Consider the following 115343-nt stretch of genomic DNA (forward strand, 5'->3'; position numbering starts at 1 on the left):
GGCGGTTCCGGTGGATTGTGCGGTCATGATGCCTTCCCTGACGGGGCCGCGCCGGCCGATGCCTGCGTGGCCGCGAAGTTCTCTTCGGTGATGGTCTTGGATTCCGGCAGCGCTTCCTCGGACAGGCCCCAGCGCTCCAGCACCTTGCCGTAGGAGCCGTCCTTGATGACGGCATTGAGGGCCTCGGAAATGACCGGTGCCAGCCCGTTGCCGCGCAGGGTGGTGGCGGCCACCAGGGTCTCGGAGGGCCAGCCGGCGTTGACCTTGCCCACCACCTTCAGGTCGTCCCGGGTGTTCTCGCGGTACACGGTGGACGGGTAGGGGGCGATGTTCAAGTCCGTCCGGCCGGAGGACAGCGCCAGGATGGTGTCCGCGTCGGAGGAGTAGTACTGCAGCGTGGCCGGCGCTTTGCCCTTGCCCTCGAGCTCCTTGTTCCACGCCAGCAGGATCTTTTCCTGGTTGGTGCCGGACCCCACGGAGATCTTCAGGCCGGAGATGTCGTCCGCGCCCTTGATGTCATAGGTGGCGGACTTTTTGGCCTCGAAACCCATGTACGCGGCCCGGTAGCTGGCGAAGTCGAACAGCTTCACCCGGTCCTTGTTCACGCCCACGTTGGAGAACACAGCCTCAAAGTCGCCGGACTGGGTCTTCAGCGGCCAGTTCTCCCAGGACGTCACCTGCACGTCCAGCTCCAGGCCCAGCTTGTCCGCCACCAGCTGGGCGATGTCCAGTTCGGAGCCGATCGGCGTCTTGTCGTCGGTGGCGTGGAAGGACAGCGGGATGGACCCGGCGGTGGTGGCCACCGTCAGCTTGCCGTCCCTGCCGATCAGCCCGGGGACCTTGGCGGCGAGCGCCGCGTCCTTCTCGCCCCGGATCCGCTGCTGGTCCGGTGAGGTGTTGTAGACCACGCCGTTGCGTGCCGCCGTCGTCTGCGCTCCTCCGCTGGCGTTGCCGGCGGCGGAGGCGCCGGGGTCGGCGCAGCCGGCGAGCGCGGCAGTGCCAAGGAGTGCGGTGCCGAGGAGTACGACGGCGGGACGCGCCGCGAGGGCGCGGCTGCGGCGGAGGCCGCGGGTGGGGAAAGCCATGGGGGTGGTCCTTAGATGTTGAAGGCCGGTTCGAGCACCTTGGAGAAGAAGCTCCGGGTGCGCGGTTCCTGGGGGTTGCTGAAAATCTGCTGCGGGGTGCCCTGTTCCACGATCTGGCCCTGGTCCATGAACACCACGGTGTCCGCCACGTCGCGGGCGAAGCCCATTTCGTGGGTGACGATGATCAGCGTGGTGCCGGAGGTGGCCAGTTCGCGGATGACGTCCAGCACTTCGTTGACCAGCTCGGGATCCAGGGCGGAGGTGGGCTCGTCGAACAGCAGGATCTTGGGGTCCAGGGCCAGGGCCCGGGCGATGGCCACGCGCTGCTGCTGGCCACCGGAGAGCTGGCGGGGATAGGCGTCGGCCCGGTCCTTGAGCCCCACCCGGTCCAGGAGTTCCAGGCCGCGGCGGCGGGCCTCCTCCCTGGACCGCCCCTGCGCCACGACGGGTGCTTCCGCCACGTTCTCCAGGGCGGTGAGGTGCGGGAACAAGTTGAAGTTCTGGAACACCATGCCGATGTCGGTGCGCTGTTTCAGGATCTCCTTTTCCCGCAGCTCGTGCAGGCGGTCGCCGCGGAGTCTGTAGCCCACCAGCTGTCCGTCGATGGTGATGTGGCCGCCGTCCACCTTTTCCAGGTGGTTGATGGTGCGCAGCAGGGTGGATTTCCCGGAGCCGGAGGGGCCCACGATCACGGCCACCCCGCCCGGTTCCACGGTGAGGCTGACGCCTTTGAGGACTTCCGTGGCGCCGAAGGATTTGCGGACACCGGTGATTTCCACCAGGCCGCGGGTGGCTGTGGGGGCGGTAAGGGTCTCAGTCATCAGGGGTTCCTCCGGGTGGGCACTGCCGCGTGGGTGGCGAAGAATTTACGGGCCTTCTGCAGGGGCGTCAGCGGCAGGCTCCGCACCGCGCCCCTGGAGTAGTGCCGTTCGATGTAGTACTGGAACACGCTCAGCACGGAGGTGATCACGATGTACCAGAGCGTGGCCACCAGCAGCAGCGGCAGGACCTGCTGGGTGCGGTTGTAGATGACCTGGACGGTGTAGAACAGCTCCGAGTAGGCCAGCACGTAGACGATCGAGGTGCCCTTGACCAGGCCGATGATCTCGTTGAACGCGGTGGGCAGGATGGCGCGCATGGCCTGCGGCAGCACGATCCGCGTGGAGCGGCGCCAGGCCGGGATGCCCAGGGCGGCCGCGGCCTCCAGCTGTCCCTGGTCCACGGACAGGATGCCGCCGCGGATGATCTCAGCCGAGTAGGCGGCCTGGTTCAGGGTCAGGCCCAGCACTGCTGCCGCAAACTGGCTGATCAGTGTGGTGGTCTGGACCTCGAAGAACCGGACGTCCGTGAAGGGGATCCCCAGGCTGATCTTCTCGTACAGGTAGCCCAGGTTGTACCAAAGGAGCATCTGCACCAGCAGCGGCGTGGACCGGAAGATCCAGGAGAACGTCCAGGACACGGACACCAGCAGCGGCGACGCCGAGAGCCGCATCAGCGCCAGGATGAAGCCGAGCACGAACCCCAGGACGCCGGAGATGGCGGTCAGCTTCAGCGTTTCCACCAGGCCGTTGACCACGGACTGGGCCGTGAACCACTGCGCCACCACGCCCCACTCCCAGCGCGGGTTGGTGGCCAGCGACCATGCCACGGCCAGGACACCCAGGGCGACGACGGCAGTCCCCACCCAGCGCCACGGATGCTTGGCGGCCACCACGCGGTACGACGAATAGTCCGCGGGGACCCGTTCCGGGACGCCGGCCCTGCCCGGTGGCACTGCCGGTGGCACTGCCGCGGGCTGTTCCTGTTGCGGCTGTGCCGGTTGCGGCTGCTTTGACTGCGCCACCCTGGTTGCTGAACTCACGGGGCCACCTCACTTCTCATTCCTGGACTGGAGCCGGACTGCCCGGCGTCGGGGCGGCTCGCCCCGAGGTGCTGGCTGCAAATCTAGGACCGGCCGGAACGGGCCAGCAAGGCGCATGGTTGCAATACTTCACGGGGCTTCGCACGGCGTCATGAGTCGGTTTTTTGCGTCCCTTAACGCGCCGTGACGCGGAGTTAACGGCCGTGACCAGGTGCTCGACCGCCGTCGTCACGGCTGCCTAGCATGGGCACTCCGACGGCCACTTCCGCGCCGTCCCCGCACCCACTCGCCGTCAGGAGAGCCCATGCCAGCCACCATCCCGGCCATCGTCTTCATCGGCGGCGGGCCGCGCACGGCGGGTGTGCTGGAACGGATCGCCGCCAACCGGCCGGACGTCTTCGCCGGGCCGCTGCAGATCCACGTGGTGGAGCCGCACATCCCGGGCTCGGGCCGCATCTGGCGGTACGACCAGGACCCCGGGCTCCTCCTCAACTCCATGGCCGCGGACATCACCATGTTCACGGACCAGTCGGTGGACTGCCAGGGCCCCGCCGCACCGGGTCCGGCGCTGGCCGAATGGGCCGCCGGCGTCCTGGACGCCTCCATCATCGACGTCCCGGATTTTCCCCAGCCGCTGTGGGACCAGCTGCGGTCCCTGACCGGCACCACCTTTCCCACCCGCCAGCTGCAGAGCCAGTACCTGGAGTGGTTCTTCCGCCGCGCCGCCAGGTCCCTGGGCCGCAGCGTCACGGTCCACCGGACCACCGCAGTGGGCATTACGGAACTGAAAGGCGGCGGCCACCAGGTTGGGCTGGCCAACGGCCGGACCCTGCACGCGGACATCGTGGTGACCGCCCTGGGCCACACCGATTCCCTCCCGGACGCCGTGTCCGCCGGCTTCACGGACTTCGCCGCCCGGCACGGCGGCTACCACGCGGCACCCAGCTACACCACCGACGTCGACTACTCCCCCATTGCCCCCGGACAGGACGTCATCGTCGCCGGGATGGGCCTGGCGTTCGTGGACCTGCTGGTCCTCCTGATGGAAGGGCGCGGCGGCAGGTTCCAGGAAACGTCCGACGGCGGGCTGCGCTACCTTCCGTCCGGACGGGAACCGGTGCTGTGGGCCGGCTCCCGGCGGGGAGTGCCGTACCACTCGAAGATTTCCGCTGCCCTCCGGGGGCAGGCTCCCGGGCCGTTGCGGTTCTTTACGGCCGCCGCCGTGGATGCGCTGCTGCAGCAGCATGGCGAGCTGGACTTCCACCGGCATCTCTGGCCCCTGATCGCCACGGAAGCCGGCTACTACTATTACCGCGAGCTTCTGACCGGAAGCCCTGAACGCGCCGCCATGGGCTGGGACGGGTTCGCCTCCGCCTATGCGGGACTGGACTGGTACAGCCCCGGGCGGAAAGACCTGGTGGCCGCAGCGGTCCCTGACGCCGGCCTGCACCTGGACCTGGAGCGGCTGGACCGCCCCTTCGACGGCCGCCGCTTCAGCGATCACGCGGAAGTCCAGGACGCGGTGGCCGGATACATCGAGCAGGACCTGGCTCTGCGGGACAGCCCTGACCACCCCGAAACCCTTGCCCTGTTCCTGGCCCTGCTGCACGTCTATATGGAGGTGGGGCGCATAGTCCCGCCCGAGCGGCTGAACGCACGCTCGCAGCAGGTCATCCACGGCTGGTGGCACGGCTTCTTCAGCTTCGTGGACTCCGGTCCGCCGCCGCACCGGCTCCGCCAGGTCCTGGCGCTGCACCGGGCCGGCCTGCTGCAGTTCCTGGGTCCCGGCCTCCAGGTCTCCGCCGATGAGGCCACCGGGCTTTTTGTTGCTTCGTCGGCCCAGTCCGGGGTGACCGTCACGGCGAAGGCCCTGATCGAGGCGCGGCTGCCGGCCACGTCCGTGGCCCGCTCGCTGAATCCCGTGCTCGCCTCGCTGCACGGGAGCGGCCTGGGCAGCGAGCAGCAGCTGCTGACCTCCGACGGCATCCACTCCACCGGGAAACTCCTGGTCTCCCCGCAGCACCAGCTGGTGGGGGCCGGCGGCAAGCCCCACACCACCCTTTTCGGCGTCGGCCCGGGAACATCGGGCTGGGGCGCGGGCGCCTTTGCCCGGCCCAACACCAACGCCGCGCCGTTCCGCGAGAACGATGCCCTGGCCCGGACCATCCTCCGCACTGCCCGCGGCGTGGCTGCCGGAGATGTGTCTGCCCCGGCCACCATGACTCCGGAACCAGCCGCCGCCGGACAGAACTGACCGGCAACAATAACGACCAGTGACAAGGAATAACCAGTGACCGCAGAACCACACCTTCGTCCCAGGCCGCTTGATCCCGCCAGCCTGGTGGTCCTCAGCCTGCCCATGCACGATCCGCGCGTCCGGCCGCTCCTGGACGAGCTCGCCGTCGAATACGACACCCGCTACGGGGACCTGTTCGGCCGCACGGCTGCCGCAGAGGAACTGAACCGCTACCCCGCCGCGGAATTCGAGGGACCGCACGGAGCCCTCCTGGTCATCCAGGAGGACGGCGAGTCGATCGCCGGCGGCGCGTTCCGCCGGTACGACGAAACCACCGCGGAACTGAAGCGGATCTGGACGCACTCGGCCCACCGCCGTCGTGGTCTGGGCAGGCTGGTGCTGGCCGAGCTGGAAGCCCTGGCTGCCGCCCGCGGCTACACCCGGCTGTACCTCACCACGGGCCCGCGGCAGCCCGAAGCCAGGGACCTTTACCTCACCACCGGCTACCAGGCACAGTTCGACCTCGACGCCGATCCGGAAACCATCGGACCGCTGGCGTTCACCAAGGAGCTCGCCCCGGTTCCGCGGAATTCCCGGCCGGACTGACCGCCCGGCCACCGCCCCATCCTGGGCCGCCGCGGTTATGCTGGCGCCATGGCCTCCAAAACCACAGCAGAGAAGCTTGCCACCATCCAGAAGGGCTACACGCTCGAAGGCGCCACCATCGAGCTGGGGGCCGCCATCATCGACGGCGAGCTCCACAAGGACGCGCCGGTGCGGCTGCCGCTGGCCATGATGAACAGGCACGGGCTGGTGGCCGGCGCCACCGGAACGGGCAAGACCGTCACCCTGCACATGATGGCCGAACAGCTGTCCACAGCCGGCGTCCCCGTCTTCCTGGCCGACATCAAGGGCGACCTTTCCGGCCTGGCGACTGCCGCCGCCGGCAGCGACAAGCTCACCGCACGCACGCAAAGCATCGGCCAGCCGTGGCAGGGCAAGGCGTTTCCGGTGGAGTTCCTGGCGCTGGGCGGGGACGGCAACGGGGTTCCTGTGCGCGCCACCGTGTCCTCGTTCGGGCCCATCCTGCTCTCGCGCATCATGGAACTGAACGACACGCAGGAATCGAGCCTGCAGCTGGTGTTCTATTTTGCGGACAAGAACGGCCTGGAGCTGATCGACCTCAAGGACCTCCGCGCCGTCATCCAGTTCCTCACCTCGGACGAGGGCAAGGACCAGCTGGAGGAACTGGGCGGGCTGTCCAAGGCGACCGCCGGGGTGATCCTCCGCGAACTGGTGGGCCTCGAGGCGCAGGGGCTGGAAAAGTTCTTCGGTGAGCCGGAGTTCGATACCGCCGAGCTGCTGCGCACCGCCCCCGACGGCCGCGGCGTGGTCACCTGCCTGGAGCTGCCCACCCTGCAGACCAAGCCCATGCTGTTCTCCACCTTCCTGATGTGGCTGCTGGCGGACCTGTTCGAGGACCTTCCGGAGGCCGGCGACCTGGACAAGCCCAAACTCGTGTTCTTCCTGGACGAGGCCCACCTGCTGTTCAACGGGGCCAGCAAGGCCTTCCTTGACGCCATCACCACCACCGTCCGGCTCATCCGGTCCAAGGGGGTGGGCATCTTCTTCGTCACCCAGACACCCAAGGACGTCCCCGCCGATGTCCTGGGCCAGCTGGCCAACCGGGTGCAGCACGCCCTCCGCGCGTTCACCCCCGAGGACGCCAAGGCGCTCAAAGCCACGGTGTCCACGTTCCCGGTCAGCGACTGCGACCTCGAAGAGACCCTCACCTCAGCGGGTATCGGCGAGGCCGTCATTACCGTCATGAACGAAAAGGGCGCGCCCACGCCGGTGGCCCTCACCCGGCTCCGGGCACCCGAGTCCTTGATGGGCCCCAGCGAGGAGACCCTGGTGCGCAGCACGGTGGCCGGTTCCGCGCTGCTGGGCAAGTACGGAACAGCGGTGGACAACCCCTCCGCCTACGAAAAGCTCACCGGCAAGGCGGCCGCGCCCACGGGTCCGGCGGCCGACACCCCGGCCGGGGAACCTGCGGCGCCCGCCGGCTACGACGTGGACGCCGAAGCCCGCCGGATCGAGGAGGAAATCCTGGGCCGGCCCAGCAGCAGGCCGCCGCAGGCCCCGGTTCCCACGCAGGATCCTGAACCCCAGTACGGCGGCGCGGAGGACGTGGAGGCGAGTGAAACGCCACGGCGGACAAAGGCTCCGCGCGCACCGCGGTCCCGGCAGCCGCAGTCGCGGGAGCCCGAGCCGCAACCGGGCGGCATGATGGGCGACCTCGGCGGAGTGCTCGGCGGCGCCCTGGGCGGCGGACTCAAGAGCATGGCACGGTCCATGGGCACCCAATTGGGGCGCGAACTGCTCCGCGGCGTGTTCGGCACATCGTCCCGGCGCCGCCGCCGCTGACCTTGCCGCGCCCACCCTGCAACGGGTGTCCCGGGAACCGCCAAGGCTCGTGTCAATGCCGGCCCGGCCACCCGCCGTCGGGCATTAACCGGGTGTTGCCCGGCAAGATAGGGGGGACGCCAACTTTAGTGTGCGTCCGCACTGCCGTTACTGTAAGGAACGTGCAGATGAGTCAAGCGTTGGTGAGGATCGCGGCCGGATGGCTGCTGGGCCTCATGCTTGCCATTGCCGGAGCCATCGTGGCCATCAACGTTGTGAACAACACCGTGGCCAGCCCGCAGCAGCCGGTACGGGAATACCTGGATGCTTTGAGGAGCGGAGACGGCGGGCGTGCACTCGGACTCCTGCGGGCCGCGGTCCCGCCCAGCAATGCTGCAATGCTGGATGGCCCCGGGCTGCAGACGGCGGCGTCCCGTGTAGCGAACATCAAGATCGGCGACCCTGAGGAACGTCCGAACAACCAGGTCACGGTGCCCCTGGAGTACACCATCGACGGCAGCCGGCTGCACACTGACTTCCTCCTGCAGAAGACCGGCACCGAGTGGCTGTTCTTCAACACCTGGGCGTTTGTCCCGTCCCGGCTGCCCACCGTTGATATCACCGTGGTCAACGGCAACGAGGCTGACGTCAACGGCGTCCCGGTCAATATGCCCAACGGCCGCAACTCCTTTGCCGTGTTCTACCCGGGCGAATACGAGGCGTCCCTGGACGGACAGTACTTCTCGGCACCCGCCACCAGGGCCACCGTCACCTCCAAGGACGCCCCGGTGGCGCCCCTCAACCTGTTGACCCAGGCCACGGACAAGCTGAAGAACGACGTTGCAGCCAAGATCCGGGAGTTCCTGGACGGCTGCGCGGCGGAGGCCGTCAAGGAACAGAAGCTCCAGCCGGACTGCCCCTTCTACTACACCAGCAACAACAGGGTCCAGGACGGCACCATCCGGTGGACCGTGACCAAGTACCCGGGTGTATCAGTGGAGCCGTTCGACGGCCGCTGGGTGGTGGCGCCCCTGGACGGCAAGGCCAAGGTGGAGGCGCTCCAGCAGAACTCGTTCACCGGGGCCTGGTACCCGCTGGACGCAGAGGTGGACTTCAGCTTCACCACCCGCCTGGACGTCTCCGGCGACACCGTCAAGGTCACCCCGATGCTGAGCTTCTAGGCCCTGCTTCCAAAGTGGCCCAGTTTTGGTCCCCTAGTTGACGTGCTGCCCGGAGTTTTAGACCCAGTCCTGTCGAAAACTGGGCTGGTTCGGCTGCGGCCACCGCAGCGAACCCCGCGCCAGCACCTCCCGCACCTGCGCCAAGACGGACTCCGGCGCGTAAACCACATCGTCGTAGAAGAATCTGAGCACGGGCAGGCCCCGACGTATTGCGGCGTTATCCCTGCGGCGGTCCTTCTTGTATTGCCGTGGCTCCATGTGGAAGGCGATTCCATCGATCTCGACGATGAGGAATCCCTCCAGGAGGAAGTCCACACGTCCTATTCCCTCGATCCACACTTGCGTCTCCGTGGCTATCCCGGCATCCCTGAACAGCACCCGGGCCAGGGTTTCCAGGAGGGAGTCCGCGCCACGCTCAACCTTGGACAGCACCTGCCGGGCCTTGCCGCATCGATTGCCATCCAAGAGGCGGAAGAGATGGCCGGGCTCAATGTCTCCGCGGTTATAGGCGCATTCCACCATGACCACGGATTCGAGTTCCGGCAGGCACAGCAGCGCGTGGAGCAGGACGTCGGGCAGTGCTGCAAGCGTCCTGTGCTGCGGCTGCTGGGTCAGGGGAAGCCTGTGGCTGACACATCGGGCTGCACTCCGCCCATTGCTGTGCCAGTAATGGGGCGTCGCGGCGGAACGCAGCTGCCATAGGCCGTATTTCGGGGCTGCGGAGGCACATGTCAGGAGACCGCGGGCCCTGCCGGCAGCCATCAGCTCCGGATCAGCGCCTGCAACGGCCAAGACGCCCCGCTCCAGGCGTACCACCTGGCCGCTCCGGACCGCCCGCCGAAGCGCCGTTTCCGTAGCCCCTGCGGCCAGCACGTCACGCCGCAGCAGTACTCCCCCGGCCGACCTGAGGATCTCTGTAGGGTCCATGAGGCCACAATGCCTGCCTGCCCTGGCCTGCGGCAGAAGTAACGGAGGCTATGTGGACAACGGCGCGTCCAGACTGGCCCAGTTTTCGGGGAGCAGAGACAGGACTGGCCCGGTCTTCAGGGCAAGACGCTCTGAAAACCGGGCCAGTTCAGCAAAACCAGCGGAGGGTCAGTCCATTCCGCGCAGGTCCAGGACCAGTTCCGTGTCACCATCGGCCTGCAGGACCACGGGGATGCCCCAGTCCTGCTGGTACAGGTGGCAGGCGGCGTGGTCGGGGATTTCGCCGTCCTCGGTCTCGGGGCCGTCGCAGGCCGCGGCGCGGGCGGTAATGTGCAGCACGCCCTCGGGCACGTCCGGGGACAGCTCCAGGGTGCGCTGCAGTCCCACGGAGGTTCCGCCGCCGGAGACCAGCAGCCCGGGAGGCGTGGAGGAGATCTTCAGCTGGGTGGGGTCGCCCCAGCGGTCGTCGAGCTTCTGCCCCGTGGGCGCCGTGAAGCGGACGGTCAGGTCCAGCGCGCCGGGCGCCACCGGGCTCTTGGGCCGGTGGGTCTGGGAAGCGCCCTCATCCACCTGCTGTGCTTCCTTGGGAATGGGCACGTAGACGATCTGGTGCTTGTTGGCCTCCACCACTACCAGCAGGGGCTCGGAACCGGCCGAGTGGGTGTGGTCCACGATCACGTCGGAGGGCTCGGCCAAACCTCGTGCCAGGGTGGACACGGTGCCGGATGCGGGGTCGTAGCGGCGGACGGCACCGTTGTAGGTGTCCGCGATCGCCACGGAGCCGTCGGGCAGGACGGTCACGCCCAGCGGGTGCTGCAGGCGTGCGTCGGCGGCCGGGCCGTCGCGGAAGCCGAAGTCGAACAGGCCCTTGCCCACTGCAGACTCCACGGTGACCTTCCCGGAATCGTCAACCACCAGCTTCCGCAGTGCGGAGGTCTCCGAATCGGCCACCCAGATGTTGCCGTCGGCGTCCTCGGCCACGCCTGAGGGCTGGGCGAACCAGGATTCGTGCGCGGCGCCGTCCAGCAGGCCCTCAAGCCCGTTGCCCGCGATGATGTCCACTTCGCCGCCCACAGGGTCGAAGCTGAAGATCTGGTGCGTACCGGCCATCGCGACCACCACGGCGTTCAGCTTCCGTGACCACACCACGTCCCAGGGAGAGCTCAGGGAGACTTCGAGCGGGTGCTCGCTCAGCTTGCCCGTGAACCCCGCGGCGTCCTCGTCCACGCGGGCGGGGCCGGTCTCCAGCAGGCGTTGGATCCCGTTGCCGGCCAGCGTGGACGCCTTGCCGTCCGTGAGCGACAGTCCGCGCAGCCGGTGGTTGACGGAGTCAGCAATTACGACGTCGTAGCCCACCTTGGCTGCCACATCTTCCGGCAGCAGGACCAGGCCCTGGGGTTCGTTGAACTGGGCGGTGGCCGTGTCACCGGCGGCGGGACCGTCGGCATAGCCCTTGGTGCCCGAGCCAAAGGTTGCCAGCACCGTGTGGAAGTCGGTGTCCAGTTCCACCAGCCGGTGGTGGCCGGTGTCGGTGACCAGCCAGGTGCCGGACGTCGGGGCACCTGCGGACGTGCCGCCGTCGGACGCTGCCCCTGAAGCAGACCCGCGGCCGGCGGGCAGGAACAGCGCCTTGCCGGGGAAGCGAAGGGTGCCGGAGGTTGCCTCGGGCGCCACGTACGGGCCGGAGCCACGGTGGAGGGTGCCCTTGGCTTCGTGTTCGGCGATGAGCTCAGGGATCAGCACGGCGAGCCCGTCCGCGTGGCCCTCGCCGGAGAGGTGCGCCACGATGTAGCCCTCGGGGTCGATGACCACCAGGGTGGGCCAGGCACGGGCGGTGTAGGCCTTCCAGGTGTCCAGCTCTGGATCGTCCAGGACGGGGTGGTGGATCTCGTACCGCTCCACGGCCGCGGCCAGCGCCACCGGGTCCGCCTCGTGCTCGAACTTGGGCGAGTGGACGCCCACCGTCACCAGGACATCGGAGTACTGCTCCTCCAGCGGCCGCAGCTCGTCCAGGACGTGCAGGCAGTTGATGCAGCAGAAGGTCCAGAAGTCCAGCAGCACGATCTTGCCGCGCAGGGCCTCCAGGTCCAGGGTCTTGCCGCCGGTGTTCAGCCAGTTGCGGCCTACCAGTTCGGAGGCCCGGACCCGGGCATGCGTGCGTACGGTTTCGCTCATCAGCGTCCTTCCAGCTTGTTGCGTTCAGCCAGCTTGGCGTCGCGTTCGGCCAATTTGGCAAACATATCGTTGTAAGCGGTCAGATCGGCGTCGTTATTCCTGTCCGCCGCGCGGTCCACGCGTTTGGTCTCCCGCTGGTCGGACCTGGACCACATGATGGCGACGCCGATCGCCACCAGCAGCGTTGGCACCTCACCGATGCCCCAGGCCACCGCGCCCCCGGTCTGCTGGTCGACGAGGGCCGACGGTCCCCAGGCGCGGCCAAGGTTGCCGAAGTAGTCCGCGGCCAGCAGCCCGGTGCCGCCCATGATGGAGACCCCGAAGAAGGCATGGAAGCCCATGGTGGCCAGCAGCAGGAGCAGCCGCATGGGGTACGGCGCACGGCGCGGCAGCGGGTCCGTGCCGATCATGCTGAGCACAAAGATGTACCCGGTGAGCAGGAAGTGCAGGTTCATCAGTTCGTGGCCCACATGCTCGCGCATGGCGAAGCCAAACAGGTCCGAGTAGTAGAACAGCACGATCGAGCCGGCGAAGTTGGCAGCGGCGAACAGCGGGTGGGTGACCAGCTGCGAGAACTTCGAATGGACGAAGACCAGCAGCCATTCGCGCATCCCGCGTGAGCCGTCCCCGCGGGCGGGCAGCGCACGCAGGGCCAGGGTCACGGGGGCGCCCAGCACCAGGAAGATCGGGGCAACCATGGTCAGGGCCATATGGTCCACCATGTGCGCGGAGAACAGGACGCGGCCATAGACCGACGGCGGCCCGGACGTGATGAACGTCAGGACCACCAGGCCGATGACCCAGTTCAGGGACCGGAACCACTGCCAGGAATCGCCCCGGCGGCGGACCTTGGCCACGCCCAGGAAGTAGGTGGCCAGGCCGAAGAGGGCCACGCCCACCCAGAGCCAGTCCAGCCGCCACTCGGTCAACCAGCGTTCGGGCGTCAGCTCCGGGGGCAGCTCGTAGCCGCTGAGGATGAAGGCGGGCGAGGCATTGGCCGCCACTTCCGTTGGCTGCGGCGGCGCCGAGCGGCCCAGGGCCACGGCGATGCCCGAGGTGGCACCCATGACCAGCAGCTCAGCCAGCACCAGCTGCCAGAGGACCCACCGCGAGGACAGGGTGGAGCCCTTGCGGCCCAGCTGCGGGATGACCCACTGCCGGTGCATGAAGCCGATGCCGCCCAGGACCACCGCGGCGGCAGTCTTGGCCAGGATCAGCTGGCCGTACGCCGAGCCGAAGAGATCATGCCAACTGGTGACGCGGATGCTGGCGTTGATGATGCCCGAGGCGAAGACCAGCACGAACGCGAAGCCGGCCAGGGTGGAGAACCGCCGGAGCGTGGGTTCGGTGATATCCGTGGCTGCCCCGGCCTTGGACCCCGTGAGGATCCCGGACAGCAGGGCCAGGATGATGATGCCGCCCACCCAGGTGCTCACGCCCACCAGGTGCAGGCCGAGTGAGTTGATGGCGCCCTCGTGGTCCGAAGAGCTCGACGAGTGTCCGATCAGGGCGGTGGGGACCAGGCCGATGAGGGCCAGGATGAGGGTCAGGGCGAGGCCGCCCAGGGACCTGACGCCGAACAGCGCGGTGGTCACCACGGCGGCAATGATGATGACGGCAAGCCATGCCCGGCCCGTCTCGATGTCCGTCATGAAGTACACCAGGGCCTGGGTGAACGCGGGATCGCCGGACAGCCCCTGCCCTGCCACGTCGGCATAGGTGAGCACCAGGACTGCGATGGCGGACAAGGTCCACACGGCGCCCGCGACGGCCGCCACAGCGAGCACGCGGGTGAAGGCGGGATGTTCGGGCGCACCTCCGGCTGGTGGAGTTTCCCGGTCCCGGCCCCGCACGGCACTGTTCCGGGGGTTCAGGTTTTTGGGGAGGATGCCGACGGCGAAGATCAGGCCTCCGACGACGGTCGCCAGGGAGACGTTATGGATTGCCTTGCTGACGGGCAGGCCCCACCGCACCAGGGCGCCGGGGTCGGCGACGCTGCGCGCCGCTGCAGCGCCGGAGAAGATCAGTGCTGCTGCAAGGGCCAGGAAGAGTGCCGCCAGGCCTGCAAGCTGCCAGGGCACGGGGATCCCCCGGCTTCCGGCGTCCCGGACCGCAGCTCCCTTGCCAGGATCGGACTGGGGCGCGGTGGAACGTGGAGTTGCGGCGGAAGACACCATTCCATTGTCCGCTACGCCTGCCTGCGCCGCGAATCCGGGTTGTATGCCAGTGAGCAGTTGGAGCCGGTGAGCAGTTGGAGCCGGGCCGTTAAAGCAAAGGAGCGGCAACCCGATGGGTTGCCGCTCCTTGTTCCAGCCGGCTGCATGCCGGGAGGGACAAGCTTTACTTCTTGGAGACTGCAGCCTTCAGCTTGGAGCCGGCGGTCAGCTTGACGCTGTGGCCTGCTGCGATCTGGATGGTTTCGCCGGTCTGCGGGTTGCGGCCGGTGCGTGCTGCACGGTCAGTGCGCTCGACGGCGAGCCAGCCCGGGATGGTGATCTTCTCGCCCGCGGCGACAGAAGTCTCGAAAACCTCGAACAGTGCATCGAGGACGGAGTTGACGGCAGCCTGGCTGGTGCCGGCCTTGCCTGCTACCTCTGCAACAAGTTCACTACGGTTCTTAGCCATTTATGTCCTCCTGGACGATTCTGATTCTGGAGCCTGCACGCGGCATGCGCACAAGCCACTGTCCGAAAACTTACCAGCTTGGGCGCTTCCGGTCCGCAAATTCCGCGTGTTTCCGCGACTTTTTGAGGTTAATCACCGATTCCGGGGCCCATTTTCAGCCCTTGGAGGAAGGCTTTGCGCTTCCTGCCGGGTTTCCTGGGACGCCGCGTCCGGTTCCATGAAGGGGAGTTGGGGTTAAATGTGGGAGGCCCCAACCTGGTGGTTGGGGCCTCGACCAATGTGTGTCCGGCGGTGACCTACTCTCCCACACCCTCCCGGGTGCAGTACCATCGGCGCTGTGGGTCTTAGCTTCCGGGTTCGGAATGGGACCGGGCGTTTCCCCCACGCTATGACCGCCGTAACCCTTGTACCCGCCCGCCCGGTGTTTTGTTCGGGGGTGGGAAGTCTGGTGGTTACAACATTGTGGTGTTGTTATTCAGTTGTGGTGGTTCCGTGCCGTGACAACCCCGCGTGTTGGGGGGTTGTTGGTTGGGAACCACATAGTGGACGCAAGCAGAGTTTGTATGTATCTGTGTGGTGTAAGTTGTTGGCCTATTAGTACCGGTCAGCTTCACGAGTCGTTAGTCCTCGCTTCCACATCCGGCCTATCAACCCAGTGGTCTGGCTGGGGGCCTCTCACACCCGAGGGTGTATGGAAATCTCATCTCGAAGCGAGCTTCCCGCTTAGATGCTTTCAGCGGTTATCCCATCCGAACGTAGCTAATCAGCGGTGCACTTGGCAGTACAACTGACACACCAGAGGTTCGTCCGTCCCGGTCCTCTCGTACTAAGGACAGCCCTTCTCAAATTTCCTGCGCGCGCAGCGGATAGGGACCGAACTGTCTCACGACGTTCTAAACCCAGCTCGCGTACCGCTTTAATGGGCGAACAGCCCAACCCTTGGGACCTACTCCAGCCCCAGGATGCGACGAGCCGACATCGAGGTGCCAAACCATGCCGTCGATATGGACTCTTGGGCAAGATCAGCCTGTTATCCCCGAGGTACCTTTTATCCGTTGAGCGACGGCCATTCCACAATGTACCGCCGGATCACTAGTCCCGACTTTCGTCCCTGCTCGAGATGTCTCTCTCACAGTCAAGCTCCCTTGTGCACTTACACTCGACACCTGATTGCCAACCAGGCTGAGGGAACCTTTGGGCGCCTCCGTTACTTTTTAGGAGGCAACCGCCCCAGTTAAACTACCCATCAGGCACTGTCCCTGACCCGGATTACGGGCCGAAGTTAGATGTCCAAAGTGACCAGAGTGGTATTTCAACGATGACTCCACCCGAACTGGCGTCCGGGCTTCAACGTCTCCCACCTATCCTACACAAGCCACTCCGAACACCAATACCAAACTATAGTAAAGGTCTCGGGGTCTTTCCGTCCTGCTGCGCGTAACGAGCATCTTTACTCGTACTGCAATTTCGCCGAGTTTATGGTTGAGACAGCGGGGAAGTCGTTACTCCATTCGTGCAGGTCGGAACTTACCCGACAAGGAATTTCGCTACCTTAGGATGGTTATAGTTACCACCGCCGTTTACTGGGGCTTAAATTCTCAGCTTCGCCTTGCGGCTAACCGGTCCTCTTAACCTTCCAGCACCGGGCAGGAGTCAGTCCGTATACATCGTCTTGCGACTTCGCACGGACCTGTGTTTTTAGTAAACAGTCGCTTCCCCCTGGTCTCTGCGGCCCCGATCCCCTCCACACCGCAAGGGTGTATCAAGGTTGGGGCCCCCCTTCTCCCGAAGTTACGGGGGCATTTTGCCGAGTTCCTTAACCATAATTCTCTCGATCGCCTTGGTATTCTCTACCTGATCACCTGTGTCGGTTTGGGGTACGGGCGGCTAAAACCTCGCGTCGATGCTTTTCTCGGCAGCATAGGATCACCAAATCCCCCCAAACGGGGGTCCCATCAGATCTCAGGCACCATGAGTGGCGGATTTGCCTACCACTCGCCCTACATCCTTAGACCGGGACAACCATCGCCCGGCTCGGCTACCTTCCTGCGTCACACCTGTTAATACGCTTGCCTCCCGGGATCAGGTCCTGCGCTCCACCAAAACCCTCACACCACAAGGGCGCTCGGGCAGGCTTCGGGCAGTTAGTATCCCCCGCTCAGCATGGGCGGTTTTTCGCCGGTACGGGAATATCAACCCGTTGTCCATCGACTACGCCTGTCGGCCTCGCCTTAGGTCCCGACTTACCCAGGGCAGATTAGCTTGACCCTGGAACCCTTGATCATTCGGCGGACGGGTTTCTCACCCGTCTTTCGCTACTCATGCCTGCATTCTCACTCGTGTAGGCTCCACCGCTGGTTTACACCGCGACTTCACCGCCCACACGACGCTCCCCTACCCATCCACACGCCTGAACCACAAGGGCTTAGCTAAAATGTGAATGCCACAACTTCGGCGGTGTACTTGAGCCCCGCTACATTGTCGGCGCGGAATCACTTGACCAGTGAGCTATTACGCACTCTTTTAAGGGTGGCTGCTTCTAAGCCAACCTCCTGGTTGTCTGGGCAACTCCACATCCTTTCCCACTTAGCACACGCTTAGGGGCCTTAGTTGGTGGTCTGGGCTGTTTCCCTCTCGACTATGAAGCTTATCCCCCACAGTCTCACTGCTGCGCTCTCACTTACCGGCATTCGGAGTTTGGCTGACGTCAGTAACCTTGTAGGGCCCATTAGCCATCCAGTAGCTCTACCTCCAGCAAGAAACACGCAACGCTGCACCTAAATGCATTTCGGGGAGAACCAGCTATCACGAAGTTTGATTGGCCTTTCACCCCTACCCACAGCTCATCCCCTCCATTTTCAACTGAAGTGGGTTCGGTCCTCCACGACGTCTTACCGTCGCTTCAACCTGGCCATGGGTAGATCACTTCGCTTCGGGTCTAGATCACGCCACTCACACGCCCTATTCAGACTCGCTTTCGCTACGGCTGCCCCACACGGGTTAACCTCGCGACGTAACACTAACTCGCAGGCTCATTCTTCAAAAGGCACGCCGTCACCAGAATCAGACTGGCTCCGACGGATTGTAAGCACACGGTTTCAGGTACTGTTTCACTCCCCTCCCGGGGTACTTTTCACCTTTCCCTCACGGTACTGGTCCGCTATCGGTCATTAGGGAGTATTTAGGCTTATCAGGTGGTCCTGACAGATTCGCACGGGATTTCTCGGGCCCCGTACTACTTGGGATACTCTCACAGGCGGTACAAACACATTACGGTTACGGGACTAACACCCTCTCTGGCCGGCCTTTCAAAACCGTTCACCTATGCGCGCACATCACACCCCACCAGCCCGGCAGAACTGGTATGGAAAGTCCCACAACCCCGACCATGCAACGCCCGCCGGCTATCACACATGGAACGGTTTAGCCTGATCCGCGTTCGCTCGCCACTACTAACGGAATCACTATTGTTTTCTCTTCCTGCGGGTACTGAGATGTTTCACTTCCCCGCGTTCCCCCCACGCACCCTATGTGTTCAGGTACGGGTCACCGAGTCACTCGCGCGCTCGGCGGGGTTTCCCCATTCGGACACCCTGGGATCACAGTCCGGTTATCGACTCCCCCAGGCTTATCGCAGATTCCTACGTCCTTCTTCGGCTCCTAATGCCAAGGCATCCACCGTGTGCTCTTAAAAACTTGACCACAAAGATCAAAAACATTTCTCGAGAGAACCACAGAAACCAACCACACCCCAACACCCCAAAGGGCATCAACAGCGCAGCCAGATCCAGGTTCATTAATCTTGGAAATTGCTTCTTATACAAGATGCTCGCGTCCACTATGTAGTTCTCAAACAACAACCCCACACCACACACCCCACACACCCAAACAGGCGCACGGAACGTCACGGCAGGGAAACCAGAAACAAACAAACCCGAAGGAAAACCCCCGGCCCTGTTGCCTCAGGACCCAACAGTGTGCCAAACACTACCCAGCAACCCAAACCCGCCGCGTTCCAGAACACCCGCCCTCCCCCGAAGAGAAGAACAAAACATTCGTACTAACCAAACCGGTCCGTGCCACCAGGCACCTATTTGTTGATATTCCACCCATGAGCACCCGCCACGGAACAATCGTCCATGCTGCGGGCTTGCTTCCTGACAACCCCCCACACCGGCATTCACCAGCACAGAAGAGTTGGAGGTGCTCCTTAGAAAGGAGGTGATCCAGCCGCACCTTCCGGTACGGCTACCTTGTTACGACTTAGTCCCAATCGCCAGTCCCACCTTCGACAGCTCCCTCCCACAAGGGGTTAGGCCACCGGCTTCGGGTGTTACCAACTTTCGTGACTTGACGGGCGGTGTGTACAAGGCCCGGGAACGTATTCACCGCAGCGTTGCTGATCTGCGATTACTAGCGACTCCGACTTCATGGGGTCGAGTTGCAGACCCCAATCCGAACTGAGACCGGCTTTTTGGGATTAGCTCCACCTCACAGTATCGCAACCCTTTGTACCGGCCATTGTAGCATGCGTGAAGCCCAAGACATAAGGGGCATGATGATTTGACGTCGTCCCCACCTTCCTCCGAGTTGACCCCGGCAGTCTCCTATGAGTCCCCACCATCACGTGCTGGCAACATAGAACGAGGGTTGCGCTCGTTGCGGGACTTAACCCAACATCTCACGACACGAGCTGACGACAACCATGCACCACCTGTAAACCAGCCCCAAAGGGGAAACCACATTTCTGCAGCGGTCCGGTTCATGTCAAGCCTTGGTAAGGTTCTTCGCGTTGCATCGAATTAATCCGCATGCTCCGCCGCTTGTGCGGGCCCCCGTCAATTCCTTTGAGTTTTAGCCTTGCGGCCGTACTCCCCAGGCGGGGCACTTAATGCGTTAGCTACGGCGCGGAAAACGTGGAATGTCCCCCACACCTAGTGCCCAACGTTTACGGCATGGACTACCAGGGTATCTAATCCTGTTCGCTCCCCATGCTTTCGCTCCTCAGCGTCAGTTAATGCCCAGAGACCTGCCTTCGCCATCGGTGTTCCTCCTGATATCTGCGCATTTCACCGCTACACCAGGAATTCCAGTCTCCCCTACATCACTCTAGTCTGCCCGTACCCACCGCAGATCCGGAGTTGAGCCCCGGACTTTCACGGCAGACGCGACAAACCGCCTACGAGCTCTTTACGCCCAATAATTCCGGATAACGCTTGCGCCCTACGTATTACCGCGGCTGCTGGCACGTAGTTAGCCGGCGCTTCTTCTGCAGGTACCGTCACTTACGCTTCTTCCCTACTGAAAGAGGTTTACAACCCGAAGGCCGTCATCCCTCACGCGGCGTCGCTGCATCAGGCTTTCGCCCATTGTGCAATATTCCCCACTGCTGCCTCCCGTAGGAGTCTGGGCCGTGTCTCAGTCCCAGTGTGGCCGGTCACCCTCTCAGGCCGGCTACCCGTCGTCGCCTTGGTAGGCCATTACCCCACCAACAAGCTGATAGGCCGCGAGTCCATCCAAAACCACAAAAGCTTTCCACCAACCACCATGCGATGGAAGGTCATATCCGGTATTAGACCCAGTTTCCCAGGCTTATCCCAGAGTCAAGGGCAGGTTACTCACGTGTTACTCACCCGTTCGCCACTAATCCACCAGCAAGCTGGCATCATCGTTCGACTTGCATGTGTTAAGCACGCCGCCAGCGTTCATCCTGAGCCAGGATCAAACTCTCCGTTGAAGTAAAACAAAAACAGACACAACCACAACCACCGGAAATAACGGCAGAAACAGCTGCACAAAATTTGAAACCAGCTAAAAACACCATGCACACCACGGGGTGGCGGCACAGCACAATCAACCAATTACATACATAATCGGTATCAACAAACTTGGCACACTATTGAGTTCTCAAACAACAGACACACCCGGCACCACCCAAACCAACGTCCAGGCTCGCTCCGGAGCAACTTTCCAAACTTACCCGGTTCCAACAAGCTTCGCAAATCAGCGTTACCGCGATCCACTCCACTCGAAAACCAGCCCCACCCGCGTCCGGCACGCCAAGAGGCGAACCATTTCCAGGCCGTTCAGTAAGGGGTTTGGCCGCTATCTTTCCGCTTCAGCGGCGGCGACTCAGAAAACAATACCCGCCCCCACACCCAACCGCAAATCGACCCCCGGGGGCCTCTTGTGCTGCCGGAAAACCCCGGAATTCCGCGGTTTCCGGCAGCGTGGGCAAGAGATTTCCGCTTCTGAAGCTCGTTTGCTGCTTCTATGGAGTGGCTCACATCCGAAGAGGAGCCGAGGGAGTAGCCGAAGGGGGAGCCGGGACTTCCCTACCCCAGTACCTTGAGGACCACTTCGAAGTCGGCCTGCCTCGGCTTCAGCCGGTACGGCTCCAGAACGCCGGGGCCGCAGGCGGCGGTGCCAACGCCACGCATGAGATGGTCCACGTAGATGTAGCTCCGCCCGTCCGGCACCAGATCCGGCCTGTGGTTTGCGGCATCCAGAGCCTGCATGCTGTACGGCCGGACTGTGAGGGCAAAGGGCTCGCCGGAAAGGTGCAGCTCCCTTCCGCCGGTGTGCAGGACAGCGGACCGCACGCCGGACCGGGCTCCCGACTCCTGGGGACGGACGTACTCAACGTCCAGCGCGGCAAGGGGCAGCTCGAACCATCCCGTCCGCGCACCCTGGCCGGTGTCCGGGTAGCCCTGGTGCGGGCCCTGGCCGAACCACCGCACCCCGGTGGTCCGGGAACCCAGCGCCAGCTCCAGCCCGATCCGCGCCCATTCCACCTCGAAGCCGGCGTTGACCCAGTTCCCCACGGGCCTGACCTGCGTCCGCAGTCCCAGGGAGTCGGAGCTGGCGGTCCACAGGTAATCCACCAGCACACCGAACTGCTTGTCCGCGGCACCCATGCGCGTGCTGACGCGCAGGTACTCTCCGCCGTCAGGAGAAGATTCCGCCCGGATGCCCAGCAGGCGGGTGTGGAGCCGGTGGAGTCCTGCGTCCTTCCACTGCGTCGCAAGGGGCCGTTCGTCCGGGCTTCCCCACTCGCGGCCGAGGTCGTTGTCGGTCGGGGGCCACCACAGGACCAGGCCGAACTTTTCCACGGGAAGTCCACCAATGGATGTGGGCATGCCGGTTGCCCGGTTGAACACCGCGGTACCCAGCTGCAGTTCGTCCTGGCCGGCCTCCACCAGGTCCCGGGCCTGCACCCCCGTGCCTGGTGAGGCAAGGCGGACAGCCTGCCCCCAAGCAACCTCGTGGCCTGCGGCAGCCCACCCAGTATCGTTGGCCAGCACAGCGCTGACGGTGAGCACCGCACCCGCGTCCTGCGCCAACCCCGCCACACACGCGGCAACCTCCGCCGGCAGCTCAACAACAGCCGTGGACTGCGCCGCAAGCGGCGCAACGGCCACCGTTCCCTCCAGCCGTGTCCCGCCGTCGTCCTCCACCTTGTACTCAAAGCGGTAGGCGGAGGTGTCCGCAAAGTCCTGCCGGTTTCGCAGCGTGAAGCTGCCCCATGAGGAGGAAACGTCAATGCCCAGAGGCTCGATGACCTTCTTGAAATCCAACAGCCCGGGACGGGGTTTGCGGTTGGCATCCACCAGCCCGTCCGTGACGAAGTTGCCGTCGTGGACTTCCTCGCCAAAGTCCCCGCCGTAAGCGAAGTGTTCGCCGCCGCCCGGGGAGGGAACAAGGATCCCGTGCTCCAGCCACTCCCAGACAAAACCGCCCATTAGCCGCGGATACGTGTCGAACAGGTCCTGGTACTCGGTCATGCCGCCCGGCCCGTTTCCCATGGCGTGCACATATTCGCACAGCACGAACGGCATGGCTCGGCGCCGAGCGTCCAGTTCGGCGTCCTCAAGCGCCGGCTCGATGCCCTGCCCGATGAGCGCCGTCTCGGCCTGGCTGGCATACATCCGGGAGTAGACGTCCACGTACGGTGAGGACCAGTCGCCCTCGTAGTGGATGGGACGGGACGGGTCACGGTCCTTGGCCCAGCGGGACATCGCCGCAAGGTTCCGGCCGGTGCCTGCCTCGTTGCCCAGCGACCACATGATCACGGAAGGGTGGTTCTTGTCGCGCTCAAGGGTTCGCTGCATCCGGTCCAGCAGGGCCTCCTCCCACTGCGGATCGTCGCTGGGGTTCTGTGCCCAGCCGGCGCTGTGGAAGCCGTGCGTTTCCAGGTCGCATTCCAGGACTACGTAGAAACCCAGCTGGTCTGCCAGCGCCAGGAACTCCGGGTGCGGCGGGTAGTGCGAGGTCCGGATGGCATTGATGTTGTGCTGCTTCATCAGCCGCAGCTCCGCCTCCACCACGTCCCGCGGGACCACACGGCCCAGCCGGGGGTGGTGCTCGTGGCGGTTCACTCCCCGGAGCAGGATCCGGCGGCCGTTCACCTTGAACTCCGCGTCCTCGATGACGATGCTGCGGAAACCCGCCTGCAGGGCAACGGTCTCGCCCGGGGTGCTGACCGCTGCGCCATAGAGGCGGGGAACTTCGGCGGACCAGGGCTGCACGCCGGGGACACGCTGCTCCGCCCCTGCTGGAAGTTCCAGGCCAAGTTCCGGAATGCGTACGACGGCGTCAATCGCCCGCCCGGCCCGGCTCACCTCGACGCGGAGCGTGCCCTCGCCCGTGCCCGGGTCATAGCCGGCGTGGACGAAGACGTCGTCGATGCCGTCCACCGGCCGCGCCTGCAGGGTGACGTCCCGGAAGATCCCCGGGAGCCACCACATGTCCTGGTCCTCCACATAGCTGGCGGCGGAGAACTGGGCCACCCGCACGGCCAGCGTGTTGGCTCCCTCGACCAGGATGCCGGACACGTCGAATTCGTGGGCCAGGCGGCTTCCGCGGGTGGTCCCGAGCTCCACTCCGTTCAGCCACACGGTTCCGGCCGAGTCGATGCCGTCGAACCGGAGCAGGGCGTGCGGGGCGAACTCCGGGCCGGCCTCAAAGGTCACCAGGTGATCGCCGATGGGGTTGGCGTCCGGTGGGCAGGGAGGTTCCACCGGGAAGGGAAACTGCACGTTGGTGTAGGCCGGAGAGCCGTGCCCGTGCATGTTCCAGCTGGAGGGGACGGGCAGCGGGGTGAAGCCGGAGAGGTCATTGCCGTGCTGCCAGTCGTCGTGTGGGGCCGTCCGGATTCCCGGGCTCAGCCGGAACTGCCATTCTCCGTTGAGTAGGAGCCGGGGTGCGTCGGACTCCAGGTAGGCCCGCGCCGGGAGGCTTCCCCGGCCGGGTCCCAGCGAGGCTAATTCTGCGACGTCTGCGGCAGCCGGATCGAGTCTGCGGTAGGAGGGTTTGGTCGCCGGAGCGGAGCCGTGGCCGGCAGTTGCGGCAGGGGTGTGGGCTGGCATGGAGGTCCTTGAGGGGAGTTTCGAGGGGCCTACGTGAACGTTCACGCAGTTACATGTTAAGCCTATCCGCTCGATCATGATTTGAGTAGGGGTCAGGCTGATTGCCGGAGGATCAGCTGGTGCTGCAGGGTCAGGTGGGCGCCTGGGGTGCGGTCCTGGATGGCACCTGTGAGTAAACCATCCAGGAGTCCGACGGCGGCGCGGCCCACGGCGCGCAGGTCCAGTGCGAGGGTGGTCAGCTCAGGTGTGAGCAGTTCCCCCAGCGGTATTCCGTCCATGCCGATGACGGCACACTCATTGGGGACGGAGGTGCCTGACTCCCGCAGTGCCTTCAAGGCGCCGGCTGCCATCAGGTCGTTGAAGGCGAGGATGCCATCGGGGCTCCCGCCTCCGGCCAGATGGAGGGCCACCGCCGACCGTGCCGCGGCCGCCGATGGCTGTGCCTGGAGGCGGGCGAGCTGGATGCCTGCCTCCGCTGCCACCGCGGCTGCGGCCGCGCTCCGGCTGCCGGCGGGGCCGCCCTGGTCCGAGTCCAGGAAGAGGATGCTCCTGCACCCGTGGGATGCGAGATGGCGGAGGGCGAGCCTGGCAGCGTGACGGTAGTCAAAGGAGATGCTGCCGGCGGTGCCGGCGTCCGGGGAGTCAAGGGCGACGACGGGACGGCGGCCCATCAGCGCCTGCGCCTCGTCCTGGTGGGGTGCAAGGTATCCGATCAGTGCATCCACCTGGGGCGCAAGCCGCGCGGCGGCGTCAACGGCGCTGCCGGTCCCGTGGCCGTAGTCGTCCACCACCACGTTCCAACCGCGCTCCGTGGCGGCCTCCACCACGCTTGAGGCAAAGGCCGGGAAATAGGGGTTGGTCAGGTCCGGGATGGCGAGGCCAACAGAGATCCGCGCGCCCTGCACAAGGCCCTTGGCGAAGCGGCTGGGGCTGTAGCCCATTTCTGCTGCGAGCTTTTGGACCCGGGCGCGGGTTTCCGCGCTGATGCCTGCCATGTCATTCATGGCCCGGGTGACGGTTTGGCGCGATACGCCTGCAGCGGCTGCCACATCCAGGATGGTTGCACGCCGGTCCCTGGGACTGGGCGTTCGGGGGGTCATAAACGGTAAGTCTAGGCGGTGGTGAAGGCCCGTTTTGATACCGGTGATTGGTGGGTTAAATGTGGGAGGCCCCAACCGGGTGGTTGGGGCCTCGACCAATGTGTGTCCGGCGGTGACCTACTCTCCCACACCCTCCCGGGTGCAGTACCATCGGCGCTGTGGGTCTTAGCTTCCGGGTTCGGAATGGGACCGGGCGTTTCCCCCACGCTATGACCGCCGTAACCCTTGTACCCGCCCGCCCGGTGTTTTTTCGGGGGTGGGAAGTTTGGTGGTTACAACATTGTGGTGTTGTTATTCAGTTGTGGTGGTTCCGTGCCGTGACAACCCCGCGTGTTGGGGGGTTGTTGGTTGGGAACCACATAGTGGACGCAAGCAGAGTTTGTATGTATCTGTGTGGTGTAAGTTGTTGGCCTATTAGTACCGGTCAGCTTCACGAGTCGTTAGTCCTCGCTTCCACATCCGGCCTATCAACCCAGTGGTCTGGCTGGGGGCCTCTCACACCCGAGGGTGTATGGAAATCTCATCTCGAAGCGAGCTTCCCGCTTAGATGCTTTCAGCGGTTATCCCATCCGAACGTAGCTAATCAGCGGTGCACTTGGCAGTACAACTGACACACCAGAGGTTCGTCCGTCCCGGTCCTCTCGTACTAAGGACAGCCCTTCTCAAATTTCCTGCGCGCGCAGCGGATAGGGACCGAACTGTCTCACGACGTTCTAAACCCAGCTCGCGTACCGCTTTAATGGGCGAACAGCCCAACCCTTGGGACCTACTCCAGCCCCAGGATGCGACGAGCCGACATCGAGGTGCCAAACCATGCCGTCGATATGGACTCTTGGGCAAGATCAGCCTGTTATCCCCGAGGTACCTTTTATCCGTTGAGCGACGGCCATTCCACAATGTACCGCCGGATCACTAGTCCCGACTTTCGTCCCTGCTCGAGATGTCTCTCTCACAGTCAAGCTCCCTTGTGCACTTACACTCGACACCTGATTGCCAACCAGGCTGAGGGAACCTTTGGGCGCCTCCGTTACTTTTTAGGAGGCAACCGCCCCAGTTAAACTACCCATCAGGCACTGTCCCTGACCCGGATTACGGGCCGAAGTTAGATGTCCAAAGTGACCAGAGTGGTATTTCAACGATGACTCCACCCGAACTGGCGTCCGGGCTTCAACGTCTCCCACCTATCCTACACAAGCCACTCCGAACACCAATACCAAACTATAGTAAAGGTCTCGGGGTCTTTCCGTCCTGCTGCGCGTAACGAGCATCTTTACTCGTACTGCAATTTCGCCGAGTTTATGGTTGAGACAGCGGGGAAGTCGTTACTCCATTCGTGCAGGTCGGAACTTACCCGACAAGGAATTTCGCTACCTTAGGATGGTTATAGTTACCACCGCCGTTTACTGGGGCTTAAATTCTCAGCTTCGCCTTGCGGCTAACCGGTCCTCTTAACCTTCCAGCACCGGGCAGGAGTCAGTCCGTATACATCGTCTTGCGACTTCGCACGGACCTGTGTTTTTAGTAAACAGTCGCTTCCCCCTGGTCTCTGCGGCCCCGATCCCCTCCACACCGCAAAGGGTGTATCAAGGTTGGGGCCCCCCTTCTCCCGAAGTTACGGGGGCATTTTGCCGAGTTCCTTAACCATAATTCTCTCGATCGCCTTGGTATTCTCTACCTGATCACCTGTGTCGGTTTGGGGTACGGGCGGCTAAAACCTCGCGTCGATGCTTTTCTCGGCAGCATAGGATCACCAAATCCCCCCAAACGGGGGTCCCATCAGATCTCAGGCACCATGAGTGGCGGATTTGCCTACCACTCGCCCTACATCCTTAGACCGGGACAACCATCGCCCGGCTCGGCTACCTTCCTGCGTCACACCTGTTAATACGCTTGCCTCCCGGGATCAGGTCCTGCGCTCCACCAAAACCCTCACACCACAAGGGCGCTCGGGCAGGCTTCGGGCAGTTAGTATCCCCCGCTCAGCATGGGCGGTTTTTCGCCGGTACGGGAATATCAACCCGTTGTCCATCGACTACGCCTGTCGGCCTCGCCTTAGGTCCCGACTTACCCAGGGCAGATTAGCTTGACCCTGGAACCCTTGATCATTCGGCGGACGGGTTTCTCACCCGTCTTTCGCTACTCATGCCTGCATTCTCACTCGTGTAGGCTCCACCGCTGGTTTACACCGCGACTTCACCGCCCACACGACGCTCCCCTACCCATCCACACGCCTGAACCACAAGGGCTTAGCTAAAATGTGAATGCCACAACTTCGGCGGTGTACTTGAGCCCCGCTACATTGTCGGCGCGGAATCACTTGACCAGTGAGCTATTACGCACTCTTTTAAGGGTGGCTGCTTCTAAGCCAACCTCCTGGTTGTCTGGGCAACTCCACATCCTTTCCCACTTAGCACACGCTTAGGGGCCTTAGTTGGTGGTCTGGGCTGTTTCCCTCTCGACTATGAAGCTTATCCCCCACAGTCTCACTGCTGCGCTCTCACTTACCGGCATTCGGAGTTTGGCTGACGTCAGTAACCTTGTAGGGCCCATTAGCCATCCAGTAGCTCTACCTCCAGCAAGAAACACGCAACGCTGCACCTAAATGCATTTCGGGGAGAACCAGCTATCACGAAGTTTGATTGGCCTTTCACCCCTACCCACAGCTCATCCCCTCCATTTTCAACTGAAGTGGGTTCGGTCCTCCACGACGTCTTACCGTCGCTTCAACCTGGCCATGGGTAGATCACTTCGCTTCGGGTCTAGATCACGCCACTCACACGCCCTATTCAGACTCGCTTTCGCTACGGCTGCCCCACACGGGTTAACCTCGCGACGTAACACTAACTCGCAGGCTCATTCTTCAAAAGGCACGCCGTCACCAGAATCAGACTGGCTCCGACGGATTGTAAGCACACGGTTTCAGGTACTGTTTCACTCCCCTCCCGGGGTACTTTTCACCTTTCCCTCACGGTACTGGTCCGCTATCGGTCATTAGGGAGTATTTAGGCTTATCAGGTGGTCCTGACAGATTCGCACGGGATTTCTCGGGCCCCGTACTACTTGGGATACTCTCACAGGCGGTACAAACACATTACGGTTACGGGACTAACACCCTCTCTGGCCGGCCTTTCAAAACCGTTCACCTATGCGCGCACATCACACCCCACCAGCCCGGCAGAACTGGTATGGAAAGTCCCACAACCCCGACCATGCAACGCCCGCCGGCTATCACACATGGAACGGTTTAGCCTGATCCGCGTTCGCTCGCCACTACTAACGGAATCACTATTGTTTTCTCTTCCTGCGGGTACTGAGATGTTTCACTTCCCCGCGTTCCCCCCACGCACCCTATGTGTTCAGGTACGGGTCACCGAGTCACTCGCGCGCTCGGCGGGGTTTCCCCATTCGGACACCCTGGGATCACAGTCCGGTTATCGACTCCCCCAGGCTTATCGCAGATTCCTACGTCCTTCTTCGGCTCCTAATGCCAAGGCATCCACCGTGTGCTCTTAAAAACTTGACCACAAAGATCAAAAACATTTCTCGAGAGAACCACAGAAACCAACCACACCCCAACACCCCAAAGGGCATCAACAGCGCAGCCAGATCCAGGTTCATTAATCTTGGAAATTGCTTCTTATACAAGATGCTCGCGTCCACTATGTAGTTCTCAAACAACAACCCCACACCACACACCCCACACACCCAAACAGGCGCACAGAACGTCACGGCAGGGAAACCAGAAACAAACAAACCCGACAAGGAACCACCACGACCAAAGCCGCAGCAACCCCTCCCCGGCCCTGTTGCCTCAGGACCCAACAGTGTGCCAAACACAAAACCACGCATCCCTGCGCCCACCGTTCCAGAACCATCACTGGCTCGTACTAGACAAGACAAAAAAACACGCAGCCGCTATTTGTTGATATTCCACCCATGAGCACCCGCCACGGAACAATCGTCCATGCTGCGGGCTTGCTTCCTGACAACCCCCCACACCGGCATTCACCAGCACAGAAGAGTTGGAGGTGCTCCTTAGAAAGGAGGTGATCCAGCCGCACCTTCCGGTACGGCTACCTTGTTACGACTTAGTCCCAATCGCCAGTCCCACCTTCGACAGCTCCCTCCCACAAGGGGTTAGGCCACCGGCTTCGGGTGTTACCAACTTTCGTGACTTGACGGGCGGTGTGTACAAGGCCCGGGAACGTATTCACCGCAGCGTTGCTGATCTGCGATTACTAGCGACTCCGACTTCATGGGGTCGAGTTGCAGACCCCAATCCGAACTGAGACCGGCTTTTTGGGATTAGCTCCACCTCACAGTATCGCAACCCTTTGTACCGGCCATTGTAGCATGCGTGAAGCCCAAGACATAAGGGGCATGATGATTTGACGTCGTCCCCACCTTCCTCCGAGTTGACCCCGGCAGTCTCCTATGAGTCCCCACCATCACGTGCTGGCAACATAGAACGAGGGTTGCGCTCGTTGCGGGACTTAACCCAACATCTCACGACACGAGCTGACGACAACCATGCACCACCTGTAAACCAGCCCCAAAGGGGAAACCACATTTCTGCAGCGGTCCGGTTCATGTCAAGCCTTGGTAAGGTTCTTCGCGTTGCATCGAATTAATCCGCATGCTCCGCCGCTTGTGCGGGCCCCCGTCAATTCCTTTGAGTTTTAGCCTTGCGGCCGTACTCCCCAGGCGGGGCACTTAATGCGTTAGCTACGGCGCGGAAAACGTGGAATGTCCCCCACACCTAGTGCCCAACGTTTACGGCATGGACTACCAGGGTATCTAATCCTGTTCGCTCCCCATGCTTTCGCTCCTCAGCGTCAGTTAATGCCCAGAGACCTGCCTTCGCCATCGGTGTTCCTCCTGATATCTGCGCATTTCACCGCTACACCAGGAATTCCAGTCTCCCCTACATCACTCTAGTCTGCCCGTACCCACCGCAGATCCGGAGTTGAGCCCCGGACTTTCACGGCAGACGCGACAAACCGCCTACGAGCTCTTTACGCCCAATAATTCCGGATAACGCTTGCGCCCTACGTATTACCGCGGCTGCTGGCACGTAGTTAGCCGGCGCTTCTTCTGCAGGTACCGTCACTTACGCTTCTTCCCTACTGAAAGAGGTTTACAACCCGAAGGCCGTCATCCCTCACGCGGCGTCGCTGCATCAGGCTTTCGCCCATTGTGCAATATTCCCCACTGCTGCCTCCCGTAGGAGTCTGGGCCGTGTCTCAGTCCCAGTGTGGCCGGTCACCCTCTCAGGCCGGCTACCCGTCGTCGCCTTGGTAGGCCATTACCCCACCAACAAGCTGATAGGCCGCGAGTCCATCCAAAACCACAAAAGCTTTCCACCAACCACCATGCGATGGAAGGTCATATCCGGTATTAGACCCAGTTTCCCAGGCTTATCCCAGAGTCAAGGGCAGGTTACTCACGTGTTACTCACCCGTTCGCCACTAATCCACCAGCAAGCTGGCATCATCGTTCGACTTGCATGTGTTAAGCACGCCGCCAGCGTTCATCCTGAGCCAGGATCAAACTCTCCGTTGAAGTAAAACAAAAACAGACACAACCACAACCACCGGAAATAACGGCAGAAACAGCTGCACAAAATTTGAAACCAGCTAAAAACACCATGCACACCACGGGGTGGCGGCACAGCACAATCAACCAATTACATACATAATCGGTATCAACAAACTTGGCACACTATTGAGTTCTCAAACAACAGACACACCCGGCACCACCCAAACCAACGTCCAGGCTCGCTCCGGAGCAACTTTCCAAACTTACCCGATCAACCACCCCGACGCAAATCCATTTCTCAGGATTCCCATCAGACCAGAAGACGGTCCCCCACCAATTTCCGGCGCCCTAAGGAGCGACCAGAATTTGGTCTTGAATTTGGGGGTTTGGCCACCCGCGGTTACCAGCTCTTGGCTGTCTCCCCCGCGGCGACTTAGAAAACAATACACGCACTCGTAGCCCACCGCAAACCGCTCATCCAATGGCTGCAATTCCCCGGGATTCCGGGGCAGGAACGGCCATGCGGGGCACCCGCCGGCCTCCCGCCGTCGTAATTCCGCTGTGTGCGCTGCCGCACATCCGGCAGCCATCACGGCAGACAGCAAAAGGGCCGGCAACCCTAAGGTTGCCGGCCCTTCTCAAGCAGCTGGATTCAGCGGTGCTGGATTACCAGGAAGACTTGGTGATGCCCGGGAGTTCGCCCTTGTGGGCCATGTCGCGGAAGCGGACACGGGAGATGCCGAACTTCTGGAAGGTACCGCGGGGGCGGCCGTCGATGATGTCGCGGTTACGCAGACGGATCGGGGACGCGTTGCGGGGCAGCTTCTGCAGGCCCAGGCGGGCTGCTTCGCGTGCTTCGTCGGTTGCGTTCTCGTCAACCAGGGTCTTCTTCAGCTCGAGGCGCTTTGCAGCGTAACGCTCAACGATGACCTTGCGCTGCTCGTTGCGAGCAATCTTGGACTTCTTAGCCATGTTTAGCGCTCCTCTCGGAATTCGACGTGCTGGCGGATCTTGGGGTCGTACTTCTTCAGGACCATGCGGTCCGGATCGTTACGACGGTTCTTGCGGGTTACGTAGGTGTAACCCGTACCCGCGGTCGACTTGAGCTTGATGATCGGACGTACGTCCTTGTCCTTAGCCACTAGAGCTTCACCCCACGAGCCAGGATCTGGGCGACGACTACGTCGATGCCGCGTACGTCGATGGTCTTGATGCCACGTGCCGAGACCTGCAGCGTGACGTTACGGCGCAGGGACGGAACCCAGTAGCGCTTCTTCTGGATGTTCGGATCGAACCGACGCTTGTTGCGGCGGTGCGAGTGCGAAATGCTGTGCCCAAAGCCCGGCTCGGCCCCGGTCACTTGGCAGTGTGCTGCCATGACTTCTCCTCAAGAATTGAAAGTAATGATCCGCATATCTGCTGCTGGACCATGCTGCTAAGGGCGACCCAAAAATGCAGAAGGGCAACGGTTAGTCACGCAACTTGAGCCCCTAACTACCGGCCACCCTGGAGAAAATTACCGGGCAACCGGAGCAATTGCGCACGCTCCGCGCACTTAGCGCCTACCAAGTCTACGAGTTGGCGCAATTAAAGACCAATCGGGGGTCATCGGGTGTATAAGGGCCGTCGAAAGGTCACAGCGACAGGTTGGTCCTTTTCACAGCAGGCACATAGCTTCGCCAAGCACCTTGGATACATGAACGCGCAGCTCCTGCCGGCATCTCCGGCCGCAAGCAGCTCCGGCCGCCCGGAGCCTTCATCACCTTCAGCGAAGAGGCCCGCCCGTGGCTGGTTTGCCCGACAGTACCGGCAGCGCATGCTGCGGACGGACCTCCTGACGCTCATTGCCTGGGCCTCCGTTGCCGCCGCAATTGCCCTCTGGCTTGCCGACGGCGGGGCCACCGCGATCACGTCGCCGGCGTCCCTGTTCACGGCGGCGGGCATCGTGGCCGGGCTGGCGGGCATGGACCTGGTCCTGCTCATGCTGCTGCTGGCCGCGAGGATTCCCTTCATTGACCGCACCATCGGCCACGACCGCGCGCTGGAGTTCCACGGGAAGCTGGGAAAGCCTTCGCTGTACCTGCTTCTGGCACACGGCCTCCTGGTCGCGGCTGGGTACGGCATGGCCGAAGGACTGGATCCGTTCACCGAGTCCGTCAACCTTTGGGTGCAGGTGCCGGACATGTGGCTGGCGTTTGTTTCCATGGCGCTGTTCATCGCGGTCGTCGTCACGTCCCTGGTGGCTGTACGGCGTCGTTTCCCGTACGAGTTCTGGTACGTGGTGCACCTCCTGACCTACGCCGCGGTGGCAACGTCGCTGCCCCACCAGTTCAGCGTGGGAGGCCTCTTTGCGGCAGGCACATGGCAGCGCTGGTACTGGCTGGCCATTTGCATCTACACCGGCGCTGCCCTGGTGTATTTCCGGGTACTGGAACCGGTACTGGCCACGGCGCGGCACCAACTGTCGGTGGCCCGCGTGGAGGCCGTGGCGCCGGGCGTGGTGAACATCGTCATGAATGGCCGGAAACTGGACCAGCTGGCGGGCACGGGCGGACGGTTCTTCATCTGGCGCTTCCTGGCTCCGGGACTGTGGTGGCATCCCCACCCGTTCAGCCTGTCCGCCGAACCCGTCTTCCAGGGCCCGGACGGCCAGGGGACGCTGCGGGTCACCGTACGGAACCTTGGCAGCGGCTCCGCCCAGCTCCTGCGGCTGCGGAAGGGGACCAAGGTGGCGCTGGAGGGTCCCTACGGACTGCTCAGCACAGCTGCCAGGACCAGGAACAAGGTGGTGATGATCGGTGCCGGCATCGGCATCACACCCCTGCGCGCACTGCTGGAAACCACGCCGTTTGCTCCCGGCGAGGCGACAGTCCTGCTCCGCGGCCACACCGACCAGGAGCTGTACCTGGGCAGCGAAATCCTCGACCTCTGCCAAGCCAGGGGGGTCCGGCTCTTCCACCTCACCGGGCCGAGGGCCCACGGCCACTCCACCTGGCTTCCCGGGGACGCCGTGCGGAACGGCTACAGCCTCACCTCCTACGTGCCTGACATCGCGGATGCGGACGTCTACGTCTGCGGCCCGGCGGCGTGGGCGGCCGACGTCATAGCGGATGCCGGGAAAGCCGGCGTCTCCGGGGAACAGATCCATTACGAAAGGTTTGACTGGTGAAAATACGCGGAACAGTCGCAGCGGCCCTGGCCTCCGCCGGGATCCTCCTGGCGGGATGGCAAACAGGCACCCAGGCAGGCGGCATCAGCACCGTCGCATCAAGCACGACGGCGTCAGGCACCACGGGCTCGAAGGGTACGGGCTCGACGGGTACGGGTACGTCCGGCTCCTCGGGCTCTTCGGGCACCTCGGCTTCCGGCACCTATAAGGGAACCGCCGTGCAGACCCGGTTCGGTCCCGTGCAGGTCCAGATCACGGTGGCCAACGGGAAGATCACGGATATCACCGCCCTCCAGCTCACCAACACCGATGGCAAATCCATCCAGATCAGCAACCGCGCGGCACCCCTGCTCCGGAGCAAGGTCCTCGCGGCGCAGTCGGCGGATGTCCAGACCGTCAGCGGCGCCACCATTACCAGCGACGCGTACCTGACCTCAGTCCAGGCGGCCATCGATGCAGCCCACCTCTAGCCCCCTGGACGCCGCAACCCCCGCCGCCATGCTGAAGGCCCGCACCTTTGAATGCATGGGCACGGTCATCGGGCTGACGCTGCCCGTCAGCTCCCCTGCGGAAGGGCAGCCTGGGCTCGATGAGCTGGCTGCCGCCACCGCCGTCGTCGAACGCCTTTTCCGCGACCTGGACGAACAATTCAGCCTGTACCGCCCGGATTCGGAAGCGGCCAGGCTGGCCCGCGGCGAGCTGATGCTGCGGGGCGCCTCAGCCCAGATGCGAGAGCGGTACGCCGAGGCGCACGAATGGCGGCTGCGCACGGAGGGCGCCTTCACCCCGGAACGGCCTGACGGCGTCCTGGACCTGTCCGGGATCATCAAGGGTCATGCCATCCGCGAGGCGGCCACGTCGCTCCAGGCCCTGGGCCGGCACGATTGGTGCCTGAATGCCGGGGGCGACGTGTTGGTCAGCGGCTCACCACGCCCCGGCAGCGCCGAGCCCTGGAAAGCCGGCATCGTGGATCCGGCGGACCGCCAAACCCTGATTACCGGCTACGCACTGGGCGCGGGCAGCCGGCACAGTGCGATCGCCACCTCCGGCTCCGCTGAACGCGGTGAGCACATTTGGCGGGTGGGACGCGGCGCCGGGTTTGTCCAGGTCACCGTGGCCGCCGCGGACATTGTCACCGCCGACGTGCTGGCCACGGCGATCGTCGCCGGCGGAACACAGATGCTGAACCGCGCCACGGACACCTGGGATGTTGCCGTGCTGGCGATCCGAGCTGACGGCTCCACGCTGGCGACTCCGGCCTTCCATCCCGCCTGAACCGCCCGCGCCCCACCGCCGCTACAACCGCTACAGCCGGGTGAGCTGGGCGTACTTGGGCTGCAGGTTGTCGCCGGACGACTTGCCGGTGACGCGCCGGACCACCCACGGCGCGGCGTACTCGCGGAACCACCGGGCGTTGGCGCGGAGGGCGTCGGCGCCGCTCAACTCCGGAACAGGGGTCATCGGCGGGACGTCGATGGAATGGTCGTACTTGAGGACCTCGAGGACGCGCTTGGCCATGTTGGCGTGGCCGGCGGCGGACATGTGCATCCGGTCGTGGGCCCACATGCCCCAGTCGTAGTACTCGCTGAAGCGCCAGTAATCCACCAGCAGGGCGCCGTGGTCCCCTGCGATTCCGCGGACCAGTTCGTTGTAGATGGCGGTGCGGCCGCGCATGGTGCCGAACACCTTTGAACCCCGGGCATCGAAACCCGTGAACATCACCACAGTGGCGCCGGTGGCCGCCAGCTTCCCGACGGCGTCGTTGTACTCCACCAGGAGGTCATCGATGTCCACGCGCGGGCGGAGGATGTCATTGGCCCCGGCGTAGATGCTCACCAGCGTGGGTTTAAGTTCGACGGCGGCGTCCACCTGCTCGGCCACGATCTGCCGAAGCTTCCTGCCGCGGATGGCCAGGTTGGCGTAGCCGAAATCCGGATCAGCGGCGCAGAGCTGCTCCGCCACCCGGTCCGCCCAGCCGCGGACCCCGTTGGGGCGGCTGGGGTCGTCGTCACCGACGCCTTCGGTAAAAGAGTCGCCAAGGGCCACGAACCGGGAAGTGAAATCCATGCGGTTAGTTTGCCATCCGTTGCCGGAAGCAACCAATCGCCGGTTATGTCGCTTGGTCAGGCTGGGTTTCGCGCAGGATCCAGTGGTCCTTGTCCAGGCGTCCCACCACTTTCTCGCCGATCCGCGCCAGGTCCAGCACATCCTGCCCGGTCAGGGCATCGAGGAACAGGTCGCGGACGTCCTCAACATGGCCCGGGGCCAGCCCAACGATGGTGGCCATGCCTTCCTCCGTGAGGTGCGCGGTGGTCACCCTTGCGTCATGGGGGTGGGGACGCCGCTCCACCCAGCCGCGCTTCTGCAGCTTGGTCACCACATGCGAAAGCCGGGACAGTGAAGCGCTGCTGCGGGCGGCGAGCTCACTCATGGGCAGGAACCGGTCGTCTGCCTCGGACAGCATGGCAAGGACCGTGTAGTCGAAGAGCGACAGCTTCCCGGCCGCATGCAGCCTGGTGTCGAGGGCCGCCGGCAGCAGCGTATTGATGCTCACCAGCGCCAGCCAGGCGCGGCGTTCGTCAGCGTTGAGCCAGCGGGGTTCGGTCATGGCCCCCATTCTACGATTGATCTTTCAAGTAGCTGGAAGCGGCACCGGTAGGCTTGCCCCATGTATGTTGTCTCCCTCACCTACCGCGTGCCGCAGGAGATCGTCGACTTCCACAACGACGCCCACATCGCCTGGCTGCAAAAGGCGTTCGACGACGGTGTCTTCATTGCCGCCGGCCGCAAGATTCCCCGCACTGGAGGGCTGCTGCTCTCGCAGGCGGAACGGGAAACCCTTGACGCGAGCCTTGCGCAGGACCCGTTCTACATCAACGGCGTGGCCGACTTCGAGGTGCTGGAGTTCCACGCCGGCCGGGTTGCCCCGGGGTTCGAAAACCTGTTGGACACCCCGCCCGCGCAAACCACCTGAGGTGACGCAGGCCGCTAGGGTGGGCTGCCGCCGTCGTACCCTTCTGCGGCGAGCTTCTTCAGGCCACCTTTCCGCGGCACCTTCACAGGCTTGGGCCAGCGCGGGCTGAGCCTGTCCCCCAGCGTCACCCCGCGGAGCTTGCGGCCAAAGAGCGGCAGGACCCAGTCATGGACCCAGCGCCGCTGGCGCCGTTCCCATTCGCGCAGGCCCAACCTTGGTGGTGGCTCCCAGTCCCGGGGTTTGATCTTGTGCGGCACGCCCAGCTGGTCCAGCACCTGCCCGGCCAGGTATTTGTGGCCGGCCTTGGACATGTGGAGCCGGTCAGAGTCCCACATCCTGGCGTCGTGGAAGGCATCCAGGCACCAGTAGTCCACCAGCACGGCCCCGTACTTTTCCGCGATGTCCCGCACCCGCTGGTTGTAGTAGGCGTTGCGTTTCTTCAACGGCTCCAGGAGCGCGGAAACCTTGACGTCGAACCCCGTGAAGAGGACCACTGTGGCCCCCGTGCCGGCGAGCTGGGCAACAAGCTGTTCATAGTCCGCCATGAGCGCGGGCATATCGGTCTTCAGGTCCAGGATGTCGTTACCGCCGGCGTACAGGGTCACCAGTGTTGGCCGCATCCGCAGTGCCGGCTCCAGCTGCTCGTCGATGATGTGCCGCAGCCGCTTGCTCCTGATGGCCAGGTTGGCGTACTTCCACCCCGGCTGCGCCTTGGCGAGCTTCTCGGCAACCCTGTCGGCCCACCCCCGCACTCCGTTGGGCAGCCGCTCATCCCGGTCCCCCACGCCTTCGGTGAAGGAGTCGCCAAGGGCCACAAACACCCGCCGCCCGGAGTCAGGAAGCAAGGATCCAGTCACCACCGCCCCAACGTAGCGGCGCTGGGAAAAGCAAGGACGACGCCGGGATGAACAGTAAGTGAGCGGGAGCTTGGGAAACCGCTGCGGGATCCCGTGGAGCGCTTATGGCGTCCGGGACCCGCTGTCCGTCTGCATTCCTCCGTGAACCGGACGGAACTCCCAGGTGTAGGAGCCGTCCGCTTTCAGGCTCATCCTCAGGTGGCCCCAGGTATCACTGAACTTCCGCTGGACGTAGGCCGGGTTGCTCGCGAACGATCGGAGGCCGATACCGCCGGTGGACACCTGGAACTGCTGCATGCCGTCGGGGACGCATTGGTCGGCGTTGTTCACCGGGCAGGTCCGCTCATAGTTGTGCTGGGACCCGGACAGCAGGACTTTCACCCGGTTGTTCCAGAACATGTCGATCCAGGGCTTCGCCTGGGTGAAGCGCGTGTGGCTGGATGTGTCGGACGTGAAATACGGGTCGTGGTAGACGGCCGCCAGATGCTTCCCCGTGGCCTTGGCCGCCTTCAGGTCAGCGTCCATTTCGGCGGTCATCGCCTGCGCCCGGGCCACGTTGTAGCGCCATGTGGCCGTGGGCGCCACCAGGATATGCCAGTTCCCCTTATCGAACGAATACCACTCCAGCGCATCCTGGAACCGGCCCAGAGTGGTGCTGGTAGCGGACTTGGTGGTGTTGACGCACTGGCCGTCCATGAACCGGTCCACGTCATCGTTCACACCCGGCTCCACATCGTGGTTGGGGCCCGTGGTCCAGTACGTCTTGGCTTTCAACCCGCCCCACAGCGTGTTCCACGCTCCAAGCGCCGAGCAGGTCCCCTTGTCGTACTGGAAGTCGCCGATGGCAAGGAAATTATCCAACGAACCATCGTTGAGGCCGCTGATGATGCTGGCAGCGTTCTTGCCGGACGCCGAACTCGTGGACGTATTTCCTGACGGGTTCATGTCGCCAACAGCGGCGAACTCGAAGGAATCACCCGCCGGCGGCGTGGTAGGCGCGGGGGTTGGAGTCGGGGTGGGGGTTGGAGTCGGGGTGGGGCTCGTCCCGCCGGCGGCCGGGTAGACACGTATCCAGTCCACGCGCATTTCCGCAGCACCGTCAGCAGTGGAATCAGGGAACCAGTCCAGTTGCAGCGTCTGGTGCATACTGCCCGGAGGCTGGTGGGTGGGGTCGGTGTCCTCGAACCACTTCACGCCATCCACGTATCCGACCATCCCGGCGGGGGACCAGTCCACTGCGTAGTTGTGGAACTGGGTCACGTCCAGCGTCTTGCTGGCCCTGGTCTGGGAGTTGCTGCAGGAGAAGTGCTGGAAGAAGTTGATCACGTTCCAAGCGCCCGTTGTTTCCGCGTAATCCACTTCGCCGTCGCAAGGCCAGTTTCCGCTGTCCGGCCACAGGATCGAAACCATATGGTACTCATTGTCGCCCGACCCGGCGGCGCGGACTTCCCACCGCCCGTACTTTTGTTTGGCGAACTTCGCGGACATGCCGGCAGTGGTCCCGTCCGGGGTCCCGCTCATGACCATCTTGGAACCGTCCACTGTTACCTGCTGCGGGCTGCGGATACCTTGGCCGGCGTGCCCTGCGCTGTTGTACACGCTCCATTTGGTGGCGTCCGGGGCTCCGGTGTAGTTGAACTCGTCCCCGGCCACAGGTGCGCCCCAGTTCTGCGTGGCAGCAGCCTGGACTCCGCCCGCATCAACGGGCGCGGGCGCAGGGGTGGAGGTAGGGGTGGGGGTTGGCGTCGGGGCGGGGCTTGTCACCACGGCGTCAGCGGCGGTGGTGACAACCAGCTTTGGGCGGAGTGCCGCGTCCAGGGCCTGGTTCGATTTGAAGCCCAGCCATTTCTGCGCGCTGGATTCGAGCCGGAAGTTCTGCTCGCCGCCGGTGGCGCCGACGCCCTTGGTAACGTCCCATTCCACCCAGGCCCCCGTGGCGAACCCGCCGGCCTTGGCCAGCCAACTCCCGCGGGCCGGTGCGTTGTTCCAGGTGACGCCCGTTTCGGCCCATGTGCCGCTGGTGGTGTAAACGTCCACAAACTCGGTCGACGTTGCCGCCGCCTCAGAATATGCCCGCAGCTTTGCCGAGACGACGTGTTCCCCGGCGGGGACTTGGACGTTGAACCGCAGGAGACTGCTCCGCGAGATGCTTGTCCGGCCCTCCGTGGACCAACGCACACTGGTCCCGAAGTTCTCCGTTGGCCGGTCGGCCTGGACATAACTGTCGGCGGTCGGCGCGAATGTCAGCGCTCCCACCGCGTTCGCCACGCTGCCCACTACGGCAAGTGAGGCGAGCATGACTAAGAGTGTCAGGACGGAAACAGCTGGCCGCAGGATAGTTTTCATGGAATGAGACCTTAATGTTCCAGTTGAAATATCCGAAGCATACGCGTGTCACACCCTGTGACACAGCAATTTCCTTAATTGGCAATTGCTGAAAATTTGTGTTACTGCGCGGAGGCGCCGAGCGGGCCGGGGTTAGCCTTCGGCTTTGCCCTGCCGCCAGTAACCCATGAAGGCCACCTGTTTCCGGTCCATCCCCACGTCGCGCACCAGGTAGCGCCGCAGGTCCTTGATGACGGCGGCTTCACCGGCGATCCAGGCGTAGAAGGGCATGGCGCCGGCGGGCATTCCGGGGTTGCCGGCGGCGCCGATGTCCCCCGTTTCGAGGCGTGCGGGGGTTTCCCAGAGGATGTCCGTGTCCACGTTGACGTCTTCGGGCTCCCGGCCGGCGCCGCCGCCGTCCGCTTTGATGCCCACCCAGCCCGGCACGGGGACTGCTGTGCGTACGGCCTCCTGCAGCAGCTGGCCGTGCGGCCGGGAGCGGCCGATGACGGCGCCGCGGGCAAGCCACGTGATCTCGATGTCCGCCGGGGACTGCAGTTCAAGGAAGTCGCCGGCCTGGGGAACCTCCAGGAGGGCGTGCCCGCTCATGTACGGCGGGAGGGTTTCGAGGATGGCGGAGATGGCGGGGACTGCGGTTTCGTCACCGGCAAGGAGGATGCGCTGGGCCAGGCCGGGCCGCCATTCGATGCCGGAGTATGTCCCGGCAGTGATGCAGTGGGCGGCACGGTTGTTGGGCCCGATGATGGTGAGGGCGTCACCGGGTTTGGCCTTCAGGGCCCAGTCCGCGGCCGGCCCGCTGTTGTGCGGCCCGTCCTTATGCATCGCAAAGTCCACGTCGATCTCCGGATACACCGCGTCCAGCCGCGCCTCACGGACGGTGTAGGTCCGCATCGAGCCGCGCACCTCCGGGTCCATGGCCAGCCAATCCCGATACCAGCCGGGCTGGCCGGTGTTGACGGCCGGCAGCGGCAGCTGCGAGCCGTCCGGGGCCAGGGACGGAATCAGGAGCTTGATCCGGAGGTCCAGGGTGTGGCCTTGGACGCCGAAGTCACGCAGCGCGTAGCCACCGAACGTGATCCTGCGGAAGGTGGGGCTGAGCTGCTGGACGGAGGAAACGGTGACCTCAAAGGCGAGACTCATCGGCTGGGTGGTCATCGGCTGGGCACTTGCCGGTTGTGCAGTTGCCGTTTGTGTTCGGGCGGTGTCGCGGGTCGTCATGGGACGGGCTCCAGTTCGTAGGCAGTGTGGTGACGGCCGATGGGGATGATCAGCGGGGTGGCCGAAACGGGGTCCGGGATGACCCGGCTCTCCAGGCCGAAGACGTGGCGGACCAGTCCTTCCGTCACCACCTCGCGCGGGGACCCCACCGCTGTCACGGTGCCGTCCTTCATGGCGATGATGTGGTCCGCGTAGCGGGCCGCCAGATTGAGGTCGTGCAGGACGATTGCCACGGTGATACCCCGTCTGCGGTTGAGGTCCGTTACCAGGTCCAGGACCTCCACCTGGTGGGCCAGGTCAAGGTAGGTGGTGGGTTCGTCCAGCAGCAGGACGTCGGTTTCCTGGGCGAGTGCCATGGCAATCCAGGCCCGCTGCCGCTGGCCGCCGGACAGTTCGTCCACGTCGCGCCCGGCGAGGTCCAGCGTCCCGGTGGCTTCCAGCGCGCGCTGCACGGCGGCGTCGTCCTTGTCACTCCTGCTACGGAAGAAGCCCTGGTGCGGGTAGCGCCCGCGTCCCACCAGGTCTCGGACGGTGATGCCGTCCGGGGCGGTGGGGTGCTGGGGAAGCAGGCCGAGGGTCCGGGCCAGTTCACGGGCCGGACGGGTGTGGATGTCCCTGCCGTCCAGGGTCACGGTGCCGCCGGCGGGCTTCAGGAGCCGGGACAGCCCGCGGAGCAGGGTGGACTTTCCGCACGCGTTGGCACCCACGATCATGGTCACCCTGCCCTCGGGAATCCGGACGTTGAGCCCGTCCGCCACACAGCGCTGGCCGTACGTGAGCGTCAGGTCGCGTGCTTCGAGAAGTGCCACGTCAGGCATCCTTTCGGTTGGCCGTGACCAGGAGCCACAGCAGGAAGGGGGCGCCGAGCGCGCCGGTGACAACACCCACCGGCAGGACGGTGCCGTCCAGGAACAGGGGGGCCAGGTTGGCGGCGACATAGTCTGCCGCCAGGACAATCAGGGCGCCCACCAGGGCCGACGCCGGCAGGCTGGCCTTGCCGGCGAAGCGGCGGGCGATGGGAGCGGCCAGGAAGGCGACGAACGACACCGGCCCTGCGGCCGCCGTCGCAACTGCCGCCAGGGATACCGCGATGACCACCAGCGCCAGGCGTGCGGCATTGACGCGGACCCCCAGCCCGGCTGCGGCATCATCACCCAGTTCCAGGATGCGGAGCGGACCGGCGATGAGCACAACGGCGGGAACCAGCACCGCGAGCGCCAGGAACAGGACTCCGGCCCGGTCCCAGTTGGCGGAGTTCAGGGATCCGTTGAGCCAGACCAGGACGTCGGCGGCAGTGCGGATGTCAGCGCGGGTCGTCAGGAAGCTGACAACGGCGTGCAGGGCGGCAGCGATCCCGACGCCGGCAAGGACCAGCCGGTTTCCGGCGGCGCTCCCCCGGCCTGCCCTGCGGGTGGCACCGCCGCTGGAGATCGCATGGATCAGGCCTGCCACGGCCAGTGCACCCGCCAGCGCCGCCCCGGAAACCAGCGCACCGGAGGCGCCGAAGATGACAATCGCAACCACCGCCGCCGCGCTGGCCCCGGAGCTGATGCCGATGACGTCGGGGCTGGCCAGGGGGTTCCGCAGCATGGTCTGGAACAGGGCGCCGGCCAGCCCGAAGGCAGTCCCGGTCATGGTGCCGATGACGGCCCGCGGAAGCTTGTTCTCCATCACGATGAAGCTGGCGCCCGGAATCCTGGCGCCGCCCGTCACATGGTTGAAGACGATGGCGAAGAAGTCCGGGACGGTCACCGTGTAGCTGCCCAGCAGGACGGATACGAAAAACAGGAGCACGACGGCGGCGCCCAGCACGGCGGTCCGGTTGCCGGCCCCCTTGGCCATCACAGCCCGGCCCCCTTTCCGCGGCGGATCAGCCACACGAACACCGGCGCACCGATGAGGGCGGTCATGATGCCGGCCGGGACTTCGCCCGGCGGCAGCACCACCCGCCCAAGAATGTCGGCGGCCAGGAGCAGGACCGGAGCCGCCACCAGGGAGAAGGCCAGGATCCAGCGGTAGTCGGGCCCGGTGAGGACACGCACGGCATGCGGTACCACCAGGCCCACAAAGCCGATGGGGCCCGCCAATGCCGTGGCGGTGCCGCAGAGCAGGACGATGCCCAGGGCCACCAGGGCCCGCGAGGGCCCGACGCGCCGGCCAAGCCCCCGCGCGATGTCGTCCCCCAGCGCCAGGCTGTTGAGGGTGCGGCCGGCCAGGAGCACGATGAGCGCACCGGCGGCCAGGATCGGCAGGCCGGGCAGGAGTACGGTCCAGTCACGGCCCGCGATGCCGCCCACCTGCCAAAAGCGGAACCTGTCCAGGGTGTCCTGGCTGGAGACCAGGATGATGTTCATGAGCGAGGACAGTCCGGCGCTGAGCGCGGCTCCGGCCAGCGCGAGCTTGACCGGGGTGGCTCCCTCCCTGCCCAGCGAGGCGATGAGGTATACCACCACTGCGGCAGCAGCGGCCCCAATCAAGGCGAACCAAACGTAGCCGGAGAAGGCGGCCACACCGAAGATGTAAATGCCGGCGACCACCGCCAGGGCGGCTCCGGCGTTGACGCCAAGAATGCCGGGGTCGGCCAGCGGATTGCGGGCAACTCCCTGCATCGCGGCCCCGGCCAGGCCCAGCGCGCCGCCGGCCAGCAGGCCCAGGACCGTGCGCGGAATGCGGGCCAGCACCACGGCATGGTCACCGTTTGCGGGATCGAACGCGGAAAGGGCCTGCCATACCGTCGCAAGGGGAACCTCCCGTGCCCCCACGGCCAGCGATGCCCCGGCCACCAGCACCAGCACGACGACGGCGCCGGCCAGCCAGGCGGCTCGCGTTCCCGGCGCATCACCGCAGACGGGAGCAGCGGCGGCCCCGGCCCGCACCTGGGTGCCCGTGCCGGCGGCCGGACGTACCGTCGTCGTACCCATGAAGGCGCGCCCCTACTTCACTGCATCCGCCGCCGTGGCCAACTGCGGCAGGAACGTATCCAGCGACCACGGCAGGCTCAGCGGCGACGACGCCGAGATGGACAGGGTCAGGGTGTTGTCATGGTCGGCCACCAGGGCGCCCTTCCTGATGGCCGGGATCTGCCCGAGCAGCGGATCAGCCTTGATGGCCTCCGCGGTGGACGCGTCGGGAACCCAGGTGACGAAGATGTCCGACTGCAGTTCGTTCGCCTTCTCGGCGGACCAGGAAAGGTAGAACTCCTTGGAACCCTTGGAGTTCTCCGCGACCACATGGGCCAGGGTCATGCCGATTTCGGTGAGGAAGCGGGGACGGTTGTCGTTGGCGGTGTAGACGTTGACGCCGTCACCCCGGGCGGGCTCCAGGTTGCCGTAGATAAAGCTCTTGCCCTGGATCTGCGGGTACTGGGAGACCTTGTCCTTAACGGTGGCCTCGGTGTCGGAGACCAGCTTGGCCGCTTCCGCTTCCTTGCCCAGGGCCTTGCCGATGATGGTGGTGGAGTCCTGCCACGAGGTTCCGTAGGCCACTTCCGGGTGCGCCACCACGGGGGCGATTTCGCTGAGCTTCCTGTAGTCCTCCTCGGTGAGGCCGGAGTAGGCGGCGAGGATGACGTCCGGGGCGAGCCTGGCGATTTCCGTGAAGTTGATGCCGTCCGCCTCCGAGTACTGGACGGGGGCCTTGGCCGATCCGAATCCGGCCCCCAGCTTTTCGAGCGCCGCGTCCTTCCAGGGGGTGGACCCCTTGTCATTGCCACCCCACTCGTTCCTGGGGATACCGACGGGCACCACGCCGAGGGCAATCGCGACGTCGTCGTTCACCCATGAAACCGTCGCCACGCGCGCGGGCTGCTTCTCGATGGTGGTTTGGCCGAATGCATGGCCGATGGTCACCGGGAACTGGGTGCTGCTGCCGGTGCCGCCCGTGCCAGCCACTGAAGAGGCCGGACCCGTGCTGCAGGCGGACAGGGTCAAGGCTGCCGCGGCGAGCACCGCAGCCGCCTTGCCGGCGGAAGAGAAAAGCGTCCGGCGGGTGGAGAGAGGGCCGGAAAAGAGGGGGGGTGTCACGGGGCTCCTTGGATCAGGCTGCTGAAAACTTAAGTAAGGCTAACCTATGTAAATGTCGATTACGCAACGTTTTTGTCACCTAATCCCGCAACGTGACAAAGGCCACATCCGCCATCAGGTTCTTGGACAGGGCGGGGCACATTTGGCAGGATTGCCTTGCCGGCAGGGCACCCTTACCAGGGCACGCTGAACAGAAACGGAACAACGGGAACAATGCGCATGCAAAAGGTCGTTCCGGCCGCCGCTGCCATGGGAAGCGGGGTGGCCGCTTTGGCCTGCTCCGCGGAGACTGACTGACTCCCCTGTTACCCCGGCCCGGCTTAGGGCCGCCCACCCTTTACGAAAGTTCAGCCATGCAATCAGTCACGCCCCAACAAATCCGTTCATCCTTCGTCAACGCCAGCCGCTCAGAAGCAGCCAAGCTGACACTGCCCAGGAACTTCGACGCCCTGGACTGGGACAGCCTGGAGTTCCTGGGCTGGCGCGATGAAAAGATGCCGTTGCGCGGGTACTTGGTGGTTCCCGGCCACAAGGGCCTCACGGGCATCCTGCTCCGGGCGCCCGAAGGAGGAGCCAGGAAGAACCGCTCGGTACTGTGCGAACTGTGCCGGGATGTGTTCTCGAAGGAGGACGTGCTCCTTTGGGTCGCAAGGCGCGCAGGCCAGTCAGGACGCGACGGCAACACCGTGGGGACCCTGATCTGCGCCGACTTCCTGTGTTGTGGCAACGTCCGCAAGGAACCGCCGGCCAACGAGATCAACCCCGATCCGGCGGCCGTCGTGGTACGCCAGATCCAGGGCCTGCAGGACCGCACCGCGCAGTTCCTGGCCCGCGTGCAGAATAAGTAGGCGGGCAGCGGAAGCCCTCCATCACTCCGGTGACGGAGGGCTTCCCCATGTGCCTCAGCGGTAGGAGAAGCTCATCAGCAACGCCTTCAGTTTTTGGCCGTCCCCGCCCCAGTACCATGCCTTCGCCGCCTCGTCATTGGCAAACGGCGGACCGGTGAACAGCACGTCTGCGGCCAAAATGCGGTCGCCGAGCATGACGGGCCCGTTTTGCACCTTGCCGTCCGGTGACACCGGCAATCCCGCCGTCAGCCCCATGCGGTACTCAACGGCACCATTGACGTGATCGGTGAAGAACGACGAATGGGGCGTGGGAACTGCGTGGCCCGCCAGCCCCGGCACTGGGTCCGCCGCAAGGACAAACCTGGCATCAGGACCGGCCACGGCGTCACCCACCTGGCTGTAGTAAATGTTGACCCGCCCGGCGCCGTTGGCATCAATGACGGCGGCCGTTTCCACCGGGGGTGATGCGGAAACCTGCTCATGTACCACGCGCCAGTCCGCCGGATGGGCAAAGGACAGCCGGCCATCGGGGAAGATATAGGTCACCGTCCCGGCAGGAGTGGGCGCGGACGTGGGAGCAGGCGAGGGCGGCGGAACGGCAGTCTCCGTGGACGCGCCCCCGCTCCCTGCGGGGGCGTAGTCCGCGCAGGCGGCGAGGGACAGCGCCGCTGCGGCTGTTATCACAAGGAGGATTGGAGCGGGGTGCCGTGGGCGCATGGGGGTGCCTTTCAAGAGGACGCCATCGTTCTCTCGGAGAAAGTGCGGACCCAGCATCCTGCAGTACCTATGGGATTTACTCTGGCGAGGTGAGTTGGTAAAGCCCAGAGTGGCACAGCGAAAAGACCGGCCACCACGGCCGGAGCGATAAATCCATCAATTTGTTATATTGCTGGATCCGGTTTCAACGCAGGACGATATCCACCGGGTTTGCCTCGGAGCGCCAGGCTCCTTCCTCCCCCGGACGCGGCCGGATCACCGGGGCCGTGAGGACGCCGGAGCGGTTGGTGCGGCGGTCACGGAGGATCTCGGTGACGGAGCCCAGGTGCCGGGACAGATCGATGACGTTTTCCGGGGCAGCCAGCAGCAGCTGGAACCCGAATTCGTGGAGGGCCTTGATGCCGGCGCCGGCGAATTCCTCGGAGGCGAGCACGAACGCTTCGTCCATCATCACGGTGCCGTAGGTGGTGAAGCCCTGCTCGGCGATCCCCAGCTGGTAGCTCAGGGCCGCGGCCATGATGAACGCGGTGAACCGCTGCCGCTCGCCGCCGGACATGGAACCGGTGTCTGCGTGCATGAAGACCTCGGTCTTCGTGCCGCCGCCCTTCTTTTTGCCAGCCGCCGGGCCGGTCACTTCCCGGTGCTCCTTGCACTGGATGAACAGGTGGCCGCGGACGTCGAGCACCTCCGCCCGCCACCGCCGGTCTTCCGGCGCCTGCGAGCCAAGCCTCTTGACCAGGGTCTCCAGGGACTTGTAGCGCGCGGTGAGCTCGGCGTCGTCACCGTCCGGCCCCTCCCCCCTGGCGGCGTCCGTCCTGGCCGGCCGAGCGTGGCGGGCCTTCAAGGCGTTCTGGATGGCGTCCTTGAACTGCTTGGCAGTGGGCGGCAGCGTCTGCTTGATGTCCAGCTCCAGGTAACTGCCCTCATGGAAGTTCACCTGGGAGAGGATGCCGTTGAGGGGCAGGATGCGGCTGGTGATGGAGCGGCGCTCCTCGTCCAGCAGGTGCAGCAGGGTGCTGAAGGATTCGTGCGTGCGCTGGTTGAAGAACTGCCGGAACTCCGCCTCCTGCGCCGGCAGGCCGTCGTTGACGATGGCATGGTAGCGGGCTTCGAATTCGCTGGCCGCGCCAATGCTGGTGCCGTGGTCCGCCGAAATGGCGCTGCCCCACTCCCGGACGAAGCCTTCGAAAATCCGGGTGAGCCGCTCGGCTGTCCCTTGCCCCCGTGATTCAGCAGTGTGCAGTTCGCCCAGCAGGGTGGTCCGGACGCGGTTGGCAAGGTTGTCCAGCTCGTGCATTTCGGTAACGTCGCCGAATTCCGCAAAGTACGGTTCCAGCGCCGTCACGGTAGCGTCCGACGGCGGCGCCTGGGCCAGGCGGTCACGCGCCGCTTCCAGCAGTGAATCCGCAGCCGTGAGCTGGCGGTCCAATGCCTTGTATTCGCTTTGCAGGACGGCCGCGGACTCGGTGCTGGTCTGGTGCTTTTGCCGGACCTCCTCGATGGTGGCGCGCAGGGGCTCCAGGTCCGCCTGCGCGGCAAGTGCGTCCTTGAGCCGCTGCTCGATCCTGGTGAGCTCATCGGCAGCAACGGCCGCGGACACCTGTTCCCAGGGCCGGTCGTCTTCGGCAATCCGGCGCAGGGCGTCGAGCTGACGGCTCATGCCCTGGTGCGAGTCCTCGCGGCTCTGCGCCAGTTCGGCGGCCTTGGCCACTTCCTGCCGGAGGTCCTCCACCTGGCCGGCCACGAGTTCCAGTTTGGCGGCATTGTCGAAGCCCAGGACGTAGTCCTGGCGGCTGGTGAAGCGGTCGTCCTTCTCCACCGTGTGGCGGTTCCGCTTGACCACGCCGCCCAGGCTCAGGCCCTTGTCCAGGGCTGCCAGCTCGTCCGGGTCCTCCACGCAGGGGTAGGCAAAGTCCAGCGCGATGCGCTCACGGACCCACCCGCCGGCTTCGGCCGCCGCGCCGGACTCGAGGATATCCAGCTTGGTGAGCAGGTCGCCGTCGCGCACGTCCTCCACAGCGAGCGCGCCGCCGGCGAGCGGCTTGGAGACGTCCACTGCCCGCAGCGCGCCGCGGACGTTGTGGTCATTCAGGTAGCGGGTGACGGCGCCGAAGTGCTCACCGGGCACCAGCAGGGTGGTGGCCAGGCTGCGGAGCGCACGCTCGGCAGCGGGGCGCCACCGTTCCTCGCCGTCTGCGAGGTCCATGAGCTCGCCGGCAAAGGGCATGCGGTCTTCCGCAATACCGGTGGCAGCGGCGATGGCGGCACGGTTTTCAATGCTCGACGGCGGCAGCAGGGACTTGCGCGTCTTCAACGACACGAGTTCCTGCTCGGCAGCCGCCAGCTCCCGCTTGCGGCTGGCGTGGGCGTCGAAGGCCTCGAACCGCAGCTCCTGCAGGGCCTGCGAATCATCCTTCAGCTCGGCCGACCGTGCCGCCGCCTGCTCGTGTGCCTGCTCCCAGCCGGCCGCGCTCCACTCAAGCTGCAGCCCGGCGTCGGCCAATGCCTGCTGCGCCGCCTCCTCCACCTGGCGCCGCAGCTTCAGGCCAACCCGGGCGTTCTCCAGCGACTGCTCAATCGCGGAAATCGCGTTGCCGCCCTGGTTGTTGTACTCGGTTTCCAGCTGCCGCAGTTCCTTGGCCAGCTTGTCGCGGACCGCACGCTCGGCGCCGAGTTCCTTCGCCTTCGCCTGCGCCAGCTCGCGGAAACGGACCAGCGTCTTCTGGTGCACGGTGACGGCGAGCTGCTGCCTGTACGCCTCGAACTCCCCACCCACCAGCTCCCGCAGCCGGTTCGCGTCCAGCAGCGACTGCGCATATTCGCGGTTCAGTCCCGGCACCGGCGCCAGCTGGTCGCGCTGCTGCCGGACATCCTCCAGCCGCTGGCGGATGGACATCAGGTTGCTGAACTCCTCCACCACGTCATCGGCGGCGGCAAGGGTTGCCGGGGCATCCAGCACCTGGTCGCGGAAGAAGGTGTTGACGCTGCCGCCCAGGCCCTTGCCGGCCTGGATGACGCGCAGCAGGGGCAGGGCCTGGTCCGAGTTGATCCCCAGAAGCCGGCGGAACCGCTCCGCGAACGCCTTGTGCACGTCGAAGACCTGGGCGTGCGGGAAGATCGCCTCAAGCGCGCCCTTGGTGAACCGTTTGTCAGCGATGCCCTCAACCGCCTCTAGGTCCAGGGGCACGTTGTCGATCAGGTAGAACCGGCCCACGCTGGACTCCGTGCCGTTCTTGGGCAGGTCGAACAGCGCCGACACCGTCACCCGCGTCCCGGCGGCGTTGTCGAAGGTCAGGGCGACGGCGGACCAGGTGGCACCCGGGCGCTGGAACGCACTCGCCGAGCCCTCCCCCACCGCCTTGTCCCCCACCTTGCCGCGCATGTACGTGAAGGTGGTCCGCTTGTCCTCCACGGCACCCCCCGACCGCTGCGCCGCCGCCTCGTTTGACCGCGGCCGCGCATCGAAGACCCGCAGCATCGCGTCGAACAGCGTGGATTTACCCACGCCCGAGTTACCGGTCAGCAGGGTTCCGTTCCGGTCAACATGCATGGTGTGCGCTCCATGGAACGTCCCCCAGTTGACCACCTGCACCAACGCAAGCCGCATCTGGCCCGGGTTGGTGACATCCCCCAGCGGGAGCATGCTTGCGATGGTCACTGGTCATCCTCCTCGGACGTGGTTCCGTTCGTCTCCGCGGCGGCCGTGTCCTCCAGGTCCAGGAGCGGCTCCGTTCCTGATTGGTCAGCCGAGGCGGCTACAAGGGCTTCGATGTGGGCCGGGATGTCGCCGATGTTTTCGAACGGCAGGGCCAGGGGCAGGGCGTTGGAGATGGTGTACACGTCGTCCAGTCCGGTGGGGAGCAGGAGCTGGCGGGCCAGGAGCTTGGTGATGGCACGGGTGACCACATCGGAGTCGCGCAGGGCGTCCTGCTGGCCGGCGGGCTGGTAGTGCGCCACCAGGTCCGTGATCTCCTCGCGGGTGATGGTGGGGTCGGTCTGGGCCGTGACGTGCCGGTCCAGCAGCAGGCGGAGCCGGAGCAGCACAATGGTTTCCACCCGGCTGAGGGCACGCTGCTGGCGCAGGATGCTGGACCGGGCGCTCCCGCCGATGACGTCCGGGTCCACGGGGCGAAGGACCGCGATTTTCCGCTCGTGGTCCAGCTGCAGGGTCAGGAACAGCTCGGACAGGCGGCTGCGCAGGATCACCTGGTTGTCCAGCAGTACCGTCCAGAGCTTTTCGTCCCGGCCGCCGTCGATGTACGGGCCCTTCAACAGCTTCACCAGGGCCTGGCGCACTTTCATGGACAGGACGCCGGTATCGCCGGGGAACAGGGCAGCGCCGTCGACGAAGGTATCGCGCGGGGACACTGCGAAGGGGCGCTCAACGCCCGGTGCCGCCCCCGCCCGTTCGCCGCGCGGCTGGTCTTCGATCAGCTCTGGGCCCTCAGCGTTTGAAACTTCAGTCATGTGGATCCTTTGCGAGCGTAACCACGGGCAGGTAGGCCCTGCGGGTGGAGCCGTCTATCTGTTCGAAGTCCAGGCCATCCCAGGCGCTGCGGTTGAAGTCGGCCCCGGCGTGCAGGGCCTCGGACAGCAGCGCGCGGATGGTGTTGATGTGCTGCTCTTCGGGCGGCAGCTGCTGCCAGGCGGCGGCGAGCGTGGCAGCCCCAGCCATGGCGGACCGGACGACGTCGGGCCTGGCCTTGCCCGTCCGCGGCGAGCGCACCCGGTCCGAGTCGGTGAACGCGATGGGATCGGCCAGCCTGGGTGGTGCCGCGAACTCGTCGGGGTCGAAGAGCTTCACCATGGACAGTGACTCAAACCCTGCGTTGTACAGGACGGGGCCGGGAACCAGGCCGGGCCGTTCACGCTCGTACGGGAGTGAACGGATGGCCTGTTCTGCCTCGCGCAGGACCTTCCGGAGCCGGACCGACTGGCGGAAGTCGTCGCTCTGGACGTACGTGTTCAGGCTTTCGCTGAGCTTGCCGTAGATGCGCTGGATCTGGCTGTGCTGCTGCCGGAGCTCGGCCACCAGGTTCTTCAGTGTCTCCCGGTCGTCAGGTGACAGGTCATCCGCGAACTGGCGGCTCAGGACCTCCCCAATCGCGGACCGGAACCGCACTTGCTGCTGCGGGTCCTCCAGGAAGGCGGTAAAGGACCGGAACGTCCTGCCCTCCGGGCTTTGGCGGAGCCGCTTGTCCGCCTCCAGGACCTGGGCCATGGTGGCGCCCTTGGTCAGCGACTCCTCGATGATCTGGTTGCGCAGTCCGCCCACCAGTTCCTCGATCCGGTCGCGCATCTTTTTGTAGTCCGCGGGCAAACTGGCGGCCAGGTCCAGGATGTTTCCGGCGGCCTCCACGGCCTCGTCGTCGTCAAGCAGGCCGTCGAAGTCGCCCGTGCTGATGTCCTGGATCAGCTGCTGCCGCTCTTCGATTTCCTCTTCCAGGGCTTCGAGGCGCGCACTTTGGTCCGGGTTGGTCTCGTTGGCGAGCTTTTCCACGTCCCCCAGCAGGGTGCCCAGCCGGGAACCGTTCAACGTGGACCGCTCGCTGGAAAGGCTGTCAAGGAAGGCGAGCACGCGTGCTGCAGGCTCGGTGGCCTCGTAGACGATCTGGCCTGACTGGTTCCGCCGGGTCAGGAACTGCCGCCGGGTCCACTCATCCCCGAACGCCTTTCCGCTGGCCCCTCCGCCCAGGCCCGGATCCTGGCGCCGGAGCTCCTCAAGGAAGGAGTCGACGTCGGCATGGAATTCCTCGAGCGGCACCTGCGGCCGGGTGCGGGTGAAGGAAGCCTGGAGCACGGCGATCACCCAGGGCGCCGAACGCGTCAGTGCCCACGCGGGCCCCTTGGTGAGGAGTTCGAGGTCCCGGAGCCGGGCGCTGATGGCGTCAGCGGATGACCTGGCGGAGCGGGGCACGCACTCTCCTTGGACTGTTGAACGGGGGCTGAACGGGGACCGGGCAGGGGCGGCACGCAGGGGACGAACCGGAAAACTGCCAACTACAAGGTTAACGCAGCCGCCGCGACCGCTCCGTGACCTACCTGCCGGTAGCATTTCGATCCCATATCAACAGGCTCCCCCGCCCGTGCCGGGTCTGGCTGGCCGCGCAGCTGTCCCCCTACGCTTCTGCTACTGGTCTTCGCCACCGCAGTCTTATGCAAAGCAACGTCGCAGCAGGGGGATTCATGCAGTTCGATCTAAGCTCAGTGGAAACAGCCACCTTGGTCTTCATCGGGACGCTGGTGTTCGGCGCAGTCCTGGCCGCATTCGTCCTCTCGGCGGGGCTGGTTGCCCTGGCGCTGCTGGGGGTGGGCAAGCTCACCTGGATGGTGGTGGCCAATACGCTCCTGGCGGTGGTCCACGGGATCAACTCCGGCTGGGACCGGCTGGTCCGCCGGGCCTCCACCGTGGAACTGCCCGGCGATTTCCAGGCGCAGCCATCCCCTAGCACCGGAACCTACCCGCGGGTAATCTTGAGGGACAGCTGAAGGGTTCTCCAACCCGGCGGATCCATGGCTACACCGGCCACTCCGGCCAAGGAGATAACCCATGACCTCCGCAACTGACAGCCAGGCCAAAGACGCCCCGGCTGAAGAAACCCCCGTCCCCGCCGGCAACATCGGCGCCGGAGCCACCGCCGAAGATGCCCGGGCCGTTGCCGAAGCCGCCCGTGAATCCGGCTGGGACCGTCCCAGCTTCGCCAAGGGCCTCTATTTGGGCAGTTTCGACCTGGGCCTGGTCCATCCCTGGCCGGCTGCCGACCCCGCTTCCGTGGACAAGGGCGAGGCATTCATGGCCCGCCTCACGGAGTTCGCCAAAACCATGTCCGGGCGGGTCATTGAACGGGAAGCGAAGATTCCGGACGAATACATCAAGGACCTGGCAGCCCTGGGCGTCTTCGGGATGAAAATCCCGGAGGAATACGGCGGCCTGGGCCTCTCCCTGGTCTATTACGGCAGGGCCCTTGCCCTGCTGGGCAGCGTGCACCCCAGCCTGGGCGCCCTCATCTCCGCCCATCAGTCCATCGGCGTGCCCGAGCCGGTCAAGGTGTTCGGCACGCCCGAACAGAAGCGTGAGTACCTGCCGCGGTGCGCTGCCGGCGCCGTCACTGCTTTCCTCCTCACCGAACCGGACGTGGGCAGCGATCCCGCCCGGCTGGGCAGCACGGCAACTCCCACGGACGACGGCGACGCGTACCTTTTGGACGGCGTGAAACTTTGGACCACCAACGGGGTGATCGCGGAACTGGTGGTGGTCATGGCAGTTGTCCCGGCGCACACCGATCCGGACGGCACCAGGCACAAGGGCGGCATCAGCGCGTTCGTGGTGGAAATGGACTCGCCGGGCATCACGGTGGAAAACCGCAATGCCTTCATGGGCCTGCGCGGCATCGAGAACGGGGTTACCCGGTTCCACCAGGTGCGGGTGCCGGCCGCCAACCGGCTGGGCCGGGAGGGCCAGGGACTGAAGATCGCGCTGACCACGCTCAACACCGGCCGCCTGGCGCTTCCGGCGCTGTGCGTGGCGTCCGGGCGCTGGAGCCTGAAGATTGCCCGTGAATGGTCCAACGCCCGCACCCAGTGGGGCAGGCCCGTGGGTGAACATGAGGCAGTCGGCAAGAAGATCGCCTTCATCGCGGCCACGGCTTTTGCCCTGGATGCCGTGTTCGAACTCTCCGCAGAACTTGCCGATGCCGGGCAGAAGGATGTCCGGATCGAGGCCGCGCTCGCAAAGCTCTGGGCCACCGAAATCAGCTGCCGGATCGCGGACGAACTGGTCCAGATCCGCGGCGGACGGGGGTTTGAGACCGCTGAATCACTGGCCGCGCGCGGTGAACGTGCCGTCGCGGCGGAGCAGCAGCTGCGGGACATGCGGATCAACCGGATCTTCGAGGGGTCCTCCGAAATCATGCGGCTGCTGATTGCGCGCGAGGCGGTGGATGCGCACCTGGCTGCCGCCGGCGACCTTGCTTCGCTGGATGCGAGCATGGCGGACAAAGCGAAGGCCGCCGTCGGCGCCTCCGGCTTCTATGCAAAGTGGCTGCCCAAGCTGGTGGCCGGCGCCGGCATGGACCCCCGCTCCTACGGGGAGTTCGGCAGGCTGGCCAAACACCTCCGGTTCGTTGAACGGTCGTCGCGCCGGTTGGCCCGGCAGACCTTCTATGGCATGGGCCGGTGGCAGGCCAAGCTGGAGCGGAAGCAGGCGTTCCTGGGCCGAGTGGTGGATATCGGCGCCGAACTGTTCGCCATGACTGCATGCTGCTCCCGCGCAGAGATGCTGCTGAAAACCGCCCCGGAAAAGGCTGCCGGCGCCTACGAGCTTGCCGACGCCTACTGCGAGCAGGCCAGGGTGCGGGTGGACGAGTACTTTGACCAGCTGTGGCGGAACACCGACGATGCCGACCGGGCGTTGACGCGGAAGGTCCTCGCCGGTGACTACCCATGGCTTGAGGCAGGGGTCCTGGACCAGTCCGAAGGCACCGGCCCGTGGATCGCCGATGCCTCGCCGGGCCCATCCAGGAAGGAGGACCTGCACCGGAAATACCGGTAAAGCCGCAGGTCACAAAATAGTAAGCACGCTTGCTATCACCCGGGGCGGGTGGTTGAGTTGAGCCATGAGCAGCTCAACGGAACCAGAGAACCTGCCTCCCCGGCGTGCCCGGGAGGACGAAACCACCCGCAGCGGAAGCTACCGGGAGGCAGCCGCAGACGATGCCGCCACGCGCTCGATGGACCAGGCGCCGGCCGGCCAGCGGGAGCGGGACTACACCCGCGCCCCCGCCGCGGAGCGCGAATACCAGCCTGCCCCCACCAGGGCCACACCCGTGGTGGAACCGGTGGCAGACCCAACGCTTGCGAACCGGGAAACCGCCGTCGCGCGCCAGAAGGAGCGGTTTGGCGGCATCAAAGTGGGCTCGGCCTTCTTCGGATGGCTGACCGCCACCGGGATGGCCGTGCTCCTCACCGCACTGGTGGCAGCCGCCGGAACCGCCGTGGGCCTGGCGAGCAACACCGACGTCAACGAGGCCGTGAACCAGGCGGCGCAGAACAGCGGCACGGTTGGCCTGGTGGGCATCATCGTGCTGCTGGTGATCCTCTTCCTCTCCTACTACTGCGGCGGCTACGTGGCCGGGCGGATGGCCCGCTTCAACGGCCTCAAGCAGGGACTCATGGTCTGGATCTGGGCGCTGATCGCAGCCGTTGTGGTGGCCATCCTGGGCCTGGTCGCCGGGCAACAGTTCAACGTCCTGGCCAACCTGAACAGCTTCCCGCGGATCCCAATCAACGAGGGACAGCTGACCACCACCAGCATCATCGCCGCGATCGTGGTGGCGGCAGTCGCCCTTGTCGGCGCGCTGCTGGGCGGCCTGGCGGGCATGCGGTTCCACCGGAAGGTCGACCGCGCCGGATTCACCCCGGACAGCGAGTTTTACGACGACGGGGAGTAGTCAGGCGAGGATGTCACCGTCCACATACAGCCACCGGCCATCCTCCCGGACAAACCTGCTGTTCTCGTGCAGGACCCCGCGTTCCCGGCCCTGCCGGTAGTAGGCCTTGAATTCGACGGTCCCTTCGGAATCGAAGGGACCGCCGTTGCTGGTGGACACAATGTCCAGGCGGCGCCATTCCATGGCCGTGTCCAGGTCCAGGCTGGCCGGCGCGGTGGACGGATGGTGGGTGCGCAGCAGGTAGTCCTCATCCAGCCGGACGAACGCACTATAGCGTGACCGCATCAGCTGTTCGGCAGTGGCTGCAGATGCGCGGCCGGAAAGGAACCTGCCGCAACATTCGGCGTACGGCTCCCCGGACAGGCACGTGCAGTTCGCGGACTCCATCGATTCGGTCATCCGGTGATGCTGCCATATCCGGTAACAGCTTCGCTACAACCTCGAACCGTGCCGGGCAGGCGGCGGCATCGCCTGATAAAAATCCGTATGGTGGAGAAGGAGCCTGCCGCCGGCCGTGAGTGCCGGGGCGGCCCAGGATGTTGATTGGAGAGGAGAGAAGACGTGGAGAACCCGGACACTCTCGTCCTCAACCTGACATTCCTGGGCACGGTGGGCGTTGCCCTCCTTATGTTTCTGGTCCTCTTCCTGCTGGGCGTTATCACCTTGGTGCTCGCGGGCCTGGGCCGGTTTGCCGCCCTTGTGCTGATGGCCTTGTTCGGGCGCGTTCCCGGCAGGAGGGATTCTCCCGGTACCGCCGGCGCCCCCGTGAATCCGGACCAAGCCCGCAGGCCGCTCCGGGCTCGGGCCTCCGCACTCAAGCCGGACCGGCTGAAGAAGTCGCTCCGCACCGCCGTCGAACGCCATCCCAAGCTTGCTGCCGCCCGCCATGAACCCCCGGTCCTCGCTGAGGACTGGGCCTCCGCGGTCGCCGAGGCCGACAAGCGCGCCCAGGCCAGGGCGCGCGCCGCGGCGCCCGAAATCAAACTGTCGGTGCGGGACCTTCCAGACCCGGCCGTCCCTGCCGACAAGGTGTCCGAGGTAGCCCCGCTGGTGGAGTCCGCCCTGCACAACCACCGGCCGCCGCATGAGCTGCCCAGGTCCTTCAAGAAGCCCCAGCCGCCTCATCCGGTAGCGCCGCTGGATACCGGGTCCCTGGTTTCCATAGCCGGCCCGCAGCAGGTGCTCAAGGAGAAGGCGCAGAATCCGCGCCCCCAGCCGTAAGGGAGAAACGGCCAAGCCCTTACCCTGAGCAACCATCTGGGTTAGCGTGAACATATGGAATTCAGATACCTCGGAAACAGCGGCTTCAAAGTCTCGGAAATCACGTTCGGCAACTGGCTGACGCACGGCTCGCAGGTGGAAAACGACGTTGCCACCCAGTGCGTGCGGGCTGCCCTCGACGCCGGCATCAGCACCTTCGATACCGCCGACGTCTACGCCAACACAGCCGCGGAAACCGTCCTGGGCCGGGCCCTGAAGGACGAGCGCCGCGAATCCCTGGAAATCTTCACCAAAGTCTTTGGCCCCACCGGCCCCAAGGGCAAGAACGATCTTGGCCTGTCCCGCAAACACATCATGGAGTCCATCAATGGCTCGCTGCGGAGGCTGCAAACGGACTACGTGGACCTCTACCAGGCCCACCGCTATGACTTCGAAACGCCGCTGGAAGAAACCATGCAGGCCTTCGCGGACATCGTCCGGCAGGGCAAGGCGCTGTACATCGGCGTGAGCGAGTGGACCGCGGACCAGCTCCGCGAGGGCCACAAACTGTCCAAAGAGCTTGGCTTCCAGCTCATCTCCAACCAGCCGCAGTACTCCATGCTGTGGCGCGTGATCGAAGCCGAGGTGGTCCCGGCGTCGGAGGAACTGGGGGTCTCCCAGATTGTCTGGTCGCCCATGGCCCAGGGCGTCCTCAGCGGCAAGTACCAGCCCGGCCAGCCCGCTCCGGAGGGCAGCCGCGCCACGGATGAAAAGGGCGGCGCCAAGATGATCCAGCGCTGGATGCGCGACGACGTCCTGGCAGCCGTGCAGGAACTGAAGCCGATCGCCCAGGAAGCGGGCCTCTCCATGCCGCAGCTGGCTGTGGCATGGGTGCTGCAGAACCCCAACGTTGCGTCAGCCATCGTGGGTGCCTCGCGGCCCGAGCAGATTGCCGACAGCGTGGGCGCAGCCGGCGTGAAGCTGGAGGCGGAGGTCCTCAAGAAGATCGACGACGCCGTCGGTGGCCTTGCTGAACGGGACCCCGCACAGACCAAGTCGCCGGCCACCCGGGAAGCGTAAGTGGCGTCCCCGTCGGAACTGTCCCCGTCAGAGCTCCCGGAGCTTGCGGTCACCGGGGCCACCGGAGGCCTGGGCGGAATGCTGGCGCGGCAGCTTGCCGCCTCCGGCTTCGCCCAGCGCCTGCTGGTGCGCGATGCGGCACGGGCGCCACAGCTGGATGACGCCCATCCCGTGGTGTGTTCCTACGGGGACGGCGCTGCCTCCCGGCGCGCCCTGGAGGGGGCGAAAATCCTCTTCATGGTGTCCGCCGCGGAGGCCGAAGACAGGCTGCAGCAGCACTACGCATTTGTGGACGCCGCTGCTGATGCCGGCGTGGAGCACGTGGTGTACACGTCCTTTTACCGTGCCGCGCCGGACGCCACCTTCACCCTGGCCAGGGACCATCACGCCACGGAGGAGCGGATCAGGGCGTCCGGGCTGCAATACACCTTCCTGCGGGACAACTTCTACCTCGACTTCCTGCCGCTGCTGGCCGGGGAGGACGGCGTGATCCGCGGGCCTGCCGGCGACGGCGTGTTCTCGGGCGTGGCCCGGGAGGATGTTGCCCGCTGCGCCCATGCGGTCCTGCGGGATCCGGCCATCCACAAGGGCAAGACCTATGACCTGACCGGTCCGGAGGAACTGACCCTGGCACAGGCGGCGGAGGTGCTGAGCACCGGGACCGGGCGCACCATCAGCTACCACCCCGAGACGGTGGAGGAAGCCTATGCGTCCCGGGCCTCCTACGGTGTGCCGCAGTGGCAGCTGGACGCCTGGGTCAGCACCTACACGGCGATGGCCGCCGGTGAGATGGCGGGGCTCTCGCCGGACATCCACGGGCTGACCGGCCAGGACCCCATCAGCCTTGCCGAGTTCCTGACGCGGCCGGTGCTGTAGCGGCTGTTTTACGCGTTGACGGGCGGGTGGACCCGGCGTAGACCTGTGGCGGGGACCTTTTACTCCGCCAAGCAGGGTTACTACGCCAAGCAGAATCGCACCGCCATGAATCACAGCAACCAGCAGTCCATTGGCCAGGAGCCGGCGGCAGGGCAGGCGCCGGTGCTGTCCCCGGCCGCGCAGCCCGTGTCAGGTCCACTGACGCGTGAGGAGCTGCAGCTCGCCGCCCGGAACCATTCCTTGCCGCTGGAGGCGCTCCGCCGCGACGTCACGCCACCGGGGCTTCACTACGTGTTGACCCACTTCGACATTCCCGACCTTGATGCTTCGTCCTGGCATCTGCGGATCGGCGGCGCAGTGGAACGTGCCCTGGAGCTGGGAATGGCGGCACTTCGCAGGGATCCGGCCATCACCGTCCCGGTCACCCTCGAGTGCGCGGGCAACGGCCGCTCGCTCCTGGAACCGCGGCCCCTGAGCCAGCCCTGGGTGCTGGAGGCGGTGGGCACGGCGCACTGGACCGGGGTGCCGCTGGCGTACCTCCTGGGCAAGGCGGGGGTGCTGCCGGACGCGGTGGAGGTGGTCTTCACCGGAGCCGATGCCGGGGTTCAGGGCGGCGTCCCCCAGCAGTACGCGCGGAGCCTGCCGATCCGTGAAGCGCTGCGTCCCGACGTCGTTCTTGCCTACAAGATGAACGGCACCGACCTTCCGCCGCAGCATGGGTACCCGCTGCGGCTGGTGGTGCCGGGCTGGTACGGCATGGCCAGCGTGAAGTGGCTGCAGTCCATCGACGTGGTCCGGGCGCCGTTCACCGGGTTCCAGCAGCAGTCCGCCTACCGCTACCAGAGTTCTGCGGACGACGCCGGCAGGCCGGTCATGCGGATCAGGGTGCGTTCGTTGATGGTTCCGCCGGGCGTTCCGGACTTCTTCACCCGGCAACGGTTCCTTCGCCCGGGCCCGGTCATGCTGGAAGGCAGGGCCTGGTCAGGGGAAGGCGCCGTGACCGCCGTCGAGGTGGGGATTGACGGCACCTGGCTGCCGGCCCATCTGGACAAGCCGTCCGGCGGATTCGCGTGGCGGAGGTGGAGCCTGCCCTGGGTGGCCGACCCCGGCGAGCACGTCCTGGCCTGCCGCGCCACGGACGTCACTGGTGCCACCCAGCCCCTGGAGCAGAACTGGAACTACCAGGGGATGGGCAACAACATGGTGCAGCGGGTCAGCGTGACGGTGGAGTCAAATTAGTCCTGCGTGCATGGGTACGGCCGGTCAGGGTTACCGGGCATCACAGCAGGCTGGCCGGTGCCATGACCAGCGCGACCAGGGCCGTGATGGAGAGTCCCACAACAATCGGCCCTGCCACAAGCATCCACGTCGTGGCCGGGTAGCGGCGGTAGCCCCTGCCCCGCAGCATTGCCGTCCACAAGGCTCCGTAGGCAATGCTGGCCACCACGTACGGGACGCCCAGGGCGGGCAGCGCCAATCCAATCCAGATGGTCGCCTGCAGGACTGCCGAAGTGCCGCCGGCATACATGTCCCCGACTCTTGACGTGCCCATCATGAGCAGGAGCAGCAGAAGCAGCAACAAAATCGCGGCCAGGACCAGCAGGACCGTCCGGAACGTCCCCGCCCATGCAGGCAACGCAGGCCTTTGTGATGAATCCGGACAGGCTCTGGGGTCCTGGTGCTGGTGAGGGCGGTAGGGCTCCACGTTTCTCTCTTCCTGGCAGGTGCTCCAAGTCTTGCACGAGGCGAGGGACGGCACGACGCGGCCGCGGCTATACTCGGTGCCAACCATGACCAGCCTCCCCTCCTCCCCCGCCAGTGTCCGAATCGATGCCTGGCTGTGGGCCATTCGCGCCTATAAGACGCGGTCCGCCGCCACAGCAGCCTGCCGCGCCGGGCATGTCCGCCTCAACGGCAGCCCTTCCAAGGCATCAGCCACCCTCGTCACCGGTGATACCGTGACCGTCCGCATGCCGGGATACGAGCGCATCCTGGAGGTTCGGCGGCTGATCGCCAAACGTGTGGGAGCCGAGGCGGCATCGCACTGCTTTACCGACCACACTCCCCCGCGGCCTGTCCTGCCGGCACTTGGCCTGCCGCAACGGGACCGGGGCGCCGGGCGGCCCACCAAGAAGGACCGTCGCGAGATGGAGCGTTTGCGCGGCCCTGCGTGAGGAGCGTACTGCAGAGGTCAACCGCCAGACTTGGTGCGCGCCTGCACGAGGTTAGCGAACGGCAACCGGCCGAATTCCGCCACGAAAGCTGAATGGCAGGCCGCTTCTGCGTCATTCAGTTGTTCCGCCGGGAGTTCTTTCCACGCAATGGCCAGTGATCCAGCATTGGCCAGCTGCCAGATCGCCCGCCCATCCCAGTGCCCGGGGGGCTTTCCTTGCCCGAAGTCCACAAACTCCTGGATCTGACGTCGCAGCCCCCGGTTACCTTTGCTTCCCGGCCCGGCCTTTCCGACATAGAGAACGACGGCGCCCTCTACCCACTCGGCGGTCAGAGCGGCGGCAGAGAGGGACGGTTCCTTCTTCTTGAAGACTCCTGCTGTGCTTTTCGTGAGGAAGCGCGGCTGGAAACCTTCCGGAGCCACGACGGTGAAGAGGCCTGTTGCCTGCGGGATCCTCATGGTCTCGAGATCCTGGATGGGCCGGAAGCCAGCGAAACCTTCGGCCTTCAGGCCCTTCCTGGTGAACTGCATAATCCATTGAACAGCATGTCCTCGGACCCTCACTGTTGCAGCCTGCCGTTTTCCACATAGGGCTTTTGGGTGGCTGTCGTTGTCGGACCCTGGTGGAAGACTTTGGTCATGGAAGCGGTTGGTGGGATGGCGGCAGTGCTTGGGGCGGAGCCTCGGGGGCTGTTGGCTGCTGGTCCGCCGCATCGCACGTTTGCTGTTACGGGTGTCAAGGATGGGCTTCCGTTCCCGCCTGCTGCGCCTTCGATTGGTGATGTCTTGAAGCTGCTCGCTTCTGTTCCGCTGGCTGCCGACAGCGCGGGGATGATCGACCAGATGCGTGGGCTGGAGGATTTGAAGTGCCTTGCCGGTGCCCGTCAGGCCGATACCGCGGTGGCGTTTGATCTACAGCAGCGGGGTGAGCAGGCCGCCGCCTGGGTCCCGGCTCATGAGCAGGGTGCCGGGGTCGCGGCGCAGCTCGCGTTGGCCCGGCGGGAATCCCCGGCCAGGGGGTCCCGGTTGCTCGGCCTGGCCAGAACCCTTCCCGGGATGCCGCGCACGTTCGCGGCGTTCCGGGCGGGCCGGCTGAATGAATGGCGGGCAACCCTCATCGTGAAGGAAACCATCTGTCTGTCAGCGGAGGACCGGGCCGGGGTGGATGAGGCACTCGCCGCCGACACCGGCACCCTGGACGGCGCCGGCGACAAGGCCATCATTGCCGCGGTCCGGGCCGCCGCGTACCGGCGGGACCCGGCAGCGGTCGCCAAACGGGCCGCCCGTGCGGTCACGGAACGGACGGTGAGCCTGCGGCCGGCCCCGGACACCATGGCCTACCTGACCGCGCTGCTGCCCGTCGCCCAGGCCGTGGCCGCCTACGCCGCGTTGTCCCGCGAGGCGGATACGGTGCGTTCGGCCGGGGATGGGCGCTCCCGGGGGCAGGTCATGGCTGACGCCCTCGTCGAACGCGTCACCGGGACCCCTGGAGGCGTCAGCGGGGTCGAGATCCAGCTCGTGATGACCGACCGGACCTTCCTCAAGGGTGATGCCGAACCCGCACGGCTCCCCGGCTACGGCACCATCCCCGCCGCCTGGGCCCGGAACATCGCCCTCACCGGCGCCGGCCACACCGAACCCAGCCTGTGGGTCCGCCGGCTTTACACCGCCCCCGGCAGCGGGGATCTGGTGGGCATGGATTCCAGGGCCCGGCTGTTCCCGGCGGGGTTGAAACGCTTCCTGCAGATCCGGGACGATACCTGCCGCACCCCGTACTGCGACGCCCCGATCCGGCACCACGACCACATCGCCGCCTGGCACGATGGCGGCTCCACGAGCGCCGGCAACGGCCAGGGCCTCTGCGAAGCCTGCAACCACACCAAGGAAACCCCCGGCTGGACCGCCCAACAGGTGCCCGGCCCGCGGCATACAGTGGCAACCACCACCCCCACCGGCCACACCTACCATTCCACCGCACCCCATTCCACCGCACCACCACCACCCGGAACGCCACACCCCTGCTCGCCCGCCGGCAGGAGCACGATCACGCAACTCCCACGAAGAGTGGCTGGCGTTCGCGCATGAGGCCCCCTGACGTCGTCATTTACTCCCACAGCCCGGTCGGCCCAAATTTGGTGTGCCCACCCCTCCCCGCAAAAGCGTAGAGTGGCATAGGACGCCTGATTCTGGACGCCTCGCTGCAAAGGGAGAAATCGTGACGATTGATTGGGACGAAAAAAAGGCCCTGCTACAGGAACCAAATATCGCGAAGGTAACCCAGCTTTGCGATGAGCTGATGGAAAAGAAGCCCGGTTCCGTCGTCCCCTATATCGACCCCGTCCACGACGAAGACGAGTGCAGGATCATCAGCCTTCAGGCGAGCCCCGGCAAGGGGACGGAGTCCGGATTCGTCTCCCACAACAACGACGACGAAGCGGCCCGCCGAGCCACCCAGATCTACGAGCTCGCTGAACTGGATCCGCGCTACGTCATGCCGTGGAACGCCTACCCGTGGGTCCGCGAGAGTGGCAGCCCATCGGCCCTGAGTGTCCAGGAAAAGACCGACGGCCTGCGTCCTTTCCGGCAGTTCCTCAAAATCAATTCCCGCGTTTCGGCGATCATCGCGCACGGCACGGACGCCTCCACGTTCCTGACCCTGTTCGAGAAGACCTACCATTCATCGCTGAAGAACGCCGGCATCAAAATCTACAAGGCCTCTGCCCTCGGCGGCAGGGCCTTTGCTGTTTCCGAAGCCAAGCAGGAAGAACTGCTGGCCAAGAGCGTGGACACCTACCGTGATGCCATGCAGCGGGCAGGCATCCAGCACCTTTAGCGGACGGTTTCCCAGCTTTCTTCCAGCCGCGCAGGCGCATACTCGTAGGTACCCTGACCGGCGAGAGAACCAGGCTGACCTTGATGTCCCACCCCGACCGTTCCCATGAGGCAGGACCTCCAGCGGAGGCTGCAGCCATCCGCATGGCCGTGCTCCCCCAGCTTCGGCACTGGATTGCCGTGCCCGTCATCGCAGCAGTCCTGATTGTGGCAGGCGGACTGGCGCTGAGGTTCAGCCCGGCATTGACGTCAGCGGACATGTCCGTGGACGCCGAGCTGAGCCATGACCACACCGCACCCCTGACCGGCATGGCGATGTTCATCAATGTGGTGTTCAGCCCGGCGGGCGGGGTGCTGATGATCGCAGCCCTGTGCCTCTATCTGCTGCTGGTCCGCCGCAGCCCCGTTAACGCCGTCGCCACGGGCCTGGTTGCGGCCGGCGCCTGGGTGAGCAGCGAATTGTTCAAGGTGCTGGTGGCCCGGCACCGCCCGGACTCGACAGCCCTGTACAACCCGCTCATCCCGGAGCCGGGAACGGACAGCTTCCCCAGCGGGCATGTGGCGCTGGCTTCCGCGCTGGCCATTGCCGTCTTCCTGCTGGCCCGCGGCACCAGGTGGCAGCGGCCGGCTGCCGTCCTCGGAATCGCCGTGGCGGTCCTCGTGGCCTTCTCCCGTGTTTACCTCGGCGTGCACTACCCCACCGACGTCACGGCATCCTTCCTTACCGCAGCTACCGGAGCCGCGTTCCTGACCGGCCTGTGGAACCGCTTTGGGCTGTCACTGCTGGCCCGGGTCCCGTTCCTGGCAAAGCTCGGCCCCGTCCCGGCCCCGCAAGGCTGACCAGCAGCCATGACGGGCTTCATCGACGGCCTCCTGAACGTCAGCCCGCTTGTGGCATATATTGCCGTCTTCTGCCTGGTATTTGCCGAGGACGCATTGTTTGTGGGCTTCGTGGTTCCAGGTGAGACAGCGGCCGTCCTGGGTGGAGTAGTGGCCAGCCGCGGTGAAGTGCAGCTGGGCGCGATGATGGCCCTGGTGGTCGCTGCCGCCATCATCGGCGACAGCGTGGGCTACGAAGTGGGCAAACATCTGGGCACGCGCATCATGAAGGCAAGAATGCTGCGCCGCCACGCCGGGAGGTTGGAGAACGCGCAGGAATTCCTCCGCCGCAAGGGCGGTTCGGCAGTCTTCCTGGGCCGCTTCACCGCCTTCTTCCGGGCCGTCATGCCCGCCCTCGCGGGCACGTCCCGGATGCCCTATGGCCGGTTCCTTGCCTACAACGCGGTGGGCGGCATGGTGTGGGGCATCGGCTTCGTCCTGCTGGGTTTCCTCGCGGGCAACTCCTACGAAGCCGTTGCCCAGGCAGTGGGCCGGGATCTCGCCGTCGTCATAGCGATCGTGGCGGTGGCAGGGCTCATCGTCTGGCACGTCCGGTCACGACGGCGGCACGACCGGCGGCGTGCGGCCAGCCGGCGGCAGGACTAGGGAGAGCTTGACAGCAACTGTGACCAGTGCCATATTTAAGGCGTGAACCTGTCAGACAGCCGGACAGCAGGACAGCCTGCATTCCGCCCCCTTGCCCGGCTGAGCGCTGCCGAGGCGGTGTTCAACGCCATCCGTGAGGACATCGAGTCCGGCGCGCTTCCGGTGGGAAGCAAGCTCAGCTCGGAGGCAACCCTCTCGCAGCAGTACGGAGTCAGCCGATCGGTAATCCGGGAAGCCCTCCGCTCCTGCACCGCGCTGGGGCTCACGGTCACCAGGACCGGCAAGGGCACGTTCGTCATTGCCAGCAAGGTGGCCAACGACCTCATGCTGGGGCAATACTCGGCGCGGGACCTGACCGAAGCGCGTCCGCACATCGAGGTCCCGGCTGCAGGCCTGGCAGCGGAACGCCGCACTCCGGAGGAGCTCGACGTCCTCCGCGGGATCGTTGCCGCCATGGCCACGGAAACCGATCCGGAATCCTGGGTGGCCCTGGACTCCAGCTTCCACGCCGCCATCGCACGCGCCAGCGGCAACAAAGTGTTTGCCAGCGTCGTGGCTGACATCCGCGACGCTCTGGCGCACCAGTCCGAGACCCTGAACATGGTGGCAGACCGCCAGCATGCCTCCGATATTGAGCACCAGCAGATCCTCGCTGCCATCGAGGTCGGCTCGGCGGAAAACGCCCGCGCCGCCATGGCCCACCACCTGGAAGCCGTGGGCGTGGCCCTGGACTCCATCCTTAACAACTAGCCGTATCCAACCAAACCTTCCTAGGACTCCATGCCATCCCCCGTGTTTTCTGCTGCCCACACCGCTGCCCCGGCCCAGCTGGCCCTGCCGCAGCACGTCCCGCTGGTGGCCGCCACCCGTGACGGCCTGGTGGAAAGTGTCCACTACGGCTCGGCGATCGCCCTTGCGGCTGACGGTTCAGTGGCGGCAGCCGCTGGGGATCCCCAGACTCCCTTCTACCCCCGCTCTGCGCTCAAGCCCCTCCAGGCAGTCGCCCTGGTCCGCGCCGGCCTTGAACTCCCCGCAGACCTCCTGGCATTGGCCGCCGCAAGCCATTCGGGTGCCGCAGTCCACCGGGACGGCGCCCTGCGCATCCTGGAACTGCACGGACTCGCCCCCACCGACCTGGAAAACAGCACCGACCTTCCCTACGGCACCACCGAGCGTGAGGACTGGCTGCGGAACGGCGGAAACGCCACCCGGATCACCCAGAACTGCTCCGGGAAACACGCCGCCATGGCCGCCACCTGCGCCATCAACGGCTGGTCCGTGCAGGGCTACCTGGATCCCGCCCACCCGCTGCAGCAGCTCGTTGCGCAGACCGTCACCGACCTGACCGGCGAGGAGCCGGCCGCGGCGAGCACCGATGGCTGCGGGACCCCGTTGTTTGCCCTGAGCCTGCGCGGCATGGCCCGCGCCTTTGGCCGGATCGCCCAAGCGGCCGCGCACAATGACGCCTTGGATTCGGGAAGTGCGGAGGCCGCCGTCGGGCTGGCCATGCAGCAGCACCCGCACATGGTGGCCGGGGAAGGCCGCGACGTCACCGAACTGATGCGCCTGCTGCCCGGCGCCGTGGCCAAGGACGGTTTTGAGGGCGTGCAGCTGGTGGGCCTGGCCGACGGCAGCGCCGTGGGTGTAAAAATTTCCGACGGCGGCGACCGCGCCCGGATGCCCGCCACCGTCCGCCTGCTGGATGCGCTGGGCGTGGACATCGAACCGCTCACCGGTATCGCCACCGCACCCGTGCTGGGCGGCGGCCACCAGGTGGGCCGGCTGTTGGCCACCGATTTTCTTGCCCCTGTTTCCGCATAACCACCGTCCGAACCCGACAACGACGCCCCGTAAGGACCCCATGACCATCACCCAAACCACCGCAGACGTCCGGTCCGAGCACGACCTGCTCGGCGACCGCGACGTACCGGCCCACGCCTACTGGGGCGTGCACACGCTCCGCGCGGTAGAGAACTTCCCGATCACCGGCCAGAAGCTGTCCTCCAACATGCACCTGGTCCGCGGGCTTGCCGCCGTGAAACTGGCCGCCGCCCGCACCAACCGCGAACTTGGCCTGCTGGACGCCGAACGCGCCGACGCCATCGAACAGGCATGCCAGGACGTCCTGGCCGGACGGCTTGCCGACCAGTTCGTGGTGGACGTGGTGCAGGGCGGTGCCGGGACGTCGTCGAACATGAACGCCAATGAGGTCATCGCCAACCGGGCGCTGGAAATCCTTGGCCACCCCAAGGGTGACTACGCGCGGCTGCACCCGAACGACCACGTCAACCTCAGCCAGTCCACCAATGACGTGTACCCCACGGCCGTGAAGCTGGGCACCATCTTCGCCGCGAGGGAGCTGCTGGCTGCACTCGAAGAACTCGAGGATGCCTGCGCTGCCAAGGCCATGGAATTCCGCACCGTGGTCAAGATGGGCCGCACCCAACTGCAGGACGCCGTCCCCATGACCCTGGGCCAGGAGTTCGGCAGCTACGCCGTCACCATCGGCGAGGACCGGCTGCGCCTGGCGGAGGCAGAGCTGCTGATCCACGAGATCAACCTCGGGGCCACCGCCATCGGCACCGGCCTGAATGCCCCGGCCGGTTACGCCGCAACGGCCTGCCGGCACCTTGCGGAGGTCACCGGACTGCCGCTGGTGACCGCCGTCGACCTCATTGAAGCCACCCAGGACGTGGGCGCTTTTGTGCACCTGTCCGGCGTGCTGAAGCGTGTGGCGGTCAAGCTGTCCAAGATCTGCAACGACCTCCGCCTGCTCTCCTCAGGCCCCCGCGCCGGCTTCGGCGAGATCAACCTGCCGGCCGTCCAGTCCGGATCGTCCATCATGCCCGGCAAGATCAACCCGGTCATCCCGGAAGTGGTCTCCCAGGTGGCCTACGAGGTGATCGGCAACGATGTCACCATCACCATGGCCGCCGAGGCCGGGCAGCTGCAGCTCAACGCCTTCGAACCGATCATCGTCCACAGCCTCCACAAGAGCATCTCCCACCTGGAAGCAGCATGCCGCACCCTTACGGCCCGCTGCATCCGTGGCATCACCGCCAACACCGAGCACCTGCGCCGCACCGTGGAGCAGTCAATCGGCCTGGTCACCGCATTGAATCCCCACCTCGGCTACGCCACCGCCACCGCCATCGCGCAGGAGGCGCTTGCCACCGGCAAGGGCGTGGCTGAACTGGTCCTGGAACACGGGCTCCTCACCGACGCCCAGCTCCAGGAACTCCTGAGCCCCGAACGCCTGGCAAACCTCAGCAAGTAGTCCCCACCTGCTCCGAAGGACACACCAATGACAAATACTCCCCTTCCCGACCACCTGATTGATGGTGGTCACGCGCATGCGTCCGAGACCTCCCTGCACGCGGAGGACAAGGGTTACCACAAGAACCTCAAGCCCCGGCAGATCCAGATGATCGCGATCGGCGGCGCGATCGGCACCGGCCTGTTCCTGGGCGCCGGCGGCCGGCTCAACGCCGCGGGCCCGTCCCTGGTCATCGCCTACGCGGTCTGCGGGTTCTTCGCGTTCCTGATCCTGCGCGCCCTGGGCGAACTGGTCCTGCACCGGCCCTCCTCGGGCTCGTTCGTCTCCTACGCCCGCGAATTCTTCGGCGAAAAAGCCGCGTTCGTCTCCGGCTGGTTCTACTGGATCAACTGGGCCACCACCACCATCGTGGACATCACCGCCGCCGCCCTCTACATGCACTTCTTCGGCAACTACATCCCTTGGATGGCCGACGTCCCCCAGTGGGCCTGGGCACTGACCGCCCTCATCGTCGTCCTGGCCCTGAACCTGGTCTCGGTCAAGGTCTTCGGCGAAATGGAATTCTGGTTCGCCCTGATCAAGGTCGCCGCCCTGGTCGCGTTCCTCATCATCGGCACCTACTTCGTCATCTTCGGCACCCCCGTGGACGGCCAGCAGGTCGGCATCAGCCTCCTGTCCGATAACGGCGGGATCTTCCCCAACGGCCTGCTGCCCATGATCATCCTCATGCAGGGCGTCCTGTTCGCCTACGCCTCCATCGAACTCGTCGGCACCGCCGCCGGCGAAACCGAAAACCCCGAAAAAATCATGCCCAAGGCCATCAACTCCGTGGTCTTCCGCATCGCCGTGTTCTACGTCGGCTCCGTGATCCTCCTGGCCCTGCTGCTGCCCTTCACCTCCTACCAAAAAGGCGTCAGCCCCTTCGTGACCTTCTTCGGCTCCATCGGCGTCCAGGGCGTAGACGTCATCATGAACCTCGTCGTCCTCACCGCCGCCCTGTCCTCCCTGAACGCCGGACTCTACTCCACCGGCCGGATCCTGCGCTCCATGTCCGTCAACGGCTCCGCCCCCCGCTTCGCCTCCCGCATGAACAAAGCAGGCGTCCCCTACGGCGGCATCGCCATCACCGCCACCGTCTCCCTCCTCGGCGTCCCCCTGAACTACCTCGTCCCCGCCGAAGCCTTCGAAATCGTCCTGAACATCGCCTCCGTGGGCATCATCATGACCTGGGCCACCATCGTCCTGTGCCAAATCCAACTCAAACGCTGGGCCGACAAAGGCTGGGTCACCCGCCCCTCCTTCCGCATGTTCGGCGCCCCCTACACCGGCTACCTCTCCCTGCTCTTCCTCATCGGCGTCCTCATCATGGTCTTCATCGACTCACCCCTGACCATGCTCGTCACCGCCATCGCCTCCATCCTCATGGTCGCCGGCTGGTACGCCTGCCGCACCCGCATCCGCCAAATCGCCGAAACCCGCGACGGCTACACCGGCATGTCGCCGGTGGTTGCCAATGCCCCGGCGGAGACCTTCAAAAAGTAGCTGCCCTGAACGACGGCGGCACCCAGGTCCTGGAAATCCAGGAGCCGGGTGCCGCCGTCGGGCGTTTAAGGCAGTGGCTCTTCTACTTTGACGGTTTGACCACCATGGCCGATCCGCCGCCGCGCCTGACCGGCTCGGCTGCCGCTAGTGTCCGGCCGTCCTCCAGGAATTCGATGGCGGTGGCCGCCCCGATCTCCGAGGCGGAGGAGAACGAGTCGCCCGATGGGGTCAGGGTGTGCCCGAAGCGCGACGTCAGTGCTGCGCCGTACTTGTCGATGAACGCCGGCTCAGCAGTGACGGCCTTGGTGTTCCGCTGTGAAGCACGGGGAGCGGCGATGGCGTCCGGGATGCTCATGCCCAGGTCGATGCGGTTGACCAGCGTCTGCAGCACCGTGGTGATGATGGTGGAGCCGCCCGGGGAGCCCAGGGCCAGGAACGGCTTGCCGTCCTCCAGCAGGATGGTGGGCGACATGGACGACCGCGGCCGCTTGCCCGGCTCGATCCGGTTGGGGTCGGCAGGGTCATAGACCGTGGAGAAGTCGGTCAGCTCGTTGTTGAGCAGGAACCCGCGGCCGGGAACCACCATGCCGGAGCCGCCGGTCTGCTCGATGGTCAGCGTGTACTCGACGACGTTGCCCCACTTGTCCGAGACGGTCATGTTGGTGGTGGAGATGTTTTCCGTGTCCTTCTCATCAGCGAGCGCAGCCGGTTTGACCGGGCAGGTGCCGTCATAGGAGGTGACATCGCCTGCGGTCTTCAAGGGCTTAATAGCCGCGTGCATGGGATCAAGCTCGCAGGCACGCTCCTTGCCGAAGATGGGATCGGTCAGCGCCTTGGTGGGCACCTTCACGAACGCGGGGTCCCCCACGTACTTGGCACGGTCCGCGAAAGCCAGGGCGCTGGCCTCCAGGTAGTGGTGCAGCACGGCGGGCTGGTCAGCCTTGAGGGACGGGAGGTTGAACACGTCCAGGATGTTCAGCGACTCACCCACGGTGGTGCCGCCACTGCTGGAGGGTGCCATGCCGTAGACGTCATAGCCACGGTAGTTCACGTGGGTGGGGTCCTGGTCCAGGGCCTTGTAGTGCTCCAGGTCCTCCTCGGTCATGGAGCCTTTGGGCACAGGAAGCTTGGTGTCCGGAGACTTGGGCGGGTTCTGTACGGTCTTGGCGATCTCCTTGGCCAACGCTCCGTCGTAGAACGCGTCCATGCCCTTGTCTGCCAGCAGCCGGTAGGTGTCGGCGAGGTCAGGGTTCTTGAAGACCGAGCCCACCTCCGGGAGCTTCCCGTTATGCAGGTACAGGTCCTTGGTTGAGGTGAAGGCTTCGAACCGTTTCTGGTTGTCCGCCGTCTGGCTCCGGAACGTCTCGTCCACCACGAACCCGCGGTCCGCCACCTCGATGGCGGGTTCCAGCGCCTTCTTCAGGCTGAACTTTCCCCAGCGCTCCAGCGCGCGCTCCCAGGTGGCAGGCGTCCCCGGAACACCCACCGAGACGCCACTGGTGACAAGCTCGGGAGTGAACGGGTAGGGCTTGCCGGTGGCCGGATCGATGAACGCATCATGGGTAATCCCCGCCGGAGCCGTCTCGCGGCCGTCAATGGTGCTGACCTTTCCGGACTTCGCGTCGTAGTAAACGAAATAACCGCCGCCGCCAATGCCGGCGCTGTAGGGTTCGGTGACGCCAAGGGTGGCCGCAGCAGCCACGGCGGCGTCCACAGCGTTGCCTCCGTGACGGAGGACGTCAATGGCCGCCGCTGAAGCTTCCGGGTCCACGGTACTGACGGCACCGCCGTAACCGGTGGCGGTGGGATTCTTGTCCGTGTGCCGTTCATCGGCGCCGTGTTGGTTGGTGGCAAAAGCAGGACTGATGGCCCCGGTGGTAACGCACATAGCCAGCGCTGCAGTAACAGCTGCGAGCCGGCCTCCATAATGTGGCATGGTGGCTCCTAATTGGGGATTTGAGTGATGTGGGCCACGCTACTCTTCGGGTAGGACACACTCAACGGCTCCGGAAAGGGAGAGTGCACCATGGCAGGATCCAAGCTCGCAGTGGTGGGCGCCGGGAGCGTCGGGACGTCGCTGGCGTACGCCGCGCTGATCCGCGGCTCCGCCAGCAGTATCGCCTTGTACGACGTCAACACGCCCAAGGCGGAGGCGGAAGCACTGGATCTTGCCCACGGCAGCCAGTTCGCCGCGGCGTCGGCCACCGTCACCGGCGGCGGGGATATCGCCGTCACGGAAGGCGCCGACGTCGTGGTCATCACGGCCGGTGCCAAGCAGAACCCAGGCCAGAGCCGCCTTGACCTGGCGGGGACCAACGTCCGGATCCTCGAGCAGCTGATGCCGCCTCTGCTGGAACGTGCGCCGGATGCTGTCTATGTCCTGGTGACCAACCCCTGCGACGTCCTGACGGTGGCTGCCCAGCGCATCTCCGGGCTGCCACCGGAACGGATTTTCTCCTCCGGCACGGTGCTGGATACGTCCCGGCTGCGGTGGCTCCTGGCCCTGGAGGCCGGGGTTTCCGTTACCAGCGTCCACGCCAGCATGGTGGGAGAGCACGGGGACACGGAGTTCCCGTTGTGGTCCGGCGCCACGATCGGTCCGGTCCCCATCAGGGACTGGACGGTGGGCGGGGAGCGGATCTTCACGCCCGAATACCTCGCCGGCACCGCCCGTGAAGTGGTGCAGGCCGCCTACAAGGTCATCGCCGGAAAAGGGGCCACGAACTACGCCATCGGCCTGTCCGGTGCCCGCATTGTGGAGGCGCTGCTCCGGGACGACAACGCTGTCCTTCCGGTTTCCACTGTGCTGTCGGGGCTGTACGGGATTTCCGGCGTGGCGCTGTCCCTCCCCAGCGTGGTGGGAAGGGGCGGGGTGCACCGTGTCCTGGAAACGCCCATGGACGACGTCGAGCTGGCCGCCCTGCACCATTCCGCGGACACGCTGCGGAACACAATGGACATGCTGGGGGTTTGAGCAGCGGCACGTCATGCAACGCCACCGCAACCCCGCCCGGTGCCTGCTTCACATATGCTCACCTGAGATGTCCACGCTGGCTCGACCACGACTGGCTCAATGACGAACCAACAGGAGTAACGCATGACCAACTGGCGGATCAGGGATTTCCACTCGGCGGACCTGGACGGCATCCTGCACCTGTGGGAGACGCTCAAGGCCCACAACGTCGAACCCGTATACGCCCTGTCCGAGGTCCTGGCATCGTGCGAAAAAGACCATGCGGTGGTTGCGGTGCAGGGCGAGCAGGTGGTGGGCGCCGCCGTGGGACGGGCCGCGCATGACCAGGGCTGGATCGTGTTCCTGGCCACCCTTCCCGAGTACCGCGGCAGGGGCATCGGCACCTCGCTGCTCGCCGCCGTCGAAAACCGGATGGCCCCGCACGGCCTGAACAAGCTCTCCGCCCTGATGCCTGAGTCCGAAACCCGCGTGGAGGCCTTCCTGGGCCGCGGCTTCGCACTCAAGAAAAACCTGCGCTACTTCGAGCGGACCATTCCCGTCCAGCGCCAGGAGCTCGGCGCCCTGGGCCAGCTGGGCGGCCGCGTCCTGGCCCGCGACCTTTGGGAAAACGTTGCCGGCATGCGCAGAGAAAAGGAACTGCTGGAACGGCGCCTGGTGCTGCCGCTCGCCGAGGCGGACCTGGCCGATGAATTCGGCGTGGTGCCGCCGCGCGCCGTCGTCCTTTTCGGGCCTCCCGGCACCGGCAAGACCACCTTTGCCAAGGCCATCGCCTCCCGGCTGGAGTGGCCGTTCGTGGAGGTCTTCCCGTCCCGCCTGGCCGGCGACCCGCAGGGCCTGGCCGGCGCGCTGCGCGAGACCTTCCTGGAAATCGCGGAACTGGAGCACGCGGTGGTGTTCATCGACGAGGTGGAGGAGATCGCCTCCCAGCGCGCCGGTGATCCGCCGTCACCGCTGCAGGGGGTGACCAACGAGCTGCTGAAGATCATTCCCGCATTCCGGGAACAGCCCGGCAGGCTCCTGGTCTGCGCCACCAACTTCATCCGCGCCCTCGACTCGGCCTTCCTGCGCCACGGGCGGTTCGACTACGTCATCCCCATCGGGCTGCCGGACCGGCAGGCCCGGGAGGCGATGTGGCAGCGTTTCATCCCGGCGGCCGTGGTGGATGCCGTGGACGTGGAACTCCTGGTGGAACGTACCGAGGGCTTCTCCCCGGCCGACATCGAGTACGCGGCCCGCAGCGCCTCCCAGCGGGCGCTGGAAAAAGCCGTGTACGACGACGGCGGGCTGGCCTCCGGGGGCGACGTTTCCGTCCGCGCCGCCGTCAGGAAAGGTCCCTCCACCCAGGACTACCTCGACGCCATTGGTGATACCCGCACCACCGTGAGCGCGGAGGTGCAGGCGGACTTCCTGGAGGACATCGAAGCGCTGGGACGGGTCTAGTCCCCGGCTGCTCCGCAGGACGCCTGCAGGGCACCGCATACAGGGACCTTTGCCCCTTTGCCCGGTTCCGGGCGGACGCCAGAGTAGTGGTCATGGCAAGAATCCTGATCCCGTACGGAACTTCGGAAGGGCAAACGGCCCGCATCGCCGACTACATCTCTGATGTCCTGCAGGCCCACGGGCACCAGGCCGACACGTTGGACCTCAAGCACGCAGACCACGGCCTGCCTAACGGCTATGACGGCATCATAGTGGGTGCTTCCATCCATGCCGAAAAGCACGAGGGCTACGTGGCCGATTTTGTCCGCCGGAACCGGTCCGGCCTGGAGCGCCTGCCGGCCGCCCTGTTCTCGGTCAGCCTCTCGGCGCACGCGGAGCCGGAAGAGGCGGAAAAGTACGTTGCGGAGTTCGAGGACAGCACCGGCTGGCATCCTGACAAGGTGGCGATGTTCGGCGGCGCCCTCCTCTACACCCAGTACGGATTCCTCAAGCGCATGATGATGAAGAAGATCGTCAGCGGCCAGGGCAGCCCGGATACGGACACCGGCCGCGACTACATCTACACGGAATGGGACGGGGTGCGGCGGTTCGCGGAGGAGTTCCTGGTCTACTTGGAGCGGGAGCCCGGGCCGGAATCGTAGCGGAGGTTCTCGTAGTCGGTGTCATCGGCCTCATCCAGCTGCGCGTCGAATTCCTCCAGCAGCCACGGATTGGCCCGAGCCAAAATCTTGCGGACCTCCTCCACCTCCACGGCTGCGTAAAGCACCGGCCTGGCGTCCCGGTACTTTGTCACCGGGGGCTTGTCCGGCCACTTCTCCGCCAGCGCCTGGACGCGTTCGGGCAGGGAGTTGTGCGCATTGTCGGCGATCTTGACCAGGGCGGCGTCATGGTCCCCGGCGATCTCACGGATGCCGGACTGGTAATCGTCGGGGTCGCTGTGCAGGCGGTTGGTGACGCGCTCGATGATGTCCACGGAGCGCTCGGGAACCCCCATGTCCAGCAGGGCCTGCCGTGTCATCGGTGTGTCATCGGCGATGTCGTGGAGGTAACCCGCGATCCGGATCTCGTCGTCGAAGTCCGCCAGGGCATCCCCGACGGCAAGGACATGGTCCCGGTAGGGCCGCTTCAGCTTGTCCTTCTGCCGGTTGTGGGCAACCTCTGCGAGGACTTTGGCGGTCTCCACCGTGAACCTTGGCGTCCGGGCCTGGGCCGGAATGTGCTCGTCTGACATCTACCAAGCTTAGCCAGCGGCCGGGCGGTCCATCCCGGGCCACACCCAGGGTTCGCGGGGCAACCGTGCCGGGTCCAGGGCCTGCAGTGCGTGGCCCAGCGTTCCGGCGGGTAATCCCAGGGACTCCAGCAGCAGGTTCCGCACGTCGTGGGCACCCATCCCGGCCTGGGCGAGGTCCGCCAGCGTGACCGCTCCATCGCGCTTTGCCAGCCTCACGCCGTCGCGGTTCACCACCAAGGGAACATGCACATATTCCGGGACGGGAATATGCAGGAGCGAGGCGAGATAAGCCTGTCGGGGCGTTGAGGGGAGCAGGTCGTCGCCGCGGACCACCTGGTCTATGCCCTGCGCGGCATCATCCACCACGACGGCAAGGTTGTAGGCGGTTACCCCGTCATTCCTGCGAAGCACGAAGTCGTCCACAGCCCCGGTGAACTCGCCGTGGAGGACGTCCTGGACCGTGTATTCCCGCACATGCGCCCGCAGGCGGATGGCGGCCGGCCGCGTGGACCGCTTGTACTCCAGTTCCGCCCGGTCCAGGTTGCGGCATGTGCCGGGATAGGCACCCTGCGGAGCATGCGGGGCGGACGGCGCCTCCTGGATCTCGCGGCGGGTGCAGAAGCACTCGTACGTCAGGCCGGACTCTTCAAGCCGTGTGATCGCCGCGGCGTAGAGGGGCCCGCGGTCGGTTTGCCGGACCACATCGCCGTCCCAGGTGATGCCCACTGCCGCCAGTTCTCGCAGCTGCACGGCCTCCGCTCCTGCGCGGGCGCGGTCCAGGTCCTCCACCCGCAGCAGGAAGCGGCGTCCGGTGGAGCGGGCGAAAAGCCAGGCGAGGATTGCGGTCCGCAGGTTTCCCACGTGCAGCTCACCGGACGGGCTGGGGGCGAAGCGGCCGGCGGAGGTCATGGATCAACCCTAAACGGAAGCACACAAGAGCCCCTCAGCTACCGATGACTCCGGGAGGCGGGCGTCGGTAGCTCAGGGGCTCTTGCCGTGTTTGCAGAATGAGCGTGGTGTGAACAAGCGTCAATCAGCGGCGGCTTCCTTGCGGGAAGCGGTGTCCAGGTGCCGGGTGGTGTGCCGGGGAAACTGTAGCCTGCGCGGACCAGCGGTAGCTTTTGTCCTTGTTGCCACTATTCCAGCAGAGAACATACAGTTGGGACAATTGGCCCAACTTGAGTTGATCAGTTTGATCAATCCCTGAGGCCAGCAGTAACAGGAAGTGGTCAGATTGCAGGAACTGGACGCCACCGACCGGCGCATCCTGAATGCCCTGGACCAGGATCCGCGTGTCCCCATCATGGTGCTTGCCCAGCGGCTGGGCCTCGCCCGCGGAACCGTCCAGAGCCGGCTGGAGCGGATGACGGCATCCGGCGCCCTCCGCCCCAACAGCAGCCGGGTGCTTCCGGCGGCCCTGGGACGGGGCGTGGCCGCCGCGGTCAGCGCAGAGCTGGACCAGAGCCACCTGAACGAGGCTATCGCTGCCCTGCGTGAAATTCCCGAAGTCCTGGAGTGCCATGCGCCGGCCGGCGATACCGACCTCTTGATCCGCGTGGTGGCCAAGAGCCCCGACGACCTCTACCGGGTGTCGGAGGAGATCCGGCTCTGCCCGGGCATCGTCCGCACGTCCACCAGCATGTTCCTCCGCGAAGTCATCCCGTACCGGACCACCGGGCTCCTGGGGGACCAGGCCGAGTAGGCGGGGACCACAGGGGCACCACTCCCCATCGCCGCACGGAGGATGCCCCGTTAGGCTGGCACGGAAGAGCCAACAGCGGGGGAGCCAACAGGGGGCAGCATGGCGGGAAACTTTTACGGCGGCGATGTGGCGCAGCTGCGGCAACTCGCCAAGGACCTGGCTGCCGGCGCCAACCGGCTCAACGTCCTGGGGCAGCAGCTCAGCAGCAGCATTGGTTCCGGCCTGTGGAAAGGGCGCGACGGCGACAGGTTCCGCAGCGAGTGGACGTCATCGCACGCCAGGCTGCTGAGGTCGGCAACGGCAGGGCTGGAGTCGGCCGCCAGGACACTCCTTGCCAACGCGGACGAACAGGAGAAGGCCAGCACTGGTGGACCGGGAGGACCCGGGTCGGGCGGATCCGGGAGCGGAACCGCCCAGGACCTGACAGACAGACTGAATGCCATGACCCCGGCCGAGCGGCGCGCCTACCTGCTGAGCGACGGGTTCCGCCAGTGGGCCCAGGCGAACCCGGAGGCAGCCAAAACCGCCATGGACGCCGCGGCGGACTCCGGCCTGATCAGCAAGAACTCCAAGGGCTACCAGGACTTCCTCAATTCCTACTGGAACCGGCAGGCGATGCTGGACATGGGCATTGATCCAGCCGACTGGGACACGTCAAAAGGTACGGAATACAACTGGGAGACCATCACCAAGGTCTACGACTTTTACGGCCAGGCCTACCTTGCCAACCCGGACCTGCAGTGGGCAGGCATGGCCAATATGATTGGCCCGTCCTTCGCCGGCGGATTCCGGGACATGGCCATGCTGCGGGATTTGGCTCAACAAATCACCGACAATCCAGCCTCGGACATCCCCCTTCCCGTCCTGGACCAGCTGGAACAGCTCGCAGGGATGACGGATGCGGAAATCCGCTTCTATGAAACCAGCATGCTGGACATGAACAAGGAAATCTTCCTGGACCAGGCGCGCCAGCACCAGGCGTATCTGAACGGTGGCATCGGTGAGATCAACCGCCTTCGCGACTCCGGCGCCATCGACCAGGCCACGGCCAACGCGTGGGCGCAGATCGATTCGGGAGATCCCGACCAGGTCCGTGAAGGAAACACGGCCCTCCTGTACCGCGAGCAGAACGAAATTATCGCGGACGACTACGACAACATGCGCGGCCACCCTGGAGGGGAAGCCGTGACCTATATGGTGACGCTCGCCGGGGAACCCTCCATCCCGGGCGCCAAAAGCTACCCCGAGGTGTTTCCCTACAGCTTCAGCGTGGAAAGCCCCGGTCCCGAGAACATCCCCTTCACCAGCTGGGACAATCCTGCCCAGTTCCGCACCGACTTCACCACGGGCTTCCCCGACGGCAACATCGCCAACGCGGACCAGCGCTGGAACCTCATCCGGCAGGACACCCTCCCCGCTTACCAACATCTTCTGGCCACGGACCCGGACCGGGCGGCGCAGATCATCGGCTCCGACTTTGACGGCCGGGTGGACCAGTACCGTCCCACCAACAACATTCCCGGCATCATGGACCGGTTCCTTGACGGGTTCGACGCGGAGGTCCACCAGTGATTGCGCCCCGCCGACGCGCCGCACCCGGCGAACGGACCGCCGTCGTCATTGCCCTCGTTTCACTCCTTGTCCTGGCCGGCTGCAAAGCGCCAACTCCGGCCGATCCGACCACCGCCACTTCATCTTCTGCAGGGAGCCCCGTGAAAACCTCCGCTTTCTCCACCCTTGACGCCGCCGGCGTGGAAAGTATCCGCACCACCGGGACGGCCCGCCTGGATATGAGCTCGGGACGCCTGGAAAAGGACGCCGTCCGCGTCACCAAGGACAGTTACGGCCCCGAGATCAATACCCGGGGTTCGGGCAAGATCAGCCTCAGCATCCTGGCGCCCAACGGCGAAATAACCGCCGAAACGGACCGGATCCGTTTCAACACCACAGACCGGCGGACGGACTTCAGCGAGGTCACCTACTTCCTCACCGCCGGCTCACCTGACGAGTACTTTGAGCTGATCAGGGACGGCGTGCAACGCTACGGGATAGCAGCGGAGCCGGCTGAAGAATGGATCAGCAGCACCCAGGCGGATCCTGCTTCCAAGAGCGATTTCTCCATCACGCCGGGAACAGGCACCGGACTGACGGTGAACTACGATCTCCGCTACGACGGCAGCAAGGACACGCAGGTGATCATCGTCCACATCCTGCCTGCCGACTGACATGCGGACCGCGGGGACCTAGACGGGCGGACCCGCGTTGGACTTGAGGTTCTTCATGACCAGCGTTGACGTCAGCCGTTCAACGCCGGGCAGCGATGTGAGCTCGGTGTCGTAGAAGCGCTGGTACGCCGGCAGGTCCTCCGCTATGACCTTCAGCAGATAGTCCGGTGAACCAAACAGCCGCTGTGCCTCCACAATGTTCGGGTTGTCCGCCACCCGGTTCTCGAAAATCTCCATGGTGGGGCGGTCCACCTGGCGGAGCGTGACGAAAACGATCGCCTCGAACCCCAGGCCCACCGCCGCGGGGTCGATGTCTGCCTTGTACCCGCGGATCACCCCGGACAACTCCAGGTCGCGCAGCCGCCGGTGGCAGGGAGCCACCGTCAGGCCCACCTTCGCTGCCAGCGCGGTGGCGGTCATGCGCCCGTCCTCCTGGAGGTGCCGCAAGATATTCCTGTCAATCTTGTCTATCACGCAATAAACATACTGCTGTCACCGCGGGGCGGGCGAAAACAGGACAGCACTTATGGCTGGATTCTCCCTATGGTTGCTCCTGAGAGCCTTTCGACAGGAGAAACCCGATGAACCCGCAGTTGTTCCTTGCCTTCCTGGTGGTTGCTGCAGCCCTGGCCTGCACGCCGGGGGTGGACTGGGCCTACACCATCGCGGCGGGCCTGCGGCAGCGCAGTTTCGCCCCCGCGGTTGCCGGGCTCTGCGGCGGATACGTCCTTCACACCGTCCTGCTGGTGGCCGGGCTGGCCGCCGTGCTGGCCGGCATGCCCGGGGTCCTGGGCTGGATTACCCTGGCCGGCGCGGGCTACCTGCTGTGGCTGGGGGTGGGAACCCTCCGGTCCTGGCGCGGCGCGAGCTTCAGCGCGGACGCGCCCGGCGCCGCCGGAATACAGGCCGCCGGAACACAGCTGCGCACCTTCCTGCAGGGGATGGGCACCAGCGGGATCAACCCCAAGGGCCTGCTCTTTTATGTGGCCCTCATACCGCAGTTCGTCAGCTCCGAGGCCTCCCTGCCCGTGCCGGTGCAGTCCGGGCTGCTGGGCATGACGTTCGTGGCACTGGCGGGCCTGGTTTACACGGTGGTGGCCCTGCTCTCGCGCTCCCTGCTGCAAAGCAGGCCCGGCGCCGCCCGGGCAGTAACGCTTGCCAGCGGTATCATCATGGTGGCACTGGGGGCCGTGCTGCTCGGCGAGCAGCTGGTGCCGTTCCTGGCCGGCCGCCCCCAGTAGCCGGTCCGGGTTCCTACTCTCCGCCGAGTTCCTTCCAGTCCTGCTCCCAGATCCGCCGCATTTCCTCATCCTTGCGGATGCGCGGCGGCGCCTCGAGTTCGCGCTGCGGTTCCGGGTCCCCGCGCCGGCGTCCCCAGTCGCGGGGATTCAGCGACCGCCGGCCCGATTCCAGCACGAGCAATGCCCGGTCCGTCAGCGCGTCGTTGCGGAGCACAAGGTGTGTCTTGCGACGGCGCAAAACTTCGGCGATGGCCTGGTGCGCAGCCTCCAGCCGGCCTTCACGCCGCAGGGCACGGGCGCGGACCAGCAGCAGGGCAGCGGAGAGATCGTCCGCGTTCAGCAGCCCCTCCGTCCAGTCAATGACCGTGCGGCTTCGTCCCAGGGTGAGGGCCAGCGAGCAGCGCGCCAGGGCCATGGGAAGCGATGGCGGCAGCCCGCCCAGTGCGTCGAGCGCCGCTTCGGTGCGGCCCGTCTCGCGCAGCGCATGGGACAGGGCAAGGAACACCGATTCCTCGCTAAACAGCACGGGGATCTCCACCCGCTCGGCCAGTTCGATCCGGGTGACGATACGGGTGAGGTAGGTCGATGAGTAACGGTTGGCTTCGTCGTCATTGCGGGTGGCGAGCCCCCGTTGCAGGAGTTCCGACGCCCGCAGGTAGCCGCCGTGCTTGTACGCCAGGAGCCCGCCCATGAGGTAGCAGAGCCCCGCCCACCCGGGGTAGGCGCGCGCCAGGGTGATCAGGCGCTCCGGTTCGTGGCTGGTGAAGACGGCTTCATGAACCGCCTTGGCAGGCTTGGGCAGCAGCCGCTTGAGCCGCGGCACCTCGCCGTCGATGGAGAGCAGGGCAGGGTTGCGGCCGCCGAGGACGCCGGTCAGCAGGCCGCCCACTCCCCCGGCAAGGTCGTGGACAGGGGTGCGCAGCTGGGCCTGCCCCAACGGTGTGAGGTCGCGGTTGTCCCAGTAGATCGGTGCGGTCTCCCCGGCGCTCATCTTTCCATGCTAACCGGGAGGGATCTCCGGCTTCCCCGCCATGAACCATTCAGTAAAGGAGCGGGCACGGCCGGATCCATCAAACCTGATCACCCACAGATTGTCGTACGTGGGCCTGCCGCCCGAGTAGGTGGTGAGGCCCTGGACAAAGGCGGTGTCGCCGTCGCACCCCAGCAGTTCCCAGCTGAACGTCCAGTCGGTTGGCTCGTCACGTGCCGCCAGCCAGCCCTGGACGATCCCGTCCTGGCCGCGCCAGGGTTCGGGATCATGGGGACGCGTCTCGTAGAGCGCGTCCGGGGCAAACAGGTTGCGGATGTCATCGGCGCCGTTGCTGGTCCAGGCAGCCTGGTATTTTTCCATCCAGGCGTGGACATGGTCCCGGGCTGAAGCTGGCTGGGTCATACCTTGGTTGTACCCGGGCAGGGTCCGGGGCGCAATGGACTCAGCCGTTGGCGGCGGCGATCCACACACCAATGACCCAGGTGCTGGCGGCAAGGCAGGCCAGCCCGAACTCCGCGAGCATCCCCAGCCCGGTGGCCTTCAGCGCGGCCCAGCTGGACTTCGCCGCCGTCGAAAAATTCCGAGTCCGGAGGAACTCGCTGGCCAGCAGCCCGGCCGCGAAACCAACGAAGAGGCCCACCACAGGGATGATGAACATCCCCACCACGCCCGCCACGAGGGCCACCACAATGCTGCGGCTGGGAATGGCATGCTGCTTGAGCTTCCTGCCGGTGAGGACGGCACCCGCCGTCATCCCCGCGGCGACAAAGATCATGGCCACCGCAAACACGACCCACCCCGCAGACCCGGCGCCGCCCCAGATGGCCCACGCCAGCAGGCTCACGCCAATGAGGACGCTGCCTGGCAGGACGGGAATGATGGTGCCGGCCACCCCCACCAGGATCGCCAGGCCGCACAGGATGGTCACCACGGTTTCGGAGCTCATGGACTTCAGTCTAGGGCCGGCCCTTAACGCCCGACGGCGGTGCCTCCTTCGGGGAAGGAGGCACCGCCGTCGTGGTTTCTGCCGGAAAGGGGATTTACTCCGCTTCCACCGCCGCGGCGACGGCCGCGGTGACCGCCGGTGCCACGCGGGGATCCAGCGGGCTGGGGACGATGTAGTCAGCCGAGAGGTCCTCGGCGGCGAGCCCGGCGATGGCGCGCGCCGCTGCGAGCTTCATGGCCGGGGTGATGCGGCGGGCGCCGGCGTCGAGGGCACCGCGGAAGATGCCGGGGAACGCCAGGACGTTGTTGATCTGGTTGGGGAAGTCGCTGCGGCCGGTGGCCACCACGGCGGCGTACTTTACGGCCACCTCGGGCAGGACTTCGGGATCCGGGTTGGACAGGGCGAACACGATGGCGTCCTGGTTCATCGATGCCAGGTGCGCCTCGTCCAGCTTCGAGGAGGAGACGCCGATGAAGACGTCGGCACCGGCCAGCGCTTCAGCAGGTCCGCCGGTGATGCCGCGGGGGTTGCTGCGGCCGGCGAGGTCGGCCTTCTTGCTGTCGGGGCTGGCAGCGAGGTCGGCGCGGCCGCTGTTGATGACTCCGCGGGAGTCGAGCAGGACGACGTCGGTGATCCCGGCTGCGAGCAGGATTTCGGCGACGGCGATCCCCGCCGCGCCGGCGCCGGACACCACTACCTTCAGGCCCTCGAGGCCGCGGCCGGTCACCTTGGCGGCGTTGGTCAGCGCTGCCAGGGCCACGACGGCGGTTCCGTGCTGGTCGTCGTGCATGACCGGGCAGTCAAGGGCTTCGATCAGCTTTTCCTCGAGCTCGAAGCAGCGCGGGGCGGAGATGTCCTCAAGGTTCACGGCGCCGAAGCTGGGGCGCAGGCGGACCAGCGTTTCCACGATCTCGTCCACGTCCGTGGTGTTGAGGACCAGGGGGATGGAATCAAGGTCGCCGAAGGTCTTGAAGAGGGCGGACTTGCCTTCCATGACCGGCAGCGAGGCGCTGGCCCCGATGTTGCCCAGGCCCAGGACGGCAGTGCCGTCGCTGACCACGACCACCAGGCGCTCGGCCCAGGTCAGGGTGCGGGCCAGTTCGGGCTTGGCGTGGATGGCCCGGCTCACCTCGGCCACTCCGGGGGTGTAGGCGATGGACAGGTCCCGCTTGTTGGACAGCGGAACCGTGCTGGTGACGGAGAGCTTGCCGCCCTGGTGGGCCGTGAAGATTTCGTCTTCGGTCAAGGCCGTGGCTGCTGAATCGTCGGTGGCTGTGATTGCGTCAATGGACACGTCGTTGTCTCCTGGTGCTGGCCGTGGGCACACGGCACATCGGGAACCGGGCCCTCCCGGGCCCAGGCGTGGAAGGTAGTGCGACAGGAAACCCAAGGGTGGCGGGTCCGCGGGAACGCCGGGGATGTTTCCGCCCTGCCGCTCCTGTGCCCCAATGGTAGGCAGGCCCGGAAGGGCTGCCGGGTCCTGCTTGACACAGCTTTAGCCTGACAAAACGTTTATGCAGGACGATTTGTGATCCAGATCACGGCATTATGGCGTATTTAATTGCCTTTTGGTCTAGACCAGTTACGCCGACCGGGACACTGTGAAGCCCGCCTCGGCCCCGGGGGACAGCCGACCGCACGCCTTTTTCAGGTCCTCCTCGGCTTCGAAGAGGGACAGTCGCCGGTTCCGGACGGACTGGACCAGACCAGTGACGGTCAGGAGGAGGACCCTGGCTCCCACGGCGTCGCCGCAGGCACCCGCAACGAGCTTTTCGCTGAGTGCATCAATCTCGCGCAGGAGTGCGGTGGTGTCCTTGTCCGGGTGGTACACGCCCCGGCTGAGGCATTGCTCCACCGCGGGCTGCATGACGCGCATGTGGAAGATTTCCATCAGCAGGCCGGACAGCGCCCGGCCCCGGAAGCGCGGCGACGAGCCCCGGGAACCGGCCTGCAGCTCGTCCAGCTGCTGCCGGTACAGCGCCAGCATCAGGTGGGTGGGGGACGGAAAGTAACGGTAGAGGGTTCCCAGTGGCACGTCCGCTTTTTCTGCGACTTCGGAGAGTTCCACGGCGTCAAGACCCGTGCGGGCGAACCCTGCGGCGGTGTCCAGGATCCGCGTGTAGCGGAGGCGCTGGCGTGGAGCGGAAGGCCGGGCGGCCATGGGCGGATGGTCTGAAAAAGTCTCGGGCATCAGCATTCCGGGGTTGTGTCGTAGGGACTGCGGCCAGGAGCGCCCCCACTTCCGTACCGCCCTGCAGCCCGGTTCAACTATACGGCACAGGCGTGTGCCCTAATTAGTCAGCGGCCTTAGTTTCGGGCACCGGCAGGTCAGTCGACGCCCTTGATTTTCACCACGAAAACGGCACCCAGCAGCCCGATGGCAGCCGCCGTGAGGAACAGCGTCCGGTAGCCACCCCAGTAGGCCACGGCCAGCAGCGCCAGTCCCGGGGCAACCACCTGCGGCAGCGAGTTGGCCACGTTGATGATCCCCATGTCCTTGCCGCGGCTGACGGCGAACGGCAGGACCTGGGTCAGCAGCGCAAAGTCCACGGCCAGGTAGGCGCCGAAACCGACGCCCAGGACGGCGGCGCCGGCGAGCGCGCCGGGCCAGACGGGAAAGAAGGCCATGATGGCTCCGGCCATGGCGATTGTGGCCGAGGAGGCGATGACGAACGGTTTCCGCCTGCCCACCCGGTCACTCCAGGGACCGGCCACCACCGCGGTGGCCATGACCATCACCGCGTAGATACCCGTCAGGACCAGAACCCCCGCGGCAGGATCCTCATGGCCTATGACGTCACGCAGGAAGAAGAGCAGGTAGACGATGGTCAGCTGGTTTCCCACGTTGACCAGGAAGCGCGTGAGCCAGGCCCAGGCGAAATCCGGGTGGCGCCGGGGACTGATCCAGAAACCCTTGAGGAAAACCCTGGGCCGGAAAGCCTCCAGCCCGGACTTGGGCAGGGCGGGATCATTCCGGTGGAACAGGTACGGCAGCACGGACACCAGCAGGGCGCCCGCACACAGCCAGTAGCCCACCATGAAGTTGCCGGAGACCGCTGCCCCGAAAACCGCGCCAGTGAGGATGCCAAGGGTCTGCCCCATGGCCGCGAGTCCGCCCACTCCCCCGCGCTGGATGACGGGAACCCGGTCCGGGACGGCGGCGGTAATGGCCGCGTACGCGGCATTTGCACCCAGCTGCACCAGGCACCAGAAAAGCACCATCAGGGCCACCGCGGCAGAGAAGGACATGGCCAGCAGCGCCGCCGTGGCCAGGACTGCCCCGGCCAGCACCCACGGGGCCCGCCGGCCGAACCGGGACGTGGTCCGGTCCGAGAGGGCACCGAAGAGGGGGTTGGCCACCAGCGAAACCCCCGCACCGCAGGCCGTCACCAGCGAGAGGATGGCTTCCTTGGAAGGCGCATCAATGCTGATGGCCTGCTGGCCGATGAACACGTTGATGGGACCGAAGAACGCCGCGTTGATGCCCACGTTCACCAGCACCAGGCCGGTGACCCAACGGGCGGTGACCTTCTGCACCGGCTCGGCGAGCGCCGCCGTCGCGGTTTTGCCTGCGGCATCATCCGGCGGCGCGGGCGTGTTGAACGGACTCATTGGCGTGCTCCCCCTGGTGCGGCCGGCTGGCGGTGGAATCAGACTATCGTGGGCGGTACCGGGCCACCGGGCACGCGGCGGTCAACGCCGCCCGGGGGATCACGTTGCCGGGTAACAAATTGCCGAGTATCGAGGAGAACCAGATGAGCGCACCCACCCCGACCGAAGGCACAGCGGTCAATACCGCCGACCTCTACGATGAGCGCGGCGACGAGCTGGCGTCCGTCTCCCTGCAGTTCCAGTCCCTGGGCGGCCGCTCGCACTTCAGCGGCCCGGTCCGCACCATCCGCTGCTTCCAGGACAACGCCCTGGTGAAGTCCACGCTGGGGTCACCGGGGAACGGGGCGGTCCTGGTGGTGGACGGCGGCGGATCGCTGGGCACGGCCCTGATGGGGGACATGATCGCCGAAAGCGCCGTGGCAAACGGCTGGGCCGGCGTCGTCATCAACGGCGCCATCCGTGACCGGCTGGCGATCGCGGACCTGGACCTTGGCGTCAAGGCCCTGGGCAGCAACCCCAGGAAGAGCCAGAAGGCGGGGGCCGGCGAGGTTGACGTGGATGTGGTGATCGACGGCGTGACCTTCCGCCCCGGAGCCACCGTCTGGTGCGATCCGGACGGCATCCTCGTGGAGCGCCAGCAGGAAGCCCGGCAGGGCGGGGAATAAAAACAACGAGTAAGATAGTTACTGAAAGCAACTATCGCTGCTTATATCTTTTCCTTCCCCTTGGAGCACCCATGTCCAAAGCCACTGCCGCGCCCGGCCCCGGAGAAACCCTGACGCAACGCCAGATCGTCACCGTGATGGTGGGCCTGATGCTGGGCATGTTCCTGGCATCCCTTGACCAGACCATCGTCTCCACTTCCATCTACACCATTGCCAATGACCTGGACGGGCTCTCCCTGCAGGCGTGGGCCACCACCGCGTACCTGATCACCTCCACGGTCAGCACCCCGCTGTACGGCAAATTGAGTGACATCTTCGGACGCCGCCCGCTGTACCTGACCGCGATCCTCATCTTCCTGGTGGGCTCGCTTTACGCCGGCTCGGTCCACTCGATGACCGAACTCGCAGTTGCCCGCGGCATCCAGGGCCTTGGCGCCGGCGGCCTGCTGGCCCTGGCGCTGACCATCATCGGCGACATCGTCTCGCTCAAGGACCGCGCCAAGTTCCAGGGCTACTTCATGTCCGTGTTCGGCATCTCCTCGGTCCTGGGCCCGGTGGTGGGTGGGGCATTCGCCGGCTCGGCGAACATCCTCGGTTTTGACGGCTGGCGCTGGGTCTTCTTCATCAACATTCCCATTGGCCTTGCCGCGCTGACGGTGGTGTTCCTGTTCCTGCACCTGCCCGCCAAGCACCTGAAACAGAAAATCGACTACTGGGGCGCCGCCGCCATCACCGTGGCCATCGTTCCGCTCCTCCTGGTGGCTGAGCAGGGCCGCACGTGGGGGTGGACCTCCGTGAACTCTTTCCTCTGCTACGGCCTGGGTGTGGTGGGCATTGCCTGGTTCCTGCTGGCGGAGAAGCGCGCCGGCGACTACGCCCTGATCCCGCTCCGGCTCTTCCACAACATCACGTTCGGACTGTCCTCGCTGCTGAACTTCATCATCGGCATCGGCATGTTCGGCGCAATCGCCATGCTTCCGATGTACCTCCAGCTGGTCAAGGGCCTCACCCCCACCGAGGCCGGCCTGATGATGATCACCTTCACCGTGGGCATCCTGTTCGGCTCCATCACCGCCGGCCGCACCATCTCGGCCTCCGGCACGTTCCGCATCTTCCCCATCATGGGTACCGGCATCCTGACCGCCGCCGCCCTGGTGATGGGCTTCTCACTGGCAGTGGACACCGAACTCTGGGTCCCCGGACTCATCGCCGTCTTCTTCGGCGTCGGCCTGGGCTTCTGCATGCAGCCGCTCACCCTGGCCATGCAGACCTCGGTACCGCCGCGGGACATGGGCGTGGGAACCTCCTCCGCAGCGTTCTTCCGCTCCATGGGCGGCGCCGTGGGCACCGCCGTCTTCATCTCCATGCTCTTCAGCATGGCGGCAAGCCGCATTGCCGACGGCATGAAGGCCGCCACCACGGACCCCGCCTACCTGGCCGTCCTGAAGGACCCTGCCGTCGCGTCGGACCCTGCCAACGCCAAGCTCTACGAATTCTTCAAGAACGGCGCCTCCAACGATTCCCTGAACGACACCAGCTGGCTGCATACCGCCAACAGCACCCTCACCAGGCCCATCACCGAGGGCTTCGCCACGTCCATCGACACCGTGATGCTGACGGCGGCGGCGCTCACCGGCCTGGCGTTCCTCATCAGCTTCGCCCTTCCGCGGAAGAAGCTGACCGACCAGAAGGCATCCCCGCAGGACAAGGACAGCATGGAGATTCCGGCGCACTAGCCCGCAAGCGCACGGGTGGGACGACGACGGCGGCACAGCCCGCCGTCGTCGTCCTGCGTTAACGGGGCAAACGGCGCCAAGTGGAACCTCGGGCGGTGACGTGCCACACTGTTTAGCGCGTGTGCGCCGGCCATTCTGCCGGTACCGCAGCCGACGACGTCCGCACCGCATCCATAAAACCCCCAAACCCAGGGAGAACCATGCCCACTGCACAGGAGCAGACCACAACCGGGATACCGCGGCGGGTGATCTGGCTGGCGCTCGCGGGGGCGGTGGGCGGATTCCTCTTCGGCTTCGACTCATCGGTGGTCAACGGCGCCGTGGACGCCATGAAGGAAGAATTTGCCCTGTCAGAGGCCGTCACGGGCTTCGCCGTAGCCATTGCCCTGCTGGGCTGTGCTGCAGGCGCCTTCCTGGCCGGCAAGGTGGCGGACCGCTACGGCCGCATTCCGGCCATGAAGCTGGGCGCCCTGCTGTTCCTGGTCAGCGCCGTGGGCACGGGTTTCGCGTTCGGCGTCTGGGACCTGGTGTTCTGGCGCCTGGTGGGCGGCCTGGGCATCGGGCTGGCCTCCGTCATCGCGCCCGCCTACATCTCCGAGATTTCGCCGCGAAAGGTCCGCGGCCGCCTGGCTTCGCTGCAGCAGCTGGCCATCACTACGGGTATTTTTGCCGCGCTGCTGTCTGACGCGCTCCTGGCCACCAGTGCCGGCGGTGCGGACCAGGCCTTCTGGCTGGGCATTGAATCATGGCGCTGGATGTTCCTGGCCGCCGCCGTCCCGGCCGTCGTTTACGGTTGGGTGGCGTTCACCCTGCCCGAGTCCCCGCGGTTCCTGGTGTTCCAGGGCAAAGAGGACCAGGCCCGGGAAGTCTTTGAGTCCATCGCACCCACCGAGGATGCCGGTCGGCATATCCGGGACATCCGGGAAGCCATTGAGGAAGACAAGCTGGCCGGGCAAAAGGGGTCCCTCCGCGGCAAGGCCTTTGGCCTGCAGGCTGTGGTTTGGGTGGGCATCACGTTGTCGGTGCTCCAGCAGTTCGTGGGCATCAACGTAATCTTCTACTACTCCACCACCCTGTGGAAGGCCGTGGGCTTCCAGGAGAAGGACTCCCTGGCCATCTCGGTGGCAACCTCCGTCACCAACATCCTGGTAACCCTCGTGGCCATCGCCCTGGTGGACCGCGTGGGCCGCCGGCCCATCCTGCTGGCCGGGTCCGTGGGCATGGCCGTGTCCCTGGGCGCCATGGCCGTGGCGTTCTCCTCGGCAACAGGCAGCGGCGAGAACATCAGCCTGCCGGGCGCGTGGGGCCCAGTGGCCCTGGTGGCCGCCAACGTCTTCGTGATCAGCTTCGGCGCGTCCTGGGGACCGCTGGTGTGGGTCCTCCTGGGCGAGATCTTCCCGTCCCGGATCCGTGCCCGGGCGCTGGGCCTGGCCGCAGCGGCCCAGTGGGTGGCCAACTTCGTGATCACCCTGAGCTTCCCGGTCATGGCAGCGGGCTCGCTGCCGCTGACCTATGCCATGTACGCCCTGTTCGCTGCGGCTTCCTTCTTCTTCGTCATGTTCAAGGTCCCGGAGACCAACGGCATGTCCCTGGAGCAGGCCGAGACGCTGTTCGTACCCAAGGGCTCCGCCAAGGCCTAGCAACGCCCCATCACTTTTGGCGGCCTTCCCTGGAACGCCCCATCAGCTTCAGCAGGAAAACACCAAACCCTCCATCACATGCCGTGATGGAGGGTTTGTCCGTTGGTGCGCCGGCAGCGGCTACACGACGTGCGGTTCGTGCGAGGACAGGTAGGCCCGGCCGCCGAACGCGACCAGGATGGCGATCACCATGGCCACCGCCCCGGCAAAGAACGGGACCTGCGGGCCGAAGTGCTCACCGAGCTGCGCCGCCGCGAACGGGGCCAGGGCACCGCCCATCCAGCGGACAAAGTTGTAGCCGGAGGAAGCCACCGGCCGGGGCGAATCAGAGACGCCCATGGCCAGTTCCGTGTAGATGGTGTTGTTGATGCCCAGCAGCGCGCCGGCAACAATGACCAGGACGACGACGGCAGGCACCGAGTGCCCCGCGGCCAGTCCCAGCCCGGCCAGGTCCAGCATGAGGACGAACAAAGTGCCGGTCAGTACCTTCACCGCGCCGAAGCGGGTCTGCAGGACCGGTGCAACGAAGACGGAAAATACCGCCACGGCCACACCCCAGCCAAAGAAGACGCCGCCGATGCCGTACGCGTCCATGCCCAGGATGAACGGGGTGAAAGCCAGGATGGTGAAGAAGCCGTAGTTGTAGAACAAGCCGCTTGCCGCCGTCGTCCGCAGTCCCTTGTGACCCAGCGCCAGCAGGGGGTCCCGCAACCGCACCTTGCGCTCAGGCAGCGGCGTCCTGGGCAGGAGGGCGATCAGGGCGATGAAGGCGGCGGCCATGAGGACGGCGGTGCCGAAGAACGGGGCGCGCCACTGCCAGCCGCCCAGGAGGGCGCCGAGCAGCGGGCCGAGCGAGATGCCCAGGCCCAGTGCGGCTTCGTAGAGGATGATGGCGGTGCCGGCGCCGCCGCTGGCCACCCCAACAATGACGGCGAGGGCGGTGGCGACGAACAGGGCGTTGCCCAGTCCCCAGCCGGCGCGGAAGCCCACCAGCTCGTCGACGCTGCCGGACAGGCCGGACAGCGAGGAGAACACGACGATGACGGCCAGGCCGATCAGCAGCGTCCGCTTGCCGCCGATGCGGGAGGAGACGAACCCCGTGATCAGCATGGCCAGCGCGGTGACCAGGAAGTAGCTGGTGAAGAGGAGGGAGACCTGGCTGGGGCTGGCGTCCAGGTTGGTGGCGATGGCCGGAAGGATGGGGTCCACCAGGCCGATGCCCATGAAGGCGAACACTGCGGCGAGGGCGGTGGCCCATACCGCCTTCGGCTGTTTGAGGAATGAGGCCTTTTCGGCCGTCAAGGTTGATTCTGGTGCTTGCAGGGTTTCTGCGAGCTGGCCGTCCATGGAGGGTGCTCCTAAGTTCGTGGCTGGTTCAGTTCTGGAGGGATGCGTTGATTTTGTCGATGACCGGCAGGGCCTCCGCCAGGGCTTGGCGGTCCTGGTCGGTGAGCGTGCTGAGGATGGCGGCCATCACCTGGTTGCGCCGCCGGTTTGCGGAGTCGACGGCGGAACGGCCTTCGGGGGTCAGGATCACCCTGACGGCGCGGGAGTCATCCGGGTCCGGTTCCCGGCGCGCCAAGCCTGCGCGTTCGAGCTTGATGATCTGTTCGGTAGCGCTGGGCACGCGGACACCGAGGTTCCGGGCGATCTCACCGACGCGCTGGCCCTCGCCGAGCAGCATCTTGAGGGTACTGAGCTGGGCGGCGCTGAGTTCGCCGTCCGCGTCGAGGCGCCGGACCAGGTAGACGCTGTGCCGCAGGGCTTCACGGAAGGCGGCGGCAAGTTCGTGGAGCTGGGGATCGTCGTCAGTCATCGTTAGGTACCCTAACAGTTAGGGTACCTAACGGTCAAGGCCTAGAGGGCCAGCTTCATGCCGACGTGGCTGGCCTCGAAGCCCAGCTGTTGGTAGAACCGCTGGGCTGCCGAACGGCTATGGTGCGTTGTCAGCTGCATCAGGTCGCAGCCCCGGCGCCGCGACTCCGCGATGGCCCAGCCCACCATGAGCCTCCCCAGGCCCTGCCCGCGAAGGGACGCGGCCACGCGGACACCTTCGAGCTGCGAGCGCCACGCGCCCTGCCTGGAGATGCCGGGAAGGAAGCTCAGCTGGAAGGTTGCAACCACCGGCCCCTCCTCTTCCCCCTGCGGCACCCTTTCGCCGACGAGCAGGAGATGGGCGGGGTCGGCGTGGATCGCGTCAAAGGCGCGTTCGTAGGGTTCCATATCCTTCGCGGTCTCGCGGCCGGCGCCCAGGGCGTCGTCGGCCAGCAGGCGCACCATGTCCGGGATGTCGGCACGCGTCGCGTGCCTGAGGCGGAACGTCCCGCCGTCGACGTCGGCGGTGAGCAAAGCAGGCGCGGCATTTGGGTTCTGGTTCACCCGCCCAGCTTGGCACAGACAAAGAACGACGCCGGCACTTGGGTAAGTGCCGGCGTCGTTCTGATGGAGCGTCGCCGGAATTCCTGCAGGATCTGATGGAGCGTTGCGCTTGAGGGCGCAGGTAATGATGGAGCGTGTCAGTTGGCGCGTCAGGCGGGGGTGCCGGCCATTTCGGCCTGCCGCTCCTCGACGAGGGTGGCAACGGCGGCGAACAGCGGGTGGCCAGGCGCCAGCCCGGTGATTTTTGCCGTGGCGTCGGCGGGGCTGGTGGAGCGAAGGATTTCTGCCAGCTCCGTGGCCTCTGTATCAGCGGGGTCGTTGAACCGGAGCGCTGATGCGATGGCACCAAGCAGGGCCTCCGGCACCACGCCACGTTCGGCCAGCTCGGCGGCGGGGCCGATGAAGCGCTCGTTCCGGCTCAGCTTCCGCAGCGGAGCACGGCCCACCCGGTTGACGGTGTCCGGAAGATAGGGATTGGAGAACCTGACCAGGATCTTCTGGACGTAGGCTTCCTGCTCATCGTTGCTGAACCCGTGCTTGGCCACCAGGAGCTGCTTGGTTTCCTCCAGCACCGCCCGGACATCCTCCGCCACGTCCTGGTCCGCCATGGCGTCGGAGATCTTCTCCAGGCCCGCCTCGAACCCGAAGTATGCCGCCGAGGCGTGGCCGGTATTCACGGTGAACAGCTTCCGCTCGATGTAGGGCGAGAGGTCGTCCACGAACGTGGCGCCGGGAATGGCCGGAGCGGAGTCACCGAACGCGGTGCGGTCGATGACCCATTCGTAAAAAGTCTCCACTGTTACGTCCAGCCCCTGCCCGGCCTCCTGGTTGGGCACGATCCGGTCCACGGCAGTATTGGCGAACACTGCCTTGCCGTCCAGCACTGCGGCGGTGGCCCCTGGCTGGGCGGCCACCTCCTTGGCCAGGATGTCCGTGGCGTTGATGGCGTTCTCACAGGCCATCACCTGCAGGGGCGCCCGGCCGGGCTCCCTTGCGGCGATGCCCTTGGCGATCACCGGCGCCACGAACTTCAGGATGTGCGGGCCCACTGCGGTGGTGACGATGTCCGCCGTGGCGATCTCGGAGACCAGTTCCGCTTCCTGGGCGTTGGAGTTCAGCGCCCGGAAGTTGTCCACGGTCCGCACGGCGGGATTCTCCCCCACTTCGTGCACGGCGTAGCTGTCCGCTTCCTTGAGCCGGTTGATCAGGTCTTCGGCCACGTCCGCGAACACCACTTCGTAGCCGGCGTCATGCAGGAGCAGCCCCACGAAGCCGCGGCCGATGTTGCCGGCCCCAAAATGTACTGCCTTCACTATGCGTTGACCTTTCCGAAAAGCTCCAGGACTTCATCCTCGGACGTGGCGGCCTCGAGCCGGGCAACCTGTTCCTTGTTGGTGAAGACCTTGGCGATGGACGACAGGATGTGCAGGTGCTCGTTGTTGATGCCGGCGACGCCCACCACGAACTTCACCTGCTTGCCGTTCCAGTCGATGCCTTCCGGGTACCGGATGACGGAAACCGCCGACTTGCGGATGTGGTCCTTGGCGGCGTTGGTGCCGTGCGGGATGGCCAGGAAGCTGCCCATGTAGGTGGATACGGACTCTTCCCGCTCATGCATGGCGGCGATGTAGCCCTCATCCACGGCGCCACGGGCCAGCAGCAGCCGGCCCGCCTCGTCGATGGCGGCGTCGCGGGTGGTGGCCGAACCGCGCATGACCACGCTCTCGCGGGCCAGGATGTCGGAGCTGCCGGCGGCAGGAGCTGCCGCTGCCGCACCTGCTGCGGCAGGCGCTGCGTCCACCGGCGCCTCGGCGGCGTGCGCACCGTGGGCGGTGCCGGCGTCGGACGTTCCGCCTTCCGTGTTGCTCTCGCGGACCAGCTCGACGATCTCGTCGTACCGCGGGCTGCTCATGAAGTTGTCCACCGAGTAGTGGACGGCACTGGACGTGGCCGGCTTGGCCCGCTCGGTCAGGTCCTGGTGCGTGATCACCACGTCGTAGGTGTCGCTGAGGCTGGCGATGGAGGCGTTGGTGACCTTGACGTCCGGGAACCCGGCCGCCTTGATCTTGTTCCGCAGCACCGAGGCGCCCATGGCGCTGGAGCCCATGCCGGCGTCGCAGGCGAACACGATGTTCCGGACGGGTCCGGCCAGCACGCCCACTCCGCCGCGGCCGCCGGACGCGGCACCTGCGGAAGCGCCTGCACCTGCACCGGTCAGGGTGGAGGAAACCGAGCTCTTCTTGCCCTTCATTGCCTCCATGCGGGCGGTGGCGTCGCCCAGGTCTGTTTCGTCACTGTGCTTGGTGGTCTTCATGATGACGGAGGCCACCAGGAAGGACGCCGTGGTGGCGAGCACCACCGACAGGATCACGCCCAGGTAGCTGTCACGGGACGTCTGGGCCAGCACCGCGAGGATGGAACCCGGGGCGGCGGGGGCAACGAGTCCTGCGCCGGTGATGGCCAGGGTGGCGATGCCGGTCATGCCGCCGGCGATGGCCGCCAGGATCAGCAGCGGGCGCATCAGCACGTACGGGAAGTAGATTTCGTGGATGCCGCCCAGGAAGTGGATGATCGCAGCACCGGGGGCCGACGCCTTGGCGGCACCGCGGCCGAAGAACATGTAGGCCAGCAGGATGCCGAGGCCAGGGCCCGGGTTGGCCTCGAGCAGGAACAGGATGGACTTGCCCTGGTCCAGCGACTGCTGGACGCCCAGCGGGGTGAGCACACCGTGGTTGATGGCGTTGTTCAGGAACAGCACCTTGGCAGGTTCGATGAAGATGCTGGTCAGCGGCAGCAGGCCGTTGTTGACCAGGAACTTCACCACATCTCCGGCGCCCGAACTGAACGCCGTCACCAGCGGTGAAATGCCGAAGAAGCCCAGCATGGCGAGCAATGCGCCCCAGATGCCGGCGGAGAAGTTGTTGACCAACATCTCGAAGCCGGGGCGGATCTTGCCGTCCCAGAGCATGTCGATCTTCTTCATGGTCCAGCCGCCCAGCGGGCCCATGATCATGGCGCCGATGAACATGGGGATGCCGGCACCGACGATCACGCCCATGGTGCCGATGGCTCCCACCACGCCGCCGCGGACGTCATAGACGTTCTTGCCGCCGGTGTAGCCGATCAGGAGCGGCAGGAGGTAGGTGATCATGGGGCCTACCAGGCCGATGTTGGGCTTGCCGCCGGTCTCGCCGAAACCACCCAGTTGCGGGACAGGCAACCAGCCCTTCTCAATGAAGAGGGCGGTGATGATGCCCCAGGCGATGAACGCCCCGATGTTGGGCATGATCATGCCGGACAGGAATGTCCCGAACTTTTGGACGTGCACGCGCGCGCTGGTGCGGGGTTTTGCAACTGTCTCTGTTGCCATGTGATTTCCTAACCTCATTCCTGCTGCTCCGCAGGAGTGGTCCGATGATTACGACGACGTACTGCTGGGTACTACGGGGGTCCGGGGCTAACCGGCAGGGCTGGTGGAGATCCGGTGAAGCCATTCGAGGAAGAGCTTGAGTTCCGAGCTGGAAAGCTGGTCAGAGTGCGAAGCCTGAAGTGCGGCGTTCAGGGCGATCGCTGCCACCACCACCGAGGACTTTCCGGTGCCGCCCGGGGCCGGGCCGCTGGCGGGCTCGGCGGACACCGCGAAGATCATGGCGTCCCGGGTCATGGTGGACAGTTCAAGGTTGCGTTCGGAAGCGGGCTCCGCAATCAGCATCAGCGTCACGCCCACGTTGGCGGCCAGGATGGACCTGGCTGCCTCCCGGGGCTGGACGTTCAGCTGGCCCGCCGCCGCTGCCTTGTTCAGCATCTCCTCCATGAGCGCCTCGGCGTCCGCCACGATGGCAGGCCGGCTCTCCGGGCGGATATTGCCGAACATCACCAGGTACAGCTCGGGCTGGTTCAGTCCGAACTGGACGTGGTTGTCCCACATTCTCCGGATGTCCTCGATGGGCTGTCCGGAGGGGGCGAAATCCCTTTCGCCCGCGACATATTCTTCAAACCCTGCGGCGACGACGGCGTCGAACAAACCTTCCTTGTCACCGAAGTGGTGGTACAGCGTAGGAGCCGAAACCCCGGCCAGCTGCGTGATCTGGCGCGTGGACACCGGAGCCCCCGCGGATTTCGCCAGCAGTTCCGCGGCAGCACGGAGCAGCCGCATTTTGGGGGGAAGCTGGCCATCCAAACTCATAACCGCTACCCTAGCACCTATAGCGTTGCTATATGAACTGAATCACATACAATTTTTTCAGGCACGTTTCCCGCCCTGGACGTAGCAGTCCTCCGGCGGACCCGGCACGGCGCCGGGGGAACTTGGCGGGCCTGTCTACCGGCAGAGAATGAGGACCTTCAGTGCAGAACTTCCCAGGAGTAGGCGTCAGTCCAGGCCGCGTCATCGGCACCATCCGGCAGATGCCCAAACCGATCAGTGAGCCTCCCGCCGGTGAACAGCTGGCCCCGGACACCACTGCAGAAGAAGCCACCGCAGCACTGAAGGCCGCCGCGCAGGCCGTGCACGACGAACTGAAGGACCGCGCCGCCCATGCCACCGGCGACGGCAAGGCCGTCCTGGAGGCCACCGCCCTGATGGCCAAGGACACCATGCTGATCAAGGGTGCGGCCAAGCTGGTGGCCCGCGGCACCTCTGCCGAACGCGCCATCTGGGAGTCCGGCTCCTCCGTCTCCGAAATGCTGCACAACCTGGGCGGCTACATGGCCGAACGTGCCACCGACGTCCTGGACGTGCGCGCCCGCATCGTGGCCGAGCTCCGCGGCGTGCCCGCGCCCGGCATTCCCGCGTCCAACACCCCGTTCGTCCTGGTGGCCGAGGACCTGGCCCCCGCGGACACCGCAACGCTTGACCCGAACAAGGTCCTGGCGCTGGTCACCGCCGGCGGCGGCCCCCAGTCCCACACCGCCATCATCGCCCGGTCCCTTGGCCTGCCCGCCGTGGTTGCCGCCGTGGGAGTGGACGAACTGCCGGACGGCACCGAGGTGTACGTGGACGGCGCGGCCGGCCTCATCACTTCCGACCCCGACGAATCCCTCCGGGCAACAGCGGAAGCATGGGCCGCCACGGCGTCGCTGCTGGCTGAATTCACCGGCACGGGCGCGACGGCGGACGGCCACGAGGTGCCGCTGCTCGCCAACGTGGGCGGCGGCAAGGACGCCGAAGCGGCCGCCAAGCTGGGCGCCCAGGGCGTGGGCCTGTTCCGCACCGAGTTCTGCTTTTTGGAGCGCGACACCGAACCCAGCGTCGAAGAGCAGGCTGCTGCCTACAAGAGCGTTTTTGATGCCTTCCCCGGCAAGAAGGTGGTCCTCCGGACGCTGGATGCCGGCGCGGATAAGCCGCTGCCGTTCCTGACGGATTCCACGGAGCCCAACCCGGCCCTTGGCGTCCGCGGCTACCGCACCGACTTCACCACCCCCGGCGTCCTGGACCGGCAGCTGGAAGCCATTGCCCTGGCTCAGAAGCAGTCAGAAGCCGACGTCTGGGTCATGGCCCCGATGATCTCCACTGCGGAAGAAGCGGCCCGGTTCGCCTCCATGTGCGCCGATGCGGGCATCAAGACCCCCGGCGTGATGGTGGAGGTCCCCTCGGCGGCCCTCACCGCCGAGGCCATCCTCCGCGAAGTCAGCTTTGCCAGCCTGGGCACCAACGACCTGACCCAGTACGCCATGGCCGCCGACCGCCAGCTCGGCCCGCTGGCCAACCTGAACACCCCGTGGCAGCCGGCCGTCCTGCGGCTGGTCGGACTGACGGTTGAAGGATCCCGGGCCGAGGGCCACAACAAACCGGTGGGTGTCTGCGGCGAGGCCGCCGCCGATCCCGCCCTCGCCGTCGTCCTCACCGGCCTGGGCGTCAGCACCCTGTCCATGACGGCGCGGTCCCTCGCCGCGGTGGCAGCAGTCCTGAAGACGGTAACCCTGTCCGAAGCCCAGGACCTGGCCAAGCTCGCCCTGTCCGCGCCGAGCGCCACCGAGGCGCGCGCGTGGGTCCGGGAAAAGCTGCCGGTGTTGGAGGAGCTGGGGCTCTGACGGGTCCGCGGCCACGCCGGCTGCGGCCGGGATAGGCTACGTCCATGGCATTGATAGCCCCCCGCGTCACGGCCGGCCTGCCCGCCGGCGAAGCCCGCGTCCTGACGCGCGCCCTCGAGGACAGCAATGACATCACTGTCTTCGTCGACGGAACGGTCCATCGGCTGCCCGGGCAGGCACGGGACGCCGTCGTGGACCTCCTTGCCCGGCTGGGCCGCGGCGAAACGGTGACCGTGAGCAGCGTGGCGGAAATGCTGACCACGTCGCAGGCGGCAGAGCTGGCGGGGATTTCGCACACCTACCTGCGCAACATGACGGACCGCGGTGAGATCCCGGTGGAGTACCGCGGCTCGCACCGGCGGATCCGGCAGGCTGACATCATGGCGTGGCTCGAAAGCCAGAAACTTGCCGAACACAAGCGCAGGCAGGACAAGAACGCCGGGGCAGACGCCGGCCCGGGGGAATAGTGCCCATGGCGAAGGCCGGCGGCGGGACAATCCCTCCGCTGCAGTCAGCCGACCTGGAAGCCCACGGGCTGAAAGGCCGGATCCTCTGGGCTGATGGAACACCTGCACCGGGGCTGGAACGCGCGGACGGTTCGCGAGAGCCCGCATACATCCTCATCCACGGCATCGGCGTTTCCCACCGCTACCTCCGCCGCCTGCACGGTGAGCTCGCCACCACTGCCCCCACCTATTCCCTGGACCTGCCGGGCTTTGCCGGCACCCCCAGGCCGGGGAGGCAGTTGTCCGTGGAGGACTACGGCGCCTTCATCGCGCAGGCTCTGACGGCCAGCGGCATTGGCCCGTACATCCTGGTGGGACATTCGATGGGCGTCCAGTTCGCCATCGAGGCGGCACTCTGCGCACCGGACCAGGCACTGCGGCTGGTGTTGATGGGTCCCGTGGTCGATTCGCGGCACCGCAGCGTGGGGCGGCAGGGCCTGGCACTGTTCCTGGACTCGCTCCTCCGGGAAAGCGCCTCCTCCAACTGGCTGGTGGTGTCGGACTACTTCCGCTGCGGTCCGCGATGGTACTTCACCGTGCTCCCCGTGATGATGGGCTACCCCACGGAGCTACGGCTGGCGGGCATCAATGTGCCGGTGCTGGTCCTGCGCGGGAAACAGGACCCGGTGGCGGGCGCGGATTGGTCGCGCCTCCTTGCCCAGGTGGTGCCGCAGGGACGCTTTGTTGAGATCGACCGGGCAGGACACGTGGCCCAGCACCTGCGGCCACGGCAGGTAGCGGCCGCCATCATGTCCTTCACCGGGGCCGGTGCCTAACGCCAGGTCTGGGTACTCAGATCCTTGGCCTCGCCGCCCAGCGCCGCATCTTCAACGCGGCGTGCAGCTCCAGGCGGGGCATCCCCTTCAGCGGGTCCACCCCCAGCAGCTGCCGGATCCGGCCCAGCCTGTTGTAGATGCTGCTGCGGTGCAGGTGGAGCTTGCCGGCCACATCCTGCACGGACCCATCGTTGTCATACAGGAGTTCAAGGACCGGGATGAGCTCGCCGTTGCGGTCGTGGTCCTCGAGCATCCGGAAGTACACCGAACCGGAATCCGCCCAGGCCCCCACCCCTCCCCCGGCCGAAGCGAGAAGCTGGTAGACGCCCGTTGCGCGGATGTCCACCAGTTCACCCAGCTGCGGGTCCACGGCTGCCGCCTGCGCTGCCACCCGCGACTGCCGGTATGCCTCGGAGAGCTGGCGGGTCTTGGAGAAGCCCTCGCTGATGCCCAGGATGATCCGGTGGACCGGGCGGCCGGACCGTTTGGCCAGCTCCAGCTGGTAGTGGACCAGGACCTGGGCGTGGTTGGCCCGGCCCGTCGAATCGCGGAACAGCACCACCGAGTGGGTTTCCGTACCGGCGCTGAAAAGGGCGGCGTCCACGCCCACGGTTGCCTGGAGCGCTGTGGAGCGGTGGATCAGGGTGGACGCGATGGGGTCCGGGCCGCTGGCCCAGCCGTCCGCATCGAGGACCGTGACCATCTGCCACGGACCGCGGCCCTGGACTTCCTTCCACCCGGCCACGGCGGCCACAGCGTTCGGTTCTCCCGCGCAGGCGGCCAGGAACTCCCGCTCCCGGCCCCGCCGGAATTCGGATTCGGCCGTATTCGAATCGAGCAGGAGGCCGGACAGCAGCTCAAGCTCATGGTTCACGCCCGGCAGCTGGGTGAGGATCGCCGTCGGGCTTTCCTCCGCGGAGTCCTGCTGCACCCAGAGGTAACCCACGCGGAAGCCCCGCACCATGAGCGGAACGCAGACCCTGCCCAGCATGCCCAGATCAGGGTTGGCCGGGACCACAACGGGCCGCACGGCGGTGGCGATGCCGTGCGAGAGCTGCCACGCGCTCACGTCCGCCGGGACCTTTTTGCTCAGCAGGAAGTTCACCCGCACCCGGTCGGCGTGGGACTGGTTGGAGCTGTAGGCCAGCAAAAGGCCGTCCAGGTCCTCGAGGGACAGGCCGCGCCCCAGCTTCTGCGCCACCTGTTCGACGAGCTGTTCCACACCCTGCTGCTGCATGGGGCAACATTACTGCGCTGGAAGCTCTACAGACGAACGGACACGAGGCGACACCTGACGCTTCAGCGCTCGACACCTGTCGAGCGCTGAAGCGTCAAAACCGCGGAATCACGGGGGTCCTTGGCATGGCTGCAAGCCCGCTCCGTGTCACGTGGCTCACAGCCGGATTTATCGTTGAAACACGAAATCCTTTCCGTTTTTTCGGCCCACCGGCCCCGCACACTGGAGCAGACGATGATCATCGGCGTCCCCAAAGAAATCAAGAACAACGAATTCCGCGTGGCCATCACCGCGGCCGGAGTCCACGAATTCCGCACCCACGGACACACCGTCCTGGTGGAGCGCGGTGCCGGCCTGGGCTCAGGCATTACCGATGAGGAATACTCGATCGCGGGCGCCGAGATCGTTAACGAGGCGGACGATGTCTGGGCCCGCGCCGACATGGTGATGAAGGTCAAGGAGCCCATCAAGTCCGAGTACCACCGCTTCCGCAAGGGCCTGATCCTCTTCACCTACCTGCACCTGGCTGCCGAGCCGGAACTCACCCGCGAACTCATCAACTCCGGCGTCACTGCCATCGCCTACGAAACGGTGCAGGAAGGCCGCTCGCTGCCGCTGCTGGCCCCGATGTCCGAGGTTGCCGGCCGCCTCTCCGTCCAGGTGGGTGCCACCTCGCTGATGGCTCCGGCCGGCGGCAAGGGCGTCCTGCTGGGCGGCGTTCCCGGCGTGCGCCCCGCCAAAGTGGTGGTCCTGGGCGCCGGTGTTGCCGGCACCAACGCCGCAGCCATGGCCCTGGGCCTGGGTGCCGACGTCACCATCCTGGACATCAACATCAACCGCCTGCGCGAACTGGACGCCCAGTACCAGGGACGGCTGAAGACGGTTGCCTCCAACAAGTACGAGATCGAAAAGTCAGTGGTGGACGCCGACCTGGTGATCGGTTCCGTCCTGATCCCGGGCGCCAAGGCCCCCAAGCTGGTCACCAACGACCTCGTGGCCCGGATGAAGCCCGGCTCGGTCCTGGTGGACATCGCGGTGGACCAGGGCGGCTGCTTCGAGGACACGCACCCCACCACACACCAGGAACCCACGTACAAGGTGCACAACACCATCTTCTACTGCGTGGCCAACATGCCCGGCGCCGTGCCCAACACCTCCACCTACGCGCTGACCAACGTCACCCTGCGCTACGCCGTGTCCCTGGCCAACCTGGGGGTCAGGGCCGCCTTCGACCGCGACCCCGCCCTCGCCGCCGGCCTGAACATCGCCGCCGGCCACGTGGCACACCACTCCGTGTCCGAAGCCCACAACCTGCCCCTCGTCAAGGACTGGCACGAACTGGTCTCCGCGTAAGCCCCTCCGTCGATTGCTCCCTACTCGCCCCTTTGAGCCCTCAAAACGGCGTCTACGGGGCCCTGTGGGGAGCAATCGACGGGCCTAGGCCAGTTCGCGCGCTTTTTCCATGATTTTCAGGGCCGCGACCGCGTCTTCCGGGTCTACCGGGAGGGGACGGGCTGACGCGGTGCCGCCGTCGAGGATCTTGTCCGCCAGGATCCGGTAGAACTCGGGGTACGCGCCGCGTTCGGTGGGGAGCCGGTCCAGGTGGCCGTCGCGGCCCAAGAGGCCGGCCCACTCCGGCGCCTCCTGGCCGTAGGCGGGATCCAGGGGGCTGCCGCCGGCCGCCATGTAGGGCTCCTGGGGGTCCACACCGTTCTTGGTGAAGCCGCCTATCGAGCCCAGCACCCGGAAGCGCGGACCCTGCTGCGCGCACAGCATGTTCATGGTCAGGTGGCTGGTCACCCCCGATTCGTGCCGCAGGACCAGGAAGACGTCATCATCCGCCCGCTCATCCGAGCGCCGCGCCTTCAGCTCGGCGTGGAGCACGGCGGCCGGGCCGAACAGCTGCAGCGCCTGGTCGATCAGGTGGCTGCCAAGATCAAACAGGATGCCTCCCCCGTCGACGGCTGTGGCCCGGGCCTTCCAGGGTTTGCTGATGGCCGGGGACCAGCGTTCGAAACGCGACTCGAACCTGGTGACGCTTCCCAGCGACTGCGCGGCCAGCAGCTTTCGCAGCGTGAGGAAGTCCCCGTCCCACCGCCGGTTGTGGAACACCGTGAGCACGCGGCCCAGCTGCCGCGCCAGGTCGATCAGTTCCTGCCCCTGCCCGCTGGTGACCGCAAATGGCTTGTCCACCACCACGTCCAGCCCCGCTTCCAACGCTGCCTTGGCCAGCGAATGATGCGTCGCGGGCGGCGTCGCCAGGACCACCAGGTCAAGGTCGGCTGCCCGCTTAAGGACGGCGGCCCCGTCCCGCATTACCTCCACCCCTGGAAGCCTGGATGAGGCAGCCGCCCTCCGCCCGGCATCGGACGTGGCCACGGCGTCCAGCGAGTAGCTGCTGTTGGCCGCGAGCAACGGCGCGTGGAACACGCTGCCGGCGAGCCCATAGCCGACGACGGCGGTACGGATGGTGCGCTGGTCGCCTTCAGTTCCGGTCATGGAACCAACGCTACCCCTGGCGTGGCGGCGTCGAACAAGACCCGTTAAACGCCGAAAGACGGCACCCCTGGTGACCAGGGGTGCCGTCTTTCGGCGTTGTGCGGCTACTGCCGCGGGAGGGACGTTACTTCTTTTCCCAGCCGATGGTGGTCCAGTCCGGAACCTGCGAGAGGCTCTTGAAGAGGGACGGGCCGTAGTTGGCCAGGCCGGTGCGGACGAAGGAGATCTGCGGGCCGTTGAAGACCACGCCCATGGAGTAGTACTTGGCCATGTGCTCCTTCTCCACATCCATGGCTGCCTTGTTGCGGGCGGCGTTGTCCTCGATCGAGGCGAGGTCGGCAATCTTCTTGTCCAGCTCGGCGTCGCCCAGCTTGTTCTCGTTGGTCTTGGAGTCGTAGTACTGCTTGACGGCATCAGTGGCGTCCGGACCAACCGTGTAGCCGGAGATGCTCAGGTCGAACTCACGGCTGCCCAGGACCTTGCCGAAGTCGGCGGAGGCGCGCTGGTCAATCCCGACATCCATGCCGCCGGCCTGCAGCTGCTTCTGGAGCGTCTGGGCCACTGCCAGGGTGGTGGGGTCGTCGCCAAAGTTGCTGATCTTGAAGGCGGCGGGCTTGCCGTCCTTCTCCATGATCCCGTTGGCGTTGGCCGTGTAGCCGGCGTCGGTGAGGACCTTCTTGGCGGCGTCCGCGCCGGTTTCCTTGACCGGGTAGTTGTCCTGGTAGTAGTCCGAGAACGGCAGGAGCATCATGGAACCGGAGCTGGGCTCCTCCCAGTTCAACCCGTTGAAGCGGACCTTGCGCAGGGCTTCACGGTCGACGGCGGCGAAGATGGCCTTGCGGACGTTGACGTCGGTGATGCGCTGGGCGTTCAGGTTCAGGCCGCCGGCAAACAGCCGCTGGCCGCGGCGGATGTCGGAGTCCTTGGTGCCGTCCAGCTGCTTGTAGAGGGAGATGGTGTTGGCCGACATCGCGTCAATCTCGCCGTTCTTGAACGCGGCGATCTGGGCGCTGGTTTCCAGCTGCCGGAAGGTCACGTTGGCAAGGACCGGCTTCTGGCCCCACCACTTGTCGTTCGGCACCATGGTGACGGTCTTGGCGGCGGTGTCGTACTGGTCCAGCTTGAAGGGACCTGCCATCCATTCGGGGTGCAGGTTGCCGTTGAAGCCCTCATTGAAGATTTCGGGGGTGTTGACGGCGGGGTGGATGAGTCCGAAGAACAGCGAATCCACCGGGAAGACCGGCTGGCTGGTCTTGACGATGACTTCCTTGTCGTTGCTGCCCGCTTCGACGGAGTCAACGAACTCGTAGGCGCCCGAGCTGACGATGTCGTAGCCGGCATCCGGGCTCTTGAGGATGTTCCAGGTGTTCTTGAAGGCCTTGACGTCGATCGGGGTGCCGTCGTTGTAGGTGGCCTTGGGGTTCACCTTGATGGTGATGGTCTGCTTGCCGTCCTTGACCACGCTGTCCACTGACTCGCAGAAATCCGTGTTCGGCGTGACCTTGCCCTTGAAGTCCACCTTCCAGCAGCCGCCCATGCCGCCGCCGTTCATGGCGACCGGGTTCATGGGAACCTGCAGCGCTGAGTTGTCCGCACTGTTGCCGTTGTTGGAGAACCCGTTGAAGTCCGGCCCGATGTTGCCCAACGGAAGGGTGACCTTGCCGCCCTGCTGCAGGTCGGCAGCCGGCTTCTCGTTGATGCTGATCAGCTTGGCCAGGTCGCTTCCCGATGCCTGTGCCTTGGCCGTTTCGGGGCCGCTGGCACCGCCACCGCCGCAGGCCGTCAGCGCCAGGGCCGCAGCAACAGCTGCAGCTCCGCCGATCCTGTTCAGTTTCCTCATGGTTTTCCCTTCATTGGTGCGAGTGGTGGTGCTTGTGGGTCGAGAAGTCCTAGGGCGCATGGTGGTCCGCCGGTTCGTGGACCACCAGCATGTCCTCATCCAGTTCCCCATCCGGAAAGAAGCAGGCGAACTGCTGGTCCGCGGCGGATGCCGCAGCTTCCAGGGGCGGTTCCAGGGTGAGGCACTTTTCCTGCTTGGCCGGCGGCAACGCCGCGAAGACAGGACAACGGGTGGCGAAGTTGCAGCCTTTGGGTGCCTGCAGCGGCGAGGGCAGGTCACCCTGCAGGATGATGCGTTCGCGGGTGCGTTCCAGCTGGGGGTCCGGAACGGGAATGGCGGAGAGGAGCGCGCGGGTGTAAGGGTGCCGGGGGTTGTCGAACACCCGGTCCACGGCACCGATCTCCACGATTTTGCCCAAGTACATCACCGCCACCCGGTTGGAGATGTGGCGCACCACGGAGAGGTCGTGCGCCACCAGCAGGTAGCTCAGGCCCAGTTCGGCGCGCAGGTGGTCCAGGAGGTTGATCACGCCGGCCTGGACCGATACGTCCAGGGCGGAGACGGGTTCGTCCAAAACCACCAGCTTGGGGTTCACGGCCAACGCCCGGGCGATCCCGATCCGCTGGCGCTGGCCGCCGGAGAACTGGTTGGGGAAGCGGTTGACGTGGTCCGGCTGCAGGCCCACGAGCTTCATCAGCTCCATGATCCGCTTCCTGGTGGCCGCCCGGTCCATGCCCGCGTTCTGCAGGGGTTCGGCAAGGACCTCGTACACCGTGAACCGGGGATCCAGGGCGCCGGTGGGATCCTGGAACACCATCTGGAGCTCGCGGCGCATCCTGGCTTTGGTCTTTGCGTCGGCAGCCTGCTTGTTGCTGAGCCCGCCGATCACCACCTCGCCGTCCTGGTCCGGATGGAACTCCATGATCTCCAGGAGCGTGGTGGTCTTTCCCGATCCGGACTCGCCCACGATGGAGAAGCATTCACCTTCGCGGATATCAAAGGTCACGCCGTCCACGGCCTTGACCGTGCCGATCCTGCGCTTGATCAAGGCGCCCCTGGTCAGCGGGAAATGCTTCCGCACGTCCTTGAGCCTCAGCACGGTGTCCCGCTGGGCACGGGGGATGGCGTCGAAGCGGGACACAGGCACCGGCGGGGCGGCGAACACGTCGTGGACATCCACAGTTCCGCCCAGCGATCCGGACTTGATGCAGGCGGCACGGTGCAGTGCGCCGCCCTCGACGGGTGCGAGGGCGGGCTCGCCGTCAAGGCAGGCCTCCGAGGCAAGGGGGCAGCGGGGTGCGAACGAGCATCCGGTGGGGGCGTGGAGCAGGTTGGGCGGCATTCCCTCGATGGGGACGAGCGAGGATTTCTCCGCCACGTCCACCCGGGGCACGGCGCCCAGCAGGCCCATGGTGTAGGGCATCCGCGGGTTGTAGTAGATGTCGTCCACGGCACCGGTTTCCACCGGCTTGCCCGCGTACATGACCATGATGTCGTCTGCCATCCCGGCCACCACGCCGAGGTCGTGCGTGATCATCACGACGGCGGCACCGGTCTCCTCCTGTGCCGCGTGGAGCACCTCGAGGACCTGGGCCTGGATGGTGACGTCCAGGGCCGTCGTCGGCTCGTCCGCGATCAGGACGCGCGGGTTGTTGGCGATGGCGATGGCGATCATGACGCGCTGGCGCATGCCGCCGGAGAACTCGTGCGGGAAGGCTTTCAGCCGTTCACGGGGGCTGGGGATCCCCACCATGGCGAGAAGCTCGACGGCGCGGGCTTCCTTGGCCTTCCTGCTCATGGAGGGGTGGTGGATGGCCAGCGCTTCGATGATTTGGGTGCCCACCGTGAAGACGGGAGTAAGGGAGGAGAGGGGGTCCTGGAACACCATGGCAAGGTCGTTCCCGCGGAATTGGCACATGGCCTTGTCGCTCAGCCCCAGCAGTTCCCTGCCGTTGAGCCGGACGGAGCCGGAGACCTGGGCCGCGGGCGGGAGGAGTCCCATGATGGCCAGCGAGGTGACCGATTTGCCGGAGCCTGATTCACCAACGATCCCCAGGGTCTTGCCGGGCATCAGGTCGAAGTCGACGCCCCTGACGGCGTGGACCACGCCGTTCTCTGAACTGAAGCGGACATTCAGGTCGCGGACGGACAGCACTGCGTCGGCAGGGGCGTGCAGTCCTGCCACGTGCAGGCGCTCCACGTCCGACCGGGCGGGTTCCATGGCTCCGGTGGTGGTTTCGCTGCTCATGCCGTCTTCTTTTCCGCGGGGATGGTCCGGGCTTTGGCCTTCCTGGCCTTGCCGGTGGAACTGGAGCTGGGGTCGAAGGCGTCCCGCAGGCCGTCGTTCATCATGGCCAGCGAGCCGGTCAGGAGGAACATGACGGTCAGCGGTACCCAGAACATCCAGGGGAAGGTCTGCACCTGGGAGGTGGCACCGCCGATCAGGACGCCGAGGCTCACGTCCGGGACCTTGATCCCGATGCCGATGAAGGAAAAGGCCACCTCGGCGAGGATGGCCGCCGTGACCCCGCGGGTGATGTCCAGGATCAGCAGCGAGCCGATGTTCGGAACCAGGTGGCGCCAGACGATCCGCCGCGGCGGCACGCCCATGTACTGGGCGGCCTTGACGAAGTCACGCTGCATGAGGGACATGGACATGGAACGGATCAGGCGGGCCGTCCCCATCCAGCTGAATACCAGCAGCACGATGATGAGCAGCAGCCATGAGGGAAGGTCCCGCTTGAGGCCCGCAGCGCCGCCGCTGGTGGCGACGGCCACCACCAGGAGTGCCGGCATCATGATCAGGGCCTCCAGGATGAACAGCATCACCTTGTCCACCTTGCCGCCGAAGTAGGCCATGCTGCAGCCGTAGACGGCGGCGATCAGGACCGACACGAGGCCTACCACCAGGCCAATCAGGATGGAGATCCTGGTGCCCTCGACGGTCATGGCGTAGAGATCGATTCCGGCCTGGGACGTACCGAGGAAGTGGTCGGCCGATGGCGGCATTCCGATGTTGAAGGGGTCGATGGTTTCCTTGTCCCACGGGGTGAAGAATCCCCCGATGAACGAGAAAACCGTCAGGGCCAGGAAGATGGCCAGGCCCGCCACTGCGGTCCTGTTCCGCAGGAAGCGGCGGAAGATAATGGTGTTTTTGCCGATGACGACGTCGGCGCTCTCCAGGTGCGCGTCCTTCGCCACGGCTGCCGGGTCAACGGCGTTCAGGTTGGTCATGGCTACTGCACCCGCACTCTCGGGTCGACAAGCGTGGTGGCGAAGTCCGCCAGGATGGCGCCCAGGGCGAAGATCACGGAGCCGTAGGCCAGGGTGGCCGTGGCGGCGTTGACGTCCTGCAGCGAGATGGCGTCAATGCTCCAGGAGCCAACACCCGGCCAGGCAAAGATCTTTTCGGCGAAGAAGCCGCCGGCGAAGATGGCCGGGATGGTGAACGCGATGCTCTGGGCCACCGGAATGAAGGAGACGCGGAGGGCGTGCCGGGCGATTGCCTGGTTCCGGCTGAGCCCCTTGGCCCGGGCGGTGCGGACAAAGTCGGCGTTCACGTTGTCCAGCAGGTACTGCCGCTGCGCAATCTGGTAGGCGCCCCAGCCCACGAGTGTGATGGCCACCGTAGGCACCACGTAATGCGCGGCCAGGTCCATGGCCTGGGGCCAGCCGGCCGCTACGCCCGGTGTGGAGATGCCGGTGACGAAGAAGATCCGGTCCCCCACGGACTCATTGATGTTGATGGCTCCCAGCTGAACCAGGAAGTACGCGATGGGCGCGGGCACGATGTATGCGAGGTAGCTGTAGGACGTGATGACGCGGTCCTGGAACTTGTACTGCCGTGCGGCCGAATAGACGCCGAGCGCGACGCCGATAACCAGGGTAAGGATGATGGACGCCAGGAAGAGCCGGGTGGAGATCCAGACGCGGTCCCCAAACTCGGCGTTGATGTAGGCGCCGTTGGGGCTCCGGCCCCAGTCCCAGCGGGTGACGATCCCGGTGAGCCAGTCAACGTAGCGCTCCCACGGGCTGAGGTCCGGGTCCAAGCCCTTCAGCCGCATGGAGTTGGCCACCTGCTCCGGGGTGGGCCGGGGGATGCGTTCCTGCTCGAGCAGCGCCGGCTTGAGCGAGCTGACAGCCAGGAAGTATCCGGCGGATGTGGTGAGGAAGATCATCACCACATACGTGAGGCCGCGTTTGGCGAGGTACTTGAGCATGGGGCTATTTCTTTGGCCGCGCCGCCGGATGCTGGACGGAGGAACACTCCAATGTCCGATGTCGTGCCGTGCCGCTGGCCAAGTCAACCATCACTGCTGGATCCTTCCGTCGTCCCCGGACAAGCACGGGTTGTGCCGCCTCACCGGGTTCTGCACCAGCGGGTAGCTGGCCTCCCGCAGCCCCATGGGCAGGTCCTGGTGGACTATGTCGCGGGTCACATTCCAGAGGAAACTATCACAAGCATTCACCGGAAAAGCGCCGCAATCCCCCGAAATCAGGCGGGCCGTATCAGATCGTTATGAATAGTTCTGTGAAGTTGGTTTGACTGGACGCAAGGGCGTTCCACCGCGTAATCTACGCGCCGCCCGCCACGCGTGTGACAAGATCGCGCCAGGAAGTTGCCAGCCGTTCACTGGTGACCCCATGTTCGCGGACAAGGTGCAGGAGCCGCTCGGGGTCCAGGCTGGCATTAAGGGATCCGGCCATCAGCCACGGTTCGGGGGACTCGAAGCCGCCTTCGCGCAGGAGCATCTCCACGTGCCGGTTCCAGAGGGCGGCGGCCGGGACGTCAAACCTGCTGCGGGAGGCGTGTCCGGCAGCGAGGACCAGGTCGCCGCATTCCAGTACGTAAGCGATCCGCTCGGTGCCAAAGGCGATGAGCCGGTCCAGCGGCGCAGCCCCTGGGCCCAGGGGCGGCGGGCCGAACAGGACGCGGGCCTGGAAGGCGGCCTCCGAATCGTTCAGCAATGTCAGCATCAGTCCGGCGCGGCTGCCGAAGCGGCGGAAGACCGTGCCCTTGCCCACCCCGGCGTGCCCGGCCAGGCGGTCCATGGTGAGCGCCGCCGCTCCGCCCTGCGCAATCAGCTCCCGGGCAGCCAGCAGGAGACGTTCCCGATTCCGGGCAGCGTCGCTGCGTTCCGCGGCCGTTACCGGGGTCATTCCCGGCCGCACTGGGATGGAACTCACACAGACAGTGTAGCCACCGGGAATATAAGCGGACTGCGGTCCGTTTAGTACGGTGAAGGCTCCATGAGCCTCTGTTCACCCGAACGCGGTCCCCGCCGCGACCCTAGCCAGGAGATTCCATGACCAAGAGCACAGTCCTTACCCTTGTCGGCAGCCTCCGCGCCGAGTCCACCAACCAGAAGCTGGCGGAAGCCATCCAGCTCAACGCGCCCGAGCAGGTGGACGTGGTGATCCACGAGAGCCTGGGCAACATCCCCTTTTACAACGAGGACCTGGACGTGGAAGGCCAGGTCCCGGCTGCCGCCGCGGCACTGCGCGCCGCCGCCGAAGAGGCCGACACCCTCCTGCTGGTCACCCCCGAACACAACGGCACCGTTCCCGCCGCCCTGAAAAACGCCATTGACTGGCTGTCCCGCCCCTTCGGTGCCGGCGCCCTGGCGGGCAAGCCGACCGCCGTCGTCGGTACAGCATTTGGCCAGTACGGCGGCGTGTGGGCCCAGGATGAGGCACGCAAGGCCGCCGGCATCGCCGGCGCGCAGATCCTCGACGACGTCAAGCTGGCCGTCCCGGGCTCCATGGTCCGCTTCGCCGAGGTCCACCCGAAGGACGACGCCGAAATCGTGGAGCAGATCAAGGGCATCTTCGACACCCTGGCCGCCGCAGCACCGGCAGCCTAACCTCCCGCGCCACTTGGCAGCTTAGGGAGCCCGGCAGCGCCCGGCATGCAGCTTTGCATGCCGGGCGCTGCCGGCTTAAGGGGCACTTCCCAGCCGTGACCAACTCTTGTCCCAACCGGTACCTTCCGGACATCTGCGCGGGCCAGGGCCGCCGTAGCGTTAATCCACTGGACCTACCGGATGGGATTGCGTGCCGCATGGCAAAGAGACGGAGTTGGGGCGGCGGTGGCAGCGGCAGCCTGGCAGCGGCAGCAGGGTGCCTTGCGCTGCTGGTCAGCGCTTGCAGCGCCCCTCTCCCCCAACCGGAAGGGCCATCCGTGCCTGCCACCGGCGGAAATGCCGGAACCAGCGCAGCGCCGCTGGCCCTCCTTCCGGCGACGATGGAAAGCAGCCCTCCGGGGGCGGAGCAAGGAAGACCGGCCGGAAGGCCGCAAAGTACGCCCCAGGCAGCGGCACCCGCAGGTCCCCGGGCCAGCGCCGCCGCCACGGCCCCGCCGGTAACGGCCTACTTCGTGATGGTGGACGACGGCGGGAGGCACGGTATCCGCTTTGGCTGCAATGACAGCCTGGTCGCCTCCGCCCCACTGGCCGGCGCCGGGGATGGCCGGCTGAAGGCTGCAATCGCTGCGCTCCTTGACGGCGGACAGCAGGCGGATGGACTGTACAACGCGCTGGGCGGCTCCAGGCTGAAGTTCCTGTCCGGCAGCTTTGACGGCACCACGGTCACGGTCTACCTGGCGGGCGCGCTGAAGCCCGGCGGAACCTGCGACCTTCCGCGCATAGACGCCCAGCTCACCCAGACCGCCCTTGAGGCAGTGGGTGCAGTCCGGGCTGATATCTACATCAACGGAAAGACCCTGGCGGACTCCCTGAAACTGAAGTAGCCGGCCGCCGGTAAATCAGTAATAAACATATGTTGCTTTTAGAGCAACAACTGGCTGTATCCTGACTCTGTGACCCACGAGACACTTGACACCGCGGCAGGCACGCTGCCGGCGGAAGCCATTGATGCAATCGAGCGGGCGGCAACGTCGGCACACCGGCACGAGGAACTGTTCTCCGAGCGCGCGGCGAACATCCGGCAGTCGGCGGTGAGGGATGTCTTCGACATCTCCATGCGGCCCGGCTTGGTGTCGCTGGCGGGGGGAAGCCCGTACCTGCAGTCGCTCCCCCTGGACCGGCTCGCAGCCACGGCGGCGAAAATCATCGCGGAGGACGGCCTTACCGCCCTCCAGTACGGGGCCGGGCAGGGCACAGCGGAACTCCGGGCACAGATCTGCGATGTCATGGCTGCAGAAGGAATCCTGGATGCCCGTCCGCAGAACGTGGTGATCACCGCAGGTTCCCAGTCCGCCCAGGACGTTGCCACCAAGCTGTTCTGCAATCCGGGCGACGTGGTGCTGGTGGAGGACCCCACCTACGTGGGCGCACTGAACACGTTCGAGGCATACCAGGTCCAGGTGGAAACCGTGGAGATGGACCAGTACGGCCTGGTTCCGGAACTGCTGGAGGCGCGGATCGCCGCCCTGCAGCTGGCGGGCAGGAGCATCAAGTTCCTCTACACCATCCCCAACTTCAACAATCCATCCGGCATCACCCTGGCCAGGGAACGCCGGCAGCAGGTGGTCGATATATGCCGCAGGGCGAATATCCTTGTCCTCGAGGACAACCCTTATGGCCTGCTCCGCTTCGAGGGGGAGCCCTTGGCTCCCTTACGGGCCGCAAACCCAGACGACGTCATCTATTTGGGATCATTCTCCAAGATCTTCGCGCCCGGCCTGCGCATTGGCTGGGCCCTCGTGCCGGAGCACCTGCAGCGCCGCTACTACCTGGCCGCCGAAGCCGTGACGCTCTGCCCGCCCGCCCTGAACCAGATGCTGGTCTCGGCCTACCTGCGCGACTACGACTGGAAGGGACAGATCGAGACCTACCGCCGGCTGTACGCCGAGCGCTGCCGCGCCATGCTGGCCGCCCTCAGGGAATACATGCCCGCGGGAACCACCTGGACCAACCCGCAGGGCGGCTTCTTCGTCTGGGTGACGCTGCCGGAGGGTGTTGATACCTACCCATTGCTGCACAAGGCGATCGATGCCGGCGTCGTGTTTATCCCCGGCGCCGCCTTCACGCCGTCGGACGAACCGTCCAACAAGCTCAGGCTCGCCTTCAGCGCCGTACCACCCGATGCCATCGCCGAGGGAGTGCGCCGGTTGGCGCCGGTGCTGCAGGAAGCCATCGCCGCGCTGTAGCGTAAGCCACACGAGTGCCGAAACCTAGCAAAGGAGCATGCATATGGCTGGAATCATCGTTGTAGGGGTTGACGGCAGCGAGACGGCGAAGAAGGCGGCGCAGTCAGCCAGGGACCTGGCTGCGGCCCTGGGCGCTTCCCTGCACGTCGTGTCCGCCTTCGACAGCGACCGGACCGAGGTGTTCGGCAGCGGCAGCGACCGCTGGATCGTCTCCGACGCGGACGCCGCGGAGCAGGTGGCCCGGACGGTGGCGGAATCGCTGGGCCGCGACATCACGGTGACGTATTCGGCAGCGCGCGGGCGCCCGGCCGACGCCCTCATCAAGGAAGCCATCCGCATGGACGCCAGGATCATCGTGGTGGGCAACCGGCGCATGCACGGCATCGGGCGCGTCCTTGGCAGCGTGGCCAACAGCGTTGCCCACAACGCACCCTGCGACGTGTACATCGCCAACACCTACGACGCCGACTGAACCGTCAGGACCGGCCGCCGGCGTAACGCCGGACACTCCCCGTGGTGGTGCATGTCGCTGCGGGGGGTGTCCGTTCTCACCGGCTGAAACCGGTTTCGCTGCGTTCTCCAACGATAAAATTGGAAAAGGCCCCAAAGGCGTGGACATTGACAAATCCACCCCCATCGAAGGGCTCCCCCTTGATCACCTTGCAGCGCCGGCAGCTCGTTGGCCACGACATCCTCCTGGCCCGCCACGGAAACCACATCTCCTCCATGCGCGTGGACCGGAGCAACGGCAGGGTAGTTGCGCTGCTTGACGACGGCAGCCTGGACAGCGCCCCCAACCTGATCGCGCCGGGACTCGAGCTTCCCCAGACCGTGCGGAGCGTCCTGCGCGAGGACTGGAAGCTGCTGGGCGCCTGGGCCGGGATGGCGGCCCTGATGGGCGGCCTGATGACCGCAGCCGCTGTGGTTCTGGGAACCACAGCTGATCCTGCCCTGCTTGAGGCCCTCACGGCCTACTCCGCGTACTAGGCGTTC

At 65.7% G+C, this 115343-nt stretch carries 97 protein-coding genes, 6 rRNA genes and 1 pseudogene (2 of these 104 cut by a window edge); 44 read left to right on the forward strand and 60 right to left on the reverse strand.

What is annotated here, in order from left to right; translation table 11 throughout:
- The 4 genes in view from LDO14_RS19375 to LDO14_RS19390 are tightly spaced (at most 11 nt apart) and all read right to left on the reverse strand, a layout consistent with a single transcriptional unit that may run on beyond the window.
- A protein-coding gene (locus LDO14_RS19375; protein WP_223992991.1) for a DUF1684 domain-containing protein crosses the window boundary here: on the reverse strand, positions 1–27 show its beginning. 810 nt of this gene lie to the left of the window's left edge; the window shows 27 of its 837 coding nt (coding positions 1–27); the start codon lies at positions 25–27; its stop codon lies off the left edge, out of view.
- Positions 24–1085, reverse strand: a complete 1062-nt coding sequence (locus LDO14_RS19380; protein WP_223992993.1) for a transporter substrate-binding domain-containing protein — start codon at positions 1083–1085, stop codon at positions 24–26. Before LDO14_RS19380 ends, LDO14_RS19375 begins: the two co-directional genes overlap by 4 nt.
- Positions 1086–1096: 11 nt before the next feature.
- A complete protein-coding gene (locus tag LDO14_RS19385) occupies positions 1097–1906 on the reverse strand; it encodes an amino acid ABC transporter ATP-binding protein (protein ID WP_276573325.1) in 810 nt (269 codons plus the stop codon).
- Complete coding sequence (locus tag LDO14_RS19390; RefSeq protein ID WP_223995317.1) at positions 1906–2859, reverse strand: amino acid ABC transporter permease; 954 nt, start codon at positions 2857–2859, stop codon at positions 1906–1908. The genes LDO14_RS19385 and LDO14_RS19390 overlap by 1 nt, the downstream gene beginning before the upstream one ends.
- Positions 2860–3250: 391 nt before the next feature.
- On the opposite strand from LDO14_RS19390, the gene LDO14_RS19395 reads away from it, so the two are divergent.
- The 4 genes from LDO14_RS19395 to LDO14_RS19410 all read left to right on the forward strand — a co-directional run bounded on the left by LDO14_RS19395 (position 3251) and on the right by LDO14_RS19410 (position 8769).
- Positions 3251–5200 (forward strand): FAD/NAD(P)-binding protein, encoded by a 1950-nt coding sequence (locus tag LDO14_RS19395; RefSeq protein WP_223992997.1) that lies wholly within the window; start codon positions 3251–3253, stop codon positions 5198–5200.
- 36 nt (positions 5201–5236) lie between these two features.
- Positions 5237–5788, forward strand: coding sequence for a GNAT family N-acetyltransferase (locus tag LDO14_RS19400; RefSeq protein WP_223992999.1), 552 nt, complete (start codon positions 5237–5239; stop codon positions 5786–5788).
- Between the two features lie 48 nt (positions 5789–5836).
- Positions 5837–7609 (forward strand): helicase HerA-like domain-containing protein, encoded by a 1773-nt coding sequence (locus LDO14_RS19405; protein ID WP_223993000.1) that lies wholly within the window; start codon positions 5837–5839, stop codon positions 7607–7609.
- Between the two features lie 167 nt (positions 7610–7776).
- On the forward strand, positions 7777–8769 hold the full coding sequence (locus LDO14_RS19410) for a hypothetical protein (protein ID WP_196804800.1): 993 nt from the start codon (positions 7777–7779) through the stop codon (positions 8767–8769).
- A gap of 57 nt (positions 8770–8826) precedes the next feature.
- Here the strand turns inward: LDO14_RS19410 and LDO14_RS19415 are convergent, their stop codons facing one another.
- From LDO14_RS19415 to rpmB, 15 genes are all read right to left on the reverse strand, one after another.
- Positions 8827–9696, reverse strand: a complete 870-nt coding sequence (locus tag LDO14_RS19415; protein ID WP_223993001.1) for a type IV toxin-antitoxin system AbiEi family antitoxin domain-containing protein — start codon at positions 9694–9696, stop codon at positions 8827–8829.
- Between the two features lie 168 nt (positions 9697–9864).
- Positions 9865–11871, reverse strand: a complete 2007-nt coding sequence (locus LDO14_RS19420) for an NHL domain-containing thioredoxin family protein (protein WP_134164963.1) — start codon at positions 11869–11871, stop codon at positions 9865–9867.
- The gene (locus LDO14_RS19425) at positions 11871–14048 is read right to left on the reverse strand and encodes a cytochrome c oxidase assembly protein (protein WP_223993002.1); all 2178 of its coding nucleotides are present in this window, start codon (positions 14046–14048) and stop codon (positions 11871–11873) included. The genes LDO14_RS19420 and LDO14_RS19425 overlap by 1 nt, the downstream gene beginning before the upstream one ends.
- Positions 14049–14211: 163 nt before the next feature.
- Positions 14212–14496 (reverse strand): HU family DNA-binding protein, encoded by a 285-nt coding sequence (locus LDO14_RS19430; RefSeq protein WP_011693739.1) that lies wholly within the window; start codon positions 14494–14496, stop codon positions 14212–14214.
- A 283-nt stretch (positions 14497–14779) separates the two neighbouring features.
- Positions 14780–14896, reverse strand: a 5S ribosomal RNA gene (gene rrf / locus LDO14_RS19435).
- A gap of 173 nt (positions 14897–15069) precedes the next feature.
- A 23S ribosomal RNA gene (locus tag LDO14_RS19440) occupies positions 15070–18198 on the reverse strand.
- A 512-nt stretch (positions 18199–18710) separates the two neighbouring features.
- Positions 18711–20233 (reverse strand): 16S ribosomal RNA (locus LDO14_RS19445).
- Together the 16S, 23S and 5S rRNA genes form the textbook arrangement of a ribosomal RNA operon.
- A gap of 598 nt (positions 20234–20831) precedes the next feature.
- Positions 20832–23864 (reverse strand): glycoside hydrolase family 2 TIM barrel-domain containing protein, encoded by a 3033-nt coding sequence (locus LDO14_RS19450; RefSeq protein WP_223993003.1) that lies wholly within the window; start codon positions 23862–23864, stop codon positions 20832–20834.
- A 92-nt stretch (positions 23865–23956) separates the two neighbouring features.
- Positions 23957–24964, reverse strand: coding sequence for a LacI family DNA-binding transcriptional regulator (locus LDO14_RS19455; protein WP_223993008.1), 1008 nt, complete (start codon positions 24962–24964; stop codon positions 23957–23959).
- Positions 24965–25068: 104 nt separating this feature from the next.
- A 5S ribosomal RNA gene (gene rrf / locus LDO14_RS19460) occupies positions 25069–25185 on the reverse strand.
- A 172-nt stretch (positions 25186–25357) separates the two neighbouring features.
- A 23S ribosomal RNA gene (locus LDO14_RS19465) occupies positions 25358–28487 on the reverse strand.
- Between the two features lie 516 nt (positions 28488–29003).
- Positions 29004–30526 (reverse strand): 16S ribosomal RNA (locus LDO14_RS19470).
- Between the two features lie 642 nt (positions 30527–31168).
- The gene (gene rpsN, locus LDO14_RS19475) at positions 31169–31474 is read right to left on the reverse strand and encodes a 30S ribosomal protein S14 (protein WP_009358853.1); all 306 of its coding nucleotides are present in this window, start codon (positions 31472–31474) and stop codon (positions 31169–31171) included.
- 2 nt (positions 31475–31476) lie between these two features.
- On the reverse strand, positions 31477–31644 hold the full coding sequence (gene rpmG, locus LDO14_RS19480; RefSeq protein ID WP_013602737.1) for a 50S ribosomal protein L33: 168 nt from the start codon (positions 31642–31644) through the stop codon (positions 31477–31479).
- Entirely contained in the window at positions 31644–31880 is a 237-nt protein-coding gene (gene rpmB / locus LDO14_RS19485) for a 50S ribosomal protein L28 (protein ID WP_013602738.1), read from the reverse strand. The genes rpmG and rpmB overlap by 1 nt, the downstream gene beginning before the upstream one ends.
- A gap of 318 nt (positions 31881–32198) precedes the next feature.
- On the opposite strand from rpmB, the gene LDO14_RS19490 reads away from it, so the two are divergent.
- The 3 genes from LDO14_RS19490 to LDO14_RS19500 are packed head-to-tail and all read left to right on the forward strand — an operon-like array spanning position 32199 to position 34946.
- Positions 32199–33671, forward strand: a complete 1473-nt coding sequence (locus tag LDO14_RS19490) for a ferredoxin reductase family protein (protein ID WP_223993010.1) — start codon at positions 32199–32201, stop codon at positions 33669–33671.
- Complete coding sequence (locus LDO14_RS19495) at positions 33668–34141, forward strand: FMN-binding protein (RefSeq protein WP_144601532.1); 474 nt, start codon at positions 33668–33670, stop codon at positions 34139–34141. The genes LDO14_RS19490 and LDO14_RS19495 overlap by 4 nt, the downstream gene beginning before the upstream one ends.
- 55 nt (positions 34142–34196) lie before the next feature.
- Positions 34197–34946: an FAD:protein FMN transferase gene (locus tag LDO14_RS19500; RefSeq protein ID WP_223995319.1), complete on the forward strand. Its 750-nt coding sequence runs from the start codon at positions 34197–34199 to the stop codon at positions 34944–34946.
- A 30-nt stretch (positions 34947–34976) separates the two neighbouring features.
- Here LDO14_RS19500 and LDO14_RS19505 read toward each other — a convergent pair whose 3' ends face one another.
- The gene (locus tag LDO14_RS19505) at positions 34977–35738 is read right to left on the reverse strand and encodes an SGNH/GDSL hydrolase family protein (RefSeq protein ID WP_223993012.1); all 762 of its coding nucleotides are present in this window, start codon (positions 35736–35738) and stop codon (positions 34977–34979) included.
- Positions 35739–35781: 43 nt separating this feature from the next.
- Positions 35782–36279 (reverse strand): MarR family transcriptional regulator, encoded by a 498-nt coding sequence (locus tag LDO14_RS19510; protein WP_026266173.1) that lies wholly within the window; start codon positions 36277–36279, stop codon positions 35782–35784.
- Between the two features lie 60 nt (positions 36280–36339).
- On the opposite strand from LDO14_RS19510, the gene LDO14_RS19515 reads away from it, so the two are divergent.
- Positions 36340–36645: a YciI family protein gene (locus LDO14_RS19515; RefSeq protein ID WP_018771909.1), complete on the forward strand. Its 306-nt coding sequence runs from the start codon at positions 36340–36342 to the stop codon at positions 36643–36645.
- A gap of 14 nt (positions 36646–36659) precedes the next feature.
- On the opposite strand, the gene LDO14_RS19520 is transcribed toward LDO14_RS19515, so the two are convergent.
- The 7 genes from LDO14_RS19520 to LDO14_RS19550 all read right to left on the reverse strand — a co-directional run bounded on the left by LDO14_RS19520 (position 36660) and on the right by LDO14_RS19550 (position 45088).
- Positions 36660–37505, reverse strand: a complete 846-nt coding sequence (locus tag LDO14_RS19520) for an SGNH/GDSL hydrolase family protein (RefSeq protein ID WP_026266174.1) — start codon at positions 37503–37505, stop codon at positions 36660–36662.
- 99 nt (positions 37506–37604) lie between these two features.
- Entirely contained in the window at positions 37605–39800 is a 2196-nt protein-coding gene (locus LDO14_RS19525; RefSeq protein ID WP_223993014.1) for a DNRLRE domain-containing protein, read from the reverse strand.
- A gap of 180 nt (positions 39801–39980) precedes the next feature.
- Positions 39981–41003: a siderophore-interacting protein gene (locus LDO14_RS19530; RefSeq protein ID WP_223993017.1), complete on the reverse strand. Its 1023-nt coding sequence runs from the start codon at positions 41001–41003 to the stop codon at positions 39981–39983.
- Positions 41004–41062: 59 nt separating this feature from the next.
- A complete protein-coding gene (locus tag LDO14_RS19535) occupies positions 41063–41875 on the reverse strand; it encodes an ABC transporter ATP-binding protein (RefSeq protein WP_134164934.1) in 813 nt (270 codons plus the stop codon).
- Position 41876: 1 nt separating this feature from the next.
- Positions 41877–42908 (reverse strand): iron chelate uptake ABC transporter family permease subunit, encoded by a 1032-nt coding sequence (locus LDO14_RS19540; RefSeq protein ID WP_223993018.1) that lies wholly within the window; start codon positions 42906–42908, stop codon positions 41877–41879.
- On the reverse strand, positions 42908–43987 hold the full coding sequence (locus LDO14_RS19545) for an iron chelate uptake ABC transporter family permease subunit (protein ID WP_223993019.1): 1080 nt from the start codon (positions 43985–43987) through the stop codon (positions 42908–42910). The genes LDO14_RS19540 and LDO14_RS19545 overlap by 1 nt, the downstream gene beginning before the upstream one ends.
- A 12-nt stretch (positions 43988–43999) precedes the next feature.
- Positions 44000–45088 carry an iron-siderophore ABC transporter substrate-binding protein gene (locus tag LDO14_RS19550; protein WP_223993020.1) on the reverse strand — a complete coding sequence of 363 codons (1089 nt, stop codon included), beginning with the start codon at positions 45086–45088 and terminating at the stop codon, positions 44000–44002.
- A 353-nt stretch (positions 45089–45441) separates the two neighbouring features.
- On the opposite strand from LDO14_RS19550, the gene LDO14_RS19555 reads away from it, so the two are divergent.
- Complete coding sequence (locus tag LDO14_RS19555) at positions 45442–45936, forward strand: FBP domain-containing protein (RefSeq protein WP_223993021.1); 495 nt, start codon at positions 45442–45444, stop codon at positions 45934–45936.
- 54 nt (positions 45937–45990) lie between these two features.
- Here the strand turns inward: LDO14_RS19555 and LDO14_RS19560 are convergent, their stop codons facing one another.
- The 4 genes from LDO14_RS19560 to LDO14_RS19575 all read right to left on the reverse strand — a co-directional run bounded on the left by LDO14_RS19560 (position 45991) and on the right by LDO14_RS19575 (position 52570).
- The gene (locus LDO14_RS19560; RefSeq protein ID WP_223993022.1) at positions 45991–46620 is read right to left on the reverse strand and encodes a hypothetical protein; all 630 of its coding nucleotides are present in this window, start codon (positions 46618–46620) and stop codon (positions 45991–45993) included.
- A gap of 217 nt (positions 46621–46837) precedes the next feature.
- Complete coding sequence (locus tag LDO14_RS19565; protein WP_223993023.1) at positions 46838–50311, reverse strand: ATP-binding protein; 3474 nt, start codon at positions 50309–50311, stop codon at positions 46838–46840.
- Positions 50308–51120 (reverse strand): DUF4194 domain-containing protein, encoded by an 813-nt coding sequence (locus LDO14_RS19570; protein WP_018771920.1) that lies wholly within the window; start codon positions 51118–51120, stop codon positions 50308–50310. Before LDO14_RS19570 ends, LDO14_RS19565 begins: the two co-directional genes overlap by 4 nt.
- The gene (locus LDO14_RS19575; protein ID WP_223993024.1) at positions 51113–52570 is read right to left on the reverse strand and encodes a DUF3375 family protein; all 1458 of its coding nucleotides are present in this window, start codon (positions 52568–52570) and stop codon (positions 51113–51115) included. Before LDO14_RS19575 ends, LDO14_RS19570 begins: the two co-directional genes overlap by 8 nt.
- Positions 52571–52839: 269 nt before the next feature.
- On the opposite strand from LDO14_RS19575, the gene LDO14_RS19580 reads away from it, so the two are divergent.
- From LDO14_RS19580 to LDO14_RS19590, 3 genes are all read left to right on the forward strand, one after another.
- Positions 52840–53142 (forward strand): hypothetical protein, encoded by a 303-nt coding sequence (locus LDO14_RS19580; RefSeq protein WP_223993026.1) that lies wholly within the window; start codon positions 52840–52842, stop codon positions 53140–53142.
- 61 nt (positions 53143–53203) lie between these two features.
- Positions 53204–55204 (forward strand): acyl-CoA dehydrogenase family protein, encoded by a 2001-nt coding sequence (locus LDO14_RS19585; protein ID WP_223993028.1) that lies wholly within the window; start codon positions 53204–53206, stop codon positions 55202–55204.
- A gap of 64 nt (positions 55205–55268) precedes the next feature.
- The gene (locus LDO14_RS19590; protein WP_223993038.1) at positions 55269–56102 is read left to right on the forward strand and encodes a TIGR04086 family membrane protein; all 834 of its coding nucleotides are present in this window, start codon (positions 55269–55271) and stop codon (positions 56100–56102) included.
- On the opposite strand, the gene LDO14_RS19595 is transcribed toward LDO14_RS19590, so the two are convergent.
- The gene (locus LDO14_RS19595) at positions 56103–56501 is read right to left on the reverse strand and encodes a YchJ family protein (protein ID WP_223993039.1); all 399 of its coding nucleotides are present in this window, start codon (positions 56499–56501) and stop codon (positions 56103–56105) included. It lies immediately after the preceding gene.
- A 162-nt stretch (positions 56502–56663) separates the two neighbouring features.
- Between LDO14_RS19595 and LDO14_RS19600 the strand changes: the two genes are divergently transcribed.
- The 4 genes from LDO14_RS19600 (at position 56664) to LDO14_RS19615 (ending at position 60497) form a co-directional block, all read left to right on the forward strand.
- Complete coding sequence (locus LDO14_RS19600; RefSeq protein ID WP_223993041.1) at positions 56664–57323, forward strand: hypothetical protein; 660 nt, start codon at positions 56664–56666, stop codon at positions 57321–57323.
- A gap of 54 nt (positions 57324–57377) precedes the next feature.
- Entirely contained in the window at positions 57378–58382 is a 1005-nt protein-coding gene (locus LDO14_RS19605) for an aldo/keto reductase family protein (protein WP_223993043.1), read from the forward strand.
- A 78-nt stretch (positions 58383–58460) separates the two neighbouring features.
- Positions 58461–59258: an SDR family oxidoreductase gene (locus LDO14_RS19610; protein ID WP_263422511.1), complete on the forward strand. Its 798-nt coding sequence runs from the start codon at positions 58461–58463 to the stop codon at positions 59256–59258.
- Positions 59259–59363: 105 nt separating this feature from the next.
- Positions 59364–60497 carry a sulfite oxidase gene (locus LDO14_RS19615; RefSeq protein ID WP_043425625.1) on the forward strand — a complete coding sequence of 378 codons (1134 nt, stop codon included), beginning with the start codon at positions 59364–59366 and terminating at the stop codon, positions 60495–60497.
- A gap of 40 nt (positions 60498–60537) precedes the next feature.
- Here the strand turns inward: LDO14_RS19615 and LDO14_RS19620 are convergent, their stop codons facing one another.
- On the reverse strand, positions 60538–60894 hold the full coding sequence (locus LDO14_RS19620) for a hypothetical protein (RefSeq protein ID WP_223993052.1): 357 nt from the start codon (positions 60892–60894) through the stop codon (positions 60538–60540).
- A gap of 154 nt (positions 60895–61048) precedes the next feature.
- On the opposite strand from LDO14_RS19620, the gene LDO14_RS19625 reads away from it, so the two are divergent.
- Positions 61049–61432 (forward strand): RNA-binding S4 domain-containing protein, encoded by a 384-nt coding sequence (locus LDO14_RS19625; protein WP_018771931.1) that lies wholly within the window; start codon positions 61049–61051, stop codon positions 61430–61432.
- A gap of 17 nt (positions 61433–61449) precedes the next feature.
- Here the strand turns inward: LDO14_RS19625 and LDO14_RS19630 are convergent, their stop codons facing one another.
- Complete coding sequence (locus LDO14_RS19630; RefSeq protein WP_134164923.1) at positions 61450–61962, reverse strand: hypothetical protein; 513 nt, start codon at positions 61960–61962, stop codon at positions 61450–61452.
- Between the two features lie 243 nt (positions 61963–62205).
- Here LDO14_RS19630 and LDO14_RS19635 point away from each other — a divergent pair, with 243 nt between their 5' ends.
- From LDO14_RS19635 to LDO14_RS19670, 8 genes are all read left to right on the forward strand, one after another.
- Positions 62206–63516, forward strand: coding sequence for an HNH endonuclease signature motif containing protein (locus LDO14_RS19635; protein ID WP_223995321.1), 1311 nt, complete (start codon positions 62206–62208; stop codon positions 63514–63516).
- A gap of 130 nt (positions 63517–63646) precedes the next feature.
- Positions 63647–64264 carry a uracil-DNA glycosylase gene (locus LDO14_RS19640; RefSeq protein ID WP_018771934.1) on the forward strand — a complete coding sequence of 206 codons (618 nt, stop codon included), beginning with the start codon at positions 63647–63649 and terminating at the stop codon, positions 64262–64264.
- Positions 64265–64347: 83 nt separating this feature from the next.
- Entirely contained in the window at positions 64348–65103 is a 756-nt protein-coding gene (locus LDO14_RS19645; RefSeq protein WP_223993053.1) for a phosphatase PAP2 family protein, read from the forward strand.
- A gap of 9 nt (positions 65104–65112) precedes the next feature.
- Positions 65113–65748, forward strand: coding sequence for a DedA family protein (locus LDO14_RS19650; protein ID WP_056391101.1), 636 nt, complete (start codon positions 65113–65115; stop codon positions 65746–65748).
- A gap of 42 nt (positions 65749–65790) precedes the next feature.
- Entirely contained in the window at positions 65791–66498 is a 708-nt protein-coding gene (locus LDO14_RS19655) for a FadR/GntR family transcriptional regulator (protein ID WP_223993055.1), read from the forward strand.
- A 30-nt stretch (positions 66499–66528) separates the two neighbouring features.
- Positions 66529–67569 carry an asparaginase gene (locus LDO14_RS19660; protein WP_056391098.1) on the forward strand — a complete coding sequence of 347 codons (1041 nt, stop codon included), beginning with the start codon at positions 66529–66531 and terminating at the stop codon, positions 67567–67569.
- Between the two features lie 40 nt (positions 67570–67609).
- Complete coding sequence (locus tag LDO14_RS19665; protein ID WP_056391096.1) at positions 67610–69025, forward strand: aspartate ammonia-lyase; 1416 nt, start codon at positions 67610–67612, stop codon at positions 69023–69025.
- A gap of 27 nt (positions 69026–69052) precedes the next feature.
- Positions 69053–70567, forward strand: coding sequence for an amino acid permease (locus LDO14_RS19670; RefSeq protein WP_134164919.1), 1515 nt, complete (start codon positions 69053–69055; stop codon positions 70565–70567).
- An 82-nt stretch (positions 70568–70649) separates the two neighbouring features.
- On the opposite strand, the gene ggt is transcribed toward LDO14_RS19670, so the two are convergent.
- Positions 70650–72503 (reverse strand): gamma-glutamyltransferase, encoded by a 1854-nt coding sequence (gene ggt / locus LDO14_RS19675; RefSeq protein ID WP_223993057.1) that lies wholly within the window; start codon positions 72501–72503, stop codon positions 70650–70652.
- A 90-nt stretch (positions 72504–72593) separates the two neighbouring features.
- On the opposite strand from ggt, the gene LDO14_RS19680 reads away from it, so the two are divergent.
- The 3 genes from LDO14_RS19680 (at position 72594) to LDO14_RS19690 (ending at position 75622) form a co-directional block, all read left to right on the forward strand.
- Positions 72594–73541, forward strand: coding sequence for an L-lactate dehydrogenase (locus tag LDO14_RS19680; RefSeq protein WP_018769713.1), 948 nt, complete (start codon positions 72594–72596; stop codon positions 73539–73541).
- Positions 73542–73664: 123 nt separating this feature from the next.
- A complete protein-coding gene (locus LDO14_RS19685) occupies positions 73665–74981 on the forward strand; it encodes a GNAT family N-acetyltransferase (RefSeq protein ID WP_018769714.1) in 1317 nt (438 codons plus the stop codon).
- Positions 74982–75073: 92 nt separating this feature from the next.
- On the forward strand, positions 75074–75622 hold the full coding sequence (locus tag LDO14_RS19690; RefSeq protein WP_223993066.1) for a flavodoxin domain-containing protein: 549 nt from the start codon (positions 75074–75076) through the stop codon (positions 75620–75622).
- On the opposite strand, the gene LDO14_RS19695 is transcribed toward LDO14_RS19690, so the two are convergent.
- Entirely contained in the window at positions 75589–76212 is a 624-nt protein-coding gene (locus LDO14_RS19695; RefSeq protein WP_223993068.1) for a phosphohydrolase, read from the reverse strand. The two genes, LDO14_RS19690 and LDO14_RS19695, sit on opposite strands and share 34 nt — an antisense overlap.
- Positions 76213–76221: 9 nt before the next feature.
- Positions 76222–77121, reverse strand: a complete 900-nt coding sequence (gene gluQRS / locus LDO14_RS19700) for a tRNA glutamyl-Q(34) synthetase GluQRS (protein ID WP_223993070.1) — start codon at positions 77119–77121, stop codon at positions 76222–76224.
- 316 nt (positions 77122–77437) lie between these two features.
- Between gluQRS and LDO14_RS19705 the strand changes: the two genes are divergently transcribed.
- The 3 genes from LDO14_RS19705 to LDO14_RS19715 all read left to right on the forward strand — a co-directional run bounded on the left by LDO14_RS19705 (position 77438) and on the right by LDO14_RS19715 (position 80139).
- Complete coding sequence (locus LDO14_RS19705; protein ID WP_026265834.1) at positions 77438–77914, forward strand: Lrp/AsnC family transcriptional regulator; 477 nt, start codon at positions 77438–77440, stop codon at positions 77912–77914.
- Positions 77915–78013: 99 nt separating this feature from the next.
- On the forward strand, positions 78014–79486 hold the full coding sequence (locus LDO14_RS19710; RefSeq protein WP_223993078.1) for a WXG100 family type VII secretion target: 1473 nt from the start codon (positions 78014–78016) through the stop codon (positions 79484–79486).
- Entirely contained in the window at positions 79483–80139 is a 657-nt protein-coding gene (locus tag LDO14_RS19715; protein WP_056392509.1) for a hypothetical protein, read from the forward strand. Before LDO14_RS19710 ends, LDO14_RS19715 begins: the two co-directional genes overlap by 4 nt.
- Before the next feature lie 18 nt (positions 80140–80157).
- Here LDO14_RS19715 and LDO14_RS19720 read toward each other — a convergent pair whose 3' ends face one another.
- Positions 80158–80613, reverse strand: a complete 456-nt coding sequence (locus LDO14_RS19720; protein WP_134164910.1) for an Lrp/AsnC family transcriptional regulator — start codon at positions 80611–80613, stop codon at positions 80158–80160.
- A gap of 107 nt (positions 80614–80720) precedes the next feature.
- Here LDO14_RS19720 and LDO14_RS19725 point away from each other — a divergent pair, with 107 nt between their 5' ends.
- Positions 80721–81380 (forward strand): LysE family translocator, encoded by a 660-nt coding sequence (locus tag LDO14_RS19725; protein WP_134164909.1) that lies wholly within the window; start codon positions 80721–80723, stop codon positions 81378–81380.
- Between the two features lie 13 nt (positions 81381–81393).
- Here the strand turns inward: LDO14_RS19725 and LDO14_RS19730 are convergent, their stop codons facing one another.
- The 6 genes from LDO14_RS19730 to LDO14_RS19755 all read right to left on the reverse strand — a co-directional run bounded on the left by LDO14_RS19730 (position 81394) and on the right by LDO14_RS19755 (position 86929).
- The gene (locus tag LDO14_RS19730; RefSeq protein ID WP_223993080.1) at positions 81394–82371 is read right to left on the reverse strand and encodes a hypothetical protein; all 978 of its coding nucleotides are present in this window, start codon (positions 82369–82371) and stop codon (positions 81394–81396) included.
- Between the two features lie 9 nt (positions 82372–82380).
- A complete protein-coding gene (locus tag LDO14_RS19735) occupies positions 82381–82773 on the reverse strand; it encodes a nuclear transport factor 2 family protein (RefSeq protein ID WP_134164907.1) in 393 nt (130 codons plus the stop codon).
- Positions 82774–82813: 40 nt separating this feature from the next.
- Entirely contained in the window at positions 82814–83317 is a 504-nt protein-coding gene (locus tag LDO14_RS19740) for a DUF456 domain-containing protein (protein ID WP_018769725.1), read from the reverse strand.
- 94 nt (positions 83318–83411) lie between these two features.
- A complete protein-coding gene (locus tag LDO14_RS19745) occupies positions 83412–84611 on the reverse strand; it encodes an NADP-dependent malic enzyme (RefSeq protein WP_018769726.1) in 1200 nt (399 codons plus the stop codon).
- A gap of 288 nt (positions 84612–84899) precedes the next feature.
- Positions 84900–85508 carry a TetR/AcrR family transcriptional regulator gene (locus tag LDO14_RS19750; RefSeq protein WP_134164906.1) on the reverse strand — a complete coding sequence of 203 codons (609 nt, stop codon included), beginning with the start codon at positions 85506–85508 and terminating at the stop codon, positions 84900–84902.
- Between the two features lie 137 nt (positions 85509–85645).
- Positions 85646–86929: an MFS transporter gene (locus LDO14_RS19755; RefSeq protein ID WP_223993085.1), complete on the reverse strand. Its 1284-nt coding sequence runs from the start codon at positions 86927–86929 to the stop codon at positions 85646–85648.
- A 143-nt stretch (positions 86930–87072) separates the two neighbouring features.
- On the opposite strand from LDO14_RS19755, the gene rraA reads away from it, so the two are divergent.
- The 3 genes from rraA to LDO14_RS19770 all read left to right on the forward strand — a co-directional run bounded on the left by rraA (position 87073) and on the right by LDO14_RS19770 (position 90970).
- The gene (rraA, locus tag LDO14_RS19760; protein WP_134164904.1) at positions 87073–87594 is read left to right on the forward strand and encodes a ribonuclease E activity regulator RraA; all 522 of its coding nucleotides are present in this window, start codon (positions 87073–87075) and stop codon (positions 87592–87594) included.
- Between the two features lie 71 nt (positions 87595–87665).
- Entirely contained in the window at positions 87666–89330 is a 1665-nt protein-coding gene (locus tag LDO14_RS19765) for an MDR family MFS transporter (protein ID WP_142070177.1), read from the forward strand.
- 200 nt (positions 89331–89530) lie between these two features.
- On the forward strand, positions 89531–90970 hold the full coding sequence (locus LDO14_RS19770) for a sugar porter family MFS transporter (RefSeq protein ID WP_026265837.1): 1440 nt from the start codon (positions 89531–89533) through the stop codon (positions 90968–90970).
- A gap of 120 nt (positions 90971–91090) precedes the next feature.
- Here LDO14_RS19770 and LDO14_RS19775 read toward each other — a convergent pair whose 3' ends face one another.
- The 6 genes from LDO14_RS19775 to LDO14_RS19800 all read right to left on the reverse strand — a co-directional run bounded on the left by LDO14_RS19775 (position 91091) and on the right by LDO14_RS19800 (position 97535).
- Positions 91091–92317 carry an MFS transporter gene (locus LDO14_RS19775; RefSeq protein WP_018769732.1) on the reverse strand — a complete coding sequence of 409 codons (1227 nt, stop codon included), beginning with the start codon at positions 92315–92317 and terminating at the stop codon, positions 91091–91093.
- Positions 92318–92345: 28 nt separating this feature from the next.
- Complete coding sequence (locus tag LDO14_RS19780) at positions 92346–92786, reverse strand: MarR family transcriptional regulator (RefSeq protein ID WP_134164900.1); 441 nt, start codon at positions 92784–92786, stop codon at positions 92346–92348.
- A 41-nt stretch (positions 92787–92827) separates the two neighbouring features.
- The gene (locus tag LDO14_RS19785; protein WP_018769734.1) at positions 92828–93319 is read right to left on the reverse strand and encodes a GNAT family N-acetyltransferase; all 492 of its coding nucleotides are present in this window, start codon (positions 93317–93319) and stop codon (positions 92828–92830) included.
- 179 nt (positions 93320–93498) lie between these two features.
- Positions 93499–94662 carry a mannitol-1-phosphate 5-dehydrogenase gene (locus LDO14_RS19790; protein WP_018769735.1) on the reverse strand — a complete coding sequence of 388 codons (1164 nt, stop codon included), beginning with the start codon at positions 94660–94662 and terminating at the stop codon, positions 93499–93501.
- The gene (locus LDO14_RS19795; protein ID WP_223993087.1) at positions 94662–96719 is read right to left on the reverse strand and encodes a PTS mannitol transporter subunit IICBA; all 2058 of its coding nucleotides are present in this window, start codon (positions 96717–96719) and stop codon (positions 94662–94664) included. The genes LDO14_RS19790 and LDO14_RS19795 overlap by 1 nt, the downstream gene beginning before the upstream one ends.
- Before the next feature lie 87 nt (positions 96720–96806).
- Complete coding sequence (locus LDO14_RS19800) at positions 96807–97535, reverse strand: TetR/AcrR family transcriptional regulator (RefSeq protein WP_026265838.1); 729 nt, start codon at positions 97533–97535, stop codon at positions 96807–96809.
- Between the two features lie 161 nt (positions 97536–97696).
- Between LDO14_RS19800 and ptsP the strand changes: the two genes are divergently transcribed.
- Genes ptsP through LDO14_RS19815 form a run of 3 tightly spaced genes read left to right on the forward strand, consistent with a single transcriptional unit; the run spans position 97697 to position 100664 of the window.
- Positions 97697–99382, forward strand: coding sequence for a phosphoenolpyruvate--protein phosphotransferase (gene ptsP, locus LDO14_RS19805; RefSeq protein WP_018769738.1), 1686 nt, complete (start codon positions 97697–97699; stop codon positions 99380–99382).
- 44 nt (positions 99383–99426) lie between these two features.
- Complete coding sequence (locus tag LDO14_RS19810; protein ID WP_223993089.1) at positions 99427–99849, forward strand: helix-turn-helix domain-containing protein; 423 nt, start codon at positions 99427–99429, stop codon at positions 99847–99849.
- A 5-nt stretch (positions 99850–99854) separates the two neighbouring features.
- Positions 99855–100664: an alpha/beta hydrolase gene (locus LDO14_RS19815; protein ID WP_223993091.1), complete on the forward strand. Its 810-nt coding sequence runs from the start codon at positions 99855–99857 to the stop codon at positions 100662–100664.
- A 16-nt stretch (positions 100665–100680) separates the two neighbouring features.
- Here the strand turns inward: LDO14_RS19815 and LDO14_RS19820 are convergent.
- Positions 100681–101977 (reverse strand): annotated as a pseudogene (locus LDO14_RS19820) (helix-turn-helix domain-containing protein).
- A gap of 158 nt (positions 101978–102135) precedes the next feature.
- Here LDO14_RS19820 and ald point away from each other — a divergent pair.
- A complete protein-coding gene (gene ald / locus LDO14_RS19825; protein WP_026265840.1) occupies positions 102136–103254 on the forward strand; it encodes an alanine dehydrogenase in 1119 nt (372 codons plus the stop codon).
- A gap of 84 nt (positions 103255–103338) precedes the next feature.
- On the opposite strand, the gene LDO14_RS19830 is transcribed toward ald, so the two are convergent.
- The 7 genes from LDO14_RS19830 to LDO14_RS19855 form a co-directional block, all read right to left on the reverse strand.
- The gene (locus LDO14_RS19830) at positions 103339–104400 is read right to left on the reverse strand and encodes a Gfo/Idh/MocA family oxidoreductase (RefSeq protein ID WP_223993100.1); all 1062 of its coding nucleotides are present in this window, start codon (positions 104398–104400) and stop codon (positions 103339–103341) included.
- Positions 104401–104524: 124 nt separating this feature from the next.
- The gene (locus tag LDO14_RS19835) at positions 104525–106240 is read right to left on the reverse strand and encodes an ABC transporter family substrate-binding protein (RefSeq protein ID WP_018769744.1); all 1716 of its coding nucleotides are present in this window, start codon (positions 106238–106240) and stop codon (positions 104525–104527) included.
- Positions 106241–106289: 49 nt separating this feature from the next.
- Complete coding sequence (locus tag LDO14_RS19840; protein WP_134164894.1) at positions 106290–108488, reverse strand: ABC transporter ATP-binding protein; 2199 nt, start codon at positions 108486–108488, stop codon at positions 106290–106292.
- Positions 108485–109474 (reverse strand): ABC transporter permease, encoded by a 990-nt coding sequence (locus LDO14_RS19845; protein ID WP_223993102.1) that lies wholly within the window; start codon positions 109472–109474, stop codon positions 108485–108487. The genes LDO14_RS19840 and LDO14_RS19845 overlap by 4 nt, the downstream gene beginning before the upstream one ends.
- A 2-nt stretch (positions 109475–109476) precedes the next feature.
- Positions 109477–110460 (reverse strand): ABC transporter permease, encoded by a 984-nt coding sequence (locus LDO14_RS19850; RefSeq protein ID WP_018769747.1) that lies wholly within the window; start codon positions 110458–110460, stop codon positions 109477–109479.
- A gap of 90 nt (positions 110461–110550) precedes the next feature.
- Positions 110551–110679 carry a hypothetical protein gene (locus tag LDO14_RS21615; RefSeq protein ID WP_018769748.1) on the reverse strand — a complete coding sequence of 43 codons (129 nt, stop codon included), beginning with the start codon at positions 110677–110679 and terminating at the stop codon, positions 110551–110553.
- A gap of 136 nt (positions 110680–110815) precedes the next feature.
- A complete protein-coding gene (locus tag LDO14_RS19855) occupies positions 110816–111427 on the reverse strand; it encodes a TetR/AcrR family transcriptional regulator (protein ID WP_026265841.1) in 612 nt (203 codons plus the stop codon).
- Between the two features lie 119 nt (positions 111428–111546).
- Here LDO14_RS19855 and LDO14_RS19860 point away from each other — a divergent pair, with 119 nt between their 5' ends.
- The 5 genes from LDO14_RS19860 (at position 111547) to LDO14_RS19880 (ending at position 115337) form a co-directional block, all read left to right on the forward strand.
- Positions 111547–112104, forward strand: a complete 558-nt coding sequence (locus LDO14_RS19860) for an NADPH-dependent FMN reductase (protein ID WP_018769750.1) — start codon at positions 111547–111549, stop codon at positions 112102–112104.
- Positions 112105–112421: 317 nt separating this feature from the next.
- Positions 112422–112988, forward strand: a complete 567-nt coding sequence (locus tag LDO14_RS19865) for a GerMN domain-containing protein (protein WP_223993104.1) — start codon at positions 112422–112424, stop codon at positions 112986–112988.
- A gap of 69 nt (positions 112989–113057) precedes the next feature.
- Positions 113058–114350: a PLP-dependent aminotransferase family protein gene (locus LDO14_RS19870; RefSeq protein ID WP_056392471.1), complete on the forward strand. Its 1293-nt coding sequence runs from the start codon at positions 113058–113060 to the stop codon at positions 114348–114350.
- Between the two features lie 43 nt (positions 114351–114393).
- A complete protein-coding gene (locus LDO14_RS19875; protein ID WP_018769753.1) occupies positions 114394–114822 on the forward strand; it encodes a universal stress protein in 429 nt (142 codons plus the stop codon).
- Positions 114823–115001: 179 nt separating this feature from the next.
- Complete coding sequence (locus LDO14_RS19880; protein ID WP_018769754.1) at positions 115002–115337, forward strand: hypothetical protein; 336 nt, start codon at positions 115002–115004, stop codon at positions 115335–115337.
- Between the two features lie 4 nt (positions 115338–115341).
- Here LDO14_RS19880 and LDO14_RS19885 read toward each other — a convergent pair whose 3' ends face one another.
- Positions 115342–115343, reverse strand: partial view of a phosphatase PAP2 family protein gene (locus LDO14_RS19885; protein WP_026265843.1) — a 2-nt sliver only. 616 nt of this gene lie beyond the right edge of the window; only 2 of the gene's 618 nt are visible here; its start codon lies off the right edge, out of view; only part of the stop codon is in view: it crosses the right edge, with 2 bases visible at positions 115342–115343.

Origin of the sequence: Arthrobacter sp. NicSoilB11, from assembly GCF_019977375.1 — a bacterium.
Lineage (GTDB): Bacteria > Actinomycetota > Actinomycetes > Actinomycetales > Micrococcaceae > Arthrobacter.

Excerpts from the sequence above, each read along its gene's own strand:
- LDO14_RS19775 (WP_018769732.1), bottom strand. The coding sequence starts at position 92,317 with ATGGACGGCCAGCTCGCAGAAACCCTGCAAGCACCAGAATCAACCTTG.
- LDO14_RS19875 (WP_018769753.1), top strand. The coding sequence starts at position 114,394 with ATGGCTGGAATCATCGTTGTAGGGGTTGACGGCAGCGAGACGGCGAAG.
- LDO14_RS19540 (WP_223993018.1), bottom strand. The coding sequence starts at position 42,908 with ATGGCCAAGGGGGCCGGCAACCGGACCGCCGTGCTGGGCGCCGCCGTC.
- LDO14_RS19725 (WP_134164909.1), top strand. The coding sequence starts at position 80,721 with ATGAACCCGCAGTTGTTCCTTGCCTTCCTGGTGGTTGCTGCAGCCCTG.
- LDO14_RS19570 (WP_018771920.1), bottom strand. The coding sequence starts at position 51,120 with ATGACTGAAGTTTCAAACGCTGAGGGCCCAGAGCTGATCGAAGACCAG.
- LDO14_RS19610 (WP_263422511.1), top strand. The coding sequence starts at position 58,461 with ATGCTGGCGCGGCAGCTTGCCGCCTCCGGCTTCGCCCAGCGCCTGCTG.
- ggt (WP_223993057.1), bottom strand. The coding sequence starts at position 72,503 with ATGCCACATTATGGAGGCCGGCTCGCAGCTGTTACTGCAGCGCTGGCT.
- LDO14_RS19780 (WP_134164900.1), bottom strand. The coding sequence starts at position 92,786 with ATGACTGACGACGATCCCCAGCTCCACGAACTTGCCGCCGCCTTCCGT.
- LDO14_RS19860 (WP_018769750.1), top strand. The coding sequence starts at position 111,547 with ATGACCAAGAGCACAGTCCTTACCCTTGTCGGCAGCCTCCGCGCCGAG.
- LDO14_RS19525 (WP_223993014.1), bottom strand. The coding sequence starts at position 39,800 with ATGCTCGCCTCACTTGCCGTAGTGGGCAGCGTGGCGAACGCGGTGGGA.
- LDO14_RS19755 (WP_223993085.1), bottom strand. The coding sequence starts at position 86,929 with ATGAGTCCGTTCAACACGCCCGCGCCGCCGGATGATGCCGCAGGCAAA.
- rpmB (WP_013602738.1), bottom strand. The coding sequence starts at position 31,880 with ATGGCAGCACACTGCCAAGTGACCGGGGCCGAGCCGGGCTTTGGGCAC.
- rpsN (WP_009358853.1), bottom strand. The coding sequence starts at position 31,474 with ATGGCTAAGAAGTCCAAGATTGCTCGCAACGAGCAGCGCAAGGTCATC.
- rraA (WP_134164904.1), top strand. The coding sequence starts at position 87,073 with ATGAGCGCACCCACCCCGACCGAAGGCACAGCGGTCAATACCGCCGAC.
- LDO14_RS19835 (WP_018769744.1), bottom strand. The coding sequence starts at position 106,240 with ATGAGGAAACTGAACAGGATCGGCGGAGCTGCAGCTGTTGCTGCGGCC.
- LDO14_RS19795 (WP_223993087.1), bottom strand. The coding sequence starts at position 96,719 with ATGGCAACAGAGACAGTTGCAAAACCCCGCACCAGCGCGCGCGTGCAC.
- LDO14_RS19595 (WP_223993039.1), bottom strand. The coding sequence starts at position 56,501 with ATGACCGAATCGATGGAGTCCGCGAACTGCACGTGCCTGTCCGGGGAG.
- LDO14_RS19380 (WP_223992993.1), bottom strand. The coding sequence starts at position 1,085 with ATGGCTTTCCCCACCCGCGGCCTCCGCCGCAGCCGCGCCCTCGCGGCG.
- LDO14_RS19425 (WP_223993002.1), bottom strand. The coding sequence starts at position 14,048 with ATGGTGTCTTCCGCCGCAACTCCACGTTCCACCGCGCCCCAGTCCGAT.
- LDO14_RS19840 (WP_134164894.1), bottom strand. The coding sequence starts at position 108,488 with ATGAGCAGCGAAACCACCACCGGAGCCATGGAACCCGCCCGGTCGGAC.
- LDO14_RS19490 (WP_223993010.1), top strand. The coding sequence starts at position 32,199 with ATGAACGCGCAGCTCCTGCCGGCATCTCCGGCCGCAAGCAGCTCCGGC.
- LDO14_RS19450 (WP_223993003.1), bottom strand. The coding sequence starts at position 23,864 with ATGCCAGCCCACACCCCTGCCGCAACTGCCGGCCACGGCTCCGCTCCG.
- LDO14_RS19810 (WP_223993089.1), top strand. The coding sequence starts at position 99,427 with ATGGCATTGATAGCCCCCCGCGTCACGGCCGGCCTGCCCGCCGGCGAA.
- LDO14_RS19500 (WP_223995319.1), top strand. The coding sequence starts at position 34,197 with ATGGGCACGGTCATCGGGCTGACGCTGCCCGTCAGCTCCCCTGCGGAA.
- LDO14_RS19555 (WP_223993021.1), top strand. The coding sequence starts at position 45,442 with ATGCAATCAGTCACGCCCCAACAAATCCGTTCATCCTTCGTCAACGCC.
- LDO14_RS19845 (WP_223993102.1), bottom strand. The coding sequence starts at position 109,474 with ATGACCAACCTGAACGCCGTTGACCCGGCAGCCGTGGCGAAGGACGCG.
- LDO14_RS19765 (WP_142070177.1), top strand. The coding sequence starts at position 87,666 with ATGTCCAAAGCCACTGCCGCGCCCGGCCCCGGAGAAACCCTGACGCAA.
- LDO14_RS19530 (WP_223993017.1), bottom strand. The coding sequence starts at position 41,003 with ATGACCACCCAGCCGATGAGTCTCGCCTTTGAGGTCACCGTTTCCTCC.
- LDO14_RS19670 (WP_134164919.1), top strand. The coding sequence starts at position 69,053 with ATGACAAATACTCCCCTTCCCGACCACCTGATTGATGGTGGTCACGCG.
- LDO14_RS19815 (WP_223993091.1), top strand. The coding sequence starts at position 99,855 with ATGGCGAAGGCCGGCGGCGGGACAATCCCTCCGCTGCAGTCAGCCGAC.
- LDO14_RS19650 (WP_056391101.1), top strand. The coding sequence starts at position 65,113 with ATGACGGGCTTCATCGACGGCCTCCTGAACGTCAGCCCGCTTGTGGCA.
- LDO14_RS19680 (WP_018769713.1), top strand. The coding sequence starts at position 72,594 with ATGGCAGGATCCAAGCTCGCAGTGGTGGGCGCCGGGAGCGTCGGGACG.
- LDO14_RS19830 (WP_223993100.1), bottom strand. The coding sequence starts at position 104,400 with ATGACCGGAACTGAAGGCGACCAGCGCACCATCCGTACCGCCGTCGTC.
- gluQRS (WP_223993070.1), bottom strand. The coding sequence starts at position 77,121 with ATGACCTCCGCCGGCCGCTTCGCCCCCAGCCCGTCCGGTGAGCTGCAC.
- LDO14_RS19690 (WP_223993066.1), top strand. The coding sequence starts at position 75,074 with ATGGCAAGAATCCTGATCCCGTACGGAACTTCGGAAGGGCAAACGGCC.
- LDO14_RS19740 (WP_018769725.1), bottom strand. The coding sequence starts at position 83,317 with ATGAGCTCCGAAACCGTGGTGACCATCCTGTGCGGCCTGGCGATCCTG.
- LDO14_RS19420 (WP_134164963.1), bottom strand. The coding sequence starts at position 11,871 with ATGAGCGAAACCGTACGCACGCATGCCCGGGTCCGGGCCTCCGAACTG.
- LDO14_RS19430 (WP_011693739.1), bottom strand. The coding sequence starts at position 14,496 with ATGGCTAAGAACCGTAGTGAACTTGTTGCAGAGGTAGCAGGCAAGGCC.
- LDO14_RS19410 (WP_196804800.1), top strand. The coding sequence starts at position 7,777 with ATGAGTCAAGCGTTGGTGAGGATCGCGGCCGGATGGCTGCTGGGCCTC.
- LDO14_RS19770 (WP_026265837.1), top strand. The coding sequence starts at position 89,531 with ATGCCCACTGCACAGGAGCAGACCACAACCGGGATACCGCGGCGGGTG.
- LDO14_RS19585 (WP_223993028.1), top strand. The coding sequence starts at position 53,204 with ATGACCTCCGCAACTGACAGCCAGGCCAAAGACGCCCCGGCTGAAGAA.
- LDO14_RS19665 (WP_056391096.1), top strand. The coding sequence starts at position 67,610 with ATGACCATCACCCAAACCACCGCAGACGTCCGGTCCGAGCACGACCTG.
- LDO14_RS19515 (WP_018771909.1), top strand. The coding sequence starts at position 36,340 with ATGTATGTTGTCTCCCTCACCTACCGCGTGCCGCAGGAGATCGTCGAC.
- LDO14_RS19605 (WP_223993043.1), top strand. The coding sequence starts at position 57,378 with ATGGAATTCAGATACCTCGGAAACAGCGGCTTCAAAGTCTCGGAAATC.
- LDO14_RS19615 (WP_043425625.1), top strand. The coding sequence starts at position 59,364 with ATGAATCACAGCAACCAGCAGTCCATTGGCCAGGAGCCGGCGGCAGGG.
- LDO14_RS19415 (WP_223993001.1), bottom strand. The coding sequence starts at position 9,696 with ATGGACCCTACAGAGATCCTCAGGTCGGCCGGGGGAGTACTGCTGCGG.
- LDO14_RS19625 (WP_018771931.1), top strand. The coding sequence starts at position 61,049 with ATGACCAGCCTCCCCTCCTCCCCCGCCAGTGTCCGAATCGATGCCTGG.
- LDO14_RS19750 (WP_134164906.1), bottom strand. The coding sequence starts at position 85,508 with ATGCCCGAGACTTTTTCAGACCATCCGCCCATGGCCGCCCGGCCTTCC.
- ald (WP_026265840.1), top strand. The coding sequence starts at position 102,136 with ATGATCATCGGCGTCCCCAAAGAAATCAAGAACAACGAATTCCGCGTG.
- LDO14_RS19510 (WP_026266173.1), bottom strand. The coding sequence starts at position 36,279 with ATGACCGAACCCCGCTGGCTCAACGCTGACGAACGCCGCGCCTGGCTG.
- LDO14_RS19590 (WP_223993038.1), top strand. The coding sequence starts at position 55,269 with ATGAGCAGCTCAACGGAACCAGAGAACCTGCCTCCCCGGCGTGCCCGG.
- LDO14_RS19545 (WP_223993019.1), bottom strand. The coding sequence starts at position 43,987 with ATGGGTACGACGACGGTACGTCCGGCCGCCGGCACGGGCACCCAGGTG.
- LDO14_RS19395 (WP_223992997.1), top strand. The coding sequence starts at position 3,251 with ATGCCAGCCACCATCCCGGCCATCGTCTTCATCGGCGGCGGGCCGCGC.
- LDO14_RS19735 (WP_134164907.1), bottom strand. The coding sequence starts at position 82,773 with ATGACCCAGCCAGCTTCAGCCCGGGACCATGTCCACGCCTGGATGGAA.
- LDO14_RS19660 (WP_056391098.1), top strand. The coding sequence starts at position 66,529 with ATGCCATCCCCCGTGTTTTCTGCTGCCCACACCGCTGCCCCGGCCCAG.
- LDO14_RS19685 (WP_018769714.1), top strand. The coding sequence starts at position 73,665 with ATGACCAACTGGCGGATCAGGGATTTCCACTCGGCGGACCTGGACGGC.
- LDO14_RS19580 (WP_223993026.1), top strand. The coding sequence starts at position 52,840 with ATGCAGTTCGATCTAAGCTCAGTGGAAACAGCCACCTTGGTCTTCATC.
- LDO14_RS19695 (WP_223993068.1), bottom strand. The coding sequence starts at position 76,212 with ATGTCAGACGAGCACATTCCGGCCCAGGCCCGGACGCCAAGGTTCACG.
- LDO14_RS19385 (WP_276573325.1), bottom strand. The coding sequence starts at position 1,906 with ATGACTGAGACCCTTACCGCCCCCACAGCCACCCGCGGCCTGGTGGAA.
- LDO14_RS19730 (WP_223993080.1), bottom strand. The coding sequence starts at position 82,371 with ATGAGCGCCGGGGAGACCGCACCGATCTACTGGGACAACCGCGACCTC.
- LDO14_RS19505 (WP_223993012.1), bottom strand. The coding sequence starts at position 35,738 with ATGGATTTCACTTCCCGGTTCGTGGCCCTTGGCGACTCTTTTACCGAA.
- LDO14_RS19850 (WP_018769747.1), bottom strand. The coding sequence starts at position 110,460 with ATGCTCAAGTACCTCGCCAAACGCGGCCTCACGTATGTGGTGATGATC.
- LDO14_RS19800 (WP_026265838.1), bottom strand. The coding sequence starts at position 97,535 with ATGAGTTTGGATGGCCAGCTTCCCCCCAAAATGCGGCTGCTCCGTGCT.
- LDO14_RS19630 (WP_134164923.1), bottom strand. The coding sequence starts at position 61,962 with ATGCAGTTCACCAGGAAGGGCCTGAAGGCCGAAGGTTTCGCTGGCTTC.
- LDO14_RS19710 (WP_223993078.1), top strand. The coding sequence starts at position 78,014 with ATGGCGGGAAACTTTTACGGCGGCGATGTGGCGCAGCTGCGGCAACTC.
- LDO14_RS19405 (WP_223993000.1), top strand. The coding sequence starts at position 5,837 with ATGGCCTCCAAAACCACAGCAGAGAAGCTTGCCACCATCCAGAAGGGC.
- LDO14_RS19645 (WP_223993053.1), top strand. The coding sequence starts at position 64,348 with ATGTCCCACCCCGACCGTTCCCATGAGGCAGGACCTCCAGCGGAGGCT.
- LDO14_RS19455 (WP_223993008.1), bottom strand. The coding sequence starts at position 24,964 with ATGACCCCCCGAACGCCCAGTCCCAGGGACCGGCGTGCAACCATCCTG.